Here is a 115,012-nt window from a genome sequence, read left to right as displayed (position 1 = left end):
GCGCCGACCACGCCGATGACGGCCCAGAACACGATTGAGAAGATCAGCGATCCTCCGAGCCAGCCGTATGTCAGCGACGCGAAGAGCATCCAGAAGACGCGGAAGGCACTGCCTGCCGCGAGCACGCCGAAGCTGATCCCGATCCACCGGCGGCGCCAGGGATCGATGCGGTTGATGTGTTCCTCGATGCTGGTGGGGACAATGTTCATGTGCTGCATTCCTTCGATGGGGCGCCGCCACGTTGGCGTCGTCGTTGCAGCAAGTACAGAACGTCCGGTCGGCTACCGATCCCAAGAACTGCCGCAGCTCAGGTGAACGGGTTCAGCACGAGATTGCACAGCTGCGGCAGGTGCCCGATCGGAACGAATGACACCAACATGCGGCAGGTACTTGCGGCCCGTCCCACCGGTCCACCGCACACCGGCCAGGCTCCAATCCCTTGCGTCTGGAGTACATTCCGCGCCACCCGAATCTGTTCTTCGCGACTCGCGTCGGACGGCGCTCCGACGCCGCCATTCGACGCCCAGGTAGCGGGGGTGAACTGCAGTCCGCCGTAGAAGCCGTTGCCGGTGTTGGCGCCCCAGTTGCCGCCTGATTCGCATTGCGCCATCGCGTCCCAGTTGGGCTCGGCGCTCGCCGACGGAATCGCAAGGGCTGAAGACGCCACGGTGATCATGCCGGCCACCGCGATCACGCCAAGAGTCGTACGCACGCTCATGTCGATCCTTTCGCAGGGACGCGCGCCGAAGCGCGCGGCCAACTAAGGGGTGAGAGGCGGTCTCCCAGAGCTCAGTGGTGATGCTGACTTTACAGATGAGGCGGGAGTTATACAGCTGGGCTAATGAGTCTAAAAGAAGTCTCTGAGTTTATTTAAGTCTGCTGTGCCTGGCGTGTCAGGTGGGACTAAAGCGAATTGTGCCGTATTCTGCCGTCAGCGCAGGTCAGAGCCGTGAGAATAACCGCAGCCCGGATTTGGTGTGGTTGATGTTTTTAAGAATATTGAGGTTGAAGTGGCAAGGCAGACTTTTGCGATCTGTGATGCTTATGTGATTGATGATGTTATTGATGTAAAAGCGCTAAATGGGGCTATTGGTGCTTAATTGATTATTGAGACGCAAGTGATTGGTGTGACGCAAGTGAATCGGCGTGCACCTTCAGAACGGGCTGCTGTTCGACTGCGACTTCGCTGACTCCGGACGTGGACCGTAGCGCTCAAGGTAAGCCGCGTGCAGGTGTGCATCCCGCTGGCGCTTGAGCGCGTCAACCAGGTTCGGATCCAGTCCATGCTGCGCGAGGCGGTGGCGGCGCCACACCTTGTTGAGCGCGAGCGACATCAGAAGGGCCCAGATGTAGATCGGGGCCGTCATTTCCAGATGCACGTAGAACGATGCCGGGAGCAGCCAGAACGGCGCGAGCACTAGCAACGGGGGAATCGCCATCCGGATCATGTGCCTGCGGACGGCACCCTGACCGGCCAGGTCGTGGGCGACCCAGTCCCTCATCGTGTTTGGCAGACACCGGCCATACGAATACGTGAGGTACTGCCACGGGGTGGGTCGGGCGGTGGCCATGATGACTCCTACGGTTGGTTGTTCAGACGTCGAGGGCGCCTGCGGCAAGTGCGGCGGCGTTGATGCGGGTCAGCACGCTCCTGAGTTCCATGAGCTCGGGCATTCCGACGCCGAGCCGGGCGACGACGGCCGGCGGAATGTCCAGCGCCCGGGCACGCAGCTCAATCCCACCGGCGGTCAACTCGACGTCGGTGGCGCGCTCGTCGGCGGCGTTTCGGGTGCGAGTGATCAGGCCAAGCGTCTCAAGGCGCTTCAGCATCGGCGACAGCGTGGCCGAATCCAGTTGCAAGGCAAGGGCAATCTGCTTGACCGATAGCGCAGGCCGCCCGCCGGAGGCCGACCGCTGGTGATCCCAGAGCGCCAGCATCACCAGGTATTGGGGATGAGTGAGCCCCAGCGGCTCCAAGAGCGGCCGGTACACCGCCAAGACCGCCCGGTTGGTGACGGCGAGTGCGAAACACACCTGCTGTTCGAGGGCGAGCGGGTCGAGCTCCGGAGCGGTCGAGGTGGCCATATTTAAATAGTACGCTAACTATTAGTGCACTATCAATTGTGTGCCGCACCACTTCGCCGCGAGCCGCTGGTGTATCCGACACCATGGAAACCTCACGAACCTCGATGACGGAGCGTCTACAAAGCGTGATGGTCAAACAACCCTTCGAGGCAGTGGTCACCGACCACGGTCCTGCGGTACTTCGCGTGTGCCGCGCGGTCGTGGGGCCGATCGACGCCGACGATGCCTGGTCGGAATCCTTCCTATCGGCGATGAAGGCCTACCCAGATCTGCCTGCCAACGCGAACGTCGAAGCCTGGCTGGTCACCATCGCGCACCGTAAGGCCGTCGACATCGCCCGTGCGCGGACGCGGCGCGCGATTCCGACCGACGAAGTACCCGAGCGGCCGAGCGCCCCGATCGCCGAGCGCAACGACGAGCTCGCGGACGCGCTCGCCCGACTGCCGGACAAACAGAAGCAGTCAGTGGCCTACCACTATCTGGCGGGCCTGCCCTACTCCGACGTCGCCGCGATCCTCGGCGGCAGCACCGAGGCCGCCCGACGCGCCGCCGCGGACGGCATCGCCACCCTCAGACGCACATTTTCCAAGGAGCACCAGCATGATTGACGACGACCTCGCCCGCGCCCTGACGCATGTCACTGACGCAACGCCCAACGAGATGTTCGAACTGCACGCCCGACTCGCCGCGACCGCGCACCGCGAAGGCATTCTCGACATCGCCTACCGCGTCGTCGACAGTCCCGTCGGAGCCCTGCTGCTCGCCGCGACGGAACTCGGCCTGGTCCGCGTCGCCTTCGCCGTCGAGGGACACGACTCCGTGCTGCAGAGCCTGGCCGACAAGGTGAGCCCACGCATACTGCACTCCCCCGGCCGGCTCGATCCGATCGCGCGCGAACTCGACGAGTACTTCGCAGGCGGCAGGCGAGCTTTCGACGTGCCCCTGGATTGGCAGCTGTCGGCCGGATTCCGCAGCACCGTGCTGCACCACCTCCCCGACATCGGCTACGGCCATACGGCGAGTTACGCCGCCGTCGCCACACTGGCCGGAAACCCGAAGGCGGTGCGCGCCGTCGGCAGCGCGTGCGCCACCAACCCGCTGCCCGTCGTGGTGCCGTGCCACCGGGTGGTCCGCAGCGACGGCGCGATGGGCGGCTATCTGGGTGGGGTCGATGCGAAGCGCACCTTGCTCACACTGGAGCACGCCGCGTGAGCGCCGCGGGAACGACGTGGTGCGACCGGGTCGCGGCAGTCGACTGGGAGACCGTCCGCGCCGACCTCGACGCGGTGGGCGGCGCACTGACCGGACCGCTGCTGACGCCCGACGAAGCGGCGCAACTCGCCGCGCTCTACTCCTGTGACGCACAGTTCCGGTCGACGGTGAACATGGGCAGGTACCGCTTCGGCGAGGGCGAGTATCGCTACTTCGCCGAGCCGCTCCCCGAACCGGTCGTCGCACTCAAACAGGCGCTGTACCCGAGACTGCTTCCGATCGCCCGCGACTGGTGGACTCGGCTCGGCCGCGAAACACCTTGGCCCGACAGCCTTTCCGAGTGGCTGCAGATGTGTCATGCCGCCGGGCAGCGGAAGCCGACCCCGATCCTGCTCAAGTACGGCCGCGGAGACTGGAACGCTCTGCATCGCGACCTGTACGGCGAGTTGGTGTTCCCGCTTCAGGTGGTCATCAACCTCAACGAACCAGGGACCGACCACACCGGCGGCGAGTTCCTGCTCTACGAGCAACGGCCCCGAGCACAGTCGCGTGGCACGGCGATACTCATCCCGCACGGTCACGGGCTGGTGTTCACCACCAGAGACCGCCCCGTGCGATCCAAGCGCGGATGGTCCGCAGCCCCAACGCGGCACGGCGTCTCGACGATTCGATCCGGTACGCGATTCGCGCTCGGACTCGTGTTCCACGACGCCGCGTGACGCCAGCACGTCGGTCGTCGTACACCCTGCTCGACGCCAACGGCCGTCCGTACGTCAGCGCCACACCCGGCATGTTCGGCGGGCACCGCCGCGGGAAGCTCTATGGCAGGCTCGACTGCGCCTCGGCCCGACGGGCTCTGGACGCAGGCGGCTACGCCACCGACCGGGTGTTCTTCGCCGATGAACCGACCGCCGTCGCCGCCGGCTACCGGCCATGCGCGGTGTGCCTGCCTGCGGCCTATGCACTGTGGAAGCACCAGGACTAGGACTCAGCTCTTGCGTGCTGCGACCTTGGCTTCCGATATCGCGGCCATGGCCCGCTCCGTCAGATCCGGCCACGGTGGTCGGCGAAGGACGGCCGCGGTGCCGAGCAGTGCCGCCACGAACCCCGTGCCCACCGCGATCAGAGCGACCCTGCTGCCGTCGACCGCCGGTGTCCACGTGACGTTCTGCGCAGTGACGGTATAGATGCCGACCGCGCGTCCTCTCGAACTACTGACGGTGACGATCACGGTGCCGTTCGACGCTTCGAACGGATCGCTGAAGATCATGCTTCGCTCCTTACGACTCCCTTTGCTCAAGGTACTGCCCCTCGCGGGGCTGGAACACCCGCTGCCGCAATCTGATCCGGCTGGACCTTGCCGTCCCACTCCGGCCCGGGTTGAGTGAACGCAAACACGGGGAGGAATCGACATGGTCCCGCAGTACCTGCCCGCGCAGCGCCAGGACGCGCTACGCCGACTGCAATCCGGTGAGTCGCCCGCGGCGGTCTCGCGAACGACCGGGATCAGCCGCAGCACATTGGCCCGCTGGCGAGCCGCGGAGCGGGCCAGCGCTGCTGACCCAGCGCCCGCGGCACCCGACGGCAAGGTGGCCGACATCACCGGTCCCGGCATCAGCGATCGATGGGGTGTGACCGCAACCGATCTCGGGGCGTGCGTCGTCGCGCCGAACGGCAAACTGGTGGCGGTGTTCGGAGACACGTTCTCCGGCAACCGGGTTGGCGAGGGCACGTGGCGCTCACCCGTCGTCCTGATCGGCACGGGGGACGCCCAGCACCCCATCTCCTGGGAGCGCGCCGGCGGTGAGAACCCCGACTTCGCCGAACAACTGTGGTTCTACGTCCACGATTCGACCGGTCCACGCTGGACCCAAGGCGGGATCAGCACCGTGCTGCCGTCGGACCTGCTGCGGGTCGGCGACACGCTGTACTTGCACGTGATGGTGAATCGCGGTTTTCCAGAGGTCATCTGGACCGAGCTCTGGCGATCCGACGACAGTGGGATTTCCTGGCAACACATGGGCGAGCAGGCGAAGTTCCCTGCGGCGCTGCACAACGGATTCGCCCAGTGCTGGTCGTGGGACTACGACCCCGACGACGGCTGGGTGTACGTGGTGTCGACGGGCTTCAAGCGGGACAAGGGCATCATTCTGCGTCGGGTTCGCCCAACCGACATCGGCGACAGGTCGAAGTACTCGGGCTGGGGCTTCGCAGCCGGGCGCTGGGCGTGGGACAACGAGCCCACCCCGATCACTCCGCCCGGGGAGACCTGGGGCGAACTGTCGTTTCGCCGACTCGCTAAGGGTTCGTGGATCCTCGGCGGGTTCCTGTCGTCGAAATACGCGCTCGGCTACCGCACCGTCGACGGACCCACTGCCAACATGTACACGGCCCCAGTCCAGCTGCCCGTCACGGGCTCGGGGTGGAACGACGAGGACCACTCGGCGAACCGAGTGGCGCAGCTCTACGGCGGTTACGTTTTGCCGGGCTCCCGCCTCGACGTCGCAGGCGGCGCAGGCCTGGTGGTTTCGCAATGGAAGACCGACAGCGGCTGGCCGTACCGAGCGATGCAATTCCGCTCGACCCTGAAGGACACCACGCGAGGTCCCGGACGCGACCCGGCGGACCCGATCAACCTGTAGCCCTCGCGCTCGTGTCGACGATGTGAGCAGGTTCCACTGCTAGCGTGTGTGTCAGCCTCGTGGTCGATCATTCGTCATCACCAGGCGCGATGAGTCCGAAATACCAACCGCGACAGACGGTGTCATGAATCGTAAGTTCACCTACGGCTCCGCCCAGCTGGCCGATGGCCGCTCCGCGGCACGTAGAAAATGCGGACGGCGTCAGCGTCACTTTTGCCATTGCGCTTAAACGGGTTACGGGTGCCACGCCGATGGCGTAATATGCTAAAACACTAACTTAGCAAAGAAAGACCTTTAACTGTCGTGACTCTTCGTAGCGACGAAACGACGAACACCTACGAAACCACGCATTAGCATCCCACCCAGATATCTGCAGATCAACGCGGCAAACGAGATCCAGGCGCGATGAGGAGGCACTGTGCAATCGCTCAGCTCGCTTCGGATTCAGTTGTCACGGCACTATTCGCCAAGGTCATGCCTATGACCCGGGCGCAGGCATCCACAACGTGAGGGCGCGGTGAGCGGCACCACGGTTCGCGTCGCCCTCGGCGCGACGACGATCGCGGCGATCGTGGCCATCGTGGTCGTCGCGGTTGGCTTGTTCCAGAATGGTTTCTCCGACACCGTGCCCGTCACCGTGCTGTCGCAACGCGCAGGCCTGGTGATGAACCCCGACGCGAAGGTGAAACTTCTCGGCGTCCCGATCGGGCGGGTCGGCTCGATCGAAGCCCTCCCCGACGGTCAGGCGGCCATCCACCTGGAACTCGAGCCCGATCAGCTGGCTCAGATTCCCGACAACGTCGCCGTGACCATCGAGTCGCCAACGGTCTTCGGGGCCAAATCGGTGAACTTCGTCCCCCCGGACAATCCGTCACCTAAAGCGCTGCGCCCGGGCCAGGTGCTCCAATCCGACCACGTCACAGTCGAATTCAACACCATCTTCGAGCAACTGACTTCGGTGCTCTCCAAGATCCAACCGGAGAAGCTCAACGAGACCCTCGGCGCCATCGCGTCCGCCTTCAACGGGCGCGGACAGCAGATCGGCGAGACCCTGAGCAACTTCGATCAGTATCTCGCAAGGGTGCAGCCCAGCTTGTCGAACCTCAGTCACGACATCGAGGTTGCGCCGCAAGTGCTCAACGCCTATGCCGATGCGGCGCCGGACCTGCTGAAGGTCGTCGAGAACTCGACACAGCTCAGTCAGACGCTGGTCGCCGAACAACGCAACCTCGATGAATTCTTGGTCAGCACCATCGGCCTTGCCGACATCGGTAACGACGTCATCGGTACCAACCGCCCCGCCCTGACCGACCTCGTGCACCTGCTGGTCCCGACGCTCGCACTGACCAATCAATACAACTCAGCGCTGACCTGCACGCTGCAAGGGCTGTTCGTACTGCAGGACGCACCGCCCTTGGACAAGCCGGGCATCGTGGACTCCATCGGGTTCCACCTCGGGCGGGAACGCTACCGCTACCCGAGCAACCTGCCGAAGGTCGGCGCGAGCGGCGGTCCGTTCTGCCTCACCCTGCCCAACGTCCCCTTCGACTCGCGCCCGCAGTTCGTCGTCAGCGACGTCGGCACCAACCCCACGCAGTACGGGAACCAGGGCATTCTGCTGAATTCCGACGGGCTCAAGCAGTTGCTGTTCGGACCGATCGACGGACCACCGCGCAACACCGCACAGATCGGGCAGCCGGGATGACGCGCGGCCGTGGGCAATTCGTCAAGCTCGGGGCATTCGCGGTGGTGATGGTGCTCCTGACCGGACTCCTGATCGTCGTCTTCGGCCAGTACCGCACCGGTACGACGAACTCTTACTCCGCAGTGTTCAAGGACTCCTCTGGGCTGAAGCCAGGAGACTCGGTCCGTGCAGGCGGCTTGCGCGTCGGGACGGTCGACGACGTCTCGATGCAGCCGGATCACACCGTGGTGGTGGCGTTCGACGCCGACCGCATCGTGCCGTTGAGCACCGAAACCAAGCTCGCCGTCCGATACCTCAACCTCGTCGGCGATCGCTTCCTCGAGGTGATCGACGCCCCCGGTTCGACGAAATTCCTGCCTGCGGGCGCACGGATCCCCGCCGATCGCACCGCGCCTGCGCTCGACCTGGACCTTCTACTCGGCGGCCTGAAACCGGTCATTCAGGGACTCAATCCGCAAGACGTAAACGCGTTGTCGGCGGCGCTGCTGCAGGTGTTCCAGGGTCAAGGCGGCACGCTTGACTCGCTGCTTTCCAAGACTTCGTCGTTCACCAACGGATTGGCCGACAACGACAAGGTGATCGAGGCCTTGATCGACAATCTGAACAAAGTGGTGGGGACGCTGTCGGATGATGGCGCCCAATTCTCGGGCGCCATCGATCGGCTCCAACATCTTGTCACCGACCTGTCCACGGACCGCGATCCGATCGGTGCTGCCATCGAATCGCTTGACAACGGAACGGCCTCGCTCGCCGACCTACTCGGACGCGCCCGCAAGCCGCTGGCAGGCACCGTCGACCAGTTGAGCCGACTGGCGCCACTGCTCGACGACGACAAGGGGGTCATCAGCACCGCGTTGGGGAAGGCGCCTAACAACTACAAGAAGCTCATCCGCCTCGGCGCCTACGGAAGCTGGCTCAACCTCTACATCTGCGGACTGTCGATCAAATCGACTGACTTGCAAGGAAATACCGTGGTCTTCCCCTGGTTCGAGCAAAACACGGGGAGGTGCAGCGAGCCGTGATCAAGTACCGCGAAGCCAAACTGGTCCGGGTCGGTTTCATCGGCGTCATCCTCGTCATGCTGATCATCGCCGTCGGACTACAGCCCGAGCGGCTGAGTCGGCTGGCGACCGACCAGCGCTACCAAGCACTGTTCACCGAAGCCGGCGGCGTTTCCGTCGGCAACGACGTGCGGCTTTCTGGCATGAAAGTCGGTTCGGTGACCGGTGTCTCGCTGGACAAGGGCAAGGCGCTCGTCACGTTCAACATCAAGAGCAGCATCGCGCTGGGGTCGCAGACCACGGCCCACATCCGAACCGGCACATTGCTGGGCCAACGAATCGTCACGCTGGAGCCCGCGGGCAGCGGTCGCATGCACCGTGGTGACGTGATCCCGGTGTCGCGCACGTCCTCCCCGTACTCGTTGACTGAGGCCATCAGCGACCTCACCACCAATACCGCGGGCACCGACACCGGCGACGTCAACCAAGCGCTGGACACCTTGTCGCAGACCCTCGACCAGATCACCCCGCAACTCGGCCCGACGTTCGACGGCGTGACCCGGCTGTCGCGCTCGCTGAATAGTCGCAATGACTCGCTGCGGTCGCTGCTCAAAAGTGCGGGCAACGTCAGCGGCGTACTCGCGCAGCGCAGTCAACAACTCAACACGCTGATCCTCAACGCCAACGATTTGATCGGGGTGCTCAACGACCGGCGCGAAGCCATCGTCGGCTTGCTGAACAACGTGTCGGCGCTCTCGAAGGAGTTGTCCGGACTGGTGGCCGACAACGAGAAGGAGTTGGCCCCGACGCTCACGAAGCTCAATTCGGTGACGGCGATGTTGGAGCAGAACCGCGACAACATCGGGAAGACCTTGCCCGGGCTGGCCAAGTATCAGATCACCCAGGGCGAGTCCGTCGCCAGCGGGTACTTCTACGACGCGTTCGTGTCGAATCTGCTTCCGTCGGAGTTGTTGCAGCCGTTCTTCGACTACGCGTTCGGGTTCCGACGCGGCGCGAACGCGGGCCAGCCACCCGACACCGCAGGTCCGCGAGCTGAACTCCCGTTGCCCTACAACGGTATTCCAGGTGGTCCGCGATGAACGCGAAGCTCGTGAGAGTGCTGACCGCGGTCGCGCTGGTGGGCTTGCTCTTCGGTGCAGCAGCATTCGTCGTCAACCGCACGCTCCTCGCCCCAAGAACGATCACCGCGTACTTCGTCAGCGCCACCGGCATTTACCAGGGCGACGAGGTCCGGGTCGCGGGTGTGAAGGTCGGCTCCATCGGCTCCATCGAGCCAGCTGGTGGTCAGGCCAAGATGGTGATCCACGTCGATCACGACGTGCCCGTGCCCGCGGACGCCAAAGCGGTCATCGTCGCTCAGAGTCTGGTCGCGGCGCGGTACGTGCAACTCACGCCCGCCTATGAGACCAGCGGCCCCACGATGGCCGATGGTGCGGTGATCGGAGTCGACAGAACCGCGATCCCGGTCGAATGGGACGAAGTCAAGGCTCAATTGACACGCTTGGCAACAGATTTAGGCCCTCGCAGCGGGGTGTCCGGTACCTCGATATCCCGGTTCATCGACAGCGCTGCGGGCGCCTTGGACGGGAACGGCGAGAAGTTGCGTCAGACGATTGCGCAACTCGCGGGATTGGGTCGCACGCTTGCCGACGGTAGCGGCAACATCGTCGACGTCATCACGAATCTGCAGACCTTCGTCACCGCGCTGCGAGACAGCAATCAGCAGATCGTTCAGTTTCAAGACCGGTTCGCCACCCTGACGAGTGTGGTGAACGACCAGTCCAATCTGGGCACGGCGTTGACGGATCTGTCGTCCGCGATTGGGGACGTCCGTCGCTTCGTGGCGGGCAGCCGCGACCAGACGGCCGAGCAGTTTCAGCGACTCGCCAACGTCACACAGAATCTCGTCGATCACAAGCTCGATCTGGAGAACCTCCTCCACGCCGCGCCCAACGCGGTCGCCAACGGCTACGACATCTACGACCCGGACAGCGGCGCGCAGGTGGGGCGGTTCGCATTGAACAACTTCTCGAATCCGAGCGCGCTGCTGTGCAACGCCATCACGGCCGTCGCGAACGTCACCGCAGGTGAGACCGGAAAGCTCTGCGCACAGACGCTCGGTCCGGCACTGAACACGATCAGCATCAACGAACTGCCCTTTTCCCTCAACCCGTATCTCGAGAAGTCCTTCAGCCCGGACCGAATCATCTACTCCGATCCGAGTTTGGCGCCGGGTGGCACCGGCCCGAAACCTGTGCCGCCCGACATCCCGCCCGCGGTCTCGGCGTACACCGGCCTGAATGGCGACCAGCCCGCACCTCCCGGATTCGGGCAACCGCCTGCGGTGGCGCCGGGGTCGTCCGCGCCTGACCACCTGCCTGCCGATCCGTCGCCCGCGCTGTTCCCCGGGGCACCCGTACCGGGTCCGCCGAGCGTGCCCTCGATGCTGCTGCCCGCTGAAGCGGGGCCGCCACCAAGCGCAGGTACCCCGTGATGGCCGCCCGCAGCCTGCGCCGGCTGATCACGTTCGGCGCCTGTGCGGCGTTGGCGCTGAGTGGATGTGCGTTCCAAGGGGTGAACTCACTGCCATTGCCGGGGGCCGTCGGCCGCGGGTCGGATGCCACCGTGTATCACGTGCAGTTCGCGAACATCGGTACGCTGGAATCGAATTCACCAGTATTGATCGATGACGTGGTGGTCGGCAGCGTCGGCAAGATGACGTTCTCGAACTGGCACATCGACGTCGACGTGTCGGTTCGACCCGAAGTGGTGGTGCCCGCCAACGCCGTTGCGACGGTGGGTCAGACCAGCCTGCTCGGCTCCATGCACGTGGCGCTGGACCCTCCAATCGGCCAGGCGCCCCAAGGGCGCCTTGCGCCAGGCGCCACCATCGGCGTCGACAAGACCTCCAGCTACCCATCCACCGAACAGACGCTGTCGTCGCTGTCGGCCGTCGTCACCGGAGGAGGGTTGGGTCAGATCGGCGATGTCATCCACAATCTGAGCGCCGCCCTTTCCGGGCGCGAGGGCGAGGTCCGTGACCTGCTGACCCGGCTGGACACCTTCGTCGGCACGTTCGACCGCGAGCGCGCCAACATCATCGCCTCGATCGAGGCATTGAACAGGCTCGCAGGCACTTTCGCCGACCAGCGGGACACCATCTCGCGGGCGTTGACGACCATCCCACCCGCCCTTGACGTGCTGATCAAGGAAAGGCCCAGGTTCACCACCGCGTTGGACAAATTGCGCGTATTCAGCAACACCGCAACGGGACTGGTGAACGACACCCAGGAAGACCTGGTGACGGACCTCAAGAATCTCGAGCCGACATTGAAGGCGCTCGCCGACGTCGGGAAGCACCTCGACGGCGCAATCGCGTCCTTTACCGCCTTCCCGTTCGGACAGAACCTCATCGACCGAGCAGTGCGGGGCGACTACATCAACTTCTACGGCGTACTCGACCTCTCCATTCCGCGACTGAAGCGGACCTTTCTGAAGGGCACGCGATGGGGCGACGAGAACGCGACGCTGCCACCAGCACCGGGAGAGCCCTACTGGAGCAGGTACACCTTTGACCCCCTGGGCTTGCCGCTGCAACCGCCGCCGCCCGGCGGTCCGCTCGGCGCGGTCCCGGGTTTTCCGCCGACACCTCAACTGAATGCGTTGCCGCCCGGCGCGGTACTTCCCATCGCTCCGCCACCGACGATTGCCGACGCGCAGCCGTCCGGATCGCCGATATTCGCCGGGCCATACGGCGCACCGGGTGGTGGCTGATGCTGAGCCGCTTCGTACGAATTCAGTTGCTCGTCTTCACGATCGCCTCGGTGATCGGTATTGCGGCGATGGTCATCGGCTACATCCAGGTACCGACACTGCTAGGTATCGGCCGCATCACCGTCACCCTGCAGCTACCAAGCGCCGGCGGGCTCTACCGGTTCAGCAACGTCACCTACCGTGGGGTCGAGGTCGGCAAGGTCACCGAGGTGAAGACCGTCGACGGCAGGCGCGTCGATGCCACGCTGTCCCTGAATACCTCGCCCAAGATCCCGGCGAACCTGGTGGCCAAGATCCGCAGTGTCTCAGCGGTCGGCGAACAATACGTCGACCTGCAACCCCCCAACGACTCGCCGCCGTACCTTCGCAACGGCTCCGTCATCGGATTGGGGCAGACCGCGATTCCCGAACCGGTCGGCCCGATGCTCGACAAGCTCAACCTGCTCGTCGAGACCATCCCGAAGGACAAGCTCGGGCCGTTGCTCGACGAATCGTTCAAGGCCTTCAACGGCGCGGGGTACGACATCGGGTCGCTGATCGACTCTGGTTCGAAGCTGACCAAGGACCTCAACAGCGTTGCCGATCAGAGCCGTGCGCTCGCCGATGACTCAGTGCCGCTGCTGGATTCACAAGCTGAGACCACCGACGCGACGAGAACGTGGGCGCGCAGCCTTGCAGGCATCACCGGTCAGCTCGCACAGCACGATGCGCAGGTCCGGACACTGCTCGAGACCGGTCCCGGCTTCGCCCAAGAAGTCTCCCGGCTTCTCGAGCAGGTCAAGCCCACGCTGCCGGTATTACTGGCCAATCTCAGCTCCATCAGCCAGATTCTGGTGACCTACAACAAGTCGCTTCAGCAATTGCTGGTGTTGTTCCCGCCGTACCTTGCCGGCCTCCAATCGGTTGCCCCGGTGAGGAATCCGACCGGAATGGCCATGGGTGACTTCGCGGTCTCGGCCTCCGACCCCCAGGACTGCACGGTCGGCTTCCTGCCCCCGTCGCAATGGCGATCGCCCGCTGACCTCACCGAGGTCGACACACCGGACGGGATCTACTGCAAGTTGCCGCAGGATTCGCCGATCACCGTCCGCGGAGCCCGCAACTTCCCCTGCGTCGAGCATCCGGGCAAGCGCGCCGCCACCGTGCAGGAGTGCAACAGCGACAAGCCATTCATGCCATTGGCCATGAGGCAGCACGTGCTGGGCCCGGCCCCGTTCGATCCGAATCTGGTCGCTCAAGGCGTCCCACTCGACCGCCAATCGAATCCCGGGCAGAACCTCTACGCACCGGTGGAAGGCACCCCGATGCCACCCGGGCAGCCACCGGGGCCACCCGCGCAAGCCCCGCCCGCCCCGGATGCGCCACCTCCCCCCGATCTGGCCGCGCCGCAGGAGCAGGCGCCCTCCGACCCTGCGCCTGAAATTCCTAGTAGCGATCCTGGCGCACCGGCAGTCGCGCCAAGCTCGTTCACGGGCAACGGATCCGATGCGCGGCCGGCAGTCGCGACCGCTCAGTACAACCCCGAGACCGGTGCATACATGGCCCCGGACGGTCACCTGTATCACCAGTCGAACCTCGTCACGGCGAAGGCGCCCCAATCGTGGACAGACCTCATGCCGGGCCCAAGCTAGCGGGAGCGCCTCCGCTGTCCCACGATCTTTGTAATCTTTGTTACTTTTGATGGATAGCGCCTGCGTAGACCCCAGGTAGCGGGCTTTTCACTGTTAATATGACTCTGCCATGACAACATTGGGAATCGGGCCCGAAGCGCGGCGTCGGCTGTCCGCACGGCGCACCGCCGAGATCGTCGCAGACGAGCTTCGCAGGCAGATCATCGAGGGTGAGCTCTCCGATGGCGACCTTTTGCCGCGGCAAGAAGTGCTCGTATCGCAATTCAACGTGAGCCTCGTTTCACTGCGTGAGGCGTTACGGATCCTGGAGACCGAGGGCCTGGTATCGGTCCGCCGAGGCAACCGTGGTGGCGCCGTCGTCCACGCGCCCGCCAAGGCGAGCGCCGCCTACATGCTCGGACTTCTGTTGCAGCGCGACGAAGTTCAACTGGGTGATCTCGGTACCGCCCTGCAAGAGCTGGAGCCGACGTGTGCAGACCTTGCCGCGCGCCGGAGTGACCGCAAAAAGACGCTCGTCCCGAAGCTGCGCGAGCTCAACGATTTAATGGCCGAGCACGTGGAAGACGTGCCCCGGTTCGCCGAGCTCGGCGGACAGTTTCACGATGAGATCGTCAGGGGTTGCGGCAATCACACCGTGATCGCGGTCGTGGGCAGCCTCGAGGCACTGTGGGGTGGCCACCTCAACTGGTGGGCCCAAGAACGTGCCGCTCGCGGCAAGTTGCCGACGATGACTCAACGCCGCAACACGCTGACCGCACACACCAAGATCGCCGATGCGATCGAGGCGGGCGACGGCGAACGTGCGCGCAAGCTCGCCGCCCGGCACCTCTCGACTACTCAGACGTATCTGTCGGCCGGCCATCTCGACCAACGCATCGTCGCGCTGTCCCCGCAAGCCCTGCGGTAGCGCGTCAACCGCGGGACACCAGACCGGCATTCGGACGGGCGAGCGCCCTAGTTTCGTTGCCGGCCATTGCATTTCGATCCGATTGATCACACTGCTCGGGCAGCCCGGTGGGCGCTTCCTTGACCTAGCTTGCTTAAAATAGTAAAGATAGAGATACAGAGGCCCCGCTAGACTTTGCTGCCCGGGAGGCACAGGTGACGATCAGCACCGATCCGCAGGACCCGCCGGCTGCCCCTGACCTGGACACCGATCCGTACGGCTACTTCGCGCACATGCGCAAGACCGCGCCGGTCTGGCGCGGCACGCTCATGGAGAGCGACCTGATGCCGGCCGAGCTCAAGTCCGAGGAAAACTGGACGTTGTTCGACTTCGAGAGTGTCTTCACCGCCTTCCGAGAAGATGAGGTGTTCGCCTCGGAGATGTACAACCAGACGATCGGCCTCGTCTTCGGGCCGACGATCCTCGGGATGCACGGAAAACAGCACCACGACCATCGCAGCCTGGTGTCGAAGGCCTTCCGCCAGAGCGCACTCACACAGTGGGAACCCGAAGTGATCGACCCGATCTGCGATCAACTGGTCGACGAGATCAAAAACGACGGGCACGCCGACCTGGTCAAGGCGGTCACGTTCGAATTCCCCACCCGGGTCACCGCAGCGTTGCTCGGCCTTCCCCAGCAAGACCTGGAGATGTTCCGGCGACTCTCGCTGGACCTGATCTCGATCATGGACGACATCGAGGCCGGGTTGAACGCATCGGTCGAACTGGGCACCTACTTCCAAGACCAGGTGGACCAGCGTCGTAGCAAGATGACCGACGACGTCATCGGCGATCTCGTCGCAGCGGAGATCGACGGCGAGCGGCTCACCGACGAAGCGATCATCTCGTTCTTGCGGCTGCTCCTTCCGGCCGGCCTCGAGACCACCTACCGATCATCGGGAAACCTGCTGTACCTACTCCTCACACATCCCGAACAACTGAATGCGGTGCGGCAGGATCGCGACCTCATTCCGGCCGCGATCGAGGAAGGCATTCGATACGAAACACCGTTGGTCCTGGTGGCACGCAACACCACCCGCGACGTGGAGATGCATGGTCTGACGATCCCAGAGGGCGCAGCGATCACACTGTGTATGGGCTCGGCCAACCGCGACGAAAAGCGTTGGGACGACCCCGATAAGTTCGACATCCACCGGCAGCGGCGCGCACACATCTCCTTCGCCGGCGGCATTCACAGCTGCCTGGGCATGCACCTGGCCCGGGTCGAGACTAAGGCGATGCTGAACAGCCTATTCGACCGCGTGACCGATCTGGAGCTGGTGCCGAGCGACGACTCCGAGATCGTCGGCATGCCGTTCCGGTCACCCGGGAGCCTGCCGGTGACGTTTCGTCCCCTCACATGATTCGGGACGTCCGGCCCTGCCAATAGCGTTCTCGGATGCGTCGCTTGTAGAGCTTGCCGTTCGGGTCGCGCGGTAACTCGGAGGCGAATTCGACTGTGCGAGGGCACTTGTAGGTTGCCAGATGGGTGCGGCAGTACTCGATGAGCTCGGCTTCCAACTCGGGCCCTGGCGCGACCCCTTCGGCCGGTTGCACGACCGCCTTCACCTCTTCCCCGAACTCGTCGTTGGGCACGCCGAACACCGCGGCATCGACGAGCTTGGGATGCATGGTCAGGAGGTGCTCTGCCTCCTGCGGGTAGATGTTCACGCCGCCGGAGACGATCATGAAGCTCGCGCGGTCCGTGAGGTACAGATAGCCGTCATCGTCGAGATAGCCCATGTCGCCCAACGATCGCCACCCACGATCGTTGGAGACCGACGCGGTCTTCTCGGGATCCTTGAAGTATTCGAACTGCGGGCCGCCCTCGAAGAACAGTTCGCCCGACTCGCCGACCGCCAGCTCGACGCCATCCTCGGCGACCACGTGAACCGGGCTGAAGGGCTTCCCCACCGATCCGGGGTGAGCGAGCCAGGCCTCGGGCCCGATGGTGCAGCCCGCGAAACCCTCAGTGCCGCCGTAATACTCGTAGATGATGGGACCGAACCAGTCCATCATCTGGTGCTTGACGTCCACCGGGCATGGAGCGGCGGCGTGGATCACGCATCGAAGGCTGGATACGTCGTACGAAGCGCGCACCGCTGCAGGTAGTTTCAGCATCCGCACGAACATCGTTGGCACGAACTGGGCGTGGGTGACCCGGTGGTCAGCGATGAGCCGCAGCACCGTTTCGGCGTCGAACTTGCGCATCAGGATCGACGCGGCGCCGACTCGTTGGACCGCCATCGTGTAGTTGACGCCGGCCGCGTGGTAAAGCGGCGCCGGCGAAAGGTACACGTCCGACGACGTCATGGCGTAGCCCGTCGAAAGCGCCTGCTCCAGAACGCCTTGCGCCCATGAGCCGTTGCCGTCCGTCGGCAGTGGACGCCGCACCGCCTTGGGCCGCCCCGTGGTGCCCGACGAGTAGAGCATCTCGGAGCCGTCCAACGGCGGCGGCGCCTCCCCCGCACCTGCGACCGCGTCGTCGTACGCGCGCCAGCCGGGCAGCTCGCCACCGACTGCGATGCGAAAGTCGACGTTGGGGTTGGCCGTCAGTAGATGCTTGGCGAGCTCCGCCATCGACGCGTCGACGAAGACCGCCCTGGCCTCCGAGTCTTCGACGACGTAACTGACCTCGTCAGGAGTGAAGTGAGTGTTCACCGCGCTGTAGTACAGGCCGGAAAGCTGGCAGCCCCAGGTGAGCTCGAGGAACTCTCGGCGGTTGGGCAGCACCAGAGCGACGCCGTCGCCACGCCGCAGCCCCGCCTCGTACAGCAGGGCCGCGACGCGCTGACTCCTTTGATAGAGCTCGCCGTACGAGACCACGCCGCCGTCCGCGAGAATCAGCGCCGGTGACTCCCCTGATCCGATCGCATGGTCGGCGAGGTCCATCTACGTAGCCGGCGAACCGTCACTCGATGCGGCCGACGCAGCCTGCCGTTGCGCCATCTCCGCGGGCTTGATTTGGCCGCTCAGCACCTGACCGATCAGTGCCTGCACGTCCTTGCTCATCGACGCAAGGGCGACCAGGTCGTTGGAGGTCTGCCAGTGCACCCGCATTCCCATCAACTCCCAGGCCCGCTTGATGTTCGCCTTGGTCATCATCAGAGTCGTCAGCGGAGCCTGCGCGATGTGGCGGGCGATCGACTCGACGCGGTCGTTCAGTTCGTCGCGCGGCACCACTTCGTTGACGAGGCCGTACTCGAGCGCCTTGTTCGCGTTCACGACCTCGGCGGTATACAGGTAGTACGCCGCCCGTCGCCAGTTCATGAAAACCCAAGGCTCGATGGAGCATTCACCCGATGGCATGCCGAAGCCCTGCAACGGCGGGTACGAGAAGTAGGCGTCGTCGGAGGCGATCACGATGTCGGTGGTCAACCCGTAGTGGGTGCCGCCGCCGAGGCAGTACCCGTGCACCTGGGCGATGGTCGGCTTGGAGAACTCCCACAGGTTCAGCGTCGGCTTGACGAAGAGATCGGTCTGCGCCTTCCACGGCGTGCCCGTGCGTGCTGCGCCCTCGGCAAAACTCGGGTAGTCAGTCGCGTTGTCGCCGATGCAGTGGCCCGAGCAGAAGCCCTTGCCGTTGGCCTTCAGGATCAGCACCTTGATGTCGTAGTCGCGATCCGCGTCGAGCAGTGCCGCGTCGACCTCCTCGGCCAGCTTCTGATCCTGGGCGTTCGCCTTCTCTGGCCAGTTGAGCGTCACGCGGGCAATGGATCCCGTCTTCTCGTAGATGATCCGCTCGCGGGTCTCCGGACCTAGATCCATGTGTCTGTACCTTTCCTGGGTTGCTCGATCACCACGTGATCACACCGATTTCGGCGCCGATGTCGTAAGTGGTGCCAACCTCGCCGGTCCACTGCACGGTGCCCGAGGCACCGGCTTCGATCTCCTGCTCCACCTTCTCGGTCGCGATGGAGAAGAGCGGCGCACCCTCCTCGACGTGCTGGCCCGCCTCGACGAGGCATTCGACGAGTTCGGCTTCGGAAACCGCCACCGAAACCCTCGGAATGCGAATGATGAAGTCAGCCATGGATGCTCGCCGTCGACGGCTTCAGCGTGCGTAAGGCCGCCTCGACGATGCGAGCGGGCGAAGGCAGCACGGCAGCCTCCAGCGCCGCGGCCGCCGGTGTCGGGACGAACCTCGCGCCGACCCGCTCGATGGGCGCCTCGAGCCGTCCGAACAACTCCGCCCCGAGAATCGCCGCGACCTCGGCACCCGGGCCTGCGAACTGCACGGCGTGGTGCGTGATGACGGCCCGTCGCGTTCGCCCAACGGATTCGACGATGGTCTCGACGTCGAGCGGAACGAGCGTGCGCAGGTCGACGACCTCGGCACTGACCCCGTGCGCTGCCTCGAGGATCTCCGCGGCGGCCAAGGCATCGTGCACGCTACGGCCGTAGCCGATGAGGCTGACGTCGGTGCCCGGCCGCTTCACGTCGGCCTGGCCGAGCGGGATGGAGAAGCCGGGATCGGTTGGTACCAAACCCTTCTGGCCCTGCAATCGAATGGTCTCGATGAACAGGCAGGGATCCTCGTCGAATATCGCCGACGTCAGCAGGCCCTTACCGTCACGCGGGGTGGACGGGATGATCACCTTCATCCCCGGCACGTGCATGAACCACGCCTCCAGCGACTGCGAATGCGTTGCGCCGGTAGCCAGCCCGCCGTAGACCTGGGTGCGTACGGTGATCGGCGCCGTCGTCCTGCCCGCAGTCATGAAGCGCATTTTCGCCGCGTTGTTGACCAACTGGTCGGCGGCGATCCCGATGAAGTCCATGATCATGATCTCCGCGACCGGCAGCATGCCGTCGATCGCGGCGCCGATGGCCGCACCGACGATGGCGGCCTCCGAGATTGGCGTGTCCAGCACGCGAGCGTGGCCGTACTTCGTCGACAGCCCGGCCGTCGGGCCGGATGCACCTGGATCGGCGATGTCCTCGCCGAGCAGGAACACCCGCTCATCGGATTCAAGCGCCTGGTCGAGCGCGAGGTTCAGCGCCTCGCGCATTGTCATCTCTTTCTCGTTCATCGCCGACCTCCTCAACTGGGGAATGCGATCGGGGTGGCGTAGACGTCTCGGTCCAGCTCCTCGAGGGTCGGGGCCTCCGCCGCCATGACGGCGTCGAGCGCCTCTTCGACAGCGGTGAGCGCGCCCTCGTCGATGCCGCTGAGTTCGTCGTCGGTACACACCCCGGTGTCGATCAACTGCCTGCGGAAGCGCGGGACGGGATCGGCCGCCATGGCAGCTTGCAGTTGCTCTTTGGGGATGTACTTCATCCGGTCGCCGAAGTAGTGACCGCGGAACCGGAACGTGACGCATTCGAGGAACGTGGGGCCATCGCCGTTGCGGGCCTTGCCGATCGCCTCGGCGAGCGCCTCGGTGACCGCAAGCGGATCGTTGCCGTCGACGCGGACCCCCGGCATGCCGTAACCCGCCGCACGGTCGGCGACGTGTTCGAGCTTCATCGTGTCGGATGTCGGCGTCATCTCCGCGTACTGGTTGTTCTGGCAGACGAACACCACGGGCAGGTCCCACAGCGCGGCCATGTTCGCCGCCTCGTGGAACGAACCGGTGGCGGTCGCACCGTCTCCGAAGCTCACCACCGTCACGCGGTCGAGGCCCTTGCGCTGTGCGGCCATCGCGAGGCCGACGGCCACGGGCGGGCCCGCCCCGACGATGCCCGTCGACAGCATCACGCCCACTTCGGGTTTGGCGATGTGCATGGTGCCGCCCTTGCCCCTGGCCGCGCCGACGGTGCGCCCCATCATCTCGCCGTAGATCTCCTCCAACGGCACACCCTTACCGATCAGGTCGTGGAGTCCGCGGTACGTGGTGACCAGCTGGTCGTCGGTCCGCAACGTCACGCCCATGGCGGCGGCGATGGCCTCCTGCCCACGAGATGGCCAGTACACGCACATGAACTCGCCGGTGCCGATGCCCTTGCTCAGTCGGTCATCGGCGGCCTTCATCAACACCATCAGGCCATATAGCCGTTTCTGAATGTCGGCGCTGGGACTCACTTTTCGTACGACCCGATCTCGCGGTACACGTTCGGGATGGGCGGGGGCTCCATGTTCAGGTATTTCAGCGACGACATCTTGCCGCTGGCGCCGAGCTCTCGTAGCCGGTCGACCACGGCGTCGAGGTCATCACAGTCGAGTTCGTAGATCGCGATGAACGGTCCGTTGCCGTCCGTCGGGGCGAAGCGGCGCGCGCCGGTAATGCCCTCGACGGAGCAGATCTCCTCGAGGTGCGTGCCGTTGTACCACTCGTGGTATTCGGCTTCGCGATCCGGTGAGACGGGCGTCGTCTCCAGATAGATGATCCCCTTCACAGTCCCCTCCAGGCCCTTGCCTTGACGCCGCACCCGGCGTCGACCGCGATCTGCTGGCCCGTGACGTAGCGGGCGCCGTCAGACGCCAGGAAGACCACCAATTCGCTGATGTCCTCGGGCTCGACGTACGGAATCGGCATCGCCTGCAGGAACGGGAACGTCAGCTCGGCGTCCTCGCGGGTCGGGTTCTCCAGGTCGGGCCGGAAGGCCCGGTACATCGGCGCGCTATGCAGCATGTCGGTATTCACGTTGGTGGGGTGCACCCCGTTGACCCGGATGCTCTGCGGCGCCAACTGCAAGGCGAGGTCGTTCACGTAGTGCGCAACGATCTGCTTGGCGAAGCCGTAGCCCGCCCCTCCGCAGCCTGCGTCGATACCGCCGCTGTTCGACGAAGAGAGTGCGGCCGCCATCGATCCGGTGATGACGATCGACGCCCCCGACTGCAGGTGCTTGATGCTCGCGTGCACCAGGTTGAGCACGCCGACCAGGTCGACGTCGACCGCGTCGATGAACGCCTGGATGCCCGAACCCGCCGTGAGCGGCGCGATGCCTGCGTTGGCCACCACGACGTCGAGTCGGCCGAACTCCGCCACGCCCCGGTCGATCGCCGCCGAGAGCGCCACGCGGTCACGGACGTCGGCGATCTCGGTGAAGGCGCGCTGGCCCTCCTTCTCGACCAGCCGGGCCGTCTCGTCGAGATCTTCCGGCCGCGCGAGCGGGTACTCGTTGGTCGCGATGTCCGCGCAGATGTCCACGGCGATGATGTCCGCGCCCTCGGCGGCGAGCAACTGTGCGTGTGATCGGCCCTGGCCGCGCGCCGCGCCACTGATCAGCACGACCTTGCCGTCTACTCTGCCCATCGCTGGCCCTCCATCGCTGTCAAAAAGTCAGACGTGCTGCGGACTGTGATTGATGTCTTTGTGCCGCAATGCCTTCGAGCGATACCGCATCACGGCAAGCTGGCCAACCGAAGGGGTATGACATCGAAGACCCATCCACGAAGTTCCGGAGCTCTGTGAGCACGTTGTCGGTAACCGTAATGCCAACGGTAGCTATAGTACCTAAAATAACAAATTAACCAACCGGCCCATCCAGAGAGGACATCGTGGACTTCTCGTACCCCGCGGAGGTGGAACAGTTCCGCAAGGAGCTGCGCGGGTGGCTGGCTGAGCACCTGACCGACGAGGTCGTGGCGGCGGGTCGCAGCCACGGTAAGGACGCTGGCGCGTTCGACCTACTTCGCGCCTGGGATGCAAGGGTGGCCGACGCGGGCTGGGGTGCGGTGTCCTGGCCGAGGGATTACGGCGGTCGCGGCGCGACCGTACTCGAACAATTGGTCTACGCCGAGGAGACCACCAATGCACGGGCCCCGTTGCCGCTCAACGTGATCGGCCTGAACAACATCGCGCCCGCCATCATGGAGTACGGAACGGAAGCACAGTGCCGGGAGCTGCTCCCGCGGATGGTGCGCGCCGACGATATCTGGTGTCAGGGCATGTCCGAGCCGGAGGCGGGTTCCGACCTCGCCTCGTTGCGCACCCGCGCCGTGCGCGACGGGGAGGGCGACGAAGCCGACTTCCTGGTCACCGGCCAGAAGATCTGGACATCACTCGGGCATCGCGCCGACTGGTGTCAGCTGTACGTGCGCACCGACTCCGAGGCGCCCAAGCACAAGGGCATCTCCTGCCTCATCGTCGACATGCGCTCGCCGGGTATCGAGGTGCGCCCACTGGTCACCCTCAACGGCGCAGCCGACTTCGCCGAAGTGTTCTTCGACGACGTGCGCGTGCCAGCTGACGCCCTGCTCGGCCCGCTCAACGGTGGATGGCGCGTGGCCACCACGACGTTGAGTCACGAGCGCGCCGGGGCGGCCCGACTGTATGCCAGCGTGCGCCTGCAACTGGCCGACCTCGTCGCAGACCTGACGAAGTCGTCCGTCGACGGGCGCCCTGCACTGCAGAATGCTGCGACGCTGCGTCGCCTCGGTGAAATCGCCGTGCGGGTCGACTACCTCGAACTGCTCTGCAAGCGCGCGATCTCGGCCACCCTGCACGGTGGGGACGCGCTCGGCTCGGCCAGTCTGGCCAAGAGCGTGTGGGCCGAGTTGGGACAGGATCTCGCGGTGCTGGCATACGACGTGCTCGGCGCGCACCAGACAGATGGGCGATGGACTGACTACCGGCTGGCGTCGCGCTCGCTCACCATCGCGGGCGGCACCACCCAGATCAACAAGGGCATCACGGCCGTACGAGTGCTCGGGTTGCCGCGATGAGCGCTCGCGCGAAGAGCAAAGGGTACCGCGCATGAACCTCGAACTGACCGACGAACAGACGGCCCTGCGGGACACCGTTCGCCACTTCCTCGCCGAAAAAGCAAGTGTGGCAGTGCATGTGCGTCCATTACTCGACGACTCAACCGGCACCACCGACGAGGTGTGGTCCGGCCTTGCCGCACTCGGCGCAACGGGCGTGCTCGTCGACGAGCGACATGGCGGCGCGGGCATGACGATGGTCGAGGCAGGCATCGTGGCGGAGCAACTCGGGGCGGCTTTGCACCCTGGCCCGTGGCTGTCGAGTGCAGTCGCCGCGCCGCGCGCCCTCACTCGCTTCGGCGCCGAGGACGCGGGTGCGTTGCTGGCGGGCCTCGCCGACGGTTCGACGATCGCGGCGGTCGGCCCGTTGACCGGGCCGCGACCTACCGCGCAGCGGACGGCTGACGGAGTCGTCGTCCACGGTGAGCTCGCGGCCCTACCAGACGCCGCCGCTGCCACCGTGATGCTGGTGCTCGCCGAAGATGCCGACGGAGCGGGACTTTTCACCGTCGATCCCGCGTCGGAGGAGGTGACGCTGACCTTCCGCCCGCAGGTGGATCCGACACGGAAGTTGTTCGACGTCAAGTTGGATGCCGCACCGGCGCAACGGATTGTCCGAGTCTCCGAGGACGCGGTCGCCGGGTTGGTCGACGACGTGCTGATCGCCAACGCCGCCGACGCGCTCGGTGCCGCGCAGGCGGTGCTGGACCTCACCGTCGAGTACGCGAAGGTACGCAAGCAATTCGGCCAGCCCATCGGAAGTTTCCAGGCGATCCAACACCTGTGCGTCGACATGTACGAAACCGTCGAACTCGCGCGCAGCGGAGTCCTCCACGCGTTGTGGGCGGCGGACTCCGCCAGCTCCGAGGAACGACACCTTGCGGCGTTGCGCGCCAAGGCCTTCGCGGGCAGGCTCGCCACGGTCGGCGATACCGCGATCCAGGTCTTCGGTGGAATCGGATTCACCTGGGAGCACGACGCTCACCTCTACGTCAAACGCTTGCTGGGGTGGAGCGCCTATCTCGGCGGATCCGACCGGTATCTCGAAGCGGTCGGCGCCGGCCTGGCAAGTGAAAGTCGCAACAGGGACCAAGAAGGGAACTGACATGTCCGAGGTGCTTAGCGGTGTACGCGTCATCGAGCTGGCGTCGTGGACCTACGTGCCCGCGGCAGGCGCTGCGCTCGCCGACTGGGGCGCCGACGTCATCAAGGTCGAGGATGTCCGCGGCGGCGACCCCGGACGAGCGCTGGTCATCGGAGGGTTCACCAAGGCGGCCGCCCGGGCCCATGTCGACTTCATCCTGGAGATCGGAAACCGCGGCAAGCGCAGCATCGCGCTCGACGTCAAGTCCGACACCGGCCGGGAGTACTTCGGCCGCTTGATCGCCAGTGCCGACGTGTTCCTGACCAACTGGCTGCCCGGTGCGCTAGAGCGGGCGCGGCTGACGGTCGAGGACATTCGTTCGTTCAATCCGAACATCATCATCGCGCGCGGCACCGGCACCGGCGTGCGTGGACCCGACCACGACAAGGGCGGGTTCGACGCGGCTACCTACCTGTCCCGCGGAGGGGTGTCGTACACGATGACGCCGTTCGGCACCGAGCACCCGGCCGTGCAAGGCCCGGGGTTCGGCGACCTGCAGGGCGGTATCACCCTCGCCGGTGGGCTCTGCGCCGCGCTCTTCCATCGGGAACGTACCGGCGAGCCCTCGATCGTCGACTCGTCACTGCTGGCCCAGGCGATGTGGGCCATCGCCCCGTCGATCTCGGTCGCGGACCTGTTCGACATCGACGGCATCCCTGGCGCGCCGCCCGGCTTGGCGATGAATCCGCTGGTCAATCGGTACAAGACGCGGGACGGTCGGTTCATTCAATTGGTCTTCCTGCAGCCCGATCGCTACTGGGCGGGTTTCTGCGGCCGGATCGGCCTCCCGGACCTCGCCGCCGACCCGCGCTTCGTGCCATCGAGCAATCTGATCGCAAACGCCGACGAAGCCACCGCGCTCGTTGGCGCAGCCATCGCAGGGCACGATCTGGAGCACTGGCGCACGGTGCTCGAGGACGAGCCCGGCGTCTGGGCGGCCCTGGCGACACCCAAGGAGACCCTCAACGATCCACAGGTCAAGCCGAACGGTTACGTGGTGCCCAACCAGGATGCGGAGGGCAACGAGTACCAGATCGTGGCCGCACCAGTGCAATTCGACGAGACCCCACCCGCGCCGGCGCGCGCTCCCGAGTATGGGGAGCACACCGAGGAGATCCTGCTCGAACTCGACCTGGACTGGGACGACATCTCGGCGGCCAAAGACCGCGGCGCAATTCTCTAGAGGGAGTACACGACAATGGAGCGACGGACGTTGGAAGCGATCATCTACGAGCGCGAGCCTCCGATCGCGCGGATCATCCTCAACCGCCCAGACAAGGCCAATACCAAGGACGCCGTCCTGGTGCAGGAAGTCGACGCCTGCTTACGGGAAGCCGACCGCGACAAGGAGATCAAGGTCGTGATTCTCAAGGCCAACGGCAAGGGCTTCTGCGGCGGACACGTTGCGCGCTGGGGCCCGGACGAGAACCCGTATCCGGACTTCGGGGACACCTTCGAGGACTTGTACAAGGGCACCGCCGACCTGTTCCTGTGGCCGACGCTGTATCTGTGGGAGTTCCCGAAGCCGACGATCTCGCAGATCCACGGCTACTGCATGGGCGGGGGGATCTACCTCGGGCTGCTCACGGACTTCTGCGTCGCTTCCGAGGATGCGTACTTCCAGATGCCGCTGGCGCAGAGCCTCGGCGAGCCGGGCGGCCACACGATGATCGAGCCGTGGCTGCTGATGAACTGGCATCGCACGATGGACTGGTTGCTCTTGGCCCCAACGCTTTCCGCCGAGGAGGCGCTGGAGTGGGGGCTGTTGAACAAGGTGGTGCCGCGCGACGACCTCGAGGCCACCGTCGAGGAGATGGCCCAGAAGCTCGCTCAGGTTCCGCTGACCACGCTGATGGCCGTCAAGAGCAACGTCAAGCGTGCCTACGAACTCATGGGCATGCGCGTGCACCTGCAAGTCAGCCACATCCTGACCAACATGGTGGGCGCCGCCTCCGACGTTCAGGCGCGACGGGCGGAACTCAAGCAATCGGGGCTGACGCCTCGCGGGTTCACCGAAGGCGAATCCTGACGTTCAAAAGGGCCACCAGAGCCATCTCAACGCAAACCTGCGGCGTGGCGGGCGGCCACGTAGCCGAAGATCGTGGTGTTGGCGATGCTCCCACCCGCGCCCAGATAGGTGCGGCCCATCACCGTGGCGGTGATGTTTCCAGTGGCGTACAAGCCGTCAATCACCTGGTCCTGCTCGTCGATCACCTGTGCGTACTCGTTTGTGATGACGCCGCCGCACGTTCCGACGTCGCCGGGGAAGATCCTGGTCGCGAAGTACGGTGCGCGATCGAGCGGCCCGAGCGCGGCGTTCGGCCGATACCCCGGATCACCGAGGCAGTCGTTGTAGGCAGACTGGCCGCGTCCGAAGTCGGGGTCGAGGCCCTTGGCGGCGAACTCGTTGAAGCGGTTGACTGTCTGCGTCAATTCGTCTGCGGGCACGCCGATCTCGCCCGCGAGCTCGGCCAACGTGGCACCGCGCTTGATGACGCCCTTTTCGATCAGCGCCTCGGGCACGCGGCGCTTCGCAAAGGGATTGGCGCCTACCACGTAACGGCTGACGTACCCCTGGTCGAAGACCTGCCAGCACGGTACGGCCTTGTTGGCATACATCGCCTTGCCGACCTCGACGTAGGAGTTGGACTCGTTGCAGAAGCGCTTGCCCGTGCCGTCGACGTATATGGCGCCAGGGCGCTGACGCCCGGAGCCAAGCGACGCGGCTGACGGATCGGCGATGAAAGCCATGGGCAGCCACCAGGCTTCGTCCAGCAGATCGGTCTTCGCGCCGAGTCGCATGGCCGTCTGCAGCACCTCACCGGTGTCCCCCGCGTTGGCGATCGACCACTTCGCCTCATTGGGCTGGTCGGCGCCGTACTGGCGCCGCATGTCGGCGTTGTGGCCGAAACCGCCCGCCGCCAGCAGGACACCCTTGCGCGCTTGGACGTTCAGCGCAGAACCATCACGGGTGACGCGCGCCCCGACGACCCGGCCGTCTTCGACGATGAGCTCGTCCATCGCGGTGTTCGTCCACACCCGGGGATCACCTCTGCCCAAATCGAGTAAAGCCTTCAGGATCTGACCGACGAAGGACGCCCCGTTGGTGAGGATTTCGCGACGTCGGAGTCGGGCAGCCCTGGTGCGCAGAAACACTCGCGTGGCGACGGCGAAGGCGCGGGGCGACCGGTTGAAGTACTGCACCGAGCGCAATTCGTTGGTCTTCAGCACGAACCCGTAGTTCTTGGCCATCGACGGCTGGACCTTGTCGCTCCACTCCCCAAGGACGGCGGCGTCGAACGGGACGCCCTCGACCGAACGGCCCGCTGCGTTGCCGCCCTTGCTGTTCGGGTAATAGTCACTCCAGCCGGGGCACCGCACCATCCGAATGCCCTTGCGCAGCATGAAGTTGATCATCTCGACGCCTGCGTTGAGGAACATCTCGCGGCGCGCGGGCGAGGAGGCCGGACCGACGTCGCCGATGACGTCGTCGAAGTAGGCCAGCCCGTCCTCGTGCGAATCCGCGATGCCTTCCGACTGCATCAGCGGGTTGTTCGGCAGCCACACCATGCCGCCGGACAATCCCGTGGACCCACCGACGAGGGCTTGCTTCTCGACGATCAGCGGTTCGATTCCGGCGTCGAGCGCCGCCAGCGCGGCCACCAATCCGCCGCCGCCACTGCCCGCGATCAGGAGGTCGACGGACTTGTCCCACGTCACCACGTCGGGACTCGTTCGGTCAGCCCGAGGTCCACGACCGGCACGTCGATGGTGGAGTTCGTCTTCTGTATTGCCGGGACGAGCCGGTCGTAGGGCAATCCGGCCAGGAAGCCGTCGACGACGCGTTCGAAGTTCGAGATCAGCCCCTCGATCTCCGTTGACAGCCGCATGAATTCGAAACCCTTGGCGTGCAGACCTTTTTGCTGCTTCGGCAAGTTGGAGAAGTCCTGGGCCGGAATCGTCGGCCAGCTGGGGTCGTCGGGCGCCATCGGCTCGGGCGCGACGGGCCTGCCCTGCGACTGGTCATCCGGATAGCGGGTCAACGACCAGATCTCGAACAGCGTCTCTTCGGGGCCCAGTGGGCGGATCCGGTACGACGACGCGCTGCTGAACTGCGGCAGCAGAAAGTAATGCGGAAAGCCGAACCTGATCGCGTCAATCATCTTTCGACGGTCGAGGTCGTTCAGGTCGGGAAAGTCGCAACCGCGGGCCCGGTGCCACGCGGTGACCGCATCGTTGACGGCAGCCCGCCACACCGTCATCGCCTCGGCCGGATCGTCCGGCAGCGACATGTGCTGCAGCCCTTCGGCAATGCGGATGTCGTTCTCGTGCGTCATGCCGCCCATGCCGGAGCCCAGCGTCCGCATGACGTGAAGGTTGGCCGCGATGAGCGGGTTCACGGAGGACGGTTCCAGGCCGAACGACGACGGCAGCAGTTGCGGGTGGGTTTGCGGGACGTGGTAGCCCTCCATGAAGGCCGCCGCGGCCAGCTTCCAATTCACCGGAAGCACACACGATTTCCACCATTCGGTCCGAAGCGCGCCGACCTTCCATTCGTCGTGCCGAGAGGCGAACGGCTCAAGACAGTCGAGCAACGGTGGTGCGTCGTTGTCGAGATTGATCCACGCGCACGCACCCCATAGCTCACACCGCACGGGTGTCAGGGCGAGGTCGGCCGCCTCGAGGTTGCCTTCGTCGAACTCCTTGGCGCGCAACACGAACGTGTTCTTGCCCTCGAGGTCCCAGCACCAACCGTGGAACGGGCAGACGAAGCTGCGGCGCGAGCCCTGGCCCTCGACGAGCTTCATGCCGCGGTGCCTGCAAGCGTTGTAGTACGCGCGCACATGCTCGTCGTCGACGCGAACCACGATGATCGACTGGTCGAGAATCTCGTACTCGACGAAGTCGCCGGGTTTCGGGATTTCCTCCAGGCGGCACGCCATCTGCCATACGCGCGGCCAGAACAACTCGTTCTCGAGCGCGTAGAACTCGGGGTCGTAGTACCGCTGTTTGGGAATCCGGTCCACGGCCTGCACCGCCCACGGGACCGGGAGCGGCGTCCAATGCACCGTGTTCGCGTGGCTGACCAACGTGACCCACCCTTCTGCCTCGGCGTCGAGGGACCTTACGATTGGCGACCGGTAGTTGCTATCTTAACAAAAATAGCAAGATCGACTCCATAGGATCACGTGTTCGCCGTGGGTGACACCCACTAGAGTTTTTGTAACATCCCCCGCGCTGCCGCCAGAAGGGAAATCCATGGCCTACGACCCCGACGCGGTACACGCCAAGTACCTCGCCGAGCGCGATCGGCGGCTCGTTCCCGGGCGCGCGGTCATCCGCGATCTGACCCGCGACGAACTGGTCGCCGGATACCGGGCCGACCCCTTCACCCCGTACATAGAACGCGAGCCCATCGCCGACGATCCCGACGTGGTGATCGTCGGCGGCGGAATCGCGGGGCTCCTCGCGGGCGCTCACCTGCGCAAGGCCGGCATCGAGCGCATCCGGATCGTCGATCAGGCCGGTGGCGTGGGTGGCACCTGGTACTGGAATCGCTACCCCGGCGTCATGTGCGACGTCGAGTCCTACCAATACCTTCCGATGCTCGAAGAGCTCGAATACATCCCCACCCGGCGCTACGCGTTCGGCGAGGAGATCCGCCAACACCTAGAGCGGGTCGCCGACCGCTTCGAACTCGTCCCCGACGCCCTGTTCCACACCGGAGTCACCCGGACGATGTGGGACGACGACGCCGGCCGGTGGCAGGTTCACACTGATCGGGGCGACCAGCTCTCCTGCCGCTACTACGTGCTGGCGGTGGGCATCCTCAACCTCATGAAGTTGCCCGCCATCCCCGGCATGGACGACTTCGGAGGGCGGGCGTTCCACACGGCGCGGTGGGACTACGGGTACACCGGCGGCGGACCGGGGCAACCGCTCACCGGGCTGGCGGACAAGGCCGTCGCGCTGGTCGGCACGGGCGCCAGCGGGCTGCAGGCGCTGCCGCCGCTCGCCGAGGCGGCCAAGCACGTCTACGTGTTCCAGCGCACGCCGTCGGCGATCGGGGTGCGCGGAAACCGTCTGACCGATCCGTCCTTCGCCGATGGGCTGGTTCCGGGCTGGCAGAAGGCGCGGATGGACAACTTCCAATCGATCATGCTGGGTAGGCCGGTCGACGGCGACCTCACCGAAGACGGTTGGACGCAGCACTACGCGGCGGTCCAGAACCCGCCTCGGGTCAAGGGCGCGAGCATCGCCGAGTTCATGCGGACCGCCGAGGAACTCGACTTCGGAATCATGGAGGAACACCGGGGGCGCATCGATGAGCTCGTCAACGATCCCGACGTCGCCGCCGCGCTCAAGCCGTACTACCGCTACCTCTGCAAGCGGCCATGCTTCCACGACGAGTACTTCGGCGCGTTCAACCGCCCCAATGTGACGCTCGTCGACTGCCCGACCGGCATCGAGCGGATCACCGAGCGTGGGCCGGTGGTCGGCGGGCAGCAGTACGACGTCGACCTCATCGTCTACGGCACCGGCTTCGAGGCCGAAGTCACGCCGCTGCAACGCCGCGTCGGCCACGACATCGTGGGCCGGGACGGCGTCTCGCTCGCCGAGAAATGGGCCGACGGCGCGGCCAGCCTGTTCGGCATGATGAGCCGCGGCTTCCCCAACATGTTCGTGATGCCCGCGCCGGGGCAACAGTCGGTCGTCACCGTCAACTACACCCAGCTCGCGGTGTTCGGGGCCGAGTTCGTCGCCGGTGTGGTGACGCTGCTCGAGAAGCAGGGCGGAGCGGTGTTCGACGTGAACGCCGCCGCCGAGGCCGACTGGATCCAGCAGATCGTCGACACCTTCGTCGACCCCAGCGCCGTGATGTCGGCCTGCACGCCGTCGCGACTCAACAACGAGGGCGATCCCGGCAGTATCAGGGCACGCGACACCAACTGGGGACGCGGCTTCGGGGACTTCTTCGGCTACCGCGAGTTACTCGAGAGTTGGCTCGCGTCAGGCGAACTCGAAGGGTTGGACCTGACATGAGCGAGCGGCAGCGCGTCGTCGTCGTCACCGGGGGCGGCGGCGGGATCGGAGCCGCGATCGCCGAATCCATCGGCCGCACAGGCGCATTCGTCGTCACGGTCGATCCGTTGGTCTCCGTCGACGGCTCCGAGCAACTCGCCCAACCCGAGCAGACCACCGCAGGTCGCATCGTCGCCGCCGGTGGCGCGGCGCGGGCGTCGGCGGTGTCGGTCACCGACGAAGCGGGCGTACACGAGTTGTTCGGCGGGCTCGCAGACGAATTCGGGGGGCTGGACGCCGTGGTCAACGTCGCGGGTATCAGCCGTCCCACCAGCTTCGCCAAGGGCAGCGCCGACGACTGGCTCAGCGTGCTCGCGGTCCACCTCGACGGCTACCGCAATGTGTTGGGCGCCGCCCTGCCGCTGATGGCGGCGGCCGGACGCGGTCACATCCTCGGCGTCACTTCCGGGTCGGGCTGGCGAGCGGCCGACGCAGGCGCCTACGGCTGCGCCAAGCGCGCCGTGGCCGCCCTCACCTGGCAGCTGGGTCGGCACGCTCCTGCGGGCGTGGTCATCAACGCCATCTCGCCAATCGCCGCGACCCGCATGGTGACCGCCGCGCTGGGCCGCACGCAGCCGACCAACGCCACCGGCGGGCTGTCACTGGGCTCGATGCCCGCTCCGGAACACCTCGGCCCGTTGGGTGCCCACCTGACCGGCGACGCCTTCGATACGTGCCACGGGCGGGTGCTGTTCGCCGGAGGGTCCGAGGTATCGGTGATCGACGAGCCCCGGCTGATCGAGGTGGTGCGCAGCGACGACGTGCCGTCGGCGGCGCACGTGATGGAGGCCGCGAACGCCATCGCCCTGACGCGGGCGGAAGCCAACCAGGTCAGTGGAGGCGGCAGCAACGCCCGCTTCGGAGCGCTGTTCGACTCGCCACCGACCGACGAGCTCCCCGCCACCACGGTGCGGTCATGCGCGGTCTACTCCGACCGGCCAGAGGTGGTGAAGGCCATCGTCGGTGCCCTCGAGGGCCGCGGGGTGGCGTGCCACCTCGTCGAGTCCCCCGCGGCTCTGGCCGACGTCGACGCCCTCGACGCCGTGGTGGTCGCCGGGGCGGGGAGTGCCGCCGCGGCAGGCGACGGTTGGGAGCGCATCCTTGCCGAGCACGACGGCATCGTGGAACGAATCGACTCGGACGCTCAATGGGCTAGGGCCACCGCTGAATTCGTCACGAACAGCGGCCGCCCTGTGCGCCTCGTGACGGTCACCGACGCCACTACCGCGGGCGGACGCAGCCGGGCGCAGGCCTGCGCCCAGCTGGCCAGAGCGGGCCGGAAGGCCACCGGCGACCTGGTCATGCCCTTCGCCGTGAGCACCGAGTCCGACTGGTCCGATTTCCGCGGGCCAGCCGAACTGGTCGCCCACCTGGTGTGCAGCCAGGAGGCCACCGGTCTGGCAGGTGCCGAATTGGTCACGGGCGCTGGCTGGTTCGGGCTGCGCAGCCACCCACGGCCCATCGGCAGCATCAGCTTCGGGGGCCCCGCGGTGCCCAGCTGGTTCGACGACGCGCTCAGAGAGGTCGTACAACCCCGATGACGACGATCCAGGCCAAAGCGCCGCATCGGCCCACCCGAATTGTTGACGCCCATGTCCACCTGTGGGATCCAGCGCGCACCGACTGGTACCCGTACCTCTCCGCGGCGCAAGATGAGCTGAACATGGGCGACGTGTCCGGGATGTCGCGCAATTTCGACCTCCCCACCTATCTGGCCGAGTCCGAGGGCTGGAACGTCGAGAAGCTGGTCAACGTCGCCGCGGCCACCGGCGGGTACTCGGTCGACGAGACGCTCGAACTCGACCGGCGGGCGGACGTCGAAGGCCACCCCGACGCCATCGTCGGCGGTCTACCCCTTACCGACACGGTGGCCGAGGCCGTGGCCCTGCTCGACAAACAGCTTGCTGCGCCGCGCTTGCGGGGCGTCCGACCGATGGGGGGTCCCGAGGGCCACCTTCCGCACGCGGAGGTGCTTCGCGCCCTGCAGGAGCGCGACCTCTTGTTCGAGGTGATGAACCACCCCGACCAGCTGGTGGCCGTCGCCAGGGGGCTTGAGGCGCACGGCGATCTCGTCGTCGTCATCGAACACGCGGGCTGGCCACGCAACGACTCCGACGACGAACGGGCGTTGTGGACGGCGGGCATCGACGCCCTCGCCGGACTTGGCGACAACGTGCAGTGCAAGCTCTCCGGCCTGGCGATGCCACTGCGGTCGATGGCCGTCGATGCGCTGGCGCCCTGGCTCGAGTACGCCATCGAGGCCTTCGGTGTCGACCGTTGCCTGTTCGCGAGCAACTTCCCCGTCGACGGGATGCACGGCAGCTTCGACGAACTCTTTACGTCCTACTCGGTCGTCACCGAAGGCCTCGACGACGAAGCGCGCGACAAGCTCTTCGCAGCCAACGCCGAGCGCATCTACCGCTGCTAGCCCGGGTTCAGGACTTGGGTCGGATCGATTCCTCTTCGACGCCTTGGTCTTTCAACTCTGGCGAAGTGTTCAGGACGGCGGGGCGCAACCGTTCCGGCAGCGCCCACAGGCCCACCGCGGTCAGTGCGACGGCGCCCACCGCGCTTGCGGCGATCACCGCGATGTGCGCCGTCGGGAAGATGTTCTCGACCAGCATGTAGACGCCGAAGAGCAGGAACAACGCCGCCGCGCCGAGCTGAATGAGGCGCTCGGGCAGGTGCTTGCCCAAGACCGCCCCGACCACGATCGCGAGCCCGTCGGCGACCACCATGCCGATGGTCGATCCGATCCACACGCCCACCCAGTCGTGATCGGCGGCCAAGGTGATGGTCGCGAGCATCGTCTTGTCACCGAGTTCGGCAAGCAGGAACGCGGAGAAGACCACGAAGAACGCGGGCGCGGTGGCTTTCTCGGTGCGACTCGCCTCCTCGTCGGTGAGCTTGTCGCCTCGCAACGTCCACAACCCGAAGAAGATGAACATCGCGCCGGCGATCAGGCCAAGCAGGTGGGTTGGCAACGCGGCGCCCAGATAGTGGCCGATGGCGACTGAGAGCACGTGTACCGCGGTGGTGGCGGCCGTGATCGCAGCGAGCACCACCCACCAGCGGTAGCGCAGCGCAAACATCATCGCCACGAGCTGGGTCTTGTCACCCATCTCGGCGACGAAGATGACGGCGAAACTGAGCAGCAGAGCGGCGAGCACCCTTGACTCCTTGATTCGGTGGCTGCCGATCGGGGACATTCCTGCCTCCGGCCGGCAACCGAAACGGTCACTGCGGCCGAAGGTCTCGCCCACCGGCTGCTGTGCCGGTCCGGGTAACCGGGCCATGTTGTGGCCAGTATGTCGACTACCCGATTGGGGGCTACTCCCCTTCGCTGATGGAAGCTTAGCCGCCGCAACCGCGGACTCGCAACTCCAGCGGATCGAATTGCCAACGCTATCAATAGTTTTGGGCACCGGCCAAATGAATTTCGGGAACCCTAATTCAGGCGGACAGCATTGCCGGAATCCTGGGTGTCACGGGCCTTTGAACCGCCGGGACGGACGCAACGTGTCACTGATGCAAGCCCATGCTCGCCGCGGGCGAGCTCACCCGATCGTGAGGATGCTGCCCATGAATAGAAACCTGCCGCTGGCCGTGTGCGCATTCGGGCTGCTGCTCGTCAGCGCCTGCAATCAGAAGCCAACCACCACCCCTGCGGAATCCACCACGGCCAAGGCCACTGGGCCGGCCCACGTCATGGCCGCGCAGAACCCCTTGGGCACCATCCTCACCGACGACCACGGTCGCGCGTTGTATCTCTTCGTCGCGGACACCGGCGCCACCTCGACGTGCGCCGGACCGTGCGCGACGAAGTGGCCGCCGCTGACCACGGCCGGCGCGCCAGTCGCCGGGGCCGGGGTGAATGCCGCGATGCTGTCGACCTCGCCCCGCACCGACGGCACGACGCAACTCACCTACAACGGCCACCCGCTGTACTACTACGACGACGACGAGGGTCCGGGCACCACCAAAGGCCAGGGCGAGAACAGTTACGGGGCGAACTGGTATGTGCTAACCCCGGCCGGAGTCAAGATCGACAAGGACTGACGCCTCAGCCGTTGTGATCCGACGGGCATGTCACGTCGACGTAGGCAACCGTGAACTGCGCCGGATCGATCAGCCGACCGGCGGCATCGACGTTCGAGTCGTTGAGTCCGTGCACGCTGGTGACAGTGCACCGCGGCGACGGCTTACTGACGCCGTTCAGTCGCACCGTGTAACCCTCGGCTTCCAGCTGCTGGACTACCGAATCGACTGACGATCCCCCGGTGGGCGTCGCCCAAGCCGCAGTCGGTGTGGCGAGTAACGAGCTTGCGAACAGCCCTGCGCCCGTCGCGAGGACGGCTCCGGCCCGCCATCGATTTCGGCCCGCAGGGACGCGTAAGTTGCTGGTATTGAACATTTTTGACTCCCTCTCAGTGCTTGATTCGCTTGACTCCAATCTATTGGCGAACCGTGCACCAGACGAGGAACTCATATCGAACGCATATCGACCTGCGACCAATATGATTGACCCCGAATGTGTTTCGGGAATATCGGACCGATCCGTGTGCTTACTGATCGTCCACAGCAGGCAGTCGGACACGGAACTCGGTACGGCCCGGCCGAGATTCGGCCGTGACCGAACCTCCGTGGGCTTCGGTTATGGACGCCACGATCGCCAGCCCCAGCCCGGAGCTGTTCAGGTCGCGCGACCTCGCCTTGTCAGCACGTACGAAGCGGCCGAACACGTCCGCCATGATCTCGGGTTCGACGCCGGGTCCGTCGTCGACGACGGACAGTTCGACCCATCGATCAGACTCGCGGACCGTCGTCGTGACGCTCACCCCCGCCGACGTGTGCATGCGGGCGTTGGTCAGCAGATTGCTCACCACTTGGTGCAGGCGGGCCCGGTCCCCCAGGACCCATACCGGATCGTCCGGAAGTTCGGCCAGGAAGCGAAGGTCGGAAGCGGTCACGCCGACGTCGTTCACCGCATCGGCTACCAACTCGCACAGTTCGACGCGCTCGAACTCGAGGCCCTGCCCCTCGTCGAGGCGGGACAGCAGCAGCATGTCCTCGACCAGGGTGCTCATCCGGCGCGACTCGGACTCGATGCGAGCCAACGCGTACTCGGTGGTCTCGGGCAAGGCCGCGCCGTCCTGCCGGGTCAGTTCGGCATAGCCCTGGATCGCCGCCAGCGGGGTGCGCAGTTCGTGACTGGCGTCAGTGAGAAAGCGGCGCATTCTGCGATCGGATTCCGCTCGGGCAGCGAGCGCGGCATCCACGTTGGCGAGCAGTCGATTCAACGTCTCCCCGACGATGCCGACCTCGTTGTCCGGATCGGTGTCGGCCCGTCGCACCCGAGCGGTTATTCGGTGTTCCTCGCCAAGGATCGGCAACCGCGCCGCCTTGGCGGCGGTGGCGGCCACCCGCCGCAGCGGGCGAAGCGCCTGACGGACCAGAAACGCCGTGCCCAGCGCGGCCAGCGCCGCGGCGCACGCTGCGATGACGGCGACGGCCAGGGTCTTGTTGGTGATCGCCTGATACGCGCTCTTCAACGTCACCGCCGAGACCAACTGCGTGCCGTTGCCGCCGTCGACGCTCGCCACGCGGTAGTCGCCGAGCTGACCGAAGTCCACGGAGCGCGGAGCCGCGTCGGTCCACGACAGCGACTCCAGGGCTGCGACCGCCTCGGGCGGCGCCTCACGCGGTCCGTCGTCGTCGAAGGTCGCCGCGCGAAGCACCCGGTCTCCGGTCATGACGGCAATGACCGTCCCTGGGGCCTGCCCGGTGAACGCGGTGAGCGCCCGGTCGTCCGAGGTGCCGGTCGCGGCGGACTTGCCGAGTTTGGTCAGCGAGTGCTTGAACGCGATCAACGAATGCTCTAGCTCGTAGTCGCTCATCGCGGTCACGTACGCGCGCATGCTGACCACCGACAGCGCACCGACAACCAGCACCAGCGTGGCGACCAGCAGCGAGACGCCCCACGTCAGCTGTCTACTGAGCGTCCTCGGCCGCCACCACGGAACCCGTCGTTGGCGCCTCACTGCGCGGGTCGGAGCTGATACCCGACGCCACGGATTGTGCGGATCATGGGTCGACGACCTGCGTCGATCTTCTTGCGCAAATACGAGATGTAGAGGTCGACGATGCTGGTACGGCCGCCGAACGAGTAGTTCCACACGCGTTCGAGGATCTCTTCCCGACTCAAGGCCCGCCGCGGATTGCGCATCAGATAGCGAAGCAATTCGAACTCCGTGGCCGTCAATTCGATGCGCTCACCACCACGAGTGACGTCGTGACTGGCCTCGTCAAGCAAGAGGTCTCCGACGAGGAATGTCTCGTTTCCGAGCGAGTCCATGTCGCCCACGCGCCGAAGCAGTCCGCGCAACCGTGCGACGAGCTCTTCCAGGCTAAATGGCTTGGTCATGTAGTCGTCCGCGCCCGCGGTGAGCCCGGTGACGCGGTCGCTGACGGAGTCACGGGCGGTCAGGAAGAGCACCGGTGTGGACTTGGCCTCCAGGCGCAACCGCTGCAGGATCTGCAAACCGTCGAGGTCGGGCAGCAAGATGTCGAGCACCACGACGTCGGGTTCGGTCGAGGTGAACTTCTCGATGGCCTCGCGGCCGTCGTGCGCGACTTCTACGACCCAGCCCTCGTATCGCAGCGCCATCTTGATCAGATTGGTCAGCGCACGTTCGTCGTCCACGAGCAAGACCCGGATCGGCGTTCCATCGCTCCTGCGCATCGGAGGTAGTTGGCCGAGTGTCGCCGGCCGTGGTTGCCGGGACCGAGGATTAACGGACATCGTCGTCATGCCTCGATTGTCCGGATCCCGAAGGTAACTGTCACGGAGTTCATATCCAATTCTCAGAGAGTGCGCGCCGAACACGACAGGCGTCCACTGCAAACCGTGGCAGATTCGGTAGGCATAACTACCTCAGCAGCAAGCCATTTCGGGTGCGTCAGTGCGAAGCGGCAAGGAACGCACGCGCGCACGCTGTGATCCTCGATACATGATTTGCAAACTCTATGCGTTAGCCCATTGCGCTTGACCATCACTTTTGTCGATACCTACGCTCGCACTTGGGAATTGGCCGCTACATCGACGTACGCCGCTGCCCTGCAATCTTTTTCGGATACGACGCCGCGGCCACTTGCCGTCGGCGGTCGCCAGCGTCAGGAGTTCGAGAATGTTTCATCCCTTGTCGCAACGGTCGGGCACGTTACTGCGCTACGACCTGCCTGCGTCGTTGGTGGTCTTCCTGGTGGCCTTGCCACTGTCGTTGGGCATCGCGATCGCCTCTGACGCTCCCCCGCTCGCCGGGCTGATCGCGGCGGTGGTCGGCGGCATCGTCGCAGGCGCGGTTGGAGGCTCTCCATTGCAGGTCAGCGGTCCCGCCGCGGGCCTGACGGTGGTGGTGGCGGGGTTGATCGAGCAGTTCGGATGGAAGGTGACGTGCGCCATCACCCTCGCCGCCGGCGTACTCCAGATGCTCCTTGGCATGTCCCGGGTGGCCAGGGCTGCGCTAGCGATATCGCCGGTGGTGGTGCACGCGATGTTGGCGGGTATCGGGATCACGATCGCGCTGCAGCAGGTGCACGTGCTGCTTGGGGGCGACTCCAAGAGTTCGGCCTGGCAGAACGTGAGCGAGTTGCCCGGTCAGCTGCTCGACGCGCACGGACCAGGATTGCTGCTTGGCCTGATGGTGATCGCCATCATGATCAGCTGGCGTAGGGTCCCAGGCGCCGTCGGCAAGATCCCAGGACCGCTGGTCGCAATCGTCGCGGCCACCCTCGTTTCGCTGGCATTCCCATTCACCGTCGAACGCGTTCGCTTGGACGGGTCGCTGTTGGACGCGGTCGCGCTGCCTGGTCTTCCCGACGGGAATTGGGGTGCCTTTGTGGTCGGTGTACTCACCGTTGCGCTGATCGCGAGCGTGGAGAGTCTGCTGTCCGCCGTTTCGGTCGACCGGATGCAGAACGGTCCCCGCACCAACTTCGACCGCGAGCTCATTGGTCAGGGCGCCGCCAACATCGCCTCGGGCACACTCGGCGGGCTGCCCGTCACGGGTGTGATCGTGCGTAGCTCGACGAACGTGACCGCGGGCGCGAAGACGCGCGCATCGGCAATGCTGCACGGAGTTTGGGTGCTGATATTCGCGCTGCCATTCGCCGGGCTGGCCGAAATGATTCCGATGGCGGCGCTGGCGGGCCTGCTGATCATGATCGGTGTGCAGCTGGTGAAGCGTGCCCACATCGAGACCGCTCGCAAGTCGGGCGACCTCGCCGTCTACGCGGTGACGCTCGTCAGCGTGGTGTTCCTCAACCTGCTCGAAGGTGTGCTCATCGGCTTGGCGCTGTCGATCGCGATGACGGTGTGGCGTGTGGTCCGGACGCACATCGTGGCCGAACCCGTCGATGCAGACAACTGGCGCGTCGTCATCGAGGGCTCATGCAGCTTCTTGTCGTTGCCTCGACTGACCAGTGTGTTGGCAACCATTCCCGCTGGCACGAACACCACGCTGGAGCTGTCCGTCGACTTCATCGACCGCGCTGCCCACGAAGCGATCGACGATTGGCGCCGCCAGCACTGCGCGTCGGGGGGAACGGTCGAGGTACGCCAGCTCGGCTCGGTCCACTTGGACAGCGCGCTCGAGGGTCCGCCGGTCCGCGAACTCCACGGGGTCGACGCCAGGTCCGGGGTGAGGCCGTGGAGTTCATGGCAGCACGCCCAGCAGGATGGCCATCCCGTCACGGGTGCGTCCTCGCCATCGGTCGTCAACGGGCTAGCGATCTATCAGCGAAGGACGGCGCCCCATCTTCGTCCGCACATGGAGCGGCTGGCCCATGCGCAACGCCCGGAAACCTTGTTCATCACCTGCACCGACTCTCGAGTCATACCCAACCTCATCACCAGCAGCGGGCCAGGGGACTTGTTCACGGTGCGCAACGTCGGGAACCTGGTGCCGGCAGCGCAACGGGATGCGTCGATCGAAGCGGCGATCGCATTCGCAGTGGACAAGCTGCACGTCTCGTCCATCGTGGTGTGCGGACACTCCAGCTGTGGTGCGATGAACGCCCTGCTCGCAGACCATGATCCAGGCAGCATGGCGGAACACTCCCTGCACTCCTGGCTCGCGCATGGGCAATCTGCCGTCGTGGCCTACGACGAAGGGCGACATCCCATCGCCAGGGAAGCTGCAACTGCCGGCTTCGGTGCCGTCGATCAACTTGGGATGGTCAACGTCGCGACCCAGGTCGAAGCGTTGACCCGCCACCCGTTGGTGGCCGGTCGCCATCGGCGAGGCGAAATCGAAGTCATAGGAGTCTTTTACGACATCGCCAGTGCGATTCCGCTGCGGATCGAGCCCGAGTCGATCAACGACATGGCGATGCGTATCGCCTAAACGCCCATATTCTTTGTGCCACATATGAATTCATTGCGATGGATATTTGTCCAGCATTATTATTCAAGTGTCACAACCGTTTTGGTAACCACAAAAATTTGGAGAACACGATGAAGCTTCACAAGATGTCCATGTCCACGGCAGTCCTCGCCGCGGGTGCGGTGGCGGCAATCACGCTCGGAGCAGGAATCGCGAACGCTGCCCCTTCGGGCGGAAACGCAACCGATACGATCGCCCGACTACAAGCCAACGGCAACCGGGTCATCGTGAACAAAGTCGGTAGCGGACCCATGGACCAGTGCTCGGTGACTTCGGTGCGCTCCATCGTGAGCAGCCAAGCGCCCACCGCCAATCCGCTCACGGATGTGCCGAACCTCCAGCGCATCACGACCGTCCACGTCGGATTGAAGTGCTGATCGGGCTGCCCGAGTCCGGTTGCACCTGAGCAAGAACGGCCCCCGAAGGTTCGGGGGCCGTTTCGCCGTGGCATCCACCTTCGGGATGCAAAACCGTCAGACCGTGGTTCTAGTGTTGGTTGGGATGGTGAACCATGCAGCAATCTGAGGGAGGCGAGCTCATCGCTCGCCCAATGGCCGTCACGAGTACCGTCGCGGTGTGGGACGTCGTTTGCCGTGGCCGTACTCGCCATGAAAGCGAAGAAGAGACCGTCGATTCGACGCATCTGGTATTCCCGTACCGCGGCATATACGTCCACCACGTTGGTCACGCGCACTCGGTCACCGAACCCAACCACGTCGCCTTCCTCAACGGTCACGAGCACTATCGAGTAAGCCATCCCATTGAAGGCGGGGACGCCGCGCTCTCGATCGGAGTCGACACACCCACGCTTCTCGAAATGACGCCAGGCGAGCACCTTCGCAGGCCAGACCGCGCGATCTTCAAGCCGCTGCGGTTGCCCATCGGCCCGCAAAGCCAAGCCCAAGTGGCGACGCTCCGACACGGTCTCGACACGGGCCGAATGAATGCGCTCGAAGCAGAAACGTTGACGCTCACGCTCATTCGCGGCGTACTGGGTGAACGTCGCTCACAAGCCCTTGGCAAACCTGGCCACTCGCAGAAGATGGTGGACAAGGCGAAGCTCGTGGTGTCGTCCGACCTCGGCCGCCGGTGGACGCTTTCCGAAATCGCCGATGAGGTCGGTGCGTCACCGGTCTATCTGACCGGCATCTTTCACCGGGTTGTGGGGATGCCGCTGTCGCGCTACCAACGCCGGCTTCGACTGGCTCGCGCGCTCCATCTGCTGCGCGACTACGAGCACGTCACCGACCTGGCGCTCGACCTCGGATTCTCGAGCCACAGCCACTTCAGCGCCGCCTTCAAGGAGGCCTACGGCCGAAGTCCTTCGGAGTTTCAACGCACCGTCGGGCTGAGGTAATGACAGCTAGGGGCCGACCTGCTCGCTGCTGCTGAAGTTCAGGCTCATCCGTGCGCCGGCTTGCGCTTGTTGCTTGGGCACGCTGTGCCGCCAGTCGCGTTGGCAGCGGCCGCGCATGATGAGTACGTCTCCGCCTTGCGGACTGAACGCGGTGCTCTTTCCACCGTGTGCCGGTCGAATCAAAAACCGCCGCGCCGCACCCAAACTCACCACCGGAACGGCAGCGGTGACGGGTTGGTTGGCGGGACGGTCCGCGTGCCAGCTGGTGCTGTCTTGATTGTCCCGGTACCAGTTCATCCAGACCCCGTCGTAGCGGACTCCGCAAAAATCGCTCAACGCGGAGGCAATGGCGACGAGCATGGGTGGAGCCTTCGCCAGCTCGCGAAACTCGTTGGTGAGGCGTGGCTCGTCGACGACTCTGTCGTACATCCACCGGCTGCGCTGCTCCCAGCCGTGCAGCTCGCTCAGTTGCCGCATGAATTCTTCGTGGCCCGAGACGAATCCGGGCACGTGAGTGATCCATGACTCGTCGTCCAACCAGTACTCGGTGGCCGCCGCGAACGCGTCGGTGTGCAGCTCGGGCGCGTCGAAGGCGCCTTCGCTTCCGAACAGCGTCGCTTCGACCGACATCAGGAGTACACCTTCGCGGCTTTCTCACCGAGCGCGGCCATCGCATTGAGGTACGGGATGGGGCCGTAACTGATTCGTGCGACGCCGAGTTCGGTCAGCCGGTCATGGGGTGGCACGCCGTCCATCACCATCACGTTGACCGGCAGCGGGGCTGCTTCGCAGATCTTCGCGATCAGAGCGTGCTCCTGAAGCCCTGGGATGAAGAATCCGGATGCTCCGGCGGCTGCGTACTCCTTGGCGCGATCGAGGGCCTCGGCGATGACGGACTCAGGCTCATTGCCCTGTCCGAGGAACAAGTCGGTGCGCGCGTTGATGAACAGCGGAACACCCTGTTCCTGGGCCGTTTGCCGAACCGCCGCGATGCGGGACGCCTGTCGGTCGACGCTGTACAAGCCGGATCCTCGTACGACGCGGTCCTCGAAGTTGATGCCGACGATACCCAGCTTCAACAGGCGGGAGATGTTGTGCGCCAGTTGATCAACATCCTCGGTGTATCCGCCCTCGAAGTCAGCGCTGACCGGAAGCTCGACCGACGCTGCGATGCGTTCGATGATCAACTCGACGAGTCCGACGGGAATGTCCTCGCCGTCCCGATATCCTTGCGCCTCGGCGACCGACCAACTGCTCGTCGCAATCGCTTCCGCGCCAGCGTCGGCGATCGCCTTGGCGCTGCCGGCATCCCAGGCGTTGAACAGAACCAGCGGCGCACCCTTGACGTGAAGTTCGTTGAAGCGCTTGGCCTTGTCGTTGTGATCCACAATTCGACAGTACGAAACCCTTGCGCGGAAGCGCTGTCAGAATCTTCAGCAGTTGATCGCCCGATCAGTGGTTGATGTAGACCGCCTTGGTGCTGAAGTACTCTTCGATGCCCTTTCGGCCACGCTCGCTACCCCAACCCGACTGCTTGTGGCCGGAGATCGGCATCGCGGGGTCCATCGCGATTGCACAGTTCACCCAGATTTGGCCTGCGCGAAGCTCGTTCGCGAAGCGATGGGCGCGGCTGAGGTTCTGGGTCCAGAAGGCCGCGGCGAGACCGTACTCGGTGTCGTTGGCGGCGGCGAGCGCCTCCTCCTCCTCGTCGAACGGGATGACAGAACCGACCGGCCCGAAGATCTCCTCGCGGATGAGCCGCATGTCGGGTGTGGTGTTGGTCATGATGGTTGCTTCATAGAAGTAGCCCTCGCGGTCCATCGCCTTGCCGCCGGTCACCACCTGCGCGCCGCCGGCCACGCCGTCGCTCACGATCCCTTGCACGCGCTGGCGCTGCTTCTCGCTGATCAGCGGTCCGATGACGGAGTTGGGATCCGCGCTGCCGCCCATCGGGATCACCTTGGCCAAGTTGGCGAGGCCATCGACGACCTGGTCGTAGATGCCGCGCTGGACGTAGATGCGCGACGTGCAGCAGCAGTTCTGCCCCGAGCCGGCCAGCAGGCCCATGCCGCCCATCATGATCGCCTTGTCGAGATTGGCGTCGTCGAAGATGATCAGCGGTGACTTGCCGCCGAGCTCGAGGGTCAAGCGCTTGAGGTTGCCCGCGGCCGCCTTGACGATCAGCTTTCCGACCTCGGTGGACCCGGTGAATGAGATCTTGTCGACGTCGGGATGGGCGGTGAGTGCGGCACCTGCGGTCTCGCCGTAGCCGGTGATCACGTTCAGCACGCCGTCAGGCAGACCGGCCTCGCGGAAGATCTCTTCGAGCTTCAGCGCGGTCAGCGGCGTCTCTTCGGCGGGCTTGAGCACGGCGCTGCAGCCCGCTGCGAGGGCGGGCGCGACCTTGAGCATCGCGACGAAGAACGGCCCGTTCCAGGGGATGATGAGGCCGACGACTCCGATGGGCTCGAGCTGGGTGAAGTTGTGCAGGGTGTCGTAGATGCCGCTTCCTTCGATGACCTCCGACACCACGTTGCTCGATTCGCCGTGGATCTTGCCGACCCAGCCGGCGTAGTACGTCAGAATTCCGTTTGCCACCGTGATGATGTGTCGCGCGGCCGCCACGTTCATGCCGTTGTCGCGGCCCTCGATCTCAGCGAGCTCGTCGGTGCGCTCCTTGATGATCGCGGCAGCGCGGAAGAGCACGTCGGCGCGTTTCGCAGCGGGCAGCTTGCGCCAGACGCCCGACTCGAAGGTCTCGCGGGCCCGGGCCACTGCCGCGTCGACGGTCGCCTGGTCAGAATCGACGACCTCGGCGATCTGCTCCTCGGTGGACGGGTTGAAGACCGGAATGATCCCCTCGATGGTGCTAGTCACGTCCTTCTTCCTTTCGCCGAGCCACTCCGAGACCGGAGTCGCACGATGCCTCAATTGTTGGTGACCCAGTGCTCAAGAAGCACGGGAAAGATCTGACCGCATGCCGAACTTGGCCGCGCCGACGATTGGGGCGAACGGCCCCGCGTCCCAAAGGTCTCGCGGTCGACGAGCTGCCGGACATCGCTGGTAGCCCTCCACTGGAAAGAACACGGCCGTTGCGCCCGTGAGGTTACGCGCGTAAGTATGAGGTGTCTAGTGCCTCCGTCGCGTAGTAGCACGACCGGTAAGGTTCGGCGCGTGAGTAGGCCCTCTTCGCGCGCGGCCATGCTCCGCGGCGGACTGGTGGGGGCGTGCTCGGCGCTGGTGACGGTGCTCGCCCATGCGAGCGGGGGCGGCGGCCTGCCGATGGGTTCGGCACTGATGGCACTGATCATCGTGTGCGCGACGGTGGGCGCCGGCGTCGGCGTGATCAACCTCGAAGGTCGCCATGCGCGACTGGCACTGATCATCGCCGCACTGAGCGCGGGCCAAGCTCTCGGACACGTCACGCTGACCGCGATCGGGACTCATCACCACGTCGGGTCGGCGCTGGCGAACCCTCTTCGGATGCTCGCCCTGCACGCCATCGCCGCGGTCGCACTCGGCCTGCTGATCGGCGCGGTGGAATACCTCTTTCTGGTCTGCTCATCGGTGCTGTCCTGGCTACGGCTGTTCGCCACCTCAGGGCTGGTGCCCGCGGCCGCGTCGGTGCATCGGTACTCGAATGTCGTTGTCGTTCAACCGGTGCTGCTTCGCGCCGGCTTGGGGATGCGGGCGCCGCCGAGGCGCTCCGTGCTCGGCGCCTAGCGCACCGCTTTCCCCCTGACAGGCAGCCACTTCGAGGTGGCTGCCGTCCACATCGCACGCTCGCATGAGCGCATCCCGCCCAGTTCGCCGCAACGCGGCATCGGGCACAAGCCAATGAAGCGAAGGCACATCCGTCATGACGACGACACCAGACGACCAGCGGCTCCGCGGAATGCGACCGCTACTACTGCGAATGCACTTCTACGCCGGGATCTTCATCGGCCCCTTCATCCTCGTCGCGGCGATCACCGGCCTGCTGTACGCCCTTGTCCCCCAAATCGACACGATGGTCTTCCGACACGAGTTGACCGTCGAGCGGGTCGGCGAGCATCGGGTGCCGCTCGCTGAGCAGCTCAACGCGGCGCGGGCGGCTCATCCCGAAGGCACCGTCGAGAGCATCCGTCCACCGGCCGCACCCGACGAGACGACGCAGGTCAACCTGGCAGTGGATGACGTGCCGCCCGATTATGGCCGAACCGTCTTCGTCGACCCCTACACCGGTGAAGTACGCGGTGCGCTAACGACATTCGGCCAGTGGATGCCGGTGCGGGCATGGTTCGACGAACTGCACCGCACCTTGCATCTGGGCGCCATCGGGCGCAACTACAGCGAGCTCGCCGCCAGTTGGTTGTGGATCATCTCGCTCGCCGGTTTGGTGCTGTGGTACATCCGCCGCAAGGACACCAAGAAACTGCGCCGCCTCGCCCTGCCCGATCGCACAACGAAGGATCGGCGCCGCACGGTGTCCTGGCATGGCGCCGTCGGCGTGTGGATTGTCGTTGCGCTGCTGGGCTTATCGGTTACCGGGGTGACCTGGTCGCGCTATGGCGGTCAGTCGGTGAACCTCATTCAGGAACACTTCGCCATGACTGCACCGGCAGTCGACACCACGATCGCCGCCGCGACTGGATCGGCCCCCGACGATGGTGGGCATCACCAGCACGGTGGCTCGACCGGCACGGCCGAGGAAGACATAGCGCGCTACGGTGCCGACACCGCACTGCGCACCGCCGAGCAGGCCGGGTTGCGCGGCCCGATGTGGATGTATCCCCCGGCCGAGCCTGGGCAAGGATGGCGGGTCGAGGAGAACAAGCGAGACTGGCCGACCCGATACGACGCCATTTCGGTCGACCCTGACACCGGAGCGATTACCGACCGGGTGAACTTTGCCGACTGGCCATTCCTCGCCAAGCTGACCGACTGGGCCATCGGCGCCCACATGGGCATCCTGTTCGGCATCGTCAACCAAATTCTGTTGGCGCTCACAGCCATTGGGTTGATCACGATCGTCGTGCGGGGCTATCGGATGTGGTGGCAGCGTCGGCCCACCCGCGGCTCGACATGGGCGGTGGGGCGAGCACCGCTACGCGGCACGTTGCGCAACGTCTCGCCCGCAGCACTGGTCGCGCTCGCCACCGTCGCCATCGCCGTCGGATGGTTCCTGCCGTTGTTCGGGCTGAGCCTGCTGGCGTTCCTCGTCGTCGACGCCGCCGTCGCCGCCTTCAAGCGCGCCATCAAACCCTGACCCGCTGGGTGCGAGACAATGTGGCGCTCATATTCAGCCGCGCAGACCGAAGACTACTGCGCTGCGAGGTACAGTTCTCCCGATCCCCTAGACGGAACTCGGGTTCCACCGGCTGGAAGTCTCGCCGACAGACCTGAGACGGGCGGCGTACGACGACGGCATGGCCGCGATATGACTCGAAGGGCAGGACGCACAGCGTGTTCCGAGTGTTGAAACGGTTCTGGATCCCACTGCTGCTCGTGGTGGTGGTGGCGTTAGGCGCCTACGGCATTAACCGCATTCGCGAGTCCACACGCCATCAAGGCCCGAATTTGGCAGAGGGCTCCGGAATCACCGAGAACTTCAATCCGAAGCACATCGAGTACGAGATCACCGGGACGGGCGGGACCGCGAACCTCAACTACCTCGACGAGAACGGCCAACCTCATCTCATCGAGAACGCCCCGCTGCCCTGGTCGTTCACGATCGTGACGACGCTGCCGTCGATGTCGGCGAACATCATGGCCCAGGGTGATCGCAACACCCACGACCTTGGGTGCCGGGTGACCGTCGACGGTCAGATACGCGACGACCGCACCAGCACCGACACCATCAAACCGTTCATCTACTGCTTGGTGAAATCCGTATGAGCAACGCACACACGAAGCCCCATCGCCCGTTCTTCGCCCGGATGGTTCGGATCTTCTCGTTGCCGATCATCCTGCTCTGGGTGCTCGTCGTGGTCGTCGTGGGCATCGTGACCCCATCACTGGACGACGTCGCGGCAACCCGGTCGGTGCCCATCAGCCCTACGAACGCGCCGTCCTTTCAGGCAATGCTGCACATCGGCAAGGTGTTCAAACAGTACGACTCGGACTCCACGGCAATGGTCGTGCTGGAGAGCGACGACCACGTCGGCGACGCGGCACACAAGTTCTACGACGAAATCGTCGCCAAGCTGCTTGCCGATCACGAGCACGTGCAGAACGTTCAGGACTTCTGGAGTGATCCGCTGACCGCGGCGGGCTCGCAGAGTGTGGACGGCAAGTCCGCCTACGTGCAGATCTTCCTCAATGGTGCCCAGGGCACCAGCGCCAGCCACGAGTCGGTGCAAGCGGTGCGTGACATCGTTGCCTCGGTGCCCGCACCGCCGGGCATCAAGGCTCATGTCGCAGGCAATACCGTGCTCAATGCCGACACCAGCGTTGCCGGGCATCGGAGCCTGGCGATCACGGAATTCGTATCGGTCGGCGTCATCATTCTGATGCTGCTCATCATCTACCGCTCCGTCGTGACGATGCTCGTATCCATGGTCATCATCGGCCTGGAACTATTTGCTGCACAAGGCATTACCGCCACGGCTGGCAACCTGAACATCATCGGCCTGACCCCGTACGCGGTGAGCATGGTGACCATGCTGTCCTTGGCCGCCGGAACAGATTATGTGATCTTCCTGCTCGGGCGATATCACGAAGAGAGATCGAAAGGCCTGGACTCCGAAGACGCGTTCTATGTCGCGTACAGCGGCGTCTCGCATGTCATCCTGGGCTCCGGGTTGACCATCGTTGGTGCCTGCTTGTGCCTCACGATGACCACGCTGCCCTACTTCCAGACCATGGGTCTGCCCTGCGCGATCGCGGTTCTAGTGATCATCGCCGCAGCACTGACGTTGGCGCCTGCGGTCCTGACGGTGGCGTCGAAGTTCGGTCTGCTCGACCCCAAGCAAAAGATCGCCTCACCAGGGTGGCGCAAGGTCGGTACCTCTGTGGTTCGCTGGCCCATTCCGATCGTCTTGGTGACCAGCGTGATCGCCATTATCGGCTTCGTCGCCCTGCTGACCTATGTGCCGCAGTACAACGACCAGAAGTTCACGCCCGCCGACATGCCCGCCAACGTCGCCATGGGCGTCGCGGACCGCCATTTCTCCCAGGCCCGCATGAATCCGGAACTGTTGATGCTCGAGGCCGATCATGACCTGCGCACCCCTGCGGACATGCTCGTGATCGAAAAGGTCGCCAAGAGCGTCTTTCGCATGCGTGGCATCGATCGGGTGCAAACCATCACCCGTCCACTGGGCGCACCGATCCAGCACAGTTCGATCCCGTTCCTGCTCGGCGCGCAGAACGCCAGCACTCTGCAGAGCGCGAAATTCAACAACGACAACTCCGCACAGATGCTCGAGCAGGCCGACGAGATGAGCAAGACCGTCGCCAGCATGGAACGCATGTACGCCATCACGAAGGAAATGACCGAAGTCACGCACAGCATGGTTGGCAGGACCCATGAGATGGCGGCCACCACCAACGAGTTGCGTGATCACATCTCCGACTTCGACGATTTCTTCCGACCACTGCGCAACTTCTTGTACTGGGAGCCGCACTGCTACGACATCCCGGTGTGCTTTACGTTGCGGTCGCTCTTCGATTCCTTGGACGGGATCGACACACTCGCCGACCAGATACAAGGTCTCACCATCGATCTGGACCGTTTGGATAAGCTGCTGCCGCAGATGTTGCCGGTGCTGCAGGACACCATCGCGACGATGAAGACGATGCGCGACTTCATGATCGCGACCCACAGCACCATGGCCGGCACCCAGGCCGCGCAACAGGAGGCGGCCAAAGGCGCGACGGAGATAGGCCTGTACTTCGATCAGGCCAAGAACGACGACATGTTCTACCTGCCGCCGGATGTGTTCGACAATCCCGACTTCAAACGTGGGATGAAGATGTTCATGTCGCCGGATGGCAAGGCGGTCCGGATGATCATCACCCACCAGGGCGACCCGGCCTCGGTGGAGGGCATTGAACATGTCCGGGACCTCAAAGGTGTTGTCGCAGACGCCCTCAAGGGCACCCCGCTGAGCAATGCCAAAGTGTCGCTGGCTGGTACCGCGGCGCTCTACAGCGACATGCAGGACGGCGTCATAACGGACCTCTTGATTACGGTCCTCGCAGCGATGATCCTGATTTTCGCGATCATGCTGATCATCACCCGAAGCGTGGTGGCCGCCCTCGTGATCGTTGGCACCGTGGCCGCATCGCTGGGCACCGCCTGCGGTCTGTCGGTGCTGCTCTGGCAGGACATCCTGGGCCTGGGCGTGCAGTGGATCGTGATCCCGTTGTCGATCGTGATCCTGCTGGCCGTGGGTTCGGACTACAACCTGTTGGTCGTCTCGCGCTTCAGAGAAGAGATACACGCCGGGCTCAACACGGGCATCATCCGGGGCATGGGCGCCACCGGACGCGTCGTCACCGCCGCCGGCCTGGTGTTCGCCTTCACCATGATGTCGATGATCTTCAGCGACCTGCGCGTCGTCGGTCAGCTCGGCATGACCATCGGTATCGGCCTCGTCGTCGACACGTTGATCGTGCGGGCGTTCATGACTCCTTCGATCGCCGCCGCACTCGGACGCTGGTTCTGGTGGCCGCTCAACACCTTCGCGATCGTCAAGAGAGGTGGTTCTGCGCCCGAGCGGGACGCGAACACCTCGCCCATCCCTGCAGCTTCGACGCCGGACACATGACAGACACGAAATCCACACTGCGCCAGCGCACCGAAGGGCGGCTGGATCGATCCCGTGATCCAGCAATCCTCAACGCCGCGTTGGCGGCCCTGACCGAGCATGGCTACGACGCCACCAACATGAACGACATCGCCGCCCGTGCCGGCGTCGGGAAGGCCGCGATCTACCGCCGGTGGTCGTCGAAGGCAGCGTTGATCACCGACGCACTCGTGCATTGGCGACCCGATCTGATGAGCGACGACGCACCCGACACTGGCAGCCTCACAGGCGATTTCGATCTCCTTGTCGAACGCGCCGCCCGCAACGACGACGACCTGGTCTCCAACGACCTGGTGCTACGAGTCGCGTTGGAGGCCGCACACGACCCCGGACTCGCCTCGGCGCTCGAAGACCTGATGCTGCTCAAGGGTCGACGGGTGGTGTCGGCAATACTCAAGCAAGCGGCCGCACGCGGTGAGGTGTCTGGTGATCGCGACTGGTCGCTCGTCGCCGATGCACTTACCGCGATGGCCCTGATGCGTGTCATCGGCGGACAAAGCGTGGACTCCAAGTTCGTGCGACAGGTCATCGACACATTGATATTGCCCGCGGTCCTTGGTCGCGCGATTTAGCGAGCTCCGCGCTTTCGGTGCGGCGGCGTATCCGAACCAATCAACGTTTCGAGAAGCAGGTGGCGGACGACCGCCAATGCCGACTCCGAGTTGGCGTAGTGCATGAATCGACCGAGGTCGACCACGAGAGCGAAGCCTGCGTGCACGGCGAAACGCGCTTCATCCGGCGAGATCTCAGGTCGGACAGCGGCCACTTGGCGGGCCCACGCGTCCACCGTCGCACGTTGGATGTTGTGCAGCGCATCCTGATCCGCGGCGGGCACATTGACGCGATCCGCGTAGTAGACGTAGGCGAGTTCCGGATTGGCGAAGGACCGCCGCACGAAGGCTTCTACCAACTGTCCGACTGCATCGCGGGGGCCGTCTGCGGCGGACAGGATGGCAGAGACGTCACCCGAGACGCGGTCCGCGGCGCGGCGGTACACCGCAGCGAGGATCGCACCCTTTCCGGAGAAGAAGCGGTAGATGCTCGTGGTGGATATGCCGACGGCGTCAGCGATGTCGTCCATTCCAGTGTCGCGGTAGCCGCGCTCGTTGAATAGCAGCATGGCCGCGTGCAGGATCTGCTCATACTCGCCGGCTTCCGCGGTTACCGTGACCCGGATCGGTGTGGGATCTGCTGACGGCGTTTGGCGAGGCAACTCGGTGTCACGCACGTTGCGCGCAATTCTGGCCAGGGTCGCGTGGATTCGGTCGGTTTCGAGCCGAGCATGATGGTCAGTGATGCTGCCGACGACGCTGAGCACCGCCGAGGACAGGATCCAGCGCTGGCGCGAGTCCAGGTCAGAGCGCAACTGGCACATCGTCATTTGGAGCCTGCGGTTGACCAGTTTGATCTGTTCGTTCAGCAGCAATTGGTCGACGTCGTGAAGATAGCGGCCCTCCCACCGGTAGAGGCCTCCACTGGTACGGTTCGCCAGCGTGATGTCGATGAGCGCGGCCACCGCGCGATCCCACGTCAGTTCCGGATCGGCCTGGTCGTCGTCGATGAATGCCGTGCACTCGACCAACTGCTGTCCCAGGCCAAGCACGGCCGCCTGGAAGAGGTCGTACTTTCCGGAGTAGTGGCGATAGAGCGAGGCGGCGGTCACTCCGATCCGGCCTGCGATGTCCTCCATGCTGATGCCGTGGTAGCCGAGTTCGCTGAACGCCTCGGCTGACACTCGGGCGATTTGCGCCTTTCGGTCCTTCGGTCGCCGACGGCGCTCCGTGGTCAGCGGGGTCGCGGGCACCATTGCGACAGCCTAACGCCAACCGGGTGCCGAAGACGTGACCTGGGCACCGCGGTACTCCGGACGCAGTACCGGGCTCAGGGCAGCCAGCGGTATGTGTGCTTGCACCGTCCCGCCGTCCATGGACCACTGCATGTTGCCCGTGGTGAAGTCGAGCGGAGTGTCATGTGCCACTGGGTAATCCGGCAGATAGAGAATGAGTTCATCAGCCGTCAGCGCCCACGCCTTGTATCCGCCGGAGTAGACCTTGTCAGGTGTCCACCGGTCTGCGGTGAAGGGGTAGGTACCGGGCTGGTGTGGCGGCGGCGCCTGATCGAGGGCCTGCTCGATGAAGGGTTGCGCCAGCGGGGGGATCGCCGAGAGCGGGTCGACGCCGGGGTTCGTCAAATCCGACAGCTGCAGTTGCCTGCCGGCTGCCACGTCGAAGGCGAAGGTGCGGTAGGCGTTGTTGAAATCCGGACCGTCGGCGTGATAGGTCTCGCGGAACACCGCTGACAGCGCACTGCCGTGCCGGAAGATCTGGAAGTTCTCCTCACCGAAACTATCGGCGACCATATGCACGCCGACCTGCGTCCAGTTGCCCACCAGAGTTTTCAAGTACTGGCGCACAACGGGTCCGGCGGTCGGGTCGTCGACGAGTTCGGCGGGGATGGCCACCTTGATGTCGCGCGTGGCGTTCCGTTCGGACTGGACCGAGAACTGGCAGTATTGGCCGTTCCACTGTCCATTCAGCTCATCGCAGAATGCCACCGATGTTGCGGATGCTATGGGGGCGGTGACGGCGGCCGTCGCTACCGCCGTGATCAGGCCGAGCAGCCGGGTCATCTGCATGTACGTGCTCCGATCGTCAGGGCAGGGCGACTTGGCTTGCGCGCCAACGTCCGTCAACGAATTCCATGGTCATCTTGATCCTGCTGCGGTCGACGCGCGGATCGGGAACGTTGGTGTTCGAGACTGATTGGTCGACGAACAGAAGCACGACCACCTTGTTCTTGGCTTCGGACTGGACGGCCGACTCCACGACGACGCCGTGGGCAGAAGCCTTGTTGTCGATCAGCAGCTGGCGAAGTTGGGTACTGGATTGGGAATACATGTCTTTGAACTCACCGGTGGCGCCGTCGAGGACCTGATTGAAGTTCTCGTCGACCTTGGTGGAGTCGATACTGGTCAAGACCTGCGCGTAGGCGACTGCTGCCGCCTGAGCCTGCTGGCCTGCACGGACGAGCTCCCGTTGTTGCCACAGCATCCAGCCCAGCGTTCCCGAGACAGCAAGTGCAGCAACGAAAACCAGCATCAGTACGCCTGCGAGCACGCGATGTCGCCGGGACCGCTGCGGGCGCGTCGTCCCGTCGACATCGGTCACATCGGCGTCGGAGGCATCTTCATCCACGACGCTTGCCGTCTCGTCGGCTTCGTCGATCTGGTTGTCCGTGCTCACTGTCATGATCGTCTCCTTGATACGGGGTGATTAGCGGGGCGGCTCGATGGGTAGCGCTGGGCCGCCATACGGCGTGGGGATCGTGAACCGACCCGGCGGGGTCGGGTCGGTAGTTCTTCCGAGGTCCGCGCCCGGCGGCGGCCCCGCGGTGTCGTCCCCAGCTGGCCGCGGGGCGTTGCGCGCTCCTCGGACCAACACACCGGGATCGTCGTTGCGGCAATAGGTGTACATGGAGGGCTCCGGATAATCCGCGGAGGACGGAGGGCGACGCGGCGTTCCGTAGTCGCATGCGTAGCGCGGGTAGATGTCTCCGGTCGCCCACAGCCCGTGGTCGTGCATGACGCTGCCGATGGCGTCGAGCACCGAGGTGCGGTAGTTGGGGAACAGCGCGTTGAGTGCGGGCACCCGCAGATAGAGCAACTGGGAGGTGCTGGCCAGGCTCCCAAGCAGTTGCACCATGGTCTCGGAGTTGTCGGTGAACAGATCATCGACGGCGTTGAGGGAACCCGGCGCCTGTTCCGTGAGGCGGCGGTATCCGTCCCGCATCCGGTTGATGCCATCGAAGCTCTGGCTGAGATTGTCGGCAGCGGCGGCGATTCCGGCGTTCTTGTCGGCGGCCATCGTGAGCACTATCCGGCTGCTCCTCAGCACGGTCATCGTCTCCGGAAGCACGGAATCCAGCGTCGACAACAGGAAGGTGCCGCCGTCGATGATGTCGGCGAGCTTCTGTGGTCCCGCAGCGCTGAGGCTCAACTCCTTCTTGATGATCTCGAGTTTGGCCGGATCAACCTGGGCCAGCGTCCCGTCGGCGTCGGCGAGCAACTGCGCCAAACTCACCGGCACGGTCGCGGTGCCCTGTTTGATGACGCTGCCGTCGGCCAGGTAGGGGCCGGCATCCGTGTTGGCGGAGAATTCGATGTACTGCTCCCCTGCCGGCGACAGGCCCGATACGCGGACGGCGCTCGACACCGGTATCGGCTCAGTCGAGGAGACGTTGACCACGGCATCGACGCCGCCCGGTGTGATGTCCAGTCGTTCAACGCGCCCGATCGGCACTCCCCGAAGTGTCACATCCTGGTTGGGCAACAGGCCGGCGGAATCCGGTAGCTCGATGGTGATCCGATAACTCGATGCGAACGGGTTCACCCGCAGCGCACCGAGGAATAGGTATCCGCTCGCTACCACGAGAGTGAGGATCAATGCGGCCGCCGACAGCCAGGAGCGCCGACGATGGCACGCCCGAACGACGGCGACGACGGCATCGGCGACGGTAGCGATCATCGGGGTGCCTCCGCGGGCGGTGCGGGTGGGGCAGGCGGCTCGTCGGGTGCGGACGGGGCGAGCTCCAGCTGTCCCGGTTCGGTCGGGCTGGGGATCACCGGAACCTGCGCCACGTCGGGCCCCTTGCCCACGACCCTTTCCTGCAACCGCCACAGGGTGTACTTGATGGAGCCGACCAGCTGTTGCCAGTTGTACCGCTTCGGACCGTGCAGACCGATGTCGCCGCCGAAGCCGATGTCCGGTATCGATCCAAGCACCAATCGGTCGATACTGGCCCGCACCGAGATTGCGTTGCTCGGGGTGGCTTTGACCAGCGGTGGCATCAGTCTGTTGAGGGCGTACAGGGTGGCGTCCGGCGCCAGCGCAACGTCGTTCCACGCCCGCGCCACATCGTTGGCATCAGAGATGACGCTTCGGCCGCTGGTGTCGGTGCCTGCGATGGACGGGAACTTCTTCAGCTGTTCTGTTGTGGCACCGATCTTCTCGACGAGGTCGGCGACATCGGTGGTGTGGGCGGCCAGCGTTTCGGTCGCAGGCCCGGCTTCGGTCATCAGCTCACCGAGCGCATCATTCTTGGCATCGATCTGCTCGACGAGCCGCGACGTCTCGGTCAGCGCGGTCGAGATATCGTCGGAGCGGACGTTCAGCGTATTCAGCGTGTGATTCGTCTTGGCGATGAGATCGCCGAAGGCCTGCCCCTGATCACCGGTCGCCCTGCCCATTCCATTGATGATGTTGGTGAAGTTGCGCACGGCACCGCCGTTGACCAGGATCGCCGCCGAGCCAAGTACGGACTCGACAGTCGCGGCCGCCGCGGTCTTGTCCAGGCCGATGGTGTCGCCGTCCTTGAGCAGCGGTGCGCCGGGCTCGGACGGGCTTGGCGGCTTAAGTGCCACGAACACGTCGCCCAGCGGAGTCGCGGAGCGCAGTTCGGCGGTACTGCCCAGGGGCAGTTGCACGCCGTCCATGATGCGCAGGGTCGTGACCGCGGTGTAATTGCGCGCCACCATCGACTCGAGCTCACCGACATCTGCCCCTGCCAATTTCACTTTCGCATGGGCTGGCAGATTGAGCGCGTTGGCGAAGATGGCGGTCACGGTATAGCCGCCGGACCCCACGCCCGGGGCTGGCAGCGGCAGGCTGGCCAAACCCTCAGTCGCACAACCAGATGCGAAAGCGGAGACACACACCGCGACGATCAGGGGCAGCACGGACTGACGGGACGCCGTCACTTCTGCCCCATCGCCGCGAGTCCGTCGAGCATGTACGACAGCCCGAAGTCCGGCCCGAAGTCCTTCAATGTGCCTGTGCTGCAACCGAGTTGTCGCAGGCCCATCATGTTGCAGACCTCTTTGACCGTCTGAGTTTCGAACAGCACCTTGTCGACGAGCACATGAACGCGAACGGATCCGTTGTTCTGGTCGATGGCGTTGTAGATGTTGTCCAGCGTCATAGGGGTGAGATCGAGGAACTCGGCGAGATCGCGCTGGTGGTCCACTGTCGTCGTGAGTGCGGTGTTGCCGTTGGTGACGATCTGCTCGATCTCGTCGCGGTGGGTGTGCAGGACCTCGCCCAACTGGGTGATCACCTCGGTCAGTTTCTTGCCGGTCGTGCCGGTACCGAGGTGCTCTTCGGCCAGGATGTCGCTGAGCGCCCGTACCGTTGACCCGAACTCTCGCAGCGTGGCATCGTTGGTGGCGGCGGCATCGAACAGCGAGCTGAGGTTCCTGATGATGGTCGTCAGCTGATCCTGTGTGACCGCGCCACGGTCGGCGCTGAGCCGCAAGGCACTAGACAGTTCACCGAGGGCGTCCTTCATGTCTTGACCGTTTCCGTCGGCGATTGCCGCGCTGGCGTTGACGAGGTCGGCCACCGGGCCCTGTCCCTTGCCGTCGCCGCGCAGTGAACCCGACAGTTTGTCGAGAACGTCCAGCACCCTGGCGAATTCGACGGGGGTCTTGGTGCGATTGAGCCCGATGGTGTCGTGATTCTGCAACGTCGGGCCGCCGCGGTAGGCCGGGGTGAGTTCGATCTGCCGATCGGTCAGGATCGAGTTGGAGATGGTCACCGCCTGCGCGTCGGCCGGAACCTGGACGTTCTTATCCACCGTGAAGCCCACTTCGACGTAGCCACCCTTGGGGGTGATGGTGGTGACCTGTCCGACCGGCATCCCGAGTACGGCGACGGTGTTGCCCACGTAGAGTCCTGCGGCACTGTCGAATTGCGCGGTCACGGTGATGGTGTTGACGGCGCCCCTCAGGACGGACCAGCCGGCGGCGACCACGATTAGCGTCAGCACCAGAGCCGCTGCAGCCAACGCGATTACCTTGCGGCGGAACCGGTTCACTTGCAGTCCTTGAAGTACGGGATCATTCCGAACTGCTTGGCCCGACCGCTGATGGCGCACATCCATGAGTCCACCAGCAGCCCGTTGCTGGCGTTGAAGTCCACCGCGTTTCCGGTGCCGGTGGCGTTCGCCAGCCCGCGCAGCGCAACCGGACCGGCTTGCAGGGTGCTGCGCAGCAGGTCGTCGTGCTTGCCGAGCATGTCGGACAGCTCGCGAATGTTCGTCAGCAGCTTCTCCAGCTCTGGGCGGTCGTCGATGACGATGCCGCTCAGGGTTTGAACAAGGTCGGTCAGTGACCGCAATAGCGCGTGAAAGGAGTCGCGTCGGGTGACGAACTCGCCGATCAAGTCGTTGCCTTGGTTGATCAGGTTGCCGATGTTCGACTGCTGACGGCGCAGCGTATTGCTCACCAACTCCGCGGTTTTCAGCAGACTGCCGAGCTGGTCGCGCCGCGAAGCGATGATCGTCGCCAGGGTGTGGGTGTTCTTCAGCGCCTGTGGCAGCACGGCGGGAAGTCCTTGCAGCTGCTTGCCGAGGATGCCGAGTGTTTGAGCGAACTTGTCGGAGTCGACCTGTTCGTAGGTGGTGGTGACGTCGGCCAAAGCTTCTTGGAGGTCATAGGGCACCTCGGTATGTGTGATGTCGAAGGTGTTGTCGGACAACGAACCCGGGCCTGCGGGTTGTAGGGCGAGGTAGCGACCTCCCAGGATCGTGGTGATCTTGATCGTCGCTCGGGAGTCCGCCCCAAGGGCGACATCGTTGCGAACCTTCAGGCCGACGTCCACGTGATCGCCTGCTAACGCCAGGCTCGTCACCTCGCCGACCGGTATCCCGGCGACGGTGATCGGATTGCCCGACTTGAGCGCCGCGGCTTGCAGGAAGTGGGCTGTGTAGTGCCGATACCCGACGTCGGCCGCCTTGACCGTGAACATCGCGGCGATGAGGACGGCCACGACGACGATCGCGCCGAAGCCCAGCCATCCCGGGTGGTAGCTCTCCAGCGGTCGGCGTCTGCGCTGCTGGGTGGGTGTTCGTTCAGCCATGACTCGTGTTCCTGCATCTCGGGGTGTACCACGCCTTGTTTCCGGGTGTTGCGGCGTCGACGATGATCGGCACCACGTCGTTGAGACCGGGGAAGAAACCGGTGGCGTTCAGGTCGCAGGCGTAGGCGCTGACGTAAGCGCCTTCATTGGTCAGGCGCGCGAATCCTTTGAGCAGCAGCGGAAGATTGTCACCGGTGAAGGCCAGCTGCGGTTCGATTCCCACCATGTGCTGGGCGAAACCCGGTTCGCGAAGCACCAATTCGTTGAGTTCTGGGTGTACCTCGTCGGCGATCGTCGAGAGTTGCCGCACCACTTGGGAGATTGACCCCATCGACGAAACCAGTTCGGGGCGGCGTGCGTTGAAGGTCGTCACCGTGTCGCGGGTCTGAGTAATGAGCTGATCGAGGCTGTGGTTGTGCTGGGCCAAGTTGTCAACGACCGCATTCAAGTTGGTGATGACGTTCCCGAGTTCCTGGTCTTTGCCGGCGAAAGAGTCGGTGAGCCGTGAGGTCTGGTCGACCAGGGCAACGATGGATCCGTCATCGCCTTGCAGCGATGCGATCACCCCCTTGGTGAGGTTGTCGGCATCGTGCGGGTTGAGCACGCTGAACAGCGGCTCATAACCGTTGAGCAGCGCGCCCACGTCAAACGAAGGGTCGGTGCGCTCGACGGGAATGATGCTCCCGGGGCCAAGCACTCCGGGCTCGCTGGACTGTCCGATCGACAATCCCAGGTAGCGCTGGCCGACGATGTTCTGGTACGTCACCGCCGCGACGGTGGGCCCCAATAGTTGCTGATCGCTCTGAACGACGAACGACACTTTCGCGAGTTCGCCTTGCAGTTCGATCTTTTCGACCCGACCGACGCGTACCCCGGCCATCCGGACGTCATCGCCCTCTCGGAGGCCGAACACGTCGGAGAATATCGCCGCGTAGGGCACGGTCCGCCCGGCCACGTCGCGGCGCAGGGTCGCGTAGACCAGCCAGGTCAACGTCACCGCCACGACCATGAACAGTGACAGCCCAATCAACGCGCTGCGATGTCTCACCGCCCTCCTTCCGAATCATGTTGTGCCAGCGACACTGTCGTGCCACGTGCGACGGGACCGAGAAGTAGCTGGGTGGCGGTCGACGCCGGTTGACCGGTGATCACGCTGAGTGCGACGCGTTCCTGCTCGCTACCGACCGGCCCGACGTTGCCGCCGAACGATGCAGGCGCGGCCTCGGCGGGCAGCGGTGGGTCGCCCGGCTTTGGCGCCACCGGCGCAGGTGGTGACAACGGCGTCTCCGGTGGCGGATTGGGTACCAGGTCCGGATTGGCGGTGCCCGGTACCGCGGGCGAGGGCGACACTCCTGGCGCCAGAGGTGGGTTCGGATCGGCCAGACTCGGATTGGGGTTGAGGTACGGGGGGCCGATCGCGACGAGGTTCCCGTTCGCTCCCATGGCAGTTCCGGGGGGTGGCGTCAGATCCTTCGGTGGCTGATAGTTCTGCGGCAGCAGCACGTCGGGCAGATCCGGGCGGGTGGGTACCAACGGCGCCGTGAAGCAGCTTGGGCCCATGAGGCCGGCGTACTGCGGGCAGTCGGCCCTGGTGTAGGGGTAGCTGGCTGTGAAGGACAGATTCACCCGCATGTTGCCGATATCTCGTTCGGGGATCCACACCTCATTGAAGAACTTGTCCACCAGCCCATTGAGCTTGACGAACGCAGGTAACCAATGTTGCGAGGTGTCTGCGAGTTGACCAATTACCGGGGTGAGCTCTCCGGTGATCTTCACGAGCTGATCGGCGTGATTGGCAAGCGCGGTCTGCGTGGTGCCCACGGTGTGCAGACCGCCGTCGATCAGGGTCGTGAGCTGACCGCGTTGCTCCACCAGCGTCTGCATCGGCGCAACGGCTTGGTGCAGTGCATCGACCAATTCCGGTGCGGTCTGCTGCAATCCGCGGGTGGCGTCGATCAGTGCGGACACCGTCGACGGGCCGGGTGCGGTGGCCACGGTTGCGTCTAGTTGGTCGATGAGCCGGCTGAGTTGGGCACCGCCGGTCAGCAGTTTGGTGCGACGGTTTTCGGTGGCCGTGTTGATCGCGGCCAGCACTCCGATCGTCTTGTCCTCGCGGCCGCGTCCCGTCGCAGCGAGGATGTCGCGCAACTTGCTGATCGTGGTTTGGAACAGGACGGTCGGGAGGTCGGTGTCTTCTGGGATCGTGGCCCCGGCACGGATCGCCGGGCCGCTCCCGCGATCGACCAACTGAACCGATGACACCGCAAAGACATTGCTGGGCACCACCCGTGCGGTCACGGATGCGGGGATCGACGCGGCGTACGAGTGATTGAGATCGATGTGTACGTAGTTCGGCGCACCGTTGGCAGCAGGGGTGACCCCTTCGACCATTCCGACCAACACACCGTGGTACTTGACGTCGGAACGCTGCGGCAGTCCATCTCCGACGTTGACGAGGGCGGCCACCACCCGGACATACCGGTCGAGTCGCCCGGTCGCTTTGAACAACAGCGTCGACGTGACGATCCCCGCCACAACCAGCAGGGCGACGCCGACGCCGAGCAGCTGCCGCTCGGACGCTCCGCGCCCATCTGATTCAAAGGAATTACCCACTTATCCGCCGAACCTTGCTCCGGAGTCGACCGTCCACAGCGCCATCGTGAGCAGCATGTTGACCAGGATCACCACAGTGATGCTGGCCCGCATGGCATGTCCGGCAGCAACTCCCACGCCTTCGGGGCCGCCGGAGGCGTAGAACCCGTAGTAGCACTGCACGGTCGAGGCGATCCACACGAAGATGACGGTCTTGATCAGCGAATAGCCGATGTCTCGGCCGACCAGCATCAGCGTGAAGTAATGCAGATATGAGCCCGTCGAACCACCGCTGATCAGATAGACCACGACCTGAGTGGTCAGGTAACTCACCGCCAGGCACGCGACATACAGGGGAATCACCGCGACGACCGACGCCATCAGTCGGGTGGTCACGAGATAGGGAATGGGACGGACCGCTACCGCATCCAGCGCGTCGATCTCTTCTGCGATGCGCATGGACCCGAGTTGGGCGGTGAATCGGCAACCAGCTTGGGTCGCGAACGCCAGTGATGCGGCGATCGGCGCCAGCTCGCGGGTGTTCACCAATGACGAAATGATCCCCGTCGCCGGGCCGAGGCCGAGCATGTCGAGGAAGTTGTATCCCTCGATTCCGACGAGGGCGCCGACCGTGATGCCCAAAACTATTGCTACACCTGCGGTTCCGCCGCCGACGACCAGGGAGCCGTTGCCCCAGGCGATATCGGACAACAACCGGACGAACTCACTTCGGTACCGCCGCAGTGCAATCGGCACCGCGGAAACGGCGCGCACGAAGAACACCAGCATGTGGCCCAACCGGATGACCGGCGCGGTAGCGCGCCGGAAGATCCGAACCCACGGCGCGACCAGCGTGGGCACATAAGGCGACACGGCCACCTTAGAGTCCCACCCGCGGGAACATCATGATGTAGAGCTGGCTGATGGCGACGTTGACCACCATCAACACCAGGATCGATTCGACCACGGCCGCGTTCACCGAGTTCGCAACTCCGGTCGGACCGCCGACCGTCGAAAGTCCTTTCTGGCAGGACACGATGGCGACGATGGCGCCGAAGAGCACAGCCTTCAGCAGCGCCACGATGAGGTCACCCGTCGTGGCGAAGGAGGCGAACGTCGCGACGAAGCTTCCCGGGGCACCGTTCTGGAAATACACATTGAACAAATAGCTCGCGAGAAAGCCGACGAAGCAGACGACGCCAGTCAGCGCAACACCCACCAGGATGGCCGCGGCAAAACGCGGCACCACCAGGCGCCGAATTGCAGAGACGCCCATCACTTCCATGGCGTCGATCTCCTCGCGCATGGTGCGCGAACCCAAGTCCGCGGTGATCGCCGACCCCACCGCCGCCGCCATGAGGACCGCAGCGGTCAACGAGGCCGCCTGCCGTATCACCGCGAGGCCACTGGCCGCGCCCGCCAACGACGTCGCACCGACTTGTCCGGCCAGTAGCGCGAACTGGATCGACAGGGTGACGCCGATTGGGAGCGCCACCAGAACTGTCGGCAGGACCGCCGTTCCGGCCATGAAGGCGCCCTGCCGAAAGAATTCTTTGCCCTGGAACCGAAAGGCCACCAGGTCGACGAGCAGGTACTGGATGGTGCGGACGCCGAGGACGAACTGATCGCCCACCGTTGTCAGTGAAGCCAGCGGATGACGCCTCACATAGCCGGTGGACCACTCTTCGACAACGCCGACGCCGTCACGCGGTCCGCCGCGATCCGACACGTCGTCGGTTGCCGCGGTCATCGTCTCGCACCCAGACGCCGGATACGCAACAGCTCGACATCCTCCCCAGCAGGTTGGGCCCCAGAAGGGCGGGCAACTCCAATAGCGCCCTTCGCTACCGGTGGACACCGTACGGTCGACGCTCCGTCGCCGTCAACGTTTTTTCCGAATCGCCATTTACATAGCGCCTATGCCCGGTTCGCTTGGTCCCGCGAACTGCGGCGACGGCGGGTCGGTTTCGATAGCGCGATTGGGCCGCCACTCACTTACGAAATCAGATGGTTCTGCAGCTATTCGCCACTTTTTCAGTGCGGGACGCGTCAAACCAGCGACGGAATGGGCACTCGACCAGGATCTGACGGCATGCGGTCCTGCTTCTAGCAATGAGCGCCTGCAAGGCGTACAAGCATTAACTTGCCCGCAAGAGTTTGGGCGCCGCCGCGTCCGGGGACGCTAGCCGGCCGAAGAGCTCGCGCAACCACACCACTGTGCTACTTTGACATGGATATTGTGTCTTTGTGTCAAACCTAGGGAGTGAAGACGAGTGGCCACTTTCGCTTCGACACCAGCCACGGAGCCAATGGATACGACCGTCCGGCCTGGTGTGCTCAGGCAGTTCCGCAGGTTCTCGGGCAGCGCGCTGCCCGGCTTCTTCGGCGCGTCCGCCTACGACGAGGTGGCGATTCCCGCCGTCGCTGCGGCGGTCGACAAGACCGGGCGTTTCGATGAGAACTTCACCGACCGCTCCCTGCGCGGGGGATTCTCGACGACATTGGCGCTATGGGGCGACGCGACGGATCGAGCCGCCGAAGCCCAGCGGCTCAAGCACCTGCACCGCGACGTTCGTGGCTTCGGTATCAACGAGTTCGCCGACGTCCGTTACAGCGCACTGGATCCTGCGCTGTGGAACTGGATCGCGGTGAGTGGAATGTTCCTGATCCTGCATTCCTTCACACCGAGCACCGGAATCACGCTGCTCCCGGCCGAGCAAGAGGCCGCGTACCGAGAACTATTGAAGGCCTTCGAAATTCTGCAATTGCCCGGCCGGTCCGCGGGGCTCCCGCCTACCTATGCGGCTGCCCAGGTCTACTACGACGACATGGTCGCTACCCGTGCGCAGGCCAATTCATTTCTGGATCGGTCTGTGCGCAGGATCGGAAAGCTGCCGCTGCCAACACTTCTGCTGCCTAAACCGCTCGCAGTGGCGATCACTCCGCTGTGGCTCATCGTGCGGCCCGCCGTGGGGCACATCATCAAGATCTGCTCGTTCGGCATCATGCACCCAGGTATCCGGCAAACCACTGGTTTTCAATGGAAAGCCAGGCATGACCGTGAGTTCGCACTGTATACCCGAGGGCTGCAACTGATCTGGCGCCTGCTACCCGACCGGTTGCTGCTGGTACCCCTCGCGCGTAATCGGCTCGAGTACGAGAAGATCGTCCGACTGCACCGCTCAGTCGCCTTGGATTCATTTGCCACGCCCGGTGGATGTCCGGTCGGTTGATGGTCCCCCGCACCCGCACCTCACCCGGCGACCAGGAGGCTGCCATCTTGAAGGCCGCCGCTGAGGAGGTCGCACTCGTCGGCGTCGGGCGGCTCAGCCTGGACGTGATCGCGCGGCAGGCTGGTGTCAGCCGGAGCACGCTGTACCGCAGGTTTCCCAGCCGCGACATCCTCCTGACTGAACTCGGCCGGCGAACTTTCGCGTTCGCCATGGCCAGACTTCAAACCGTCGACGTCGACTCCGGCCCCCAGGAAGCCGGTGTCGCATGCTTCTGCGAAGGCGTACGCATCCTCACCACCGAACCGACCATGCGCAGATTCCTGCAACTTGACGGCGACATCACCGTGTCGGCTGGCATGCGGGAAGCAGCCGAACAATTCCTCGAGATCGCTTCAACGGCAATGGCAAAAGCGCTGCGGACTGCTGGCGCGACCATGGCCGACTCTGACCTGCTTGCGGTGGCCGAACTACACATTCGCCTGGCGACCTCCCTGGCACAAGTCAGCACTGGCGTACTCGACACCACGGATGACGACTCGGTACGTCGCTACGCACGGCAACACCTGGCACAACTGATTCATTGACCACGGGTCCAGTAGGCGTCCCTCAGCCAGGGCCTTCGTCCTCCAGCACCATCGCCCGGTAGTCACCGGCTACCTCGTCGATGGCCACCAAGTCTTCGGCGGTCAGCTCCTCCCGGATTCCGCTCTGGGCGTGGGCGAATGGCACGAAGGCGCGCAGCATCTCAGTGAGGTCCAGCTGCACTTCCGCCGGAACGTCGTCATAGTCGAACGCTGCGTCCAGCAATTGGCGCAGGCGCAGCGCACTCCACCGCAACGGATTACCGGTGCCCTCCTCGGCGCAGTGTTCCAGGAGCTTGCGGTGGTCGATGTCATTGAACGGCATACCCACCAGCGAGCCAAAGAACCGTTCGAGTAATTCCGCTATCTGTGTCGAATCCTGTTGCAGCACAAGCGCAGTGGAGCCGCCCTCCGGCATCAGCTGAATCAGCCATTGCAACAGCGGACGACAGCTCGGCCAAGTGTCCGATTCATCCAGCGGGTACATGGTCAGATGCCGTTCGAGCGCCTGTTGCAACTCCGCCCGAGCGTCGGCCAGGTCGAGGTCGACGAAGCTGGTGTCAGGATCGGTGTTGCTCGCCTTGGCGACGGTGAGCACCTTCTCGATGGGCTCTGGGACGAAGAACGCGTCCGTGAGCACCGACATCATGAGGTGGTCGATGTTCGCCGCGCAGGACAGCTCCTGCCCGTCAGCAAGCCGAACACCGAACAGCAACTCGTCACCGTCGCCGAGTACGTGTGTCATCCGCACCGCCCGGTGGACGCTGGTCTGCGCCAATCCGGCAAGCCATCCAGGAAGGGTTTCGTCGCGTGCCTCAACGGCACGGCGGCACCGGTCGCGCAGCACGTCATCGTCGACCAACACTTCGCCGAGTACGGCCAGCAGGGCCGTGGTCTCCGGCACGTCCACTCCAATGAAGGCCGCGACGAGTTCGTCGAGGGTGGCCAGGTCGTCCTCATCAGGTTGCCGCAGCATGGCCGGCTGCGGAGTGGTCGCCAACACGACCATGCTCACCAGCACTAGCAGATCCAGCGGCTGACCGGTGTCCAGCGCCTGGCGGACTTCGTCGATCAAGGGGGCTTCGTCAAGCGCCTCCCGCTCCGCGGCCCCCTCGCGACGCGCCTTCCTGCGCCTCGCGTCGCGTCTGGCCTGTTTGGCTGCGCTCCGCTTGCGTCCATCGGCCATGCGCTAGTAAAGGCCTTGCGCCCGAAGGTCGGCGAGCATGGCGGTGACCGCGGCGATGATCTCGGCATCTGGGCCGCGGACGCGGCTTCCCACCCGCTGGACGGCGGCGTCTATGCGCTGCAGAAGCGCGCGATAGGCGTCATTCGCGGCCTCGGCGTAGTCAGCGGCGACCTCCACCTGGGATGGGTCGGCGTACCGCGAGGACAGACTCGCCAATTCGCTCGTGAGTTCCTTGGCCTGCTGCTGCACCTTCCATGTGAGGCTGCGCGTGAACTCGAGATCGGGCACGAAGTGCGACTCCGCCTCCTCAGCAAGCCCGACCTCCAGCACGTAATCGATCTGGTACAGCGCGTCGACCGTACTTTCGACAGTCGCGATTCGGGCACGCACCTCCAACGGCGGGATGGGAATAGTCAACAGTTGGGTCGACACTTCGGCCCGGGCCCATCGCTCCATGTTCGCGGCATGGGCCCGCCAGTGGGCGACCTTGGCTTCTGCGGCTTGCCTCGCAGCAGTGACCTCGGCATCTGCGGCTTCCTGCGCAGCAACGATGTCGCCGCTGGCCTGCCCACGCGCCGCCGCCACCGCGGCGGCCGTGCCGGAGCGCACCTTTTCAAGCTCGAGGCGCACCCGCTGTAGGGCTTCCTCCCCCGTCGCCCGCTCTGTTGTTCGTTCGGTGCTCCGCTGTTCCGCGCGCGCCTCGGCGGCCCGAACCTTCTCCTCGGCTGCCGCCACCTCGGCCGCCGCAGTGGCGCGCACCCGCGCGATCTCGGCCTGCAGCTGCTGCACGGTCTTCTCCCCGGCCGCCCGCTCGGTTGTCCGTTCGGTGTTCCGCTCGGCGGCACGCGCCTCCGCAGCCCGAACCTTCTCCTCGGCGGCCGCCCCCTCGGCCGCCGCACTGGCGCGGAGCCGTTCGATCTCGGCTTGCGCCTGCTGCACCGCTTTTTGATCGGCCGTCCGCTCCGCGGTGCGTGCAGCATCTCGACGCGCGGCCTCGGCCTCCACTGCACGGACCCGCTCACTCGCCGCGTTGGCGGCGCGCGCGGAATCCGCGGCTTCACCCCGAGCTAGCGACGCCGCCGCTTCGGCGTCCAGCCTGCCCTGATGCGCCTCGCGGGCCTGCTCCTCGGCCACACTGCGTAGATGGTCGGCCTCGACAAGCTGCATCGCCAGCGACCGGCGTTGCAGGGGTGGCCCATTGCGTTCGCGGTGTTCGACGAGTTGACGCTCTGTCATCCCAGCCAATGCGACCGATTCGGCCCGTGGCTGGATCCCCAACCGCTCAGCGGCCGCGACGGCGTCCGCCGCCGCGCGTCGCGTCAACGCCGCCCACTTGTCGACGTCGAGGTCCTCAATGTGTTGCCGCGTGGTTGTCATCGGCGCCGCCGCCCTCCGCCGCCCTCTTTCACCGTGGCAGAAGACGTTTCACCGGCCGTCGCTGGCGGCGCGGTGTCGGGCTTCCTGTGCGTCGACGCCACTGGCTTGTTGTCGAGCTTGCTGACTGGCAACCGCGCCGTCTTGGCCGCCGCGACTTTGGAAACGGGACCGGCCTGCTGTGCCAGCACCAGCAGGAGCTGCTCCTGGTAAACCGCGACGGCCCTGGCGAGCGTGTCGTCGCCGAGATGCTCGGCGTCACTTATCAGGCCATGCAGCAGCTCCAGGGTGACCGCCGGCCCAAGACCCAGGGTGGCGCCCTCGCTGACCGCAGGCTCTATCCCAGCGGTTTCGACCACCCACTGCCACCGCTCCCAGCATCGCGCCACCGCCAGCGCATGCTCCGCATCGTCGCGAGTCTGTTCCAGATCGCGTTCGCGCTGCTCAAGCTGCTGCAGGGACCGCTTTCCGGCTCTTCGGACCGAGTAGAGCACCGCGCACGATGCGATGATCGCCGCGAGCAGCGCCGCTACGCCAGCGAAGCCCGGCGAGACGATGAAATCCCGCACCGGAAGATCTCCCAGAACGCCTGCCCGCAGAACATGGTTCACCGTGCCAGTCTCGCATTACGGCAAGCCCTATGACGACGCCAAACCTTCCGTAGTCAAGGCCGCGTCACCCGAACCTCCACCTCGGACTGCGGTACGCAGCGGTATCTCCGCCCGGCCCGGTTTGCTGGTGCGCTGAATTGTTAATCTTTCGTCTGCGGCGCGGTGCCGCGTTTGCTTGGAGGGATTACGCATGCGTTCTTTCAGTGTGGCCGTGCTCGCCACGGTTGCCACCATCTTCGGTTCTTCTGCCGTGGCGGTGGCGGCGCCGAAGGATTACTGCGCCGACCTCAAGGGCGGCAATACCGGCAGCGCGTGTGTGATCCAGCTCTCCGACCCCGGGTACAGCGTCGACATCAGCATCCCGCTGGACTACCCCGACCAGAAGTCGGTCGCCGACTACGTCTCCCAGACGCGCGACGGATTCCTCAACACGGCCAAGTCTGGCGCGCCCCGCACTACCCCGTATGAGTTGAGCATCACGCCGACGGAATACACCTCGTCGGTTCCCCCGCGCGGCACGCAGGCCGTGGTGTTCAAGGTGGTCCAAAACGTCGGTGGCGCGCAGCCGCAGACGACGTACAAGGCGTTCAACTGGGACCAGAGCTATCGCAAGGCGATCACCTACACGGCCGCACCGGACGATAAAGAAAATGCGCCGCTATGGCGGGTGGACGATCCGCTGAAGACCGTTGCGCCGATCGTCCAGGCTGAACTGCAGCAGCAGCTGGCACCGCCGCCGCCGGTCGCGCCTCCCCCGCCGCCCGCGCAACCGGGACAGCCGGCCGCGACGACGCCGACCACCACGCCGCCACCACCGCCACCGCCGTTGCCGTTCGCGACAACCGCGCTGTACAACCCTGCCAACTATCAGAATTTCGCGGTGGTCAACGACGGCGTGATCTTCTTCTTCGACCAGGGCGTGCTGTTGCCCGCCTCAGCAGGGGCGTTGCAGGTGCTGGTGCCCCGGTCCGCGATCGACCCGATGATCGCGTAACGCTTCCAAACTCCTCTTTCGCTCGCCCAGCTAGGCGCCATGTTCGTTCCGAAATAGACGTCGGGATGCGCTGCGATTCCCAAAAGTGTTCCCACACCAAACGAAAACGGCTCCCGGAGAAATCTCCGGGAGCCGTTTTACCTAGTAGCGGGGACAGGATTCGAACCTGCGACCTCTGGGTTATGAGCCGACGGGTGACGGTTTCACCGGATCTTCGACGTCTTGTCTGTCCAGGTCAGGAGTCTCTGCAGTGCTGTTAACGGTCCATGCGTTGCGCCCAATTTCGGCGGTCTCGCCGAGTTTGGTTCCCAAATTCGTTCCCAAAGCATCGGGCCCGTAGGACGGCCGAACCGCCCTGGCATGAAAGAAGGCTCCACCAGACCCAGACGGTTCAGACCACGTCGACAAAGCAGGCGTCGCCGGCCTACGAACCGCCTTCGACGCGCACTGCCGTGCCGTCATTGGAAGCAGGCGTCGCCTCGGGCCGCTACCACTGCGCCGGCGATGTAGTCAGCGCCGCACTATCCGACCTTAGATACGCATCCAGGGCTCAATAGCCAATCTCATGTCGGTGCTCGCCGAACAGATTCGAAGGGCCACGGCCAGGCAGCGCGCGGTGAACCGGCTGGCGTCTTCAGGCGGCTCGCGGTCGGCGACGCCGAGCAGCAGTTCACCGCCCGCGTGCACCGCCGCCCGTGCTCGCACTCCATCGAAGCGCGGTACGTCCTCGAGCACAACAAGTTTGCGACGCGCGCCCACCGTGCGGGCGCTCACTCAATCGCGTGCCAATCCGTCGAGGCCGTACACGTCCAAACCCAATTCCGCGATGAGGTCGAGGCTGCTGGCGATCTTCCCGGTGCAGTCCTCGGGGCAATCGCATAGGGCGACGACGGCCTCGACGATCTCTTCGACTGATTCGAACATTTCAGCGGGCAGCGCGTCACCGATGAGCGCTTTGAATCCTTCGCTCATCACTGCCACCTGCGGGCCCACTGCATTGACTCGGACGCCTGAGCCGTGAAGGTCGCCGGCGAGCCCACTTGTCGCTCGGTTCAGCGCAGCTTTGGTGACACCGTAGAGCTCCATCGTGGATCCCTGCGGGCCAAGATGGAACGGCGGGCCCTCGTGCAGACGTGCGCCCGCGCTGGTCAGGTTGACGATCCAGCCAGCACCCGCCGCACGCATCCCCGGAATCACCGCTTGAGCCAGATCCAGCGGGGCGATGACGTTGCATTCGAAGGCCAACCGCTGAGTCTGGACGGAGATGTCGGTGATGGGCTCCATGACCGCGGCGACCGCATTGTTGACCAGGATGTCCACGCTCCCACCGAGGAACTCCTCGGCTGCGGGAATCATCCGAGCCCTGGACTGTTCATCGGCCAGGTCCGCTACCACCGTGCCGACCCGGGTTCCATACTTGCGTAACGCTTCCTGGGTCTGAGTCAGACTGCCCGCGATGTCCGGTATCGAGTCCAGCGTGCGTGCGACCAGGACGACGTCGGCGCCTTCGGCAGCCAGCCGCTGCGCGATACCCGCGCCGATTCCCCGACTGGCACCCGTTACCAGAGCGCGCCGCCCCTCGAATCGTCCCGCCGTCATGTAGCCCTCTCGTCGTTGCCTCTTTGTGCTGCAGCCGTTTTACTGCCTGCCGCGGTGAAGGCGGCGAGGTCATAGGTTCGTCCGGCGCTGTGCGCAGTTTCGGTTGTCAACGCGCCTGAGCGGGTCAGATCCTCACCTTGCGCATACAGCGACAGCATCTCGGCGACCGCACCCGTGGCAGGGATGCGGGCTGCCAGCGCAATGGTGAAGGGAAGCAAGTCGTCGTGTGGGACCAGGTGGTTGACCAAACCGATCCGCAACGCTTCCTGCGCGTCCACGAACCCGCCGGTGATCGACATTTCGCGCGCCTTGCGCACACCGACGGCCCTCGGTAGCAGGGCCGACAGGCCCCAGGTCGGCGCCACACCAAGCATCGCGTGTGTGTCGGCGAAGCGTGCCCGCTCTGATGCGACGATGAACGTGCAACTCAAGGCCACCTCGAGGGCACCGGAGACGCATGGTCCATTGACCGCGCACAGCACCGGTTTTCGCATGATGCGTGCGGCGGAGGCCGGGCTGACGTCCAATGGGCCACCGGTTTCGCCCGGTCCGCGTTGGAGTTGTTTGAAGTCGACGCCGGCGCTGAAAATCGGGTCGACTGCGGTCAGCACGACGGCGCGAACGGTGTCGTCGCGGTCCGCGCCCGCCAACGCCTCGCGCAGTTCGGCGCGCAAGGGGCCGTGCAGCGCGTTCTTGGACTCGGGTCGGTCGATCGTCAGAACCCGGACGCCGTCGAGGTCAGTCCTTCGCAGGTGCGTGGTCATGCTACTGCCACACTCATCGCAAAAGCCTCCTCAAGGCGAGGGTGACGCGGCCGCCTCGTCTGTCCGCGGTCTTGGCTTGGGCCGCTACCGTGAGTTAAAACGTCATTGGTTTTTTACCAGGGTGAGTGGGCGACCACAAGAGCTGCCCAGACTCGACCGGCTGCACCGAGGCACGGGGCGTGACCCGATGGCCCCATGGCGCAATGGCCCGCGAAGTGCGTGGCCGACGAAAGCACGGCGGCATCGTCATGGAACGCGACGATCTTGCGCAGCACGGACGTGGCTGAGTAGATTAAAACACCGTCGATGTTTTAATGTTTCGTTCCTTCGACCACCGGGAGTAGCTTGATGACGACACAATCGGTACGGACCTTCATGGACAGTCCGCTCACCCATTTCGGCGAGTCGATCACGGCGATGCACAGTGTGCCGCGAGCGGAGCTGGAGGATCTGCAGCGCGAGGCGATGATCGTGCGCTTCGCCGAGCACCGCGGCCAGATCGAGATGGTTCGCAAGTTGGCCGACCGGCTCGGCATAACCGCAGTGGACAAGTTCGATGACGTTGTGCCGCTAATGTTTTCACATACGGCGTACAAAGCCTACCCGGCGTCGTTGATCGACAACAACCGTTGGGATCTGATGACCCGGTGGCTGGGCAAGCTCACCGCCTACGACTTGTCGAAGGTGGACACCGAAGGCTGCGACTCCATCGACGGATGGCTCGACCGGCTGGAGGCCCAGACTCCGCTTCAGATCGTGACGTCCTCGGGCACCACCGGGACCTTTTCGGTCATCCCCAAGGACGTGCCAATCACCGTCGAAGGCATGCACATCTGGAAGAACATGGTCTTTCAGACCTTCGGCAAGGAACCCACCGCCGACGAACTCAACCCCGTCGTCGATGTGATCTGGCCCAACTTCAGCGAAGGCCGGTTCGGGATGACGCGGATGGTGCCCTGGATGAAGCGTGAGTTCACCGGAGGTGACGAGAGCCGGTTCCACCCACTGTATTCCGGGGCGATGGACACCGATCTGATGTTCCTGGCCAACAAGATGCGCGCCGCCGCAGCCAAGGGCGAGCTTGACCGCCTGCAACTCGATCCCAAGCTCGCCGCCCGCAAGGGTGAATTCATCGAGATGCAGCAACGTCAGATGACCGAGGTCCCCGAATTCATCACGCGGATGACCACCGAACTGCGGGGCCGGCGAGTATTCATGACGAGCACCTACAACCTGATGTACGCCCTCGCCGCTGCCGGATTGGCGGAGGGTACGCGTGCTGAGTTCGCGTCGAACTCGGCCATCCTGACGGGCGGCGGCGCCAAGGGCCAGGTGCTGCCCGAGGGCTACATGGACGTCATCAAGGAGTTCTACGGCGGGGTGAGGATCCAGGAGGGCTACGCCTTCTCGGAACACAACGGGGTGCATTTCGCCTGCGAGCAGGGCCGGTATCACCTGCAGCCGTGGGTGATCCCCTTCGTCCTCGATCCAGAGACCAGCCAGCCGCTGGCTCGCGCCGGCAGGCGGACCGGACGCTTCGCCGTCTACGACGTGGTCAACCAGAGCCACTGGGGTGGCGTCATCACCGGTGACGAAGTGACGATCGACTGGGATACGCCTTGTGCCTGTGGTCGGACGAGTCTCGCGCTCGAGCACACCATCCAACGCTTCAGCGAGAAGAAGGACGGCGAAGAGGACAAGATCTCGTGCGCCGCCACTCATGAGGTCCAGAACGAGGCCATCGAATTCTTGAACGAGTTCCAGCCGTGAGCACCTTCACCGTTCCGATGTTCGTGCGGGGCGAGCTCATCACCGATGACCTGGTGCCGTTCGCCACCCGCCTCGAGCACACCTTCCAAGCCCCCGATCCTGCCAAGCACGTGCACCGGCTTCCGTTGCCCAACCCCGTGGACCTGGCTGACCTCTACCAGATCTCGTTCGACGACATCCTCGACGTGCTGACCGAACTCGGTCATGCCCTGGCGTTCGAGAAGAACGATTACATCCAGGAGGCGTACGAGGCCTGCCTGGTGTCCAACCCGATGCCTGCCTCGATCCTGCGGACCGGCTACATCGCACTGCCGTTGATGTTCAACCGCGACGCCATGCATGAGCTCGCCGCCATGCAGGTCGGCGTCGACTACCTCGAAGGCTGGGTACCGCGGCGACTGATCGATGGCCGCGAGATCCGGGTCCGCGCCTTCGGTTCGCGCGCTTTGCACATCCCGGCGGGCAACGGGGGTCTGGTCGCCGGAATCACCGTGTTGCGCAATGCCCTTACCCGCAGCGACGCCATCATCAAGGCACCGTCGAACGATCCCCTGACCGCGATGGCGATCGCCCGCACCCTGGCCGATATCGCCCCTGACCATCCCGTCACTCGGCATCTGGCCATCGCGTACTGGAAGGGCGGTGACGAGACCATCGAGAAGCAGCTCTACAAGCCCGAGCACGTCGAGAAGATCGTCGCCTGGGGCGGGTTGGCATCGGTCAAACACGTCACCCGCTATATCCAGCCCGGCTTGGAACTGATTGCCCTCGACCCCAAGCGCAGTGCCACCATCATCGGGCCCGAAGCCTTCGAGAACGGCAACACGATGCGCGAGGTCGCGGTGCGTGCCGCCTGCGACATCGGAGTCGGCAATCAGGAGGGCTGCGTCAACGCGCGGGTCATCTACGTGCTCAGCGGCACCGACCAAGACGGTCTGGACAACGCCAACCGGTTGGGTGAACTCGTCTACGAATCCCTACTGAAGTTGCCGGAGGCGCTGAGCACCGCGCCCAAGGTCGTCAATCGCACCCTGCTGGAGCACATCGAAGGAGCCCGGTTGACCGAGGACTGGTACCGCGTCTACGGCGGTGAACACGCCGAGGGAGCCATCATCGTCTCCCAACTCGACGAGGCGGTGCCGTACTCCACCATGCTGTCCGGCCGGGTGGCCAATATCGTTCCCGTCGACTCGATCGACAAAGTGACCGACGCCGTGAACGCCTACACGCAAACCATAGGAATCTACCCTGAAGCGCTCAAAGAACAACTGCGCGATCGGCTTCCACTGTTCGGTGCTCAGCGGCTCGTCTCCCTCGGATACGCCGCCAGCGTCAACTTCACCATCCCGCAGGACGCCATGGAACCCATGCGCCGGATGTGCAAGTGGATCGTCGACGAGCAGTGCGATCCCTCGCGGGTGTTCCCGCTGTGGGAGACGCCAGACCTGTCCCTGGCGTGAGAGCACTTACGATCAAGCCATGGCCAAACCCCTGATCCCCCTGGAGGCGATCCTCGAACGGGCCTTGGTGCTGCTCGACGCGCAGGGCTCTGCAGCGCTGACCACGCGCAGCCTCGCGGCCGACCTCAAGATTTCCACTCGCACCCTCTATCAGCAGGTGGGCTCGCGTGACGAGCTCATCAGGGCTTTGGTGGCCCGACACTTCTCCGAACTCGCACTCGACTTCCACGAGTACGACGATTGGGAAGCTACCGCCCTGCACTGGTGTCTGGCCTTGCGTGATGCGCTGCTGGCCCACCCCCATCTCACCGAGTTGATGACGATCGACGACCGTGGCGCGGTCATGGCCTACGTCGGTGAATTGGTGGATGCCACGCTGCGCGAAGGGGTTCCCCGTAAATTGGCGATCGAAAGTTGCCGTTCGCTGGTCAACCTCACGATCAGTCACAGCGTCATGGAGGTTCGCGGACGACTCGAGCCCAGCTTGTCTCGGGAGTCGGCTGCCGAGACCACGCTGATCGAAAAGAACTTCCCCAAGACCGTCGGATGGATCCTGGCCGGAGTACGAGCCGAAGCCCGCCAGTCGACGGCGAGCAACGCCAAGTCCGTTGCGCGACTGACCAAGCGGCGGACTCAGGGAAAGCGCGATCAGGCCATCGGCTGACGGGGCGACCAGTTCCCTTGCTCCTGCCGACAGCGGTGCCGTACGGTGTTAAAAAACCACCTATTTTTTATAGGTACTTTTCTGATGGAGGGTATGGCGTGGACTTCTCCCTCGTCGAACTGTCAGCCGAGGACGCTGAATTCCAGTCTCAGGCGCGCAGCTTCCTCGCCCGGCACCTCACCCCGGAAGTGAGCAAGCGCGCGAGCGCGGCGGGCGACGGCTTCGCCGAGGAACTGCATCTGGCGATGGGCGCCGAAGGCTGGCTGGAACGGGAGAGCAAGGGCGCAAAGGACGGCGGCTTCACACCCGTACAGCGGCGCATCTGGGATCTGGAACGCCGACGCGCCGGCGCCCCCATGGTCACCTGGGGCGGCACCATGATGATTCTGCAGGCGGTACGGACCCACGGATCACCCGAACTCCTGAACGACCTGCTGCCCCGGGTGTACCGGGGTGAGGCCCGCTTCGCGATGGGCTACACCGAACCCGAGGGCGGCTCCGACGTCGCGACCTGCAAGACCCGCGCCGAGCGAGACGGCGACGACTGGATCATCAACGGGCAGAAGATGTTCACCTCGGGCGCACACAACTGCCAGCACATCTTCCTGCTGACCAACACCGACCCCACGGGAGGGCGCCATCGCAATCTGACGATGTTCCTGGTGCCGGTCGACACTCCAGGAATCGAGATCCAGGGATTGCGTACCATCGACGGTGAACGGTCCAACATCACGTTCTATAGTGACGTCCGCATCGCCGACGTGTTCCGCATCGGCGAGGTCAACGACGGCTGGAGAGTGCTCAGCGGGCCGCTGGCCTCCGAGCACGGCGCGAACGAACCTGCATCGCACGGCCTGGCCGACATCACCACGATGAGCAACTACGCCACCATCATGGCGACGGTCGCCGACAGGACTGCAGCAGTTGTCGCCCAGGCTGATTCAGCAGGCACGCGCCCCGTCGACGATGATTCAGTCGCACTGCGACTGGGACGGGCGTACGCCCGGATCGAGGTGGCCCAGAGCACTCCGGGGCTCTTCGGCCGGGTCGCCATCGCGCAGACAATGCGCGATACGACGCCGGATCTGATGGATCTCCTCGGCTCCGTCGGGGCACTGCCAGCCAGCGCCACTGGCGCCATCAACGGCGATGCGGAGCACCTGTACCGCTGGGCACCCCTGGTCGGAATCTATGGCGGCACCATCGATGTGTTTCGCAACATGATCGCCCAGTACGTGCTGGGCCTGGGCAAGCCGAATTACTCCCCACCCAAGGCGACCCCGAAGACATGACGAGTACCCGCCAGCGGTGGGGTTTCACCGAGGTACCGGTTCCCACGTCGAGGAGCGTGACGTCCGGCAGCGAAGTCGGCTCACACAGGCTTTGAGCCTTAAACCTGGGCGGCGGCGTAGCGCTCTCGCCACTCGCTCTTGCTCCGGATCGACGTGTCGACGTCGGTCGCCTTGGCTCGCAGTGCGCCGACCGTCGCGTCTTGGCGCTTCGTGAGCTTGAACGGATCCCAGTTGAAGAACCGCGCGCTGTTCTTCCACAAGATCTTGTCCATATCTGCGTCGGTGCAGCCCGCCGCGGTGAGCTCGGAGTAGATCGACTCCGGAGCATTGGGCCAGATGGTGTCGGAGTGCGGGTAGTCGCACTCCCACGCGATGGTGTCGATGCCGATCTCGTGGCGCAGCTTCAAGGCGCTTGGGTCGCTGATGAAGCAGGCCAGCGAGTGCTCCCGAAACACCTCACTCGGCAGCTTGCCGCCGAAATCATGCTTGCCGCCCAAGGAGTGGACATAATAGCGGTCACACCGGTCGAGGAAGAACGGGATCCATCCGATCCCCGCCTCGGACCACGCGATCTTCAGATCCGGGTAGTTCCGCAACGCCGGTCCCCAAAGGATGTCTACCGCAGCCATCGCCGAGACCTGCGTGACTAGCAGCAGCCGATCGAATAGCGCGTCGGGCGCCATGGAGATCGCCCGCAGACCCTGACCGATATGGAGGCAGACCACGATCTGCTCCTCGGAGACCGCCCGGAAGAACGGGTCCCAGTACTCGACGTTGTTGTAACTTGGCAGCCCTTGGACGTGAGGCAGCTCAGGCATGGTGATCGCCCGGCAGCCCTTCTTCGCGACTCGGCGCACCTCCGCGGCGAGCACCTGGGGATCCCACAGCGGGGGGATCGCAATCGGCACGAACCGGTCCGGATAGGACGCGACCCACTCGTCGATGTGCCAATCGTTGTAGGCCTGGGTCATCACCAACGCCAGGTCCTTGTCCGGTGCCTGCTGGAAGAAGCCGTTGGAGAAACCTACGAAGGACGGGAAGCACATCGAGGCCAGAATTCCGTTTCGATTCATGTCACGAATGCGCTCGTGGACGTCATACGCGCCGGGCCGCATCTCGGCAAAGGTCGCTGGGTCCAGGCTCCACTCCTCTCTCGGCCAGCTGACGACGGCATTGAGCCCGGTACTGCCCGAAGCCTGGCCCTGGAAGACCCAGCGTTCGATGCCCTTGTCGTCCATCTCGAGGTGCGGCGCCTCGCTTTTCCATCGATCGGGGACGTGGTTGTCGAACATGTCCCTCGGTTCGACGATGTGGTCATCGATGCTAAAGAGCACTAGGTCGTCAATATTCATCATGAGCCCTTCTGAGATTGCACTGGCGGATCAATGTGACGTGCGGTTGGTGCTGCAGAATTTTTCGATCGGTGCGACGGATTCGCGATGATTCGCGGCCGCGACAAGGGCATGGGCTTTGAAGGCCCGGGCAGCGGCGCTGATTCGGTGCTCGACGGCGGAGAATGAGAGCCGATCGGCGAGCTCGGTTGTACCGCCACCGCCCCATACGATGACCTCAGGAAGGCCGCGTTTGGCCGCTATCGCAACGGTCTCACGTAGACGCGTGTGATTGGCGAGCACGTCCGAGCAGATGGCGAGCGCTGCCGCTGGCGGTTTCGACCTCATGAATTCCAGCGCGGGTTCAAACGGAAGTGCCTTTACCCCGAGTATGCGCAGCGGCAAGTCATCGAAGTCATCGCTGATCGAGACGTTGACGCGCCACCCGCTCATCGCCCGGTCACACAGCCAGCCTCCCACCGTGAAGACGACGTCTGAGAGACTGGACCCGATGACATCCAATTGGTGGCCGTCGACGCCGTCCGCCCACGGTGACCGCGGAACTTCCACGCTGGCAATAAAATTGGCCTGTACGCGAGCGTTCACGTGAGGACCCGCATCGGGACGTTCGACCAGCCGCACACATTCGTCATGCTGACTCGTCGCAGCCCCGCACGATCGATCTCGTAGCGTGGCGCCAAATCCAGGAGCGCCTCCAGCGCGATCCGGCCCTCCATCCGTGCCAGGGCGGCCCCCAGGCAGCTATGAATGCCGTAACCGAATCCCAAGTTGTAGCCGAACTTTCGTTCTCGATCGATGTCGAAGCGATCGGGGTCGATGAAGACTCGTTCGTCCCGGTTGGCCGAGCCGGTGATGAGCATGACGGGTTTGCCCGCGGGAATCGTCGTTCCGTGCAACGTGACGTCACGCATGCTGTATCGAAAGTTGTACTGCACCGGTCCGTCGTAACGCAGCAACTCCTCGATTGCGGCTGGCACCTTGCTGCGATCGTCGACGAGCTCTTGCCACTGTTGCGGGTGTTCAGCGAAGACCACCGCGGAGTTGCCGATGAGCTTGGTGACGGTCTCGGCGCCAGCGCCGCCGAGCAGTCGTGCAAAACCACCGATCTCACCGTCTGTGAGCCGCCTGACTTGACCGTTGTCGTCGGCGACCCGCGCTGCGATGAGCTGGCTGATCATGTCATCCTGCGGGTGGGCTCGCCGCTGCGCGATAAGGTCGTCGTAGAACTCGCCCATCGCGATGGCCGCCTCGAAACCTTCCTGTGTCGGCATGATGGAACCCGGCGTGCGCTCCAGAAACGCATCGATCCACGTGCGGATCTGCTGCCTGTTTTCGGTTGGCACGCCTAGCATTTCGGCAATGATCTCGACCGGGAACGGCGCCGAGAAATCGGCAACGACATCGAATGTCGACGGATCGACGTTGTCTAGGGCTGCGGCGATGGCGCGCCGCACCAACGACTCCAGGGCGGTTACCGCCCGGGGAGTGAACACCTTGTTCACCAACTTGCGCATCCGGTCGTGCTCGGGCGGATCCAACCAGATGATCTGGGCGGGTACGTCCTTCATCAGCTCGGCGATCTGGATCATGTCCAGGGTGACGCCCTTGGACGACGAGAAGGTCTGGTGGTCCCGGTATGCCGATGCCACGTCGTCGTATCGGCTCAGCGCCCAGAAGTCGTACTCGGCGTTGTAGTAGACCGGCGCCTCGTCTCGCAGTCGCCGGTAGGTGTCATACGGCGAGGTGAAGAAGTCCTCGGAGAACGGATCGAATTCGACTGGTCCACGGATGACCGCGGGGCTCGACATGCTCACAACACGGCTCCGATTCTCTCGTTGGCTTCGACTGCGCGCAGAGCGCCGCGGTTGGGACGGTCAATGACGGTTGCGACAGCTCGTGAGATGTCATCGAGATCAACCGGATTGCGTTCCCGCAGCGCATTTTTAGGTGGCCAGGCCATCAACATGCCGCGCAGTCCGGTGGCGCTTGGGTCCTCGGTCATAGTCATTCCGGTCCGCACGATGGAGACCCGGACGCCGGTACCTTCCAGTTCGGCTTGCAACATCGCACTCCATGTCTCAAGCGCGGCCGTGGACGCCGAGGAGGCCGCCATCCCCGAGACTGCAACCTCGCAGCTTACGAAGACGACGTCTCCGCTGCCCTTCTCGGTCATCGCCGGCATCAGTTTCGCGGCAAGGTGTTGGGCACCAAGCGCGTTGGTGTCGAAGTCGTCACGCATCGCCGCCGCATCCATGCCAGAGGAATCCCCCGGCCAGGACCGACCGGCGTTGAAGACCAGCGCGTCGACGGCGCCAACGAGGTACCCGACGGCCCGCACGAAACTGTCGATGGAGGCGATGTCGGCGAGCTCCAGGGGTACCGCGAACGCGGTTGCCCCTTCGGCCTGGAGTTCGGCGGCGACCACCTCGCAGACCTCGACTCGGCGGGCACCGAGCACCACCAGGTAGCCGGCACGGGCGAGCCGCTTGGCGGTGGCACACCCGATTGCGGACGACCCGCCAGTGACCACGGCTGCCCGGCCCGGACTTTCGTCGCGCGACCGCATGGGATGGATCGTCATAGCGCACTCCGCTTGGGTGGGCTCAGCGGCATCCGCTGCGGTCCAGTGGGCCAATACACGGCGACGATCGACCGATCGCTGTCGGGATCGCGGAAACCGAACCCCTCGATCGCGCGCCGCGTGCCGGTGTCCCAGGTGAGTTCCAGCGCGCTGCCGCGCTCGCTGATCGTCCACGCGAACGGCCCGAAGTTCATCCCGAGTCCGTCGTAGACGATCGAGTATCGACCTGGAAATCCGTTGGACGTGAAGCCGGTGGCCCGGCCGCCGAGCACGTCGTCGAATCCGTTGGCCGCCAGTACGATCGACGTATAGGTGGGCACGATCGTGTGGGGCTCGTCGCTGATGACGTACTTGACGATGCCTGCGGCCTGCTCGCCACCCCAGGACCAGCTGACCAGCAGTGATTTGGGGAACTCGGGATCGACGATCCCGATGCCGTGGGCGAATGCGCCGTCCACGGTGGCGGTGAGGTCGAAGACCTTTCCCCGTGGTTCGATCGTCAGCTCGAACGAATTCGTCCGATCGTTTTCGGACACAGTGGCTTGGTGGCGTCCGGGCGTCAAAGGAGAATCGATGCCCGCCAAGGTGGCGTGATGAACATCCCCGGCATCGCACAGATAGACGACGATGACACCGCCTCCTTCTGCGGGTGTGTACTTGGCGACGGCGAAGCCGAGCGGCAGACGGCCGATTGTGGCAGCGGACACGGCATCCGGACGAGCAAACGAGACGCCTTGCCCTGAGCTTCGGGGGGGTAGAGCGGATACGCTGGGCGGGCCGGATTCAGCTGGCGTCGACCCCTCGGCCGTCACCATCGACTCCAGCGCCCTGATTATCAGTTCCTCCTGGCTGGCAATGGTTTTCAGACGCCGTTGGAAGGTCTCCGCCAGGCTGGTGGCGGATTCGACATGCAGCCCAATGTAGAAGTCGCGGACGGTGAAGAAGAGCAGATTCGCCGGTGCCGAGTCGAAATCAGCGTCGGGTAGCACTTGACGGAGCAGCGCGTTGAACGTGCCACTGGTCTTGCGGGACATCTGTTCGATGACGTCCAGGGTGGCTTGGCTCGTCTTGGGATCTTGCCGGAGGTTCATCACGATCTGAACTGCGGCGAAGTACTCGGGTCGCGAGTAGTGGGACTTGAGAATGCCGAAGAAGCTGCGGATACGCTGCTCGGTGGTGTCGCCGTCCACGCGCGCACCCATGGTGTCGATGAGCTCTTGCCATTCGTTCTGAAAGGCCGCGAGCATCAGGCCCTCACGGGTGCCGAATTGACGTTGGATCGCTCCCCAGGTGAGCCCGGCGCGACGAGCGATCTCGTTGGACGTGGTGCGATAGAAACCGATTTCGAGGATCGAAGAGACCGCAGCCGAAATCATCCGCCGGCGGGTCTGGTTCTCGGCAGCGTCGCCGATGGGTGGCACAGCGGCGGCGGCACCGCTGGCGTTCTGCACATTCGATTCTCCAGCCACTGGGTTCCCTTCCTCGACCGGCAGTGCTGGCAGCCAAGCCATCGGCCACCGGTGGTCTGAACCGTACTAATCCGCGATAGTTATTACTATCATAGTCGGGAATCATTCGCTGTCGATTGCGTCACCGAGTCGTATCGTGATAGTCAGTACTATCTACGTTGCATCCGCCCAGGCGGCCCGCGTAGCCCTATCAACCGGAGGTGCGATGGCCAACGGCGCGCACCGACTGTGATGGTATCTCGTCCCCGCCCATGCGACGCCATCAACACCCGTCGCCTACTGAAGGGACACCCGTTGTACACCGAAACGTCCCGAGAGTCGCTGCGGGTCGACCAGTTTCAGCACGACGGTTTCGCAGCGGACAAACTGCTGCTCCAACGCTGCGCGGCGTGCGGTCGCATCCAGGAGCCGCCGCGGCCCATGTGCGGGAACTGTCATGGGCTGGAATTCGGCTCAGTCGAGGCGTCGGGGCGTGGATTCGTCTACAGCTGGGTCATTCCCCGCCAGGGCGCACCCGAGGGTGAAGACCACGTGATCGCCGCGGTCGAACTCGACGAAGGAGTGCGGTTCGTCGCCGAGGTCGTCGACACCCCCGTCGCGCAGGTCGTGAACGGTCTGGCCGTCGAGGCCGCGTTCCGTGACGGTACGGGCGCCGACCGGTTGACGTTCCGCCGTGCCGACAGCCAACCGGAGCAGTCGCCGCACAGCCGGGTGACACACCAGCCATTCATCCTGCGGCCACGCCCACCTGTGAACATGTGGCGCCGTACCGCGATCGCGGGCATCGGGCAGACCGAGTTCTCGAAGAACTCCGGTCGCACCGAATTGCAGCTGGCTGCCGAGGCCTCCCTGGCGGCGATCGCCGACGCCGGGCTGGAACCGTCGGACATCGACGGCATGGTCACCTTCACCATCGACAACAGCACCGAACCCGCGCTGATGGACTGCTTGGGCATCAACGATCTGACCTGGGCCGGCCGCACCCCCGGGGGCGGCAATGTCGCCTCCGCGGTGGTGGGCATGGCGGCTGCCGCCATCACCAGCGGCGCGGCACGCACCGTGCTGGTCTACCGGGCCCTCAACGAACGCTCCGGACACCGCTACGGCCAAGCCTCAGGTGGTGCCAACCCGAAACAACCCGTCTCCGGGGGGCGTCAACTCAACACCTTCGCCGCCAAGTACGCGCTGTGGTACCAGCGCTACATGTACGAAAACGGTGTCACCAACGAAGATCTCGGGCGCTACTCCGTCGTCGCGCGCAAGCACGCTGCGACCAACCCCAACGCCTGGTTCTACAACCGCCCCATCACACTGGCGGACCACCAGGCCTCGCGGTGGATCGTCGAACCCGTCCTTCGCCTGCTCGACTGCTGCCAGGAAAGCGACGGCGCGGCTGCATTGATCATCACCTCCCGCGAGGTGGCGCGCAGGGGCCCCAATGTGCCGGTCATCGTGGAAGCTGCTGCCCAGTCACACGCCGCCGGGGTGACTGCGGGCATCGGCTACCAGCACTCCGACATGGGCCGATTCGACGAGGCCGCCGCGGTAGCCGCTCAGCTGTACCGCGACGCGGGGTTGACCGCAGACGACATCGATGCGGCCATGATCTACGAAAACTTCTCCCCCGCAGTGCTTCTGCAATTGGAAGCCTACGGTTTCTGCAAGCCAGGTCAGGCCAAGGACTTCATCGCCGGCGGGAACATCGAACTGGGCGGCGCGCTGCCCGTCAACACCCACGGCGGGCTGCTCGGCGAGGCCTACATCCACGGCATCAACAACATCCTCGAAGGCGTCCGCCAGATTCGGGGCACTGCGGTCAACCAAGTCGCAGGCGCCCAGCACGTGGTCGTGTCCGCCGGACCCAGCGGCCTCATCCTTGGCCAAGACACCTAGATGATCGGCACCACGTGGCCAGCTGGTACCCGCGCATCAGCCACCGACAAGAGACTGACGGACAAGGAGACTCAGATGGGCGTATTGGATGGTCTTGAGGTGCTGGACCTTTCGCGGGGCATCTCCGGGCCGCTCAGCGGAATGCTGCTCGCCGACCAGGGGGCCCGGGTCACCAAGATCGAGCCGCCGGGCGGTGACCCGTGGCGGGAACTGTCGGGCTACCGGGTCTGGAACAGGGGCAAGCGCAGCGCCTTCCTCGATCTCAAGGATGTCGACGACCACCGCCGCTTTCTGGCGCTGGCAGCCAGGGCCGATGTCGTCATCGAGAGCTTCTCACCGGGTACCACCTCCCGGCTCGGCATCGACTACGCAACCTTGGCTGCATTGAATCCACGTCTGGTCTACTGCTCGATCACCGGTTACGGACCGGACGGTCCGCACGCCGACCGGCCCGCGATCGACGCGCTGGTGGCTGCCCGGACCGGATACCAGTGGGCGGGTCGCGGCACGCCGGAGGGAATCACGGCACAGCTGTCGGGTGTGCCCGGCCCGCTACCCGACCTCGATGTCCCGCCGGAATGCTGGACCGGCCCGGATCGGCCGGGGCCGTTGTTCAATGGCGTGCCGTGGATCAGTCTGGCCACCTTCTACATCGCGACCATCGGCGTCAACGCCGCCTTGCTCGCCCGCGAAACCACCGGCAGGGGCCAACACGTCAATGCGTCGCTGCTGCATGGCGTCCTGGCCACCACGCTCGGCTCGTGGCAGGCCGCGGAGAATGCAGATAAGCGCGGCTTTCAAACCTGGATCTTCGACCCACGGGCTCCGAAGGGCTTCTTCCGGGCGGCAGATGACCGGTGGACCCACCATTGGGTGGCGTTGCCGGAGTTCATCCTGGGCGTCGCCGACAAGCTTGCCGAGCCCGACTCCGAACTCGTCTCGACCAAGACGGCGAGCCTGCGGATCGAGCCGGGCTCTGACGACATCGTGGTGCTGCAAGCCTATGAGCCCGTGTTGGCCGAGGCGGTGAGGCGGTTTCCCGCCGAAACCTGGGTCCAGCTGGCCGCCGAAACCGGCGTTCCGGTTCAGGCCGTGCGCTCGCCGGAAGAGGCGCTGCTGGATCCGACGCTGTTGGCCGACGGCTGCGTGGTTGAGGTCGACGACCCCGAAGTTGGGCCGATTCGTCAGGTCGGACGGGTGCTGGAGCTGTCCCGGCATCCCGTCACGCCGCCGCGGCCGGCGGTCGCCGCCGGACAGCACACCGACGACGTGCGCGCCGAAGCCGACGCAGCCCCGGAACCCGGGCGGCCCGAAGTTGCTGCGGGAAAGACACTTTCGTCCCCCCTGGCTGGGGTGGTCGTTCTCGACCTCGGTCTGGCCGTCGCCGGACCCTTCGGAACCCAGGTTCTGGCGCAGCTGGGGGCCCGGGTGATCAAGGTCAATACCGCCCGCGACAAGGGCTGGATGCGCAATCAGATCGGCATGTGCTGCAACCGCGACAAGGAATCGATCATCCTGAACCTCAAAGATCCTGAAGCGCTGTCGGTTTTGCACCGCCTCGTCGCGAAAGCCGACGTGGTCGCCCACAACATGCGCTACGGCGCCGCGCAGCGGCTCGGCGTCGACTTCGAGACGCTGCGCCAGATCAAGCCCGACCTGATCTACTCGCACAGCATCGGCCACGACACCGGCCCGCGGCAGAAGGATCCGGGCAACGACCAGACCGCCTCGGCTCTGGCCGGCACCGAGTGGCTCGACGGCGGAATGGACAACGGCGGCCGACCCATATGGTCGACCACCTCACTCGGCGACACCGGCACCGGATTCCTGTCCGCGCTCGGGGTCATCCAGGCACTGCTGGACCGCAACCGTACCGGGGAGGGCCAGTTCGTGCGCACCTCGATCCTTTATGCCCACCTACTCAATGCATCGACCGCATGGGCCAGCCCGGACGGTTCGAGGTCGGGCGACCGCCAGCAACCGGACGCCGAGGTATACGGATACAGCGCCCTATACCGGCTGTATGAAACCCTGGACGACTGGCTGTGTCTGGCGGTCTTCGACGACCAGGAATGGCGCGAATTGTGTGACGCCATACATCGCCCGCACCTGGCCGACGATCCGCGTTTCACCGACTCGCAGGCCCGCCGCGTCAACGACGACGCCCTCGTCAACGAATTGACCACCACCTTTGCCGGAAACACGGCAACGCATTGGTTCGATCGACTTGACGCTGCCGGAGTCCCGTGCGAGATCGCCGATCCGGATTTCGCGTCGCGGTTGTTCGCTGACCCCGTTGCGCAGGAGAACAAGCTCGTCACCGCGTTCGACCATCCGACCATGGGCGCGATGCGTGTCGGCGGGCTCTACTTCGACCTGTCCGACACTCCGGGCACTGTCGGCCGCCCGGCGTTGACGCCGGGCCAGGATTCCCGCCGCATTCTCACCGAACTGGGCTACGCCCCAAGCGAAATCGATGCGCTGGTCATCTCAGGCGCGGTCGGCGAAACCACGCTGGAGCGCGTCTAGCGGCGAGAGGCACAACCCAATGCAGCGATCAACGGTGATGGCGGCGGACCTGGCGGCCACGGTCGTCGAACCCGACGAGGCCAACGGCACGGTGGTGTTCTGCCTGCCCGGGGGCGGGATGTCGCGGCACTACTTCGACCTCGACGGCGGGGACTCCGACGGCACCCTGAGCATGGCCGCCCACCTGGCCGGCCAAGGCTTCACGGTGATCTCGATCGACCACCCCGGGGTCCGGGACAGCCCCGCCGGGTGCGACGGTTGGGAACTGACGCCGAACTACGTCGCCGACCGGGACGCGGCCGCCATCATCGAACTGCACCAACGACATCCGGGCCCAGCGATCGGGGTCGGCCACTCCACGGGCGCCATGCTCACCGTAATCGCCCAGGGTCGCCACCGGTGCTACGACGCACTCGGACTCTTGGGCTGGTCCTACAGCCAGCGGTTCGGACTGCCGGAAATGGATGCCGGTCTGTCCGATGCCGAGCGAGCCGTGCTCGGTGACGCCGACGCCATCGAGGAGCAGCTCGTCTGGTTGACCAAGCAGCGCTTCGACGACCCCCGCCCACCAGGGAGCTCAGCGGTCTGGGAGCTGCTCATTGGAGGAATGCAGATCTCCGAGCAGGCCCGAACGGCCATCTCCGCCAGCACATCCGAATTGCTGGCCGTCTGCGGTTTGGCGGCGATCTTGCGCGGCGCCGGGCCCCATGTCGCCGCCATCGACGTGCCGGTCTTCCTCGGCTTCGGCGAGTGCGACATCACCGGAAATGCCCGAGCGACCGCCGAAGAGTTCGGCCGCAGCCCCGACATCACGCTCTACGAACTGGCCGCGGCCGGTCACAACCACAACGTGGCACCCAATCGATCGCGGTTGTGGAACCGCTTCGCGCGCTGGGCCGATGACGTTGATATCGACAGCAATACCAAAGGGCCTCATCAGGTCTCAGCTGCCACCCAGTCCGCGCAGATGGACAGCTAGAGGGTGACGCCGGGTCTTTCCGCTCCAGCGCCGCCATGATGGCGTCGTAGGCGAGGTCGGCTGCTGTCTGCCACCGTTCCCCGACATCGATCTTGACCGCTGCGGTGAAGTAGGAACTGAGGTGTGCACTGACCGTGGCCGCAAGCCGCGCGAGCGGGTCACCGTTACCGCCCGCGGCGCTCCATAGGATCCGGGCGACGTCGGCCGCGATGGCACGGCGTTCCCGTAACCACCTCTTCTCCACGGCCGCGAGCCCATCGGGCAGATCGGCGCTCGAGGTGACCTGAAAGTATCCGGGTCCGACCACGGAGTTCATCCGATGCGCGGTAGCACGTCGCGCGAAGCCATGCCGCTAACTCACCTCGTAGGTGGGCAGTTGCTCGCTGTAGCCGGCCATGCCGGCGGGCGAACGCGGCGGCAATCACTTCTCTCTAGATTCAAAGAGCCGGAACAACGTACGCCGACTTTTGCGCCCGTGCGACCAGCCGACCGTGATCATCTCATCGAACTGATGGAACGCGTGGAAGATCTCCTCGGCACAGCGCTGCACGAAGGGCTGCCTTGGATATGGGAGACCTTCGAGGAGCACCCCGACGTGCTCCAATCGCGCCCACATGACCTCGACTTCGCCATCCAGGTCACGCACGGCCCGCTGCGACTGTTCGTGATGGGACACGCACAGCTGCCGGAATCAACTCCGGCGCAATGAATTTCAGCACGTCGCGCACAGCACAGCACAAGACCAGCACCGGCGCGGACGCCCCGGATCTGGGCGCGCGGCCCGCGACGAATTAGTCGGTATCCCCTAAGCGGTCGCCGCAACGAATACTGGTTTCTTGCAAGTGGTCTCGGACTTCACCCAATTCGATGAAGAGATGGAAGACATCCACGCGATGATGCGGTATTCCGGGCGGCGGCTGTTGGTTTCGCTGGCCCAGACCACCGCAGGCCATGGCTACCACAAGACGCTGCATGCCATCGAGCAAGCCAACGAACAGGGGCTAAAAATGACCGGGGTGGTAGCCGCCCGCGCCATCGACTGACTGCTTGCCTTCGACGGCACCGTCAACCCCTGGGCCGGCTCCCCCACGTTCCAGGGCCGGGCCGACATCGCCAACCTGGAGGTCAAGCGGAGCATCATCGCCGACGTCGCCGAAACCGGCGCTATGCAATTCCCGCTCAACAAGACCTGGGAGCTGGGCGACCCGCCGAACTACGAACCCGACGCCGCCGACTCCATTGCGCGCCCGCGCCGCACGCGACGGGCGCTCACCGGAGGAACTGTTGTACGACGACATGCTCACCGGTCCCCACGAGGTGCTCCCATGGGCTGAGTGCATGGACAACTTGGCAGGGCCACGCGCATCGCGTTCGTCATCGAGACGTCCTCCCTCGCAACCGAACCCCGCTTCATTATTGGGTTTTCCGCGTCCAAGTCCTGCGCCCATGCGCGCTGCCCGGCTGGCTAGCCTCGGGGCGTTGCACGACCGCCCTCGCTGTGGTTGCGGTCCCAGCTGCGTTGGATGACTTCCATCGTCGACCAACTCTTGACCGGGACTATCCCACCCCGTTCCTGCACGGTGCCGTGTAGCCAGGCAATGCCCAACGCCGCAGCGCAGGCCGCGGCATTGTGGGTGCCCTGGAAGTCGAAGGTGTGGCCTCCGAACGAGAGGCTCGCCAGATGTGGTTGAGAGACACCATCTTTGGTATCCCAAGTGACTGTGGACTTTACATTGTCGTTGATGGCGACGACCGGTGGTTCACCCTGGCGGTGGAAGGTCGCTGTCGCATAGCCACCCGCCCCAAGCATGGTGTTGCCCGTCTCCCAGTGGCCGTCGTCAAACACGGCCCCCCAAACGAACCAATAGTGCTCCAACTGAGCGATCTTGGAAACGTGCGCGCTCATGCCGGGCAGGCAGTACATGCGGTCGAGGCCGCCGTACCCGCCCACGATCTTCGACCCTTCGATACTGCCCGCGACCGAACACCCGGAACTGGTGTAGCCGACATCGTCGGGGCGGCCGGGCACGTCAATACGGGTCACGTTGGACGGCAGTGGGGTAAGGACCACATCGAGGACGTCATCTTCTTTCCACACATAGACTTTTGGTCCGATCGAAACCGTCATGCTGTGCTTAGCGGCCATGAAGAGGTTAGCCGGCAACACGTTCTGGTTGCCGTCCACTTCGATCCACACGATCGGTCCCCAATACAGGTCGGTCTCGCCCGGGATGCGCACCGTTCGGGGGTAGGCCCACAGGTCCATCTTGCATTCGTGCAGGGTGAAGTCGAAGGCCGCGCTGGCTGACAGCGTGCGAACCATCTGATAGCGCTTGCCGTTCTCCGTATCCACCATCGCCCACAGGAACACCAGGTCGTTGTGGAGTCCCGGGAATTGCTTGTCGCGCGTTGAATGGTCCTGCAGTAGCGCGTCTACCAGCGACACGGACGGGACGATTTCAGCGGTGGCTAAGTCGAACTTGGACACGTTGCCCTTTCGCGTTGAGTGTGATCCGTCCGCCGCGCAGCCTTAGACCCTCACTCGGGGATTTACCACGGTATTCTGACATAGTGTCAGGTATTCCCTACCGGACGTCAAGTACCTAGAATAGGCCCGGCGGTGGCGCCGGTAGCGGCGCATCCGTGGTGGAGTGGTGACGTGAAGATGAATGAACCGGCAGCGCGTCGACTGGTAGGTGATCGCCGCATGCCGGGTCGCGGTGATCTGCAGCGGGCTCGCTTGATCGACGCAGTGCTGGACCTACTCCAGACGACATCCATTGCCGAACTGTCGGTCATGCAAATCGCTAAACGCGCCGGTGTCACTAGGCCTGTCTTCTACTTCTACTTCGACTCCAAGTACGCGGTTCTCGCTGCCGCATTGAGCCAAGTGTGGGCCGAGTTCGCTGCCGCTCGGCCACTGACCGACGGCCTCGACCTAACACAACCTCCCGGACTGATCACCCGCAATCTCACCCGCGATGCGATTGGCATCTGGCGTGAACATCACGCACTCATCGCTGCCGTTGTCGAAGCGCGATCGTCTGACGAGCAGCTAGCACGACTGTGGGACGAGTTGACCGCCCAGGCTGGCCGCCAAGTCTGTCAAGTCGTCGGCCTGCTGAAGTCGGTCAACCTAGTCCGTCCAGCCTCGGACAACCTGCCGATGCTCGTCGACGCGCTGTTCGGCATGACTGTCTGGTCACTTCTCAGTGCAGGCGACACCGCCGACCCCCAGGCGCGCGAGGAACTCGTCGACGTGATCAGCGCGGTCTGGCTCACATCCGTCTGGGGCGTGGTGCCAGCGGGAGGGGATTCTTCTGCCCAATGATTGACCGCATTGACCCCTCCATCGGTGCGCTAGACCGAAAGGGCTGCGAAGCGCGGGGTGTCAATCCCGACGGGAATGGCCGTTCAGCTATCTCTCGTCAGAGCCTGGCGCGTTCACAGACGCCCTTTCGAACAAACTACTGGCGGCGATTGTGAGTCATGACCGCTTCGCGGCGGTTCTCGACGTCGGCATGGTCGAACGAGCGTAGCCACGTTCGTGCTGTGTCACGCTCGATGGCGAGCGCGGATTCGTCACCGTCGGCGGCGACGATGCGGTGCATACTGGCGAGCAACGTGCGCACCGCGCGCTGATCTTTCGCCGCGATGTCGCGCGCGATATCTCGGGCCGTCGCCATCAGATCTGGATGCGGGACAACGTGATTCACCAGGCCGAGTGTGTGCGCTTCGGTGGCGCCGATGAACCGGCCGGTGAGACTCAGCTCGACTGCACGCGGAAATCCGATGCGTCGAGGCAACAAGGCTGATAGACCGCCGCCCGGCATCACCCCGACGGCCACGTGGGTGTCGGCGAAGCGCGCGTGCTCGCTGGCGATCAGGAAGTCGCAGTGCAACGCGATCTCGAAACCAGCGGTGATGGCGGCCCCGTTGATCGCACCGATGATGGGTTTGGTCAACGCGGGCCACGGCGACGACGAACCCGTCTCACCGCCGGCAACGAGTGCGCCGCCGGAGGCGCCCACCTCCTGCAGATCAAGGCCCGCGCAGAACGCCGGGTCTGCACCGGTAAGGATCAGCACGTCGACGTCGTCGTCAGCGCCGACCCTGTCGATGGTCGCGGTCAGGGCCCGCAACAGGGCGACAGTCAAGGCGTTGCGTTTCGTGGGCCGGTTCAGGGTGATCACGGCCAGGCGGTCGGTCACCTCGACCTCGACCGTGCCATCAGACATGGGCACTACCCTTCGACGTCGCCGGCCAGCTGACGTCGGTCTCGTCCCAGGCGTGCATGATGTTCCCTCACACCGGAATCGGCGGCTGGTTGAACAGCGACACGGTGAATCCGCCGTCCACCTGGATGTCCTGGCCATTGACCCAATGGGCATCGCTCGAACCGAGAAACGCGATCACCGGGACGATGTCGTCGACGGTCCCGTGTCGCCCGACGGTATTCCGGACACCGTCGAGTACTTCTTTACCCATGTGTGCCTCGAAGTCGACGAGAATCGGTGTTTCAACCGGGCCCGGGCTCACGGAGTTGACCCGTACGCCGTATTTCGACCACGCCGATCCGCAGACTCGCTTGACGTACGACACGACTGCCTGCTTGGAGGTGTAGTAGGCCATCGCCGGGTCTTGGTCGGCTAGCCAACGATCAACGGTTGCCGGGTCGGTGGCCTCCAGCAAGCCGGCCAGCTCAGTGGTGTTCTGTTCCCATCCGGCCGCAGCAGTGGAAGCCACCGCGACGACCGCGCCGCCTCGGCGCATCAACGGAAGCGTGCCCTCGATCACGAGCCGCATGCCCAGGTAGTTGATCTTGACGACGTCGGGCGCGGGCAACGTTCCGGGTACGCCCGCCACATGAGCGAGGACGTCCCATCCTGAGCCCATCCGCGCCAGGAGATCCTTGATCTCGACGGGCTCCCGCAGGTCGCACTGGATCCAGTCCGACACCCCAGTCTGTCGAGGGCGGACGTCGACGCCCAGCACGTAGTCGCCACGCTCGTGAAAGTACGTGGCGGTCGCCGCCCCGATTCCCGATGCGGCGCCCACCACGACGATTCGACGCTGTTCAGCAGTCATCGTCCCGGTGCTCCATTCGCGTCATGGCCATGTCGAGTGGTCACCGAAACGCCACGGGGAGTGCGCTGATGCCGTTGATGAAGTTGGACGGCGAACGAGTCGGAGTTCCGGCGAGGTGCAGATGTGGGGCTTGGTCGAGTAGTTCGGCGAGCATGTGGGTGAGCTCGAGGCGGGCAAGATGGGCGCCAAGGCAGAAGTGCGGGCCTATGCCGAATGCGAAGTGAGGGTTGGGATCCCGAAGCAGGTTGAGCTGGTGGGGCTCGGTGAAGACGCCCGGATCCCGGTTGGCGGCGTTGAACCAAACGACCACCTTGTCCCCGGCTCTGACGTGCTGATCTCCCAGGACGGTGTCTTCTGTCGCCGTTCGTCGGAAGTGCAGGACCGGTGATACGTAGCGAAGCAGCTCCTCGACGGCAGTCGGCAGGTGTTCCGGATGTGCGGCAAGCCAACTCCATTGGTCATGCTCGACAAGACTGATCACCGCCCCGGACACGGCATTCCGGGTGGTTTCGTTGCCGGCCACGACGAGCAACATCCAGAACATGGCGAATTCGGAGTCGCTCAGGCGGTCCCCGTCGACCTCCGCGTTGGCGATCATGCTCACGATGTCGTCGAGCGGCCGGGCGCGACGCTCCTCGGCCATCCGCTGCGCGTAGCCCAGCGACTCGACGTAGGCGTCCAGGCCCGCTGACACAACGTCGGCGTCGGTAGCCTTCTCGGTGGCGAGGGCGGCGTCACTCCACTTGAACAGCAGGTGGCGGTCCTCGTGCGGCATTCCAAACAGGTCGGCCAGAACCCTCAGGGGCAGTTCGGCCGAGACGCTGGTGACGAGTTCACACGGCTCGTTCTCAACGGCCGCGCTCGCGATCTCGCGAGCGTTCAGTTCGACCGAGTCGAAGAGTTTCCGCACGGCGCGCGGCGTGAAGATCGGCGACAGAATGCGTCGCAGCCGCAGGTGCTGAGGCGCATCCATGTTGATCATCGAGGCCCGCAGCAGTGGAAGTGTCTCGGGCGTGACGGTTTCCAGCAGTGTTGAGCCGGCTTCGGAGGAGAACCGCGATGGGTTGCGCGACACCTCTTCCACCAGTCGGTGACTCGTCACCGCCCAGAATCCGGGACTGTCGGCGAACTGGATGATGCCGCCGTGGCCGAGGGCGCCGTCGATGGGCGCCTCGGCATGCCACGCGATGCCACCAGCCGCGAGCAGCGCATCGAACGCGTCGTAGGGCACGCCCTCCGAAAAGCCGACGGAGTCGGTGAGATCGATGTCCACGACGTCAGCCACCCGCCGAGCACCACGAGGGGGATCGACTGGCTGAACCACGCCCATCGCGGTCATCGGCCCACTCCAGGCATCCAGTATCTCCATTCGGTGCAACGACGACGATTCTGCACGTGCTCGACTTCGGCCGTCAGGTCCTGGTCGGGAGTCCCAGACAGGCTTCGACCAGCGGCCTCGCCGGAGGTATCGACTGTAATACAGTAACGGCCACAGTTGAACCTTTTTCGGGATCAATTCCAAGGCAATCGGCCGCCGAGCGCCGCGACGCAGAACCAGGCAGATGAGTTGCACGTCCAGCTGACGTTTCGACTGATCAACGGCGTCACACGTGGCATTCGAGGGCGAGCACCGTTCAGACAACGTCGATGGCGTGCTCGGGACAACCGTCAACGGCCTCGGTGACCGTGTCACCGAGTTTTGTTGGCACGTCTGATGTTTCGGCTCGGGCGTAGCCGTCGTCGGTGAGTGTGAACACTTCGGGGCAGATGGCCACGCAGACGCCGTGGCCGCGGCACCGGTCGTCGTCGACGACTGCCTTCACGACGTTGCGCTTTCGACCGGGACGACCTCGAGATGCAGTTCGGTCAGACCGCGCATCATGAAGGTCGGTAGATGACCGAAGCGACGGGCGACGGGCGGGCCGTGATGCCCTTCGGAGATCCTGATCGCAGTGGTGCGCTGCAGGAGTCGCTCCACGGTGACCCGCGCTTCCGCCCGGGCCAACGGCGCACCGGGGCACGAGTGGATTCCGCGTCCAAAGGCGATGTGGCGCCGGGCGTTCGCGCGACCGACGTCGAAGGTGTCGGGGTCGTCGAACTTGCTCGGGTCACGGTTGGCCGCGGCGTTGAGTACCATCACGGTGCTGCCCGCCGGCACGTCGACGCTGCCGATGGTGGTGGGGATCCGCGAGAGCCGGAAGTCGCCCTTGACGGGGCTTTCCATCCGCAGCGTCTCTTCGATGAATAGCGGGATGCGCCCAGGTTCGCGCCGCAGCAGGTCTTGCAGTTCGGGTCGTTCGGCCAGGATTTGGAGCGCGGCGCCGAGCAGTCGGACGGTGGTTTCCTGGCCGGCGGAGTAGAGGTTGGAGGCGACCTTCGCGACGTCGAGCACGTCGGGTGTAGAGCCGTCGGGAAAGGTGGCCGTGGCTAGGCCGGTCAATACGTCCTGGCGTGGGGCGCGCCTGCGCTCGGCGATGTAGTCGGTGAATCGGTCATAGAGCCATTGCAGTGGATCCTTCTGCATCGCCACGTCGTTGGTGTTGCCGACGCCGAGATCGGTCTGCTGCCCTCCGGCCATGCGCTCGGAGAACTCGGCACGGTCTCGTTCGGGCACACCGAGCAGATCGGCGATCACCATCAACGTGAACGGAGCTGCGAACCCGGTGATGAATTCGCCGCCGCCAGCCGTGAGGTAGTCGTCGAGCGCGGCGTCGACGAGCTCCCACATTGCCGTCTCGTTCTCTTTGAGCCGCTTGGGTGTGATCAGCTGCATCAGCAGGGACCGATGGTCGGTGTGCGTCGGCGGGTCGAGCGTCGGCAGCTGATCGCTCATGGGCAGTTCGTTTCGATGCAGGGCGATGAGGTCGGAGACGTCATCGCCCTCTAGCGGTACGGGGAATCCCGGGAAGGGCCCGGTGACCGCCGTGCACGATGAATACGTCTGCGCGTCGCCGAGCACCTGTACGGCCTCGTCGTACCCTGTCACCATGACCACGCCGTGGTGAGGTTCCCGCTGTACCGGGCACGTGTTGCGCAGCTCGGCAAAGTAGGGAAAGGGGTCCTCGACGAGGTCGTCGTCGCGGAAGAAGTCCTTCGCCTCGGTGTCGTGAGACATGTTGTGCTCCTTCGCCTTCAGGGTCGGTGGTCATGGGTGGTGGGTGCGGCGCCGGTGTCGTGCACCTCGTCGCGCCAGCCCCGGTCCTCCGGGTTCACCCCAAACGTGTTGAGCCCCATGGCAAGTAAGAGATAACCGCCGACCGTGAAGACGAGATCCATCCGCTGTCGGTCGTCGAGGTGCTCGCCAAGCGTCGCCCACGTCTGGTCGGAGACACGGAAGCTCGCCAACAATTCGTCGGACGCGGTGAGCGCGGCTTGCTCGCGGGGAAGGTGAGCTCGGCCATCTGCTGCACAGGCGATGTCATCGTCAGAGAGGCCCTTCCGCTTGCCGAGCCGTATGTGGTGCGTCCACTCGTAGACGCATCCCGTGCGATGCGCTACCCGCAGGATGACGAGCTCGCGCATTCGCGCCGGAAGTGTCGAGCCGGCCTGCAGGTAATTGCCCAATGGCAGATACGCCTGTGCGAGATCTGGGTGACGCGCCAGCGTCGCCAGCGCGTACCCAGCGTCGCGAGGGTTACGCCGTTCGGGCGGCAACGCGCTGGCGAGCGAGTCCCGCGTGCGGTCATCCCACTGTCCCGGCGGCAACGGCGTGAACCTCATGTGGCGCTCCTCACGGCGATTGGGAGTCCGATGTCGTCTTTCCGACCCGCGTCCGACACTAACCGAAAGGAAAGGAGTGAGCTATCCTTTAGGATAGTTTGTGACTTACCTAACGGTAAGTGTCCTGATGTCCGCAAGGTCAGTAAGGTCATCAACGACGTCCCACGCGGACGGTGACACGAGGAGTGCGATGAATGCCGCGGTGACCAGGCTCGGCGACGCGACCGGAACGCGGGAGCGCCTGCTCAGCGCCGCTACGGCGTTGTTTATCGAGTGCAGCTTCGCCGGGACGTCACACCAGATGATCGCCGACGAACTGGGCATCACCAAGGCTGCAGTCCACTATTACTTCCGCACACGCGAGGAACTTCTGATCGCGGTCATGGAGCCGATACTGCTGCAGATACGTGCCGCTCTGGAAGCAGCTGAACGACAGCGCAGCATCCGTTCCAGGGCCACACTGATGCTTACCGGGTTCGCCGAAGTGGTGGCCCGGAATCGGTCGCTGGCCGCCGTTCTGACGTTCGATCCGAGCGTCATCTCCGCTCTGCAGAGCCACTCCGACTGGCGGCCGGTCATCGAACGCGAAATGGCAGTACTGGCCGCGGTCGACGACGGCCCCGCCGGTGTCATCAAGGCCAATGCGGCGCTCACCGGCCTGACCGGTGCCGCGTCTGGTGCTCCGGACGATCTGGACGACGTCGCCCTGAGCAGTCTGCTCGTCGACATCGGCAGACGGATCTTGGGCCTGCGACTGCAGCGGCAGCGCGACCCACTGGACCGATAGACAGCGCACGACACGGCGAGCGCTACTCAGCCTGGCTACACCACGAAGGGAATACACGTGACAATGACTCCACGCACGGCCGTCGTGACCGGCGGCGCGTCCGGAATCGGCGCAGCGATCGCCCGACGGCTGTCCAGCGACGGGTATCGCGTCGCGACGATCGACCTGAAGCCCGCTGACACCGGATTCGCCTACACCGGCGACGTGACCGACCGCGCACAGCTCGAAAGCACGTTCGCCGACATCCGCGAACAATTGGGCCCAGTAACCGTTCTGGTCAACGCCGCCGGATTCGAAGGATCAGTCTCGTTCCGTGACTTGGCATTCGAGGACTGGCAGCGGGTGCTCGACGTCAACCTCAACGGCGTCTTCCACACCACCCAGGTGGTACTGCCCGACATGGTCGACGCCGGCTGGGGCCGGATCGTCAACATCTCGTCGTCCAGCACACATTCCGGAACACCGATGAAGTCGCACTACGTCGCGGCCAAGTCGGGCGTCAACGGCCTCACCAAGTCGCTCGCGCTGGAGTTGGGTCCACAGGGCATCACCGTCAACGCCGTCCCTCCAGGCTTCATCGACACCCCGATGCTGCGAAACGCCGCCGAGCGAGGCGATTTCGGATCCACCACCGTCGAGGACGTCATCGCCCAGACACCGGTCCGACGCATCGGCCGCCCCGAGGACATCGCAGCCACATGCGCCTTCCTCATCTCCGAAGGCGCCGGATACATCACCGGCCAACTCATCGGCGTCAACGGTGGTCGAAACACATGACGATCACCGAAATCGGTCCCGTCACCGCTCTCATCGCCGTTGACCTGCAGCACGCGACCGCGCCGTCCGCGCACTCAAGCTCATTGGCGAATGGGCACACCATGGGCGTGGGCCGCCACCTTGCTCGCGGCGTACAGCCCTGTCCGTGAGGGCCACCATTGACCTTGGTGCCCGACGATATGAAGATCAGCCGCCTCCGTCGCGCACGCTCCGCGCAGCCTCGCGAAAGCCGATGAACGTCGCCCACGCGTGGAGGAAGACCAATCGCTCATAGTCCTCGTTGGACGCCCCGCAGATGGGCACGTTGGCCGTCGAGGCGGCGTTGTGAACGAGTCGGCGACTCACCGGCCCATTCGGGCGAGGATATCTCGCAGCACGTTCGTGACCAGGCCCGAACACTAGGAGCGCGCGGTCCGGTCGGGTCAATGCTCGAGGCCGAAGTTGTAATAGAACATCGACGATTCCAATGGCATACCCCCGCGTGAGCGCGTGCCAGGTTGCGTGTGGGGCGTTCGGCCGTAGCACCCCTTCGAGCAACTCAAGTCCAAAGGCCGTGAGCGCGACTGTAAATGTCGAGTTTGCCGTCTCCAGCGCCCAACGCCGTAGGCACGCGCCGTACGAGGCCGCAAGCATCCGCTCAGGGACATACGGATCGTTGAACCCGAGGAAATCGGTAGTGAGATCGAACAAGACGACCGGGTGACGCTGTCCGATGAGCACCAGCGCACGCGTTGCACGATCTCGCAATCTGCGATCGGTGGTGGTGAGGACGAGTGCAAGGACTCGCATCGCCCGTCGCGCCGTGTCGGAATCGACGCGGGCGAGATCTTCTTGCTCCACCCAAGTGAGCAGGCGACGAATGTTGGAGTCGTCTTCGACCTTCCGCAGGAACTCGGACCATTCCAAATCGCGGTGAGACATGGGCATCGCCCGCAGGCGAGTGCAGAGCCAGTCAAATCCGACCAGGTGGTCACCGCGGGCGGCAAGCCCGGTTACGACCTCGTAAGCGCGGGCGCGAATCCGTACCTTGGAACGATCTGCGAGCAGCGTGACCAAGCGCTCCGTGTCCGGACTAAAGCTCGCGTGTGGTCGCCAATACAAACCGTCCAAGAACGCATCTACAAATGGACGGAGTGCATTGCGACCTGTGGTTCCCCGGTCAGGTGGTGCCCGACCATGCTGGGGTGCTGCGGTCGTTTCCGGTGTTGGTGATGGTGGCGGCGTATTCGCGGTTCATTGCCGCGGTGATGCTGCCGTCCCGGATCACCGGGGACCTGTTGGCCGGGATGTGGCAGTTGCTCTCCCGCGACGTTGGCGCCGTGTCACGAACACTGTTGTGGGACAACGAGTCTGGCATCGGTCAACGAGGCCGACTGGCCCAGGGCGTGTCCGGGTTCTGCGGGGTGCTGGGCGCCCGACTGATCCAGGCCCGACCCTATGACCCCGAAACCAAGGGCGTAGTGGAGCGGGCGAACGGCTACCTCGGCACGTCGTTCCTGCCCGGCCGGACCTTCACCTCACCAGCGGACTTCAACACGCAACTCACGGACTGGCTGGCCTCGGTGGCCAACGTGCGCCGCCACGCCACCACCCGGCTGATCCCGGCCGAGGCGCTGATCGCCGACCGGGTGGCGATGGCCATCCTGCCGCCGGTCGCACCGGTGACCGGAACCACGGTCAGCAGCCGGTTGGGCCGCGACTACTACGTCGCGATCGGCTCCAGTGCGTATTCGGTGCATCCCGAGGCGATCGGCCGGATGATCACCGTGACCGCCACCTTGGACCGGGTCCGCGCCCACTGTAGTGACCGCGTGATCGCCGATCATGAAAGGGTCTGGGGTGCAAACGGTTTGGCTTCGGATCCAGCACACGTCGCGGCGGCGTCGGGCTGCGACAGCAGTATCTGCACCGTCGAACATCGCCCGATGACCATCTGCAGGTCGATGTGGAAGTCGCCGATCTGAGTACCTATGACGTGGCGTTCGGGACTGGGGAGGTCGCCTGATGGCCACCAAACGCACCTCGGTTCCGGGTGAGGTCGACAAGCTGATCGCCCATCAGTCCCGATTGTTGAAGGCACCCCGGATCGCCGGGCACTACGCCCGCTTGGCCGAACAAGGCCGTGCCGCGGCGTGGTCATTGGAGGACTACTTGGCCGCGGTGTTGGCGGTCGAATCCAATGCCCGCGCCGAATCCGGAGCGCGGCAACGCATTCGGTATGCGGGGTTCCCGGCGATCAAGACGATCACCGACTTCGACTTCACCGCCCAACCCGCCCTGGACCGCGCCCAGATCGCCCGCCTCGAAGGCGGGGGCTGGCTGGCCGAAGCCCGCAACTTCGTCTTGCTCGGCCCGCCCGGCACCGGCAAGACCCACCTGGCCACCGCATTGGCGATTGCCGCCGCCCAAGCCGGCCACCGGGTCGCGTTCGCCCCAGCGACCGGGTGGATCAGCCGTCTGGCGGAAGCGCACAGCATCGGCCGGCTGGAGGCCGAACTGCGCAAGATCTCCCGCTACGGGCTCATCGTGATCGACGAAGTCGGCAACATCCCGTTCGACACCGAAGCCGCCAACCTGTTCTTCCAACTGGTCTCGACCCGATACGAGAAATCCTCGATCGTTCTGCACATGCAACTAGGCCGCCACGGCCTCACATCTTGTCGCCCGTTGGTGTCGCAATCACTGCTGCGGCCTGGTTTTCTGCGTGAACGCCGCCGGCGCCGATGCGCTGCTGGGCCTGTCCGCAACTCGGATCGCGCCTGCGGGCTGAGCCTGAGGACATTCGATCCCTAGCCTGTTCGCGGGTGTTGCATACGCACTCTCCCCGCCCTCGTGCGCGGACCTGAACGCGACGAAGTGGCAGAGCGTCGACGGTGGCCGACCCTCGCGGTCCGGTGCGCCGACGACGGCGCCGGGACGACCTGGGGCGTCGGTGCCGTTCATGGGGAATTGTTTTCGTGGGTGCTCACTCGGGAGGGGTGGAAGACTGCGGTTGGGTCGACCGCGGCGCGAATTCGTTCGAGCCGGCGGCGGTCCTCGGGTACCAAGGCGTCGAGGTCTCCCCATCGGCCGACGGCGAAGGAGACTGCGCCTCGGCCCACGTCTATGTCGGCGAGCGAAGTGCGGAGTTGCTCGAGTCCGGACGCCACCAGCGCGCGGCGTTCCGGAGTCGGTACGACGCCGACGGAGGCTGCAAGGAACGGTCCGGGGGGTGACGTCAACGCCCCTGGACGCGCGTTCGACGTCGAGCCGACGTTGCGTAGCTCGACCACGGACAGGGTCTCCGATGCCGTCGCAGCTCCCAGAATCCGCAGTGCGCGTTGGGGTGTAGCGGCGCCGCCCCAGCGCCCCATGCCGAGCGCGGGGGCACCTGTCGGTGGGTCGAGGTGGATCCCCGCCAGTGCGGCGGCATCTGCGGGGCCCCAGGTGTCGACGACGGGCGTCGGTACATCGGCGAGGGCGGAGCGGAACCCGTCGGCGGACCGGGCTCCTAACGGCGCAGCCATGGCGAGGTGGATCACCGGCCTACCCTGAAGTGAGGCCGGGAAGGGCGAGCCCGGCGGTGCGTGCAGGATCGACAGGCTGGTCGCGATATGGGTGTTGGATGAGAGGCCAGCTGCCCAGGCCTCGACCACCGACTCCAGGTGTTCGGCTGGCCACAGCTGGTACCCCGCCCACACGTCGGTAACGGGGAAGAGTTCGAAGCGCAGCTCGACGGCAAGGCCGACGCCGCCGCCACCGCGGAACGCCCACAGTGCCTCACGGTCCACCTCGTCGTCAGCGTCCTCGCAGGCCAGCCGGACGCTGCCGGCACCATCGACGTAGGTCACGGACAGCAGTGCGTTCGACGCCAGGCCGAAAGCAGGGGTGAGCCACCCAACTCCGCCGCCGAACGTATAGCCGGCGACACCGACATCAGGTGCTGATCCTGCGGCGGCCAGCAGTCCGTGGGGTTCTGCGGCGGCATTCACCGCCCGCCACAACGCACCCGCACCCACCCGAGCCGTCCGGTCCTGCGGGTTGACCACGACATGATCGAGTCCGGAACTGTCCGCGAGCAGGGTGTCGTCTGCGAGGTCACCGGCCACGCCGTGCCCGGTGGCCTGAATGGCCACGCGCAAGCCAGCCGCGGACGCGTATTGGACTGCCGCTGAGGCGGATATGGCGTCGAGGACCGTGGCGACGGCGCGTGGTCGCTGATTGACAATCGAGTTGTGGGGTGTCGTTGCCCGAAGGTAATCGGCACTTCCAGGGAGATTGATCGTCACGGGCGCCCCGAACGGCGTGTCTCGGTGACGAACTGTCTCAGTGCCGCCCCGATGTCGGCTGGCGAGTCCTCTTGGAGGAAGTGTCGGCCTTTGACGGTCACTTCCCGTTGGTTGTTCCAGGTTCGGCAGAACCGTTGGCTCGTGCTACCCGCGGTGATGAGCGCTCCCGGGTCGCCGGCGACGAACAGTTTCGGTATCTGACTGTGACTGAGCCATTGCCCATATGCCTGGACGATCGACGTCACGTCCTCGGGTTCGCCGTCGATGGGGACCTGCCGCGGCCAAATCAACGTTGGCAGCCGTGCTTCGCGTTCAGCGAAGGGAGCGCGGTAGGTCGCCATCTCGTCCTCGCTGAGAGGCCGAATGATGGCTCCTGGCAGTACTTGTTCGACGAAGGCGTTCTGTTCGAGAATGAGGTGTTCGCCTTCGCTGGATCGGACCGCGCGAAAGATTCCTCCGGATTCGCCGAGGTCCTGCCAGTGCAGCGGCTGGACTATGGCTTCCATGTAGGCGATCGCCGCGATCTGATCGGGATGCCGGTAGGCGCGGTGAAAGCCGAGCGCCGAGCCCCAGTCGTGGACGACCAGGATGGCGCTGCTCAAGTTCATGGCGTCGAACCAGGCGTCGAGGTAGCGGGCATGATCGACGAAGCGGTACGAGTAGGCGGGCGATCGGCCCGAGAGCCCCATGCCGACCAAGTCGGGGGCAAGGCACCGTCCAATGTCGCTGACGTGCGGAATGATGTTGCGCCACAGGTACGAAGACGTCGGGTTGCCGTGCAGGAAGACGATGGGCTGGCCTTCGCCGACGTCGACGTAGCTCATCTCGGTGTCGAGGGCTGCGACACGCTTTCGTGGATGCGGATCGGACGCTGTCATGTTTGGCTCCTATCAAGAGGTTTCGGCGGTCTTCGAGGAAAAAATGTGCCCGGCAACGGCGACGATCCCGTCCTCGGCGCGACGTTGGTGCAGACACGGGCTCGTCGGGCTAGGCCAGTTGCCGCCCTTGTCCCGGCTGTGTTCGGCACTCAACGCACGGGCAGGTACTCCGAAAGCGGCGTCACGAGTTCGAGAACATGAAGACGAGATTTCCGTCCGGATCGCGAAACGAGATGGCGCGGGCGCCCCAGGGCTGCTCTCTGGGCGTCATCACCCAATCGGTCACCCTGTCCTGCAACCGTTCGTATTCCGCATCGACGTCGGCGACTTGGAAGTCGAGGATCACGGAACGATTGGCGCCCGGTTCGACGACGCCATCGCCGTACAAACGAATCTCCGCTGGGTCCACCAGGGCGAATCCCTCGAAGGGCTCGCTGTCGAATTCGACGTAGCCACTGCTGATGACTGCGGCCTTCGCTTGGCCGACGCTTTCGTAGAAGCGCGTCAGCGTCGCCACATCGGCGGTAACCAGTCTGGTTTGCTTGAGAGTCATGGCGAGCACCTGCCCTTGAATGTCGTGACACCTAATGAAGCTACGATCCGATATCGTAGCTAGTACGGAGTTCGTTGGCAACCAATAGCCGTCCTGCAGCGTGGTGGCGTGAGCCGAAGGGTCCCGCCGCTACGTCGGAAACCGACGGCAGAGAGAACGCTCGCGGCGTCACCACCCACGATCTAGCGGGCCGTCGGGCCCGAGTCGGAGCTCATCCGTCCCGCAGGACATGGCGGTTCCCGGCCAGCACCCATGGGTCCACGGGCACACAACTGGATCGGAGCCCTGGGTGCAGAATGTGGGTCAAGAAGCGTGAAGCGCCCGCTCGACGACACGGCACACGAAGGCATCATCGATCTCTTGGCGTGCAAACCACCGGCGGTAGAAGATTGGGCCGGCTATGTTGGCCGTGAGCTCGGAGACGTCGAAGGACGCGTCGAGTTCACCGCGTTCCTGCGCTCGCGCCGCGATCGTGCTGAAACCGGAAATCATCCCAGCATGAGTGCGCAACTGAAGATCAGCGACCTCCTGGTCGCGTTCGGCGGCGTCGATGATCGAGGGCAGCGCGGAGGACCACCGGCCTGTCTGCAAGCGTTGGGCCAAGGCGAGCGCCAATGCGGTCAGGTCGGCCTGAAGATTGCCGGTGGCTGGCGTGGGAAGCCGAGGGGCGAATTGCATGACGGCATCGAACAATAGGGCTGAGCGTGTCGGCCAGTATCGGTAGATCGTGGTCTTGGCGACACCGGAACGGCGTGACACTTCATCGAAACTGACACCGCTGAAGCCGGCCTCGGTCAGCAGCTCATAGGCGGCGGCCAGGCTCGCAGACTTCACCGCTTCCTTGGAACGCCGCTGCGGATCGGCGCCCCTCGCGGGGCCGTCTGGGGTCGGGGATTCTGAAGACACCGGTTGACTCCTCCAAGCAGATTGAGCTACGGTAGCGTAGCTTCGACAGGGAAGCTAAGCATACTGCCGAGAAGCGCCAGATCTCGTAGCGCGCCAAGGCGGCAAGTCCATACGGTATCGGAGGAGATCATGAGTGTTTTAGTCACGGGCGCGACCGGCAACGTCGGGTCGGTCGTCGTCGAACAGCTGGTTGCGGCTGGATTGGACGTTCGAGCGTTCACGCGCTCACCAGAGAAGGCGACGTTTGGGCCGGGTGTCACTGCGGTCAAGGGTGAGCTGCTCGACGTGGATGCGCTGCGGGCTGCGATGGACGGCGTCGACGCGGTATTTCTTCTCAGTCCGGTCGTGCCCGATGAGTTGAACGCCACGATTTCCGCTCTCAATCTTTGTCGCGAGGCGAACATCAAAGCCATCGTGTACTTGTCGGTGTTTCAGGTCGAGGAAACCGCGGACGTTCCCCATTTCGCGTCGAAGTTCGCCGCCGAGCGCCTGATCGAGAAATTCCACATGCCGGTCACCATCTTGCGCCCGAACGCCTACATGCAGAGCCCGGTCGTCAAGGATGCTCTCGGCCAGGGCGTGTTCCCGTTCCCGATCGGGCAAAAAGGTGTGTCCTTCACCGACATTCGCGACATCGCCGAGGTGGCCGTACTCGAATTTCAGCGCCGGCTGGCCGCGGAGGAAGCGCTGGGCCCGGAAATCTACGAGGTTGTCGCCGAGGACGTTCTGACCGGCGACGCCGCCACGAAACTGTGGAGCGAAGCCCTGGGCCGCCCGATCGACTACATCGGCGACGACCTCGACCAGTACGTCCAGAGCTTGCAGGCCTTCGCCCCCAGCTGGATGGTCTACGACTTCAAGTACATGATGAAGCACTTCCAAGAGAACGGCCCCGCATCGACCGACGCCGAACTCGAGCGTCTGCGCCAACGCCTTGGCCGCAGCCCGCGCTCCTACTACGACTTCGTCGTGGAGAGCGCCAAGCTGTGGAGCGCGGCGTCCGACTAACCCCGGTGGCTCATAGGCGGTAGCACGCCCAGCGTGCGATGCACGAAAGCGACTATCCGCCAAGGGAATCGTGAACGATCGACGGTTCACGATCCCTTGTCGGGAAGGCGCGATGTCAGTACCACGGTTTCGTTCTAAGGAGGCTTGAGTGAATGTGTTCTGGAAGTTCTCACCCTGGATGAGCAAAGCCATCCTGCTACCGCCAGCAGCGATCTTGACCATGGTCGGTGTCCGAAACCTGGCCCACCCGAAGGAACAAGCAGCAGAACGGGGCATTGCCTTCACCAATCCCCTTGGCGCGACGATCTATCGTGTGGGCTTTGCAGGTTTCCCGCTGGGTTGTGCCGCGTTCCTCGCGTACTGCCTGCGCTCGAATCGACGCACGCTCACCGGTCTCATCTTCTCGGCTCTGTTCAACGGTGTCGTTCTCGCGGTTCGCCTCTTCGGCTCAAAAGTCGATTCCACCGTTGAGCAGAGTCTGCCCCTCATCAAAGGAGAGATCGCCGTGGTCGCCGTCAGTCTCGTGGGCATCACCCTCGAGATCGGACGGCGGCCCCATCAGCCCCGTGGTCCGCTCCACCCCCGAGCGGACCACGGTCCCACATCGACGGACCGATGAGAACCGGGCCGTCCGACGAGTTCAGCGACCGCTGACCGTCAACCACAGAACAAACGAAACCGAAAATAGAAGGAGAGAGTCGATGAGCTTTGACACCCCCCACGGCACACGCGGTGCCAAACTGCCCAGCAAGAAGCTGATGAACTGGATCAACGCCTGGAACATGCGACGGATCCGCGGCAAGGCCACCAAGGTGATGGGCTTCCCGTCGCTGGTACTGAGCACCGTCGGCGCCAAGAGCGGCGCCCCACGCCACACCCCGGTCGCCTACTTCCCCGACGGCTCCGACAGCTGGCTGATCTGCGCGTCCGCGGCCGGGGCCGCCAAGAACCCTGACTGGTACTACAACCTGCGCGCGCACCCCGACAAGGTGCAGATCCAGTTCGACGGTCGGACCATCGCGGTCATCCCCGAGCAGCTCAGCGGCCACGCACGCGAGCAGGCGTGGCGCCACATCAAAAGCAACGCAAAACGTTTCGCCGGCTATGAGCAGAAAACCGACCGCGAACTCCCCGTCATCCGCCTGCGAGCTCGACCCAACCCCACGCCGTAGGTTCCCGGGCGCACGACACCACGGCACGTCACTCGGTTCGCTCGCAACCATCACCCCTGCCACCGAAAGGCGACGCCATGTTCCCTTGCGCCGTGACCTCGGGTGACACGTCGCCGCATCTGCCCGCGGAACCAAGCAGCCCACCCGCTGCTCGGATGTGGCCACGGCGTTGGTGGGCTCGACATCGTCCACCTACCAGCGACATCAACGCCGCCGCGGGCGCGGCTCACGATCCAAGGATGGACGAATGCCGATCACGTTGATCACCGGCGGCAACAGAGGCTTGGGACGCGAATCGGCCCGCCGCCTCATCGGCCTGGGCCACACCGTCTACATCGGTTCCCGCGACGTGAGTCGCGGCCAACGTGCGGCCGACGATCTGGGCGTGCAGCTGCTCCAGCTCGACGTCACCGATGATGCGTCGGTGTCGAGAGCTGCCGCAGAATTGACTGCGCGCGAGGGGCACCTCGACGTACTGATCAACAACGCCGGCATCTTCGAGGGAGCGGTCGACCCCGAGGACATCACAGCAGCCGAGATGCACCGTATCTACGACGTGAACGTGTTCGGCATCGTGCGCATGACCCAGGCGTTCCTGCCCCTGTTGCGTGCCGCCCATTCACCGGTCATCGTCAACGTCGGCAGCGGGCGTGGGTCATTCGGCGTCGTCACCGATCCCGAACGCAACGAATCCACGTCCGCAGTGCCCATCTACGCGTCGTCGAAGGCTGCGGTGTCGATGCTCACGCTGCAGTACGCCAGAGCGTTGCCGGACATTCGAATCAACGTCGTCGACCCCGGCTACACCGCCACCGACTTGACCGGCGACGCAGGGCACCAGACGGTCACCGAAGGCACCGACGCGATCGTCTCCCTGGCAACCATCGGATTGGACGGCCCCCACGGGACCTTCTCCGATCGCCGCAGAGCCCTGCCGTGGTGAGCACCTCGGCACCCTCGCCGGACACGATGAGCCTTGGCACCGCCTCGGTACCCGATGAGCAGCGCCAGAGTCGTTGGCGGACATACACCGAAAGAGGCCCACGACGGGTCATCGACGGGACTGATTCCAGGACGGCGCCCCCATCAGCACTTCGCCGGTGTGCTCGCCCAACGGGACCGGCGCTCTGGCGCCCCAGTTGCGAACGTCGTGTCGGGCCCTTTCAGAAGGTCGGGGAGAGTACATGAGTGTTTCCGGTGCCGGTGTGCTCAAGCGAGGCTGGACGGTGATCGTGGCGGTGATCGTCGTGGCGGTCGCCGGTTTCGGTGTGTACCGGCTGCACGGCATCTTCGGCTCGAATGACGTGGTGTCCTGGCCGCGCGCCGACTCGATCGAGAACACTGATTTCAACCCCAAGCGCGTTCTGTTCGAGGTCATCGGCAGTCCCGGGGCGGTGGCGACGATCAACTACCTCGACGAGCACGCCCAACCCCAGCGCGTCGACGATACGACGCTGCCCTGGTCGCACACGTTGACGACCACCGACCCCACTCTGTTCGCGGACGTACGCGCGCAGGGGGATTCAGACACTCTCACGTGCCGCATCACCGTGAACGGCACCGTGAAGGAGGAAAGGTCCACCAACGACGTGAACGGTTACATTGCCTGTTTGGACAAGTCCGCATGAGCGAGCACCGTGTGGATGATCAAGTCCTGGATTCGGCCCAAGGTTCACGCACGGCGCGCAGCATCCGCCGCCTCGCCGTGCCCATCGCGATCCTCTGGGTCGCCATCGCCGCGTTGACGAACGTCTTGACCCCACAGTTGGAGGTCGTGGGTGCCGTGCACACGGTGGCGCAGAGTTCGCCGGACTCACCGTCGCTGAAGGCGATGAAACACATCGGCCAGGTCTTCGGTGAGTTCGATTCCGACAGCAACGCGATGATCGTCCTGGAAGGCGATAAACCCCTCGGCGCCGACGCCCACCAGTTCTACGACATCCTGGTCAAGAAGCTGGCCCAAGACACCACCCACGTCGAGCACATCCAGGACTTCTGGGGCGATCCGCTGACCGCGGCAGGCTCGCAGAGCAAGGACGGCAAAGCCGCTCTCGTCCAGCTGTATCTGCGAGGCAATCAGGGTGAATCACGGTCCAACGAATCGGTCGACTCCATCCGCAGGATCGTGGCCGACACGCCGCCACCGCCGGGGGTCAAGGCCTTCGTCACCGGCGCTGCGCCACTGATCACCGACAGCTTCGAAGTCGGCAGCGACAGCACCGAGTTGGTCACGCTCCTCACCCTGGGCGTCATCGCGGTGATGTTGCTCATCGTCTACCGCTCACTGGTCACCATGCTCCTGGTATTGGTGACCGTTCTGGTCGAATTGGCCGCTGCTCGTGGAGTCGTCGCCACCCTCGCGAACTGGGGGGTCATCGGTCTGTCGACCTACACGACGAATCTGCTCACCCTGTTGGCGATTGCCGCGGGCACCGACTACGCGATCTTCGTCCTGGGGCGTTATCACGAAGCGCGCTCGGCGGGCGAGGACCGAGAAGCGTCCTATTACAGCATGTTCCGCGGGACCATCCACGTCATCGTCGGTTCGGGGCTGACCATTGCCGGGGCGGTGGCCTGCCTGTACTTCACCCGCCTGCCCTACTTCCAGAGCCTTGGCGTGCCCGCCGCCATCGGAGTACTGGTAGCGCTCGCGGCCGCGCTCACCCTCGGGCCCGCGATGCTGGTGATGGCCAGCCACTTCGGGCTGATGGAACCCAAGCGAAGGGCCGGCACCCGCGGATGGCGCCGCATCGGCACCGTCATCGTGCGGTGGCCCGGTCCCATTCTCGTCGTATCGATCGCCATCGCGCTGATCGGTCTGCTCGCCCTGCCGGGGTACAAGACCAGTTACGACGCACGCCCCTACCTGCCCGCATCGGCGCCGGCCAACATCGGGTACGCGGCAGCCGAACGCCACTTCTCCGAGGCGCGGCTCAATCCCGAACTGCTGATGATCGAATCCGATCACGACATGCGCAACCCCGCGGACATGATCCTGCTCGAGCGGGTGGCCAAGGCGGTACTGCATACCCCTGGCATCGCCCTGGTGCAGTCGATCACCCGGCCCCTGGGCACGCCAATCAGCCACAGTTCCATACCATTTCAGATCAGCGCGTCCAGCGCGAGCACCATCATGAACCTCAGCTACCAGCAGGCCAGGGCCCAGGACATTCTGAAACAGGTTGATCAGACCTCCACGTCGATCGACATCCTGCAACGACAGCTCGCCCTGCAACAGGCCAGCGCCGCCGCGACCGATGAGCAGACCAAGGCGTTCCACGACACCGTCGCCACGATCAATCAAGTGCGCGACAACCTCGCCGACTTCGACGACTTCTTCCGGCCGCTGCGCAACTACTTCTACTGGGAGCCCCATTGCTTCGACATTCCGTCCTGTCAAGCGTTGAGATCGGTGTTCGACTCCCTCGACGGCATCAGCGAGCTCGCCGACAAGTTCGGGACGATCACTGCGAGTCTGGACAAACTCAATGCCCTGCAACCGCAGCTGGTGGCCCTGATCCCACCGCAGATCGCTGTCCAGGAAGCCAACCGCGACCTGCTGCGCTCCAACTACGCCACCACCGCGGGCACCGATGCGCAGTCCGCGGAGGCACTCAAGACCGCGACCGCGCTGGGCAAGGCCTTCGACGACGCCAAGAACGACGACTCCTTCTACCTGCCCCCGGAAGCCTTCGACAACCCGGACTTCCAGCGCGGCCTGAAGTTGTTCATGTCGCCTGATGGCCACGCGGTCCGGATGACCATCACCCATGAGGGCAATCCTGCGACGCCAGAGGGGATCTCGCACGTCGACGCGATCCGCAACTCGGCGTTCGATGCCCTCAAGGCCACCCCGCTGGCCGACGCCAAGGTCTATATCGCCGGCACGGCGGCGACCTACAAGGACATTCAGGATGGTGCCGCCAACGACCTGCTGATCGCCGCGTTGGCTGCGCTGAGTCTGATTCTGCTGATCATGATCTTCATCACCCGGAGTTTGGTCGCCGCGCTGGTCATCGTGGGCACCGTCGTACTGTCGTTGGGCGCGTCGTTCGGATTGTCGGTCTTGGTGTGGCAGTACATCTTCGGCATCCAGTTGTATTGGGTGGTGCTGGCCTTGGCAGTCATTCTGCTCTTGGCGGTGGGGGCCGATTACAACCTGCTCTTGATCTCCCGGTTCAAGGAAGAGCTGGGTGCGGGTCTCAAGACCGGCACCATCCGCGCCATGGCCGGTACCGGAGGCGTCGTCACCTCGGCGGGTCTGGTGTTCGCCGCCACCATGTCCTCCTTCATCGTCAGCGACCTGGTCATGCTCGGCCAGGTCGGGACAACCATCGGCTTGGGGTTGCTGTTCGACACGTTGATCGTGCGGTCGTTCATGACGCCATCGATCGCAACTCTGCTGGGCCGGTGGTTCTGGTGGCCGCTACACGTACGACCCCGCCCCGCCAGCCAAATGCTGCGCCCCTATGGATCCCGCACCGCCGTTCGAGAACTTCTCGGCCGCGAAAGCCGACCGGCGACCGGACCTAACGAGAGCACCGACGAGACAGCTGCGAACGGTCAGCGACCATGACGGCGATCTGCGGCCCGTCCCGGCGCCAGACCTGACGCGACACCCGGCCTGGCCTCAGCCCGGACGGGACACCGACGAAGACCGCCACATGGCTCGTACATACCGCCTCGTTGGCCGTGGCCGCCGTCTTCCTCGCTGCACCCCCGCACGCCGACACCGACTTCGCCAAACCAACTGCACCAACGACGTCTACGGATTCCGCGACGAAGAACGCCTGGCTAGCGTCCCCACCAACGGCCGCACCATCGTGCAGGTTGCTGCAATTGTCGTCGCGCGGACCGGTTGGCTGTGACGCGCCACATGCCCTGAACACGCAGAAACTGCGCCCCGGACCAGTTCGCTGGGAAACGTGGCATGCGAGTGCCGATCCGCACTCAGCGGCGCGCAGCCATCGAAGTGAATACGACCCGCCACCCGTCACGGGCGGAGGAGATCCCGACTTTGTCGGAGGTCGTCGCCATAATGGGCTCGCAACAGTTCGATCGTGGGACGCAGCCCGGCCATCATTGGAAACGCGCAAGCCCCGCGGGTGCCGGCAACTTGGGAGAAGTCATGCACTTAGTCCGAGCACACGTGACGAAGTTCAAGAGCGTCACCGACTCGACGCCGTTCAACATCGACAGCGCTGTTACAGCCCTGGTCGGTAAGAACGAGTCCGGTAAGACCGCCGTGCTGGAGGCCATGTATCGGGCGCGTCCTATCGCGGCCGGCTATCCGACCGGGTTCGAGGAACTGAGGGACTATCCGCGGCGGTTCCGCGCCCGCGACCGCAAGTCCATTCCGCTGGCCAGCCCCGTAGCGCTTGTATTCGAGTTGGATGATGCCGACGTCGCTGCGGTCGACGGGCGGTTTGGCGAGGGTGCCCTCACTAGCAAGACTGTGACCGTCAGCAGGGCCTACGGTTCCGCGAACACCGCCGTCGGCGTCACGGCCGACGAAGCAGCGGCGCTTCGGCACATCATCGACACCAACGGCCTCGACGTCCAGAAGTACGCCAAGCAAAACCGCGATGCCGTGGTGGCTGCCCTGAAGGCGGATGAGGCGAGCGAGGCCGCGCTGCAACTGGCAACCGAGCTTGCCGACCGCGATATTGACGCCGAGATCCGCAACCAGGTCTTCAAACTAGTACCGCGTTTCCAATACTTCGACGAATACAGCATCCTTCCTGGGGTCGTAAGCATCGAGAAGCTGCAGAACACCGACGAGGACGATCTCGACGCAGGCGAACGGACAGCGCTAGCACTGCTGCGGCTCGCCGGCGTGGACAGCGACGAATTCACGGGTGAGCACTACGAGGAGCGCAAGGCGGCCCTGGAGGCGGCAGGAAACGAGTTGACGTCCGAGCTGTTCGAATACTGGACCCAGAATGACGGGCTTCGGGTGGAACTCGACATTGAGTTTCGGCCAATCGTTGGCGACCCGACGCGAGCACCGGAACCCTTCTTGCAGGTCCGTGTACGCAACGATCGCCACCAGGTCACGCTCAACATGAACCAACGGTCCAAGGGTTTCATCTGGTTTTTCTCGTTCCTTGCTGCGTTTTCGGAGTACGCCGAGGAGGACCGTCGCATAATTCTGCTCGACGAACCAGGGCTGAACTTGCATGCGAAGGCGCAATCCGATCTGCTGCGGTACATCGACGAACGGCTGGCGCCAGGGCATCAAGTCATCTACAGCACCCACTCGCTGTTCATGATCTCGCCCACGAAATTGGAGCGCTGCCGCACCGTCGAGGACATCGATCCGACTCTGGGCACCGTTGTGAGCGAAGACATCTGGAGCGCACGGCCCGACACGGTGTTTCCGCTGCTGGGGGCTCTCGGCGTCGATATGGCCCAGACGTTGATCATCGGGTCTGATCAACTCTTGGTGGAAGGCCCTGCCGATGTCGTCTACCTGACCATCATGAGCGACGTCCTGCGCTCATCCGGTCGAACAGCGTTGGATCCGCGCTGGACCTTGACACCTGCCGGCGGGATCGACAAGATCCCGACCTTCATCTCACTGCTCAACGGCACTGACCTGAATGTCACCGTGCTGATCGACGGTGCCGTCGGCGGCAACCAAAAGATCAACAGCTTCATCGACCGCGGGCTGCTGGCCAAGAACAAACTGATCCCGCTCACGGACATCACAGCGACGACCCAAGCCGATATCGAGGACATGTTCGACGTCGCATGGTATTTGAAATTGCTCAACGCTGGAAAGGTTGGCAAGTTCGTGAAATCAAAACTGCCCCAAGGAGTTCGGGTTGTCAAACGGGTCGAAGCCGGACTCGGCCACAAGTTCGACCACTTCCAGCCTGCCAACTTCCTACTGAGAACTCCAGGAAGCTTGCTTGACGAAATCGACGATGCAACCAAGGATCGGTTCGAGACCCTGTTCAATCGTCTCAACGATCTCTTGAGCTAGTCCCGGCGAGTCCCCGATTTCGAGTCCACCTGGAATTAGAGCCAGATTGTTTGATTCGAATCGAGATGTTTTCACAGCCCACCGTGCGGTGGTTGTCCGCTGAACGTACTGGATTGCCGTGAGGCCCAGGGTGCCTGCGCGCGAGGGGTGGTGGTACCGCCGAGGAATGCGATCGCGTGTACATCGTCGCCGCGCAAGTAGCCCCCGGAAAGCTGGGGTGATCATCAGGCCCCAGGCTGCAGGAAAGCCGGGTTCCACTAGCACGTCGCGGCGTAGGGTTCGGTAGGTGCATTCTCGAGTTTCAACGCTGCGCGTGTGCTTCGCCAGGCCTGACCGGTGACAGTCCAAATCGTTGTGCACCAATGTAATCGACAGAGGCGGCCGCGGACCCCGTGTCGTGCGAAATGAACCGTTCCGGGTTTCATGCCGACTTCATGGTTGAGGTGTCGCCGGCTGGGAATCCTGGGTTTGAGCGTAGTAGGCCGCCTCGTATTCCTCGGGCGGGACGTAGTCCAGGGCACTGTGCAGTCGGCGGTTGTTGAACC

General features: G+C 64.6%; 108 protein-coding genes and 2 pseudogenes (2 of these 110 only partly in view). 54 read left to right on the top strand and 56 right to left on the bottom strand.

What is annotated here, in order from left to right; genetic code table 11:
- The 4 genes from SLQ30_RS22115 to SLQ30_RS22100 form a co-directional block, all read right to left on the bottom strand.
- Positions 1–209, bottom strand: the 5' portion of a protein-coding gene (locus SLQ30_RS22115; RefSeq protein WP_319448638.1) for a hypothetical protein. It extends 67 nt beyond the left edge of the window; 209 of the gene's 276 nt are visible here — the first part of the coding sequence; the start codon lies at positions 207–209; the stop codon falls past the left edge of the window.
- 98 nt (positions 210–307) lie between these two features.
- Positions 308–676, bottom strand: a complete 369-nt coding sequence (locus SLQ30_RS22110; protein ID WP_319448788.1) for a transglycosylase family protein — start codon at positions 674–676, stop codon at positions 308–310.
- Between the two features lie 478 nt (positions 677–1,154).
- On the bottom strand, positions 1,155–1,571 hold the full coding sequence (locus tag SLQ30_RS22105; RefSeq protein WP_319448639.1) for a DUF5313 domain-containing protein: 417 nt from the start codon (positions 1,569–1,571) through the stop codon (positions 1,155–1,157).
- Positions 1,572–1,593: 22 nt separating this feature from the next.
- On the bottom strand, positions 1,594–2,085 hold the full coding sequence (locus tag SLQ30_RS22100; protein ID WP_319448640.1) for a MarR family transcriptional regulator: 492 nt from the start codon (positions 2,083–2,085) through the stop codon (positions 1,594–1,596).
- 104 nt (positions 2,086–2,189) lie between these two features.
- Here SLQ30_RS22100 and SLQ30_RS22095 point away from each other — a divergent pair, with 104 nt between their 5' ends.
- The 4 genes from SLQ30_RS22095 (at position 2,190) to SLQ30_RS22080 (ending at position 4,282) form a co-directional block, all read left to right on the top strand.
- Positions 2,190–2,693, top strand: a complete 504-nt coding sequence (locus tag SLQ30_RS22095; RefSeq protein WP_319448641.1) for an RNA polymerase sigma factor — start codon at positions 2,190–2,192, stop codon at positions 2,691–2,693.
- 52 nt (positions 2,694–2,745) lie between these two features.
- The gene (locus SLQ30_RS22090) at positions 2,746–3,297 is read left to right on the top strand and encodes a methylated-DNA--[protein]-cysteine S-methyltransferase (protein WP_319448789.1); all 552 of its coding nucleotides are present in this window, start codon (positions 2,746–2,748) and stop codon (positions 3,295–3,297) included.
- Complete coding sequence (locus SLQ30_RS22085; RefSeq protein ID WP_319448642.1) at positions 3,294–4,016, top strand: 2OG-Fe(II) oxygenase; 723 nt, start codon at positions 3,294–3,296, stop codon at positions 4,014–4,016. Before SLQ30_RS22090 ends, SLQ30_RS22085 begins: the two co-directional genes overlap by 4 nt.
- A gap of 71 nt (positions 4,017–4,087) precedes the next feature.
- On the top strand, positions 4,088–4,282 hold the full coding sequence (locus SLQ30_RS22080) for an Ada metal-binding domain-containing protein (protein WP_319448790.1): 195 nt from the start codon (positions 4,088–4,090) through the stop codon (positions 4,280–4,282).
- Positions 4,283–4,285: 3 nt separating this feature from the next.
- Here the strand turns inward: SLQ30_RS22080 and SLQ30_RS22075 are convergent, their stop codons facing one another.
- The gene (locus SLQ30_RS22075; protein ID WP_319448643.1) at positions 4,286–4,567 is read right to left on the bottom strand and encodes a hypothetical protein; all 282 of its coding nucleotides are present in this window, start codon (positions 4,565–4,567) and stop codon (positions 4,286–4,288) included.
- Between the two features lie 142 nt (positions 4,568–4,709).
- Between SLQ30_RS22075 and SLQ30_RS22070 the strand changes: the two genes are divergently transcribed.
- The 9 genes from SLQ30_RS22070 to SLQ30_RS22030 all read left to right on the top strand — a co-directional run bounded on the left by SLQ30_RS22070 (position 4,710) and on the right by SLQ30_RS22030 (position 16,381).
- Positions 4,710–5,939 carry a DUF4185 domain-containing protein gene (locus tag SLQ30_RS22070; RefSeq protein ID WP_319448644.1) on the top strand — a complete coding sequence of 410 codons (1,230 nt, stop codon included), beginning with the start codon at positions 4,710–4,712 and terminating at the stop codon, positions 5,937–5,939.
- Positions 5,940–6,456: 517 nt separating this feature from the next.
- Complete coding sequence (locus SLQ30_RS22065) at positions 6,457–7,644, top strand: MCE family protein (RefSeq protein WP_413468125.1); 1,188 nt, start codon at positions 6,457–6,459, stop codon at positions 7,642–7,644.
- Entirely contained in the window at positions 7,641–8,666 is a 1,026-nt protein-coding gene (locus SLQ30_RS22060) for an MCE family protein (protein WP_319448645.1), read from the top strand. Before SLQ30_RS22065 ends, SLQ30_RS22060 begins: the two co-directional genes overlap by 4 nt.
- Positions 8,663–9,745 (top strand): MCE family protein, encoded by a 1,083-nt coding sequence (locus SLQ30_RS22055; protein WP_319448646.1) that lies wholly within the window; start codon positions 8,663–8,665, stop codon positions 9,743–9,745. Before SLQ30_RS22060 ends, SLQ30_RS22055 begins: the two co-directional genes overlap by 4 nt.
- Positions 9,742–11,160, top strand: coding sequence for an MCE family protein (locus tag SLQ30_RS22050; protein ID WP_319448647.1), 1,419 nt, complete (start codon positions 9,742–9,744; stop codon positions 11,158–11,160). Before SLQ30_RS22055 ends, SLQ30_RS22050 begins: the two co-directional genes overlap by 4 nt.
- Positions 11,161–11,174: 14 nt before the next feature.
- Entirely contained in the window at positions 11,175–12,440 is a 1,266-nt protein-coding gene (locus SLQ30_RS22045) for an MCE family protein (RefSeq protein ID WP_413468130.1), read from the top strand.
- On the top strand, positions 12,440–14,071 hold the full coding sequence (locus SLQ30_RS22040) for an MlaD family protein (protein WP_319448649.1): 1,632 nt from the start codon (positions 12,440–12,442) through the stop codon (positions 14,069–14,071). The genes SLQ30_RS22045 and SLQ30_RS22040 overlap by 1 nt, the downstream gene beginning before the upstream one ends.
- 109 nt (positions 14,072–14,180) lie before the next feature.
- On the top strand, positions 14,181–14,978 hold the full coding sequence (locus SLQ30_RS22035) for a FadR/GntR family transcriptional regulator (protein WP_319448650.1): 798 nt from the start codon (positions 14,181–14,183) through the stop codon (positions 14,976–14,978).
- Positions 14,979–15,172: 194 nt separating this feature from the next.
- Entirely contained in the window at positions 15,173–16,381 is a 1,209-nt protein-coding gene (locus SLQ30_RS22030; RefSeq protein ID WP_319448651.1) for a cytochrome P450, read from the top strand.
- On the opposite strand, the gene SLQ30_RS22025 is transcribed toward SLQ30_RS22030, so the two are convergent.
- From SLQ30_RS22025 to SLQ30_RS21995, 7 genes are read right to left on the bottom strand one after another with little or no spacing between them, the layout of a single operon-like run.
- Positions 16,374–17,909 carry an acyl-CoA synthetase gene (locus SLQ30_RS22025; RefSeq protein ID WP_319448652.1) on the bottom strand — a complete coding sequence of 512 codons (1,536 nt, stop codon included), beginning with the start codon at positions 17,907–17,909 and terminating at the stop codon, positions 16,374–16,376. The two genes, SLQ30_RS22030 and SLQ30_RS22025, sit on opposite strands and share 8 nt — an antisense overlap.
- A complete protein-coding gene (locus tag SLQ30_RS22020; RefSeq protein WP_319448653.1) occupies positions 17,910–18,785 on the bottom strand; it encodes an enoyl-CoA hydratase-related protein in 876 nt (291 codons plus the stop codon).
- A gap of 28 nt (positions 18,786–18,813) precedes the next feature.
- Positions 18,814–19,050, bottom strand: coding sequence for a biotin/lipoyl-containing protein (locus tag SLQ30_RS22015; RefSeq protein ID WP_319448654.1), 237 nt, complete (start codon positions 19,048–19,050; stop codon positions 18,814–18,816).
- Positions 19,043–20,050: an alpha-ketoacid dehydrogenase subunit beta gene (locus tag SLQ30_RS22010; protein WP_319448655.1), complete on the bottom strand. Its 1,008-nt coding sequence runs from the start codon at positions 20,048–20,050 to the stop codon at positions 19,043–19,045. Before SLQ30_RS22010 ends, SLQ30_RS22015 begins: the two co-directional genes overlap by 8 nt.
- Before the next feature lie 11 nt (positions 20,051–20,061).
- Entirely contained in the window at positions 20,062–21,000 is a 939-nt protein-coding gene (locus SLQ30_RS22005; protein ID WP_319448792.1) for a thiamine pyrophosphate-dependent dehydrogenase E1 component subunit alpha, read from the bottom strand.
- Positions 21,001–21,038: 38 nt separating this feature from the next.
- Positions 21,039–21,356: a hypothetical protein gene (locus SLQ30_RS22000; RefSeq protein ID WP_319448656.1), complete on the bottom strand. Its 318-nt coding sequence runs from the start codon at positions 21,354–21,356 to the stop codon at positions 21,039–21,041.
- Complete coding sequence (locus tag SLQ30_RS21995) at positions 21,353–22,216, bottom strand: mycofactocin-coupled SDR family oxidoreductase (protein ID WP_319448657.1); 864 nt, start codon at positions 22,214–22,216, stop codon at positions 21,353–21,355. The genes SLQ30_RS22000 and SLQ30_RS21995 overlap by 4 nt, the downstream gene beginning before the upstream one ends.
- A 245-nt stretch (positions 22,217–22,461) precedes the next feature.
- Here SLQ30_RS21995 and SLQ30_RS21990 point away from each other — a divergent pair, with 245 nt between their 5' ends.
- Genes SLQ30_RS21990 through SLQ30_RS21975 form a run of 4 tightly spaced genes read left to right on the top strand, consistent with a single transcriptional unit; the run spans position 22,462 to position 26,840 of the window.
- Positions 22,462–23,628: an acyl-CoA dehydrogenase family protein gene (locus tag SLQ30_RS21990; RefSeq protein ID WP_319448658.1), complete on the top strand. Its 1,167-nt coding sequence runs from the start codon at positions 22,462–22,464 to the stop codon at positions 23,626–23,628.
- Positions 23,629–23,659: 31 nt separating this feature from the next.
- Complete coding sequence (locus SLQ30_RS21985; RefSeq protein ID WP_319448659.1) at positions 23,660–24,772, top strand: acyl-CoA dehydrogenase family protein; 1,113 nt, start codon at positions 23,660–23,662, stop codon at positions 24,770–24,772.
- A 1-nt stretch (position 24,773) separates the two neighbouring features.
- On the top strand, positions 24,774–25,994 hold the full coding sequence (locus SLQ30_RS21980; RefSeq protein WP_319448660.1) for a CoA transferase: 1,221 nt from the start codon (positions 24,774–24,776) through the stop codon (positions 25,992–25,994).
- Between the two features lie 15 nt (positions 25,995–26,009).
- A complete protein-coding gene (locus SLQ30_RS21975; protein ID WP_319448661.1) occupies positions 26,010–26,840 on the top strand; it encodes an enoyl-CoA hydratase-related protein in 831 nt (276 codons plus the stop codon).
- A 26-nt stretch (positions 26,841–26,866) separates the two neighbouring features.
- Here the strand turns inward: SLQ30_RS21975 and SLQ30_RS21970 are convergent, their stop codons facing one another.
- Both SLQ30_RS21970 and SLQ30_RS21965 read right to left on the bottom strand, forming a co-directional pair.
- A complete protein-coding gene (locus tag SLQ30_RS21970; protein ID WP_319448662.1) occupies positions 26,867–28,534 on the bottom strand; it encodes an FAD-binding protein in 1,668 nt (555 codons plus the stop codon).
- Positions 28,528–29,880 carry an aromatic ring-hydroxylating dioxygenase subunit alpha gene (locus SLQ30_RS21965; protein ID WP_319448793.1) on the bottom strand — a complete coding sequence of 451 codons (1,353 nt, stop codon included), beginning with the start codon at positions 29,878–29,880 and terminating at the stop codon, positions 28,528–28,530. Before SLQ30_RS21965 ends, SLQ30_RS21970 begins: the two co-directional genes overlap by 7 nt.
- 190 nt (positions 29,881–30,070) lie before the next feature.
- Between SLQ30_RS21965 and SLQ30_RS21960 the strand changes: the two genes are divergently transcribed.
- From SLQ30_RS21960 to SLQ30_RS21950, 3 genes are read left to right on the top strand one after another with little or no spacing between them, the layout of a single operon-like run.
- Entirely contained in the window at positions 30,071–31,855 is a 1,785-nt protein-coding gene (locus SLQ30_RS21960; RefSeq protein WP_319448663.1) for an NAD(P)/FAD-dependent oxidoreductase, read from the top strand.
- A complete protein-coding gene (locus SLQ30_RS21955; RefSeq protein WP_319448664.1) occupies positions 31,852–33,435 on the top strand; it encodes an SDR family oxidoreductase in 1,584 nt (527 codons plus the stop codon). The genes SLQ30_RS21960 and SLQ30_RS21955 overlap by 4 nt, the downstream gene beginning before the upstream one ends.
- Positions 33,432–34,322, top strand: a complete 891-nt coding sequence (locus SLQ30_RS21950; protein ID WP_319448665.1) for an amidohydrolase family protein — start codon at positions 33,432–33,434, stop codon at positions 34,320–34,322. Before SLQ30_RS21955 ends, SLQ30_RS21950 begins: the two co-directional genes overlap by 4 nt.
- 7 nt (positions 34,323–34,329) lie before the next feature.
- Here the strand turns inward: SLQ30_RS21950 and SLQ30_RS21945 are convergent, their stop codons facing one another.
- A complete protein-coding gene (locus SLQ30_RS21945) occupies positions 34,330–35,064 on the bottom strand; it encodes a TMEM165/GDT1 family protein (protein WP_319448794.1) in 735 nt (244 codons plus the stop codon).
- A gap of 412 nt (positions 35,065–35,476) precedes the next feature.
- Here SLQ30_RS21945 and SLQ30_RS21940 point away from each other — a divergent pair, with 412 nt between their 5' ends.
- The gene (locus tag SLQ30_RS21940; protein ID WP_319448666.1) at positions 35,477–35,953 is read left to right on the top strand and encodes a hypothetical protein; all 477 of its coding nucleotides are present in this window, start codon (positions 35,477–35,479) and stop codon (positions 35,951–35,953) included.
- Positions 35,954–35,957: 4 nt separating this feature from the next.
- Here SLQ30_RS21940 and SLQ30_RS21935 read toward each other — a convergent pair whose 3' ends face one another.
- The 3 genes from SLQ30_RS21935 to SLQ30_RS21925 form a co-directional block, all read right to left on the bottom strand.
- Positions 35,958–36,308, bottom strand: coding sequence for a hypothetical protein (locus SLQ30_RS21935; RefSeq protein ID WP_319448667.1), 351 nt, complete (start codon positions 36,306–36,308; stop codon positions 35,958–35,960).
- Positions 36,309–36,459: 151 nt separating this feature from the next.
- Positions 36,460–37,935, bottom strand: coding sequence for a HAMP domain-containing sensor histidine kinase (locus tag SLQ30_RS21930; RefSeq protein ID WP_319448668.1), 1,476 nt, complete (start codon positions 37,933–37,935; stop codon positions 36,460–36,462).
- Positions 37,932–38,705 (bottom strand): response regulator transcription factor, encoded by a 774-nt coding sequence (locus tag SLQ30_RS21925; RefSeq protein WP_319448669.1) that lies wholly within the window; start codon positions 38,703–38,705, stop codon positions 37,932–37,934. The genes SLQ30_RS21930 and SLQ30_RS21925 overlap by 4 nt, the downstream gene beginning before the upstream one ends.
- Before the next feature lie 376 nt (positions 38,706–39,081).
- Here SLQ30_RS21925 and SLQ30_RS21920 point away from each other — a divergent pair, with 376 nt between their 5' ends.
- The 3 genes from SLQ30_RS21920 to SLQ30_RS21910 all read left to right on the top strand — a co-directional run bounded on the left by SLQ30_RS21920 (position 39,082) and on the right by SLQ30_RS21910 (position 42,694).
- On the top strand, positions 39,082–41,298 hold the full coding sequence (locus SLQ30_RS21920) for a bifunctional SulP family inorganic anion transporter/carbonic anhydrase (protein ID WP_319448670.1): 2,217 nt from the start codon (positions 39,082–39,084) through the stop codon (positions 41,296–41,298).
- Positions 41,299–41,408: 110 nt separating this feature from the next.
- Positions 41,409–41,714 (top strand): hypothetical protein, encoded by a 306-nt coding sequence (locus SLQ30_RS21915; RefSeq protein WP_319448671.1) that lies wholly within the window; start codon positions 41,409–41,411, stop codon positions 41,712–41,714.
- 134 nt (positions 41,715–41,848) lie between these two features.
- Positions 41,849–42,694, top strand: a complete 846-nt coding sequence (locus SLQ30_RS21910) for an AraC family transcriptional regulator (protein WP_319448672.1) — start codon at positions 41,849–41,851, stop codon at positions 42,692–42,694.
- A gap of 6 nt (positions 42,695–42,700) precedes the next feature.
- Here the strand turns inward: SLQ30_RS21910 and SLQ30_RS21905 are convergent, their stop codons facing one another.
- The 3 genes from SLQ30_RS21905 to SLQ30_RS21895 form a co-directional block, all read right to left on the bottom strand.
- Positions 42,701–43,324 carry an alpha-ketoglutarate-dependent dioxygenase AlkB gene (locus SLQ30_RS21905; RefSeq protein WP_319448673.1) on the bottom strand — a complete coding sequence of 208 codons (624 nt, stop codon included), beginning with the start codon at positions 43,322–43,324 and terminating at the stop codon, positions 42,701–42,703.
- Positions 43,324–44,082, bottom strand: a complete 759-nt coding sequence (locus tag SLQ30_RS21900; RefSeq protein WP_319448674.1) for an isocitrate lyase/phosphoenolpyruvate mutase family protein — start codon at positions 44,080–44,082, stop codon at positions 43,324–43,326. Before SLQ30_RS21900 ends, SLQ30_RS21905 begins: the two co-directional genes overlap by 1 nt.
- Positions 44,083–44,146: 64 nt before the next feature.
- The gene (locus tag SLQ30_RS21895; protein ID WP_413468122.1) at positions 44,147–45,571 is read right to left on the bottom strand and encodes an aldehyde dehydrogenase family protein; all 1,425 of its coding nucleotides are present in this window, start codon (positions 45,569–45,571) and stop codon (positions 44,147–44,149) included.
- Between the two features lie 297 nt (positions 45,572–45,868).
- On the opposite strand from SLQ30_RS21895, the gene SLQ30_RS21890 reads away from it, so the two are divergent.
- The 5 genes from SLQ30_RS21890 to SLQ30_RS21870 all read left to right on the top strand — a co-directional run bounded on the left by SLQ30_RS21890 (position 45,869) and on the right by SLQ30_RS21870 (position 52,058).
- Entirely contained in the window at positions 45,869–46,417 is a 549-nt protein-coding gene (locus SLQ30_RS21890; protein ID WP_319448675.1) for a hypothetical protein, read from the top strand.
- 136 nt (positions 46,418–46,553) lie between these two features.
- Positions 46,554–47,942: a PepSY-associated TM helix domain-containing protein gene (locus SLQ30_RS21885; protein WP_319448676.1), complete on the top strand. Its 1,389-nt coding sequence runs from the start codon at positions 46,554–46,556 to the stop codon at positions 47,940–47,942.
- A gap of 206 nt (positions 47,943–48,148) precedes the next feature.
- Positions 48,149–48,571 (top strand): MmpS family transport accessory protein, encoded by a 423-nt coding sequence (locus tag SLQ30_RS21880; protein ID WP_413468121.1) that lies wholly within the window; start codon positions 48,149–48,151, stop codon positions 48,569–48,571.
- Positions 48,568–51,447 (top strand): RND family transporter, encoded by a 2,880-nt coding sequence (locus tag SLQ30_RS21875; protein ID WP_319448678.1) that lies wholly within the window; start codon positions 48,568–48,570, stop codon positions 51,445–51,447. The genes SLQ30_RS21880 and SLQ30_RS21875 overlap by 4 nt, the downstream gene beginning before the upstream one ends.
- Entirely contained in the window at positions 51,444–52,058 is a 615-nt protein-coding gene (locus SLQ30_RS21870; RefSeq protein ID WP_319448679.1) for a TetR/AcrR family transcriptional regulator, read from the top strand. The genes SLQ30_RS21875 and SLQ30_RS21870 overlap by 4 nt, the downstream gene beginning before the upstream one ends.
- On the opposite strand, the gene SLQ30_RS21865 is transcribed toward SLQ30_RS21870, so the two are convergent.
- The 11 genes from SLQ30_RS21865 to SLQ30_RS21815 are packed head-to-tail and all read right to left on the bottom strand — an operon-like array spanning position 52,055 to position 63,741.
- Entirely contained in the window at positions 52,055–53,293 is a 1,239-nt protein-coding gene (locus SLQ30_RS21865; protein WP_319448680.1) for a TetR/AcrR family transcriptional regulator, read from the bottom strand. The genes SLQ30_RS21870 and SLQ30_RS21865 overlap by 4 nt on opposite strands.
- A 9-nt stretch (positions 53,294–53,302) precedes the next feature.
- A complete protein-coding gene (locus tag SLQ30_RS21860; protein WP_319448681.1) occupies positions 53,303–54,121 on the bottom strand; it encodes a mannan-binding lectin in 819 nt (272 codons plus the stop codon).
- Between the two features lie 16 nt (positions 54,122–54,137).
- Positions 54,138–54,734, bottom strand: coding sequence for a hypothetical protein (locus SLQ30_RS21855; RefSeq protein WP_319448682.1), 597 nt, complete (start codon positions 54,732–54,734; stop codon positions 54,138–54,140).
- A 24-nt stretch (positions 54,735–54,758) separates the two neighbouring features.
- On the bottom strand, positions 54,759–56,009 hold the full coding sequence (locus SLQ30_RS21850) for an MlaD family protein (protein ID WP_319448683.1): 1,251 nt from the start codon (positions 56,007–56,009) through the stop codon (positions 54,759–54,761).
- Entirely contained in the window at positions 56,006–57,241 is a 1,236-nt protein-coding gene (locus SLQ30_RS21845; protein ID WP_413468120.1) for an MlaD family protein, read from the bottom strand. The genes SLQ30_RS21850 and SLQ30_RS21845 overlap by 4 nt, the downstream gene beginning before the upstream one ends.
- Positions 57,238–58,356, bottom strand: coding sequence for an MCE family protein (locus SLQ30_RS21840; protein ID WP_319448684.1), 1,119 nt, complete (start codon positions 58,354–58,356; stop codon positions 57,238–57,240). The genes SLQ30_RS21845 and SLQ30_RS21840 overlap by 4 nt, the downstream gene beginning before the upstream one ends.
- Positions 58,353–59,399 carry an MlaD family protein gene (locus tag SLQ30_RS21835; RefSeq protein ID WP_319448685.1) on the bottom strand — a complete coding sequence of 349 codons (1,047 nt, stop codon included), beginning with the start codon at positions 59,397–59,399 and terminating at the stop codon, positions 58,353–58,355. Before SLQ30_RS21835 ends, SLQ30_RS21840 begins: the two co-directional genes overlap by 4 nt.
- Complete coding sequence (locus SLQ30_RS21830) at positions 59,392–60,447, bottom strand: MlaD family protein (protein WP_319448686.1); 1,056 nt, start codon at positions 60,445–60,447, stop codon at positions 59,392–59,394. The genes SLQ30_RS21835 and SLQ30_RS21830 overlap by 8 nt, the downstream gene beginning before the upstream one ends.
- Entirely contained in the window at positions 60,444–62,012 is a 1,569-nt protein-coding gene (locus SLQ30_RS21825; protein ID WP_319448687.1) for an MlaD family protein, read from the bottom strand. The genes SLQ30_RS21830 and SLQ30_RS21825 overlap by 4 nt, the downstream gene beginning before the upstream one ends.
- On the bottom strand, positions 62,013–62,870 hold the full coding sequence (locus SLQ30_RS21820) for an ABC transporter permease (protein ID WP_319448688.1): 858 nt from the start codon (positions 62,868–62,870) through the stop codon (positions 62,013–62,015). It abuts the gene before it with no gap.
- Between the two features lies 1 nt (position 62,871).
- Positions 62,872–63,741 (bottom strand): ABC transporter permease, encoded by an 870-nt coding sequence (locus tag SLQ30_RS21815; RefSeq protein ID WP_319448689.1) that lies wholly within the window; start codon positions 63,739–63,741, stop codon positions 62,872–62,874.
- A gap of 559 nt (positions 63,742–64,300) precedes the next feature.
- Between SLQ30_RS21815 and SLQ30_RS21810 the strand changes: the two genes are divergently transcribed.
- Positions 64,301–65,224 (top strand): oxygenase MpaB family protein, encoded by a 924-nt coding sequence (locus SLQ30_RS21810; protein WP_319448690.1) that lies wholly within the window; start codon positions 64,301–64,303, stop codon positions 65,222–65,224.
- Positions 65,224–65,808, top strand: coding sequence for a TetR/AcrR family transcriptional regulator (locus tag SLQ30_RS21805; RefSeq protein ID WP_319448691.1), 585 nt, complete (start codon positions 65,224–65,226; stop codon positions 65,806–65,808). The genes SLQ30_RS21810 and SLQ30_RS21805 overlap by 1 nt, the downstream gene beginning before the upstream one ends.
- Before the next feature lie 22 nt (positions 65,809–65,830).
- On the opposite strand, the gene SLQ30_RS21800 is transcribed toward SLQ30_RS21805, so the two are convergent.
- From SLQ30_RS21800 to SLQ30_RS21790, 3 genes are read right to left on the bottom strand one after another with little or no spacing between them, the layout of a single operon-like run.
- On the bottom strand, positions 65,831–66,991 hold the full coding sequence (locus SLQ30_RS21800; RefSeq protein ID WP_319448692.1) for a hypothetical protein: 1,161 nt from the start codon (positions 66,989–66,991) through the stop codon (positions 65,831–65,833).
- Positions 66,992–66,994: 3 nt separating this feature from the next.
- A complete protein-coding gene (locus SLQ30_RS21795) occupies positions 66,995–68,368 on the bottom strand; it encodes a hypothetical protein (RefSeq protein WP_319448693.1) in 1,374 nt (457 codons plus the stop codon).
- Positions 68,365–68,976, bottom strand: coding sequence for a hypothetical protein (locus SLQ30_RS21790; RefSeq protein WP_319448694.1), 612 nt, complete (start codon positions 68,974–68,976; stop codon positions 68,365–68,367). Before SLQ30_RS21790 ends, SLQ30_RS21795 begins: the two co-directional genes overlap by 4 nt.
- 190 nt (positions 68,977–69,166) lie before the next feature.
- On the opposite strand from SLQ30_RS21790, the gene SLQ30_RS21785 reads away from it, so the two are divergent.
- Positions 69,167–69,970 (top strand): RsiV family protein, encoded by an 804-nt coding sequence (locus tag SLQ30_RS21785; RefSeq protein WP_319448695.1) that lies wholly within the window; start codon positions 69,167–69,169, stop codon positions 69,968–69,970.
- A 531-nt stretch (positions 69,971–70,501) separates the two neighbouring features.
- Here the strand turns inward: SLQ30_RS21785 and SLQ30_RS21780 are convergent.
- The 3 genes from SLQ30_RS21780 to SLQ30_RS21770 are packed head-to-tail and all read right to left on the bottom strand — an operon-like array spanning position 70,502 to position 72,333.
- Positions 70,502–70,744 carry a hypothetical protein gene (locus SLQ30_RS21780; RefSeq protein WP_319448696.1) on the bottom strand — a complete coding sequence of 81 codons (243 nt, stop codon included), beginning with the start codon at positions 70,742–70,744 and terminating at the stop codon, positions 70,502–70,504.
- Positions 70,745–71,569 (bottom strand): SDR family NAD(P)-dependent oxidoreductase, encoded by an 825-nt coding sequence (locus SLQ30_RS21775; protein ID WP_319448697.1) that lies wholly within the window; start codon positions 71,567–71,569, stop codon positions 70,745–70,747. It lies immediately after the preceding gene.
- Positions 71,566–72,333 (bottom strand): enoyl-CoA hydratase-related protein, encoded by a 768-nt coding sequence (locus SLQ30_RS21770; RefSeq protein ID WP_319448698.1) that lies wholly within the window; start codon positions 72,331–72,333, stop codon positions 71,566–71,568. Before SLQ30_RS21770 ends, SLQ30_RS21775 begins: the two co-directional genes overlap by 4 nt.
- Before the next feature lie 348 nt (positions 72,334–72,681).
- On the opposite strand from SLQ30_RS21770, the gene SLQ30_RS21765 reads away from it, so the two are divergent.
- The 4 genes from SLQ30_RS21765 to SLQ30_RS21750 all read left to right on the top strand — a co-directional run bounded on the left by SLQ30_RS21765 (position 72,682) and on the right by SLQ30_RS21750 (position 77,519).
- Entirely contained in the window at positions 72,682–74,103 is a 1,422-nt protein-coding gene (locus tag SLQ30_RS21765) for a hypothetical protein (RefSeq protein ID WP_319448699.1), read from the top strand.
- Positions 74,100–75,563 (top strand): acyl-CoA reductase, encoded by a 1,464-nt coding sequence (locus SLQ30_RS21760; protein WP_319448700.1) that lies wholly within the window; start codon positions 74,100–74,102, stop codon positions 75,561–75,563. Before SLQ30_RS21765 ends, SLQ30_RS21760 begins: the two co-directional genes overlap by 4 nt.
- A 19-nt stretch (positions 75,564–75,582) precedes the next feature.
- Positions 75,583–76,227, top strand: coding sequence for a TetR/AcrR family transcriptional regulator (locus SLQ30_RS21755; RefSeq protein WP_319448701.1), 645 nt, complete (start codon positions 75,583–75,585; stop codon positions 76,225–76,227).
- A gap of 98 nt (positions 76,228–76,325) precedes the next feature.
- Positions 76,326–77,519, top strand: a complete 1,194-nt coding sequence (locus SLQ30_RS21750) for an acyl-CoA dehydrogenase family protein (RefSeq protein ID WP_319448702.1) — start codon at positions 76,326–76,328, stop codon at positions 77,517–77,519.
- A 98-nt stretch (positions 77,520–77,617) separates the two neighbouring features.
- Here SLQ30_RS21750 and SLQ30_RS21745 read toward each other — a convergent pair whose 3' ends face one another.
- Genes SLQ30_RS21745 through SLQ30_RS21725 form a run of 5 tightly spaced genes read right to left on the bottom strand, consistent with a single transcriptional unit; the run spans position 77,618 to position 82,921 of the window.
- Positions 77,618–78,871 carry an amidohydrolase family protein gene (locus SLQ30_RS21745; RefSeq protein WP_319448703.1) on the bottom strand — a complete coding sequence of 418 codons (1,254 nt, stop codon included), beginning with the start codon at positions 78,869–78,871 and terminating at the stop codon, positions 77,618–77,620.
- Between the two features lie 30 nt (positions 78,872–78,901).
- On the bottom strand, positions 78,902–79,456 hold the full coding sequence (locus SLQ30_RS21740) for a hypothetical protein (RefSeq protein ID WP_319448704.1): 555 nt from the start codon (positions 79,454–79,456) through the stop codon (positions 78,902–78,904).
- The gene (locus SLQ30_RS21735) at positions 79,453–80,679 is read right to left on the bottom strand and encodes a cytochrome P450 (RefSeq protein ID WP_319448797.1); all 1,227 of its coding nucleotides are present in this window, start codon (positions 80,677–80,679) and stop codon (positions 79,453–79,455) included. The genes SLQ30_RS21740 and SLQ30_RS21735 overlap by 4 nt, the downstream gene beginning before the upstream one ends.
- Before the next feature lie 2 nt (positions 80,680–80,681).
- Complete coding sequence (locus SLQ30_RS21730; protein WP_319448705.1) at positions 80,682–81,452, bottom strand: SDR family NAD(P)-dependent oxidoreductase; 771 nt, start codon at positions 81,450–81,452, stop codon at positions 80,682–80,684.
- A complete protein-coding gene (locus tag SLQ30_RS21725) occupies positions 81,449–82,921 on the bottom strand; it encodes a TetR/AcrR family transcriptional regulator (protein WP_319448706.1) in 1,473 nt (490 codons plus the stop codon). Before SLQ30_RS21725 ends, SLQ30_RS21730 begins: the two co-directional genes overlap by 4 nt.
- Before the next feature lie 231 nt (positions 82,922–83,152).
- Between SLQ30_RS21725 and SLQ30_RS21720 the strand changes: the two are divergent.
- From SLQ30_RS21720 to SLQ30_RS21695, 6 genes and pseudogenes are all read left to right on the top strand, one after another.
- A pseudogene (locus SLQ30_RS21720) lies at positions 83,153–83,548 on the top strand (Zn-ribbon domain-containing OB-fold protein); the annotation flags it as partial.
- A 129-nt stretch (positions 83,549–83,677) separates the two neighbouring features.
- Entirely contained in the window at positions 83,678–84,814 is a 1,137-nt protein-coding gene (locus tag SLQ30_RS21715) for a thiolase C-terminal domain-containing protein (RefSeq protein WP_319448798.1), read from the top strand.
- A 75-nt stretch (positions 84,815–84,889) separates the two neighbouring features.
- Positions 84,890–87,343, top strand: coding sequence for a CoA transferase (locus tag SLQ30_RS21710; RefSeq protein WP_319448707.1), 2,454 nt, complete (start codon positions 84,890–84,892; stop codon positions 87,341–87,343).
- 19 nt (positions 87,344–87,362) lie between these two features.
- Positions 87,363–88,322, top strand: a complete 960-nt coding sequence (locus SLQ30_RS21705) for an alpha/beta hydrolase (protein ID WP_319448708.1) — start codon at positions 87,363–87,365, stop codon at positions 88,320–88,322.
- A 475-nt stretch (positions 88,323–88,797) separates the two neighbouring features.
- Entirely contained in the window at positions 88,798–89,031 is a 234-nt protein-coding gene (locus SLQ30_RS21700) for a hypothetical protein (protein WP_319448709.1), read from the top strand.
- Positions 89,032–89,164: 133 nt separating this feature from the next.
- On the top strand, positions 89,165–89,365 hold the full coding sequence (locus tag SLQ30_RS21695; protein ID WP_319458337.1) for a hypothetical protein: 201 nt from the start codon (positions 89,165–89,167) through the stop codon (positions 89,363–89,365).
- A gap of 422 nt (positions 89,366–89,787) precedes the next feature.
- On the opposite strand, the gene SLQ30_RS21690 is transcribed toward SLQ30_RS21695, so the two are convergent.
- Positions 89,788–90,810: a hypothetical protein gene (locus SLQ30_RS21690; RefSeq protein WP_319448711.1), complete on the bottom strand. Its 1,023-nt coding sequence runs from the start codon at positions 90,808–90,810 to the stop codon at positions 89,788–89,790.
- A gap of 219 nt (positions 90,811–91,029) precedes the next feature.
- On the opposite strand from SLQ30_RS21690, the gene SLQ30_RS21685 reads away from it, so the two are divergent.
- Positions 91,030–91,653: a TetR/AcrR family transcriptional regulator gene (locus SLQ30_RS21685; RefSeq protein WP_319448712.1), complete on the top strand. Its 624-nt coding sequence runs from the start codon at positions 91,030–91,032 to the stop codon at positions 91,651–91,653.
- Between the two features lie 136 nt (positions 91,654–91,789).
- On the opposite strand, the gene SLQ30_RS21680 is transcribed toward SLQ30_RS21685, so the two are convergent.
- The 6 genes from SLQ30_RS21680 to SLQ30_RS21655 form a co-directional block, all read right to left on the bottom strand.
- Complete coding sequence (locus SLQ30_RS21680) at positions 91,790–92,560, bottom strand: enoyl-CoA hydratase (protein ID WP_319448713.1); 771 nt, start codon at positions 92,558–92,560, stop codon at positions 91,790–91,792.
- Positions 92,561–92,627: 67 nt separating this feature from the next.
- The gene (locus tag SLQ30_RS21675; RefSeq protein WP_319448714.1) at positions 92,628–93,410 is read right to left on the bottom strand and encodes a coniferyl-alcohol dehydrogenase; all 783 of its coding nucleotides are present in this window, start codon (positions 93,408–93,410) and stop codon (positions 92,628–92,630) included.
- Between the two features lie 40 nt (positions 93,411–93,450).
- Positions 93,451–94,695 (bottom strand): cytochrome P450, encoded by a 1,245-nt coding sequence (locus SLQ30_RS21670; protein WP_319448715.1) that lies wholly within the window; start codon positions 94,693–94,695, stop codon positions 93,451–93,453.
- Positions 94,696–95,044: 349 nt separating this feature from the next.
- Entirely contained in the window at positions 95,045–95,233 is a 189-nt protein-coding gene (locus SLQ30_RS21665) for a ferredoxin (protein ID WP_319448716.1), read from the bottom strand.
- Positions 95,230–96,525 (bottom strand): cytochrome P450, encoded by a 1,296-nt coding sequence (locus SLQ30_RS21660; RefSeq protein ID WP_319448717.1) that lies wholly within the window; start codon positions 96,523–96,525, stop codon positions 95,230–95,232. The genes SLQ30_RS21665 and SLQ30_RS21660 overlap by 4 nt, the downstream gene beginning before the upstream one ends.
- Positions 96,526–96,542: 17 nt before the next feature.
- Positions 96,543–97,130, bottom strand: a complete 588-nt coding sequence (locus SLQ30_RS21655) for a carboxymuconolactone decarboxylase family protein (protein ID WP_319448718.1) — start codon at positions 97,128–97,130, stop codon at positions 96,543–96,545.
- A gap of 190 nt (positions 97,131–97,320) precedes the next feature.
- Between SLQ30_RS21655 and SLQ30_RS21650 the strand changes: the two genes are divergently transcribed.
- Together SLQ30_RS21650 and SLQ30_RS21645 are read left to right on the top strand one after the other, a co-directional pair.
- A complete protein-coding gene (locus SLQ30_RS21650) occupies positions 97,321–97,917 on the top strand; it encodes a TetR/AcrR family transcriptional regulator (protein WP_319448719.1) in 597 nt (198 codons plus the stop codon).
- 63 nt (positions 97,918–97,980) lie between these two features.
- Positions 97,981–98,694: an SDR family NAD(P)-dependent oxidoreductase gene (locus tag SLQ30_RS21645; RefSeq protein WP_319448799.1), complete on the top strand. Its 714-nt coding sequence runs from the start codon at positions 97,981–97,983 to the stop codon at positions 98,692–98,694.
- Positions 98,695–98,880: 186 nt separating this feature from the next.
- On the opposite strand, the gene SLQ30_RS21640 is transcribed toward SLQ30_RS21645, so the two are convergent.
- Complete coding sequence (locus tag SLQ30_RS21640) at positions 98,881–99,039, bottom strand: hypothetical protein (RefSeq protein WP_319448720.1); 159 nt, start codon at positions 99,037–99,039, stop codon at positions 98,881–98,883.
- 770 nt (positions 99,040–99,809) lie between these two features.
- Between SLQ30_RS21640 and SLQ30_RS21635 the strand changes: the two are divergent.
- Both SLQ30_RS21635 and SLQ30_RS21630 read left to right on the top strand, forming a co-directional pair.
- Positions 99,810–100,699 (top strand): annotated as a pseudogene (locus SLQ30_RS21635) (Mu transposase domain-containing protein); the annotation flags it as partial.
- Entirely contained in the window at positions 100,699–101,487 is a 789-nt protein-coding gene (locus tag SLQ30_RS21630) for an ATP-binding protein (protein WP_413468118.1), read from the top strand. The pseudogene SLQ30_RS21635 and the gene SLQ30_RS21630, both read left to right, overlap by 1 nt.
- Before the next feature lie 146 nt (positions 101,488–101,633).
- On the opposite strand, the gene SLQ30_RS21625 is transcribed toward SLQ30_RS21630, so the two are convergent.
- From SLQ30_RS21625 to SLQ30_RS21610, 4 genes are all read right to left on the bottom strand, one after another.
- Positions 101,634–102,962: an FAD-binding oxidoreductase gene (locus SLQ30_RS21625; RefSeq protein ID WP_319448721.1), complete on the bottom strand. Its 1,329-nt coding sequence runs from the start codon at positions 102,960–102,962 to the stop codon at positions 101,634–101,636.
- Complete coding sequence (locus SLQ30_RS21620) at positions 102,959–103,840, bottom strand: haloalkane dehalogenase (RefSeq protein WP_319448722.1); 882 nt, start codon at positions 103,838–103,840, stop codon at positions 102,959–102,961. Before SLQ30_RS21620 ends, SLQ30_RS21625 begins: the two co-directional genes overlap by 4 nt.
- 181 nt (positions 103,841–104,021) lie before the next feature.
- Complete coding sequence (locus SLQ30_RS21615) at positions 104,022–104,393, bottom strand: VOC family protein (protein WP_319448723.1); 372 nt, start codon at positions 104,391–104,393, stop codon at positions 104,022–104,024.
- A gap of 303 nt (positions 104,394–104,696) precedes the next feature.
- Positions 104,697–105,299, bottom strand: a complete 603-nt coding sequence (locus SLQ30_RS21610) for a TetR/AcrR family transcriptional regulator (protein ID WP_319448724.1) — start codon at positions 105,297–105,299, stop codon at positions 104,697–104,699.
- Between the two features lie 129 nt (positions 105,300–105,428).
- Here SLQ30_RS21610 and SLQ30_RS21605 point away from each other — a divergent pair, with 129 nt between their 5' ends.
- From SLQ30_RS21605 to SLQ30_RS21575, 7 genes are all read left to right on the top strand, one after another.
- On the top strand, positions 105,429–106,307 hold the full coding sequence (locus SLQ30_RS21605) for an SDR family oxidoreductase (protein WP_319448725.1): 879 nt from the start codon (positions 105,429–105,431) through the stop codon (positions 106,305–106,307).
- Positions 106,308–106,455: 148 nt separating this feature from the next.
- Complete coding sequence (locus tag SLQ30_RS21600; RefSeq protein ID WP_319448726.1) at positions 106,456–106,926, top strand: hypothetical protein; 471 nt, start codon at positions 106,456–106,458, stop codon at positions 106,924–106,926.
- 82 nt (positions 106,927–107,008) lie between these two features.
- Entirely contained in the window at positions 107,009–107,479 is a 471-nt protein-coding gene (locus SLQ30_RS21595; protein ID WP_319448727.1) for a nitroreductase family deazaflavin-dependent oxidoreductase, read from the top strand.
- Positions 107,480–107,726: 247 nt separating this feature from the next.
- Entirely contained in the window at positions 107,727–108,422 is a 696-nt protein-coding gene (locus SLQ30_RS21590; RefSeq protein WP_319448728.1) for an SDR family NAD(P)-dependent oxidoreductase, read from the top strand.
- Positions 108,423–108,663: 241 nt separating this feature from the next.
- Entirely contained in the window at positions 108,664–109,107 is a 444-nt protein-coding gene (locus SLQ30_RS21585) for an MmpS family transport accessory protein (protein ID WP_319448729.1), read from the top strand.
- A complete protein-coding gene (locus SLQ30_RS21580) occupies positions 109,104–112,055 on the top strand; it encodes an MMPL family transporter (RefSeq protein ID WP_319448730.1) in 2,952 nt (983 codons plus the stop codon). Before SLQ30_RS21585 ends, SLQ30_RS21580 begins: the two co-directional genes overlap by 4 nt.
- Positions 112,056–112,607: 552 nt before the next feature.
- The gene (locus tag SLQ30_RS21575; RefSeq protein WP_319448731.1) at positions 112,608–114,467 is read left to right on the top strand and encodes an AAA family ATPase; all 1,860 of its coding nucleotides are present in this window, start codon (positions 112,608–112,610) and stop codon (positions 114,465–114,467) included.
- 432 nt (positions 114,468–114,899) lie between these two features.
- Here SLQ30_RS21575 and SLQ30_RS21570 read toward each other — a convergent pair whose 3' ends face one another.
- Positions 114,900–115,012 carry the 3' portion of an integrase core domain-containing protein gene (locus tag SLQ30_RS21570; RefSeq protein ID WP_319448732.1) on the bottom strand. It continues 280 nt past the right edge of the window, so 113 of the gene's 393 nt are visible here — the last part of the coding sequence; the start codon falls outside the window, past its right edge; the stop codon is at positions 114,900–114,902.

The sequence above is a fragment of the Mycobacterium sp. RTGN4 genome (genome assembly GCF_033804635.1).
Classification (GTDB): Bacteria; Actinomycetota; Actinomycetes; order Mycobacteriales; family Mycobacteriaceae; genus Mycobacterium.
This window is presented reverse-complemented; position numbering and strand designations above follow the sequence as displayed.

What these genes read in the sequence shown, in the direction of transcription:
- SLQ30_RS21940 (WP_319448666.1), top strand. Translation starts at nt 35,477, where the DNA reads ATGAATAGAAACCTGCCGCTGGCCGTGTGCGCATTCGGGCTGCTGCTC.
- SLQ30_RS21850 (WP_319448683.1), bottom strand. Translation starts at nt 56,009, where the DNA reads ATGATCGCTACCGTCGCCGATGCCGTCGTCGCCGTCGTTCGGGCGTGC.
- SLQ30_RS21590 (WP_319448728.1), top strand. Translation starts at nt 107,727, where the DNA reads ATGCCGATCACGTTGATCACCGGCGGCAACAGAGGCTTGGGACGCGAA.
- SLQ30_RS21975 (WP_319448661.1), top strand. Translation starts at nt 26,010, where the DNA reads ATGGAGCGACGGACGTTGGAAGCGATCATCTACGAGCGCGAGCCTCCG.
- SLQ30_RS21650 (WP_319448719.1), top strand. Translation starts at nt 97,321, where the DNA reads ATGAATGCCGCGGTGACCAGGCTCGGCGACGCGACCGGAACGCGGGAG.
- SLQ30_RS21785 (WP_319448695.1), top strand. Translation starts at nt 69,167, where the DNA reads ATGCGTTCTTTCAGTGTGGCCGTGCTCGCCACGGTTGCCACCATCTTC.
- SLQ30_RS21680 (WP_319448713.1), bottom strand. Translation starts at nt 92,560, where the DNA reads ATGTCTGATGGCACGGTCGAGGTCGAGGTGACCGACCGCCTGGCCGTG.
- SLQ30_RS21705 (WP_319448708.1), top strand. Translation starts at nt 87,363, where the DNA reads ATGCAGCGATCAACGGTGATGGCGGCGGACCTGGCGGCCACGGTCGTC.
- SLQ30_RS22075 (WP_319448643.1), bottom strand. Translation starts at nt 4,567, where the DNA reads ATGATCTTCAGCGATCCGTTCGAAGCGTCGAACGGCACCGTGATCGTC.
- SLQ30_RS21805 (WP_319448691.1), top strand. Translation starts at nt 65,224, where the DNA reads ATGGTCCCCCGCACCCGCACCTCACCCGGCGACCAGGAGGCTGCCATC.
- SLQ30_RS21615 (WP_319448723.1), bottom strand. Translation starts at nt 104,393, where the DNA reads ATGACTCTCAAGCAAACCAGACTGGTTACCGCCGATGTGGCGACGCTG.
- SLQ30_RS21810 (WP_319448690.1), top strand. Translation starts at nt 64,301, where the DNA reads ATGGATACGACCGTCCGGCCTGGTGTGCTCAGGCAGTTCCGCAGGTTC.
- SLQ30_RS22100 (WP_319448640.1), bottom strand. Translation starts at nt 2,085, where the DNA reads ATGGCCACCTCGACCGCTCCGGAGCTCGACCCGCTCGCCCTCGAACAG.
- SLQ30_RS21745 (WP_319448703.1), bottom strand. Translation starts at nt 78,871, where the DNA reads ATGAATATTGACGACCTAGTGCTCTTTAGCATCGATGACCACATCGTC.
- SLQ30_RS21660 (WP_319448717.1), bottom strand. Translation starts at nt 96,525, where the DNA reads ATGTCTCACGACACCGAGGCGAAGGACTTCTTCCGCGACGACGACCTC.
- SLQ30_RS22080 (WP_319448790.1), top strand. Translation starts at nt 4,088, where the DNA reads ATGTTCGGCGGGCACCGCCGCGGGAAGCTCTATGGCAGGCTCGACTGC.
- SLQ30_RS21960 (WP_319448663.1), top strand. Translation starts at nt 30,071, where the DNA reads ATGGCCTACGACCCCGACGCGGTACACGCCAAGTACCTCGCCGAGCGC.
- SLQ30_RS22095 (WP_319448641.1), top strand. Translation starts at nt 2,190, where the DNA reads ATGACGGAGCGTCTACAAAGCGTGATGGTCAAACAACCCTTCGAGGCA.
- SLQ30_RS21950 (WP_319448665.1), top strand. Translation starts at nt 33,432, where the DNA reads ATGACGACGATCCAGGCCAAAGCGCCGCATCGGCCCACCCGAATTGTT.
- SLQ30_RS21910 (WP_319448672.1), top strand. Translation starts at nt 41,849, where the DNA reads ATGCAGCAATCTGAGGGAGGCGAGCTCATCGCTCGCCCAATGGCCGTC.
- SLQ30_RS21885 (WP_319448676.1), top strand. Translation starts at nt 46,554, where the DNA reads ATGACGACGACACCAGACGACCAGCGGCTCCGCGGAATGCGACCGCTA.
- SLQ30_RS21605 (WP_319448725.1), top strand. Translation starts at nt 105,429, where the DNA reads ATGAGTGTTTTAGTCACGGGCGCGACCGGCAACGTCGGGTCGGTCGTC.
- SLQ30_RS21855 (WP_319448682.1), bottom strand. Translation starts at nt 54,734, where the DNA reads ATGACAGTGAGCACGGACAACCAGATCGACGAAGCCGACGAGACGGCA.
- SLQ30_RS21595 (WP_319448727.1), top strand. Translation starts at nt 107,009, where the DNA reads ATGAGCTTTGACACCCCCCACGGCACACGCGGTGCCAAACTGCCCAGC.
- SLQ30_RS21985 (WP_319448659.1), top strand. Translation starts at nt 23,660, where the DNA reads ATGAACCTCGAACTGACCGACGAACAGACGGCCCTGCGGGACACCGTT.
- SLQ30_RS21755 (WP_319448701.1), top strand. Translation starts at nt 75,583, where the DNA reads ATGGCCAAACCCCTGATCCCCCTGGAGGCGATCCTCGAACGGGCCTTG.
- SLQ30_RS21775 (WP_319448697.1), bottom strand. Translation starts at nt 71,569, where the DNA reads ATGACGGCGGGACGATTCGAGGGGCGGCGCGCTCTGGTAACGGGTGCC.
- SLQ30_RS22040 (WP_319448649.1), top strand. Translation starts at nt 12,440, where the DNA reads ATGCTGAGCCGCTTCGTACGAATTCAGTTGCTCGTCTTCACGATCGCC.
- SLQ30_RS22105 (WP_319448639.1), bottom strand. Translation starts at nt 1,571, where the DNA reads ATGGCCACCGCCCGACCCACCCCGTGGCAGTACCTCACGTATTCGTAT.
- SLQ30_RS21920 (WP_319448670.1), top strand. Translation starts at nt 39,082, where the DNA reads ATGTTTCATCCCTTGTCGCAACGGTCGGGCACGTTACTGCGCTACGAC.
- SLQ30_RS21575 (WP_319448731.1), top strand. Translation starts at nt 112,608, where the DNA reads ATGCACTTAGTCCGAGCACACGTGACGAAGTTCAAGAGCGTCACCGAC.
- SLQ30_RS21835 (WP_319448685.1), bottom strand. Translation starts at nt 59,399, where the DNA reads ATGGCTGAACGAACACCCACCCAGCAGCGCAGACGCCGACCGCTGGAG.
- SLQ30_RS21710 (WP_319448707.1), top strand. Translation starts at nt 84,890, where the DNA reads ATGGGCGTATTGGATGGTCTTGAGGTGCTGGACCTTTCGCGGGGCATC.
- SLQ30_RS21630 (WP_413468118.1), top strand. Translation starts at nt 100,699, where the DNA reads ATGGCCACCAAACGCACCTCGGTTCCGGGTGAGGTCGACAAGCTGATC.
- SLQ30_RS22110 (WP_319448788.1), bottom strand. Translation starts at nt 676, where the DNA reads ATGATCACCGTGGCGTCTTCAGCCCTTGCGATTCCGTCGGCGAGCGCC.
- SLQ30_RS22005 (WP_319448792.1), bottom strand. Translation starts at nt 21,000, where the DNA reads ATGGTGTTGATGAAGGCCGCCGATGACCGACTGAGCAAGGGCATCGGC.
- SLQ30_RS21655 (WP_319448718.1), bottom strand. Translation starts at nt 97,130, where the DNA reads ATGAGGTTCACGCCGTTGCCGCCGGGACAGTGGGATGACCGCACGCGG.
- SLQ30_RS21580 (WP_319448730.1), top strand. Translation starts at nt 109,104, where the DNA reads ATGAGCGAGCACCGTGTGGATGATCAAGTCCTGGATTCGGCCCAAGGT.
- SLQ30_RS22035 (WP_319448650.1), top strand. Translation starts at nt 14,181, where the DNA reads ATGACAACATTGGGAATCGGGCCCGAAGCGCGGCGTCGGCTGTCCGCA.
- SLQ30_RS21620 (WP_319448722.1), bottom strand. Translation starts at nt 103,840, where the DNA reads ATGACAGCGTCCGATCCGCATCCACGAAAGCGTGTCGCAGCCCTCGAC.
- SLQ30_RS21865 (WP_319448680.1), bottom strand. Translation starts at nt 53,293, where the DNA reads ATGGTGCCCGCGACCCCGCTGACCACGGAGCGCCGTCGGCGACCGAAG.
- SLQ30_RS22050 (WP_319448647.1), top strand. Translation starts at nt 9,742, where the DNA reads ATGAACGCGAAGCTCGTGAGAGTGCTGACCGCGGTCGCGCTGGTGGGC.
- SLQ30_RS21735 (WP_319448797.1), bottom strand. Translation starts at nt 80,679, where the DNA reads ATGTCGAGCCCCGCGGTCATCCGTGGACCAGTCGAATTCGATCCGTTC.
- SLQ30_RS21870 (WP_319448679.1), top strand. Translation starts at nt 51,444, where the DNA reads ATGACAGACACGAAATCCACACTGCGCCAGCGCACCGAAGGGCGGCTG.
- SLQ30_RS22060 (WP_319448645.1), top strand. Translation starts at nt 7,641, where the DNA reads ATGACGCGCGGCCGTGGGCAATTCGTCAAGCTCGGGGCATTCGCGGTG.
- SLQ30_RS22025 (WP_319448652.1), bottom strand. Translation starts at nt 17,909, where the DNA reads ATGGACCTCGCCGACCATGCGATCGGATCAGGGGAGTCACCGGCGCTG.
- SLQ30_RS21935 (WP_319448667.1), bottom strand. Translation starts at nt 36,308, where the DNA reads ATGTTCAATACCAGCAACTTACGCGTCCCTGCGGGCCGAAATCGATGG.
- SLQ30_RS21765 (WP_319448699.1), top strand. Translation starts at nt 72,682, where the DNA reads ATGACGACACAATCGGTACGGACCTTCATGGACAGTCCGCTCACCCAT.
- SLQ30_RS22010 (WP_319448655.1), bottom strand. Translation starts at nt 20,050, where the DNA reads ATGAACGAGAAAGAGATGACAATGCGCGAGGCGCTGAACCTCGCGCTC.
- SLQ30_RS21795 (WP_319448693.1), bottom strand. Translation starts at nt 68,368, where the DNA reads ATGACAACCACGCGGCAACACATTGAGGACCTCGACGTCGACAAGTGG.
- SLQ30_RS21995 (WP_319448657.1), bottom strand. Translation starts at nt 22,216, where the DNA reads ATGGGCAGAGTAGACGGCAAGGTCGTGCTGATCAGTGGCGCGGCGCGC.
- SLQ30_RS21685 (WP_319448712.1), top strand. Translation starts at nt 91,030, where the DNA reads ATGCCGGGTCGCGGTGATCTGCAGCGGGCTCGCTTGATCGACGCAGTG.
- SLQ30_RS21905 (WP_319448673.1), bottom strand. Translation starts at nt 43,324, where the DNA reads ATGTCGGTCGAAGCGACGCTGTTCGGAAGCGAAGGCGCCTTCGACGCG.
- SLQ30_RS21730 (WP_319448705.1), bottom strand. Translation starts at nt 81,452, where the DNA reads ATGACGATCCATCCCATGCGGTCGCGCGACGAAAGTCCGGGCCGGGCA.
- SLQ30_RS22015 (WP_319448654.1), bottom strand. Translation starts at nt 19,050, where the DNA reads ATGGCTGACTTCATCATTCGCATTCCGAGGGTTTCGGTGGCGGTTTCC.
- SLQ30_RS21875 (WP_319448678.1), top strand. Translation starts at nt 48,568, where the DNA reads ATGAGCAACGCACACACGAAGCCCCATCGCCCGTTCTTCGCCCGGATG.
- SLQ30_RS21585 (WP_319448729.1), top strand. Translation starts at nt 108,664, where the DNA reads ATGAGTGTTTCCGGTGCCGGTGTGCTCAAGCGAGGCTGGACGGTGATC.
- SLQ30_RS21715 (WP_319448798.1), top strand. Translation starts at nt 83,678, where the DNA reads ATGTGGCGCCGTACCGCGATCGCGGGCATCGGGCAGACCGAGTTCTCG.
- SLQ30_RS21770 (WP_319448698.1), bottom strand. Translation starts at nt 72,333, where the DNA reads ATGACCACGCACCTGCGAAGGACTGACCTCGACGGCGTCCGGGTTCTG.
- SLQ30_RS21800 (WP_319448692.1), bottom strand. Translation starts at nt 66,991, where the DNA reads ATGGCCGATGGACGCAAGCGGAGCGCAGCCAAACAGGCCAGACGCGAC.
- SLQ30_RS21675 (WP_319448714.1), bottom strand. Translation starts at nt 93,410, where the DNA reads ATGACTGCTGAACAGCGTCGAATCGTCGTGGTGGGCGCCGCATCGGGA.
- SLQ30_RS22070 (WP_319448644.1), top strand. Translation starts at nt 4,710, where the DNA reads ATGGTCCCGCAGTACCTGCCCGCGCAGCGCCAGGACGCGCTACGCCGA.
- SLQ30_RS21815 (WP_319448689.1), bottom strand. Translation starts at nt 63,741, where the DNA reads ATGACCGCGGCAACCGACGACGTGTCGGATCGCGGCGGACCGCGTGAC.
- SLQ30_RS21925 (WP_319448669.1), bottom strand. Translation starts at nt 38,705, where the DNA reads ATGACGACGATGTCCGTTAATCCTCGGTCCCGGCAACCACGGCCGGCG.
- SLQ30_RS21915 (WP_319448671.1), top strand. Translation starts at nt 41,409, where the DNA reads ATGAAGCTTCACAAGATGTCCATGTCCACGGCAGTCCTCGCCGCGGGT.
- SLQ30_RS22090 (WP_319448789.1), top strand. Translation starts at nt 2,746, where the DNA reads ATGTTCGAACTGCACGCCCGACTCGCCGCGACCGCGCACCGCGAAGGC.
- SLQ30_RS21860 (WP_319448681.1), bottom strand. Translation starts at nt 54,121, where the DNA reads ATGCAGATGACCCGGCTGCTCGGCCTGATCACGGCGGTAGCGACGGCC.
- SLQ30_RS21645 (WP_319448799.1), top strand. Translation starts at nt 97,981, where the DNA reads ATGACTCCACGCACGGCCGTCGTGACCGGCGGCGCGTCCGGAATCGGC.
- SLQ30_RS21980 (WP_319448660.1), top strand. Translation starts at nt 24,774, where the DNA reads ATGTCCGAGGTGCTTAGCGGTGTACGCGTCATCGAGCTGGCGTCGTGG.
- SLQ30_RS21955 (WP_319448664.1), top strand. Translation starts at nt 31,852, where the DNA reads ATGAGCGAGCGGCAGCGCGTCGTCGTCGTCACCGGGGGCGGCGGCGGG.
- SLQ30_RS22020 (WP_319448653.1), bottom strand. Translation starts at nt 18,785, where the DNA reads ATGGATCTAGGTCCGGAGACCCGCGAGCGGATCATCTACGAGAAGACG.